Below are 115,343 nucleotides of genomic sequence, written 5' to 3'. Positions count from 1 at the left end.
TTGTTGCCGCCGTGCCGGCGCAGGGCCTCCAGGATGGCGGCGCGCTCGGCGTGCTCCATCGGGCTGAGGCGGCGGCTCGCGGGCCCTTCGCGTACGGGGTCCGGCAGCTCGGCCCGCCGGACAGGACCCGTCGCCCGGCGCTGCTCGGCCAACGCCCGTACGACATGGGCGAGTTCGGTGACATTGCCCGGCCATGGATGCTGCTCCAGGGCGCGCAGCGCGTCCAGCGTCCAGGCGAGCGGCGGCCGTCCCGGCGCGGGCCGGGGTGCCAGGGCGTCGAGCAACTCCCGGATGTCCTCCGGCCGTTCGCGCAGCGCCGGGAGAGTGACCGAACGTGCGGCGAGGGTGTCGAGCAGCCGTTGGAGGCATGGGCCCGGCGACGCGCCGGGGGTGTAGGTGACCAGCAGGGGCGCGCCCGGACGTGTGTCGAGGAGCGAGTTGAGGGCCGCCGTGTCCGGCTGGGCGAGCCGCTCGACATGGCGGATGAGCAGGGCGTGACCGTTCGACAGCGCGTCGAGCGTGGAGCCGAGTCCGCCTTCCGCCGCGTCCACGACCAGCGGATCGGTGGCCAGTTCGTGCGCGAGAACGGTCTTACCGCTGCCGCGTTCCCCGACGAGCAGCAGCGGCTCCGGCGACCCGGCCAGCTCCGTCGCACGATCGACCGCGTGCCGCCACGGCACCGACCGCCCGGCCAGTGCCACGACACCCTGCCGGGCCGGTGCCGAGTCCACCGGCCCCAGCGGCTCCAGCACGGCCACCGCACCGATGACCGAGCCCCGGTGCGGTACGGGCGTGACCGTCGCCGAACACCGCACACCGTCCGGGAGCCGGATGCGGTACGACCCTGAGCACGTCCCGGGTACGGCAGCGGGCTCGGCGGCCGTCGCCGCGCCCGACAGGCCCTCGGCCTCCATGGCTGTACGCGACCGGGCCTCGGCCTCCCTGCCCGCAGGGAACTCGGCCCCGGCCTGCGTGGCCGCACGCGACTCGGTCCCGGCCTGCGTGGCCGCACGCGGATCGGTCCCGGCCCGCGTGGCCGTACCCGCGAGACCCCCGGCCTCCGGATCCGGGAGATCGTCGACCCCCGTGGCCGTACCCGGGACGCCCCCGGCCTCCCACCGCACCCCTTGCGCGCCCGAGTCCCGCAGCAGCGCCACCGTGCTGCGCTCCAACGCCTCCAGCCCCTCCGGTGACAACAGCCGCCCCGCGGCCTCGCTCACCAGACGGTTGCGTCCGTCGAGGGCGACGACCGCTCGGTCCTGGTCGCGTGCGGCCCGTAGATACGCGTCCAGCAGCACCCGTTCCGACGTCTGCGACCGTGCCCGGAGTTCCGCCTCGACGGCGCCGGCGGCGGCTTCGGCGAGCGAGGCCCACGGGTGGGGTCCGCGCTCGGCGCAGAGCCCGGCGGCGACCGTGACCGTACCCAGGATCCGCCCCGTCTCCGGTGCGAGGACCGGCACGCTGACCGCGGACACGTCCTGCCACAGATCGAGGAAGTGCTCGGGCCCGTGCACCTCGGCACGGCGGCGGATCCGCAGCGCCAGGGCCGCGCTGTTGTGACCGACCACCTGCTCGGAGAGGTCATCGCGGCACGGGTCGCCCGGCGAGCACCCGGTCGCCCACAGCACCCGTAGCCGCTCATCGGTCAGCACGAGCGCCGCCTGACCGGTGCCGAGCGCCGGGGCGAGCCGTTCGAGCACCGGCCGGGCAGCGGTCAGCAGGGCGGGTTCGGTGGGTCGTACGGCGGGGCGAGGCGCGTCCGGGGCCGTGTCCGGCAGGTCGTGTCGTACGCCGAAGAACCGGGCACGCTTCCACGCGGCGAGGACTTCCTCCGGCACGTCGTCCGGCAGCCGTCGTCCCTCCAGGAACAGCGCACGGGCCCTGCGCAGCGAAGCCGGGGCGGGGTGTGCGGGGAGGTGCTCTGCGGTGGTCACGACACCACTGACCGTACCGGGCGCGGTTGAATGAGCAACAACCGCCCCGGTTATCCCGGTTCCGCCCCGTGACGGGTCCGGTGCCCGCGCTTCTTGAACGCGTGCGGCCCCAGCCCCGTATCCCGGTCCCGTACGACAAGTCGCGCGCACTGTCTCATATTGAGACACCCACGCTCCCGCACCCCCGTCCATGATCTTGGCGGTCGGTGCCTGTTCTCATTCCCTGGAGCGTTCCCCGTGCACACCGTCGAGCCCGATGCAGTGACCGACGTGCTGATCGTCGGCAGTGGCCCCGCCGGCGCCTCCGCCGCGCTCGCCCTCAGCACCTACGGCGTACCGAACATCGTCGTCACCCGCTACGCGAGCCTCGCCGACACGCCCCGGGCGCACATCACCAACCAGCGCACCATGGAGGTGCTGCGCGACCTCGGGGTCGAGGAGGAGGTCGTCGCCAAGGCCACACCGCAGCGGCTGATGGGCGACACGACCTTCTGCACCAGCCTCGCCGGTGAAGAGCTCGGACGCGTCCGCTCCTGGGGCAACGACCCCCTCGTCCAGGCGGCGCACGAACTCGCCAGCCCCACTCGCATGTGCGACATGCCCCAGCACCTCATGGAGCCCGTGCTCGTCGACGCGGCGGTCGCGCGCGGCACGAATCTGCGCTTCAGCACGGTCTACAAGTCCTTCGTCCAGGACGCCGACGGAGTGACGGTCACCGTCGAGGACCGGCTGCGCGGCGACGAGTACACCATCCGCGCCAAGTACCTGATCGGTGCCGACGGAGGCCGCTCGCAGGTCGCCGAGGACGCCGGGCTGCCCATGGGCGGCCAGATGGGCGTGGCCGGCAGCATCAACATCGTCTTCGACGCCGATCTGACCAAGTACACCGCCCACCGTCCGTCCACCCTCTACTGGGTGCTCGCTCCCGGCGCCACCGTCGGCGGCATCGGCGCGGGCCTGGTGCGCTGCGTCCGGCCCTGGAACGAGTGGATGGTCGTCTGGGGGTACGACGTCACCGCGGGCGCACCCGACCTGACCACCGAGTACGCCGAGTCCGTCGTCCGCCAGCTGGTCGGCGACGACGAGATCCCGGTGACCATCAAGTCGTCCTCGGCGTGGACCGTCAACGAGATGTACGCGGAGACCTACTCGGCCGGCCGCGTCTTCTGCGCGGGTGACGCCACACACCGTCACCCGCCGTCCAACGGCCTCGGCTCCAACACCTCCATCCAGGACGCCTACAACCTGGCCTGGAAGCTCAAGCTCGTCCTCGACGGCACCGCGTCCCCGAAGCTCCTGGACACCTATACCGCCGAACGCGCCCCGATCGGCAAGCAGATCGTCACCCGCGCCAACAAGTCCATCGGCGAGACCGCCCCGATCTTCGAGGCGCTCGACGGCCTTTCCCCGCAGACCCCCGAGCAGCTGTGGGCCAACATCGCCGCCCGCAAGGACGACACCGAGGCGGCCCGGAAGCAGCGGGCGCAGCTGCGCGAGGCGATCGCGTTCAAGGTGTACGAGTTCAACGCGCACGGCGTCGACCTCAACCAGCGGTATCCCGCAGAAGGCTCTGCTGCGGTCGTCCCCGACGGCACCGACGACCCCGGCTTCGACCGCGACCCCGAGCTGTACCACCAGCCGACCACCCGCCCCGGCGCCAAGCTCCCGCACGCCTGGATCACCGCCGGCACCCGCACCCTGTCCACGCTCGACACCGTCGGCCGGGGCCGCTTCACGCTCGTGACCGGCATCGGCGGCGCGAACTGGGTGAGCGCCGCCGGGGCACAGGACCTGGAGATCGCCACGGTCGTCATCGGGCCCGGGCAGCAGTACGAGGACCCGTACGGTGACTGGGCGCGGCTCAGCGAGGTGGCCGACGGGGGAGCGCTGCTCGTACGGCCGGACGGGTATGTGGCCTTCCGGCACGCGACGGCCGCGGCGTCGGGCGAGGACGCCGAGCGGTTGCTGACCGAGGCGGTACGACGGATCCTCGGGCATGACTGAGGGCATGACTGAGGGCATGACGGACCGGAAGGACTCCCGGACGTGACCACCGAATTCACCACCCGCCTCACCGAGGCGGTCGTCGACAGCTTCGACGGCACGTCCGACGCCCGGCTGCGCGAGCTGCTCGCCTCCCTCACCCGGCATCTGCATGCCTTCGTCCGGGACACCGAGCCGACGATGGCCGAGTGGGAGCGGGCGATCTACTTCCTGACGGCGACCGGGCGGGCCTGCACGGACACCCGGCAGGAGTTCGTCCTCCTGTCGGACGTGCTCGGTGTCTCGATGCTCGTGGAGACGATCAACAGCGACCGGGGCACGGCGGACGAGGTGACGGAGTCGACCGTGCTCGGTCCGTTCCACATGACCGAGTCACCGGTCCGCGCGCTCGGCGCCAACATCGACCTGGTCGGCGACGGCGAGCCGTGCGTGGTCAGCGGGCGTGTGCTGTCCCGGGACGGCACCCCGCTGCCCGGCGCGGCCCTCGACGTCTGGCAGGCGAACCCCGAGGGGTTCTACGACGTGCAGCAGCCGGACATCCAGCCCGCGGGCAACGGCCGGGGGCTGTTCACGGCGGACGGCGAGGGCCGCTTCTGGTTCCGTACGTGTGTGCCGAGCCCGTACCCGATCCCCACGGACGGGCCGGTGGGCGACCTGCTCGAGGCCACGGGCCGACACCCCTACCGCCCGGCCCACATCCACTTCATCGCCTCAGCCGAGGGGCACACGCCGGTCACCACGCACATCTTCGTGGCGGGCAGCGACCATCTCGACTCCGACGCGGTGTTCGCCGTCAAGGAGAGCCTCGTCAAGAACTTCGCCGTCACCGACGACCCGTCCCTGGCGGCGGAGTTCGACATCACGAACCCGTTCCGGCACGCGCGCTTCGACCTCGTGCTCGACCTCGACGCGGAGCAGCCGTGAGAGAGTTCGTCCACGAGACACGCCCCATGCGGGTCGTCATGCGCCCCGGCGCCTCGACCACCGCCATCGCGGGCGAGGCCGAACTGCTGGGCCTGCGGCGGGTGCTGGTTGTCTGCGGGCCGCGCGGCGCCGAGACCGGCCGAGCCGTCGCGGACGCCCTGGGCGACGTGTGCGCCGGGCTGCACGCCGAGGCCCGCCAACATGTGCCCGCCGAGGTCGCCGACCGGGCGGTGGAGGTGGTGCGCGCGGTGGGCGCCGACGGATGCGTGGCCGTCGGCGGCGGCTCCGCGATCGGCCTCGGCAAGATCATCGCGCGGCGAACCGGCCTGCCGCTGGTCGCGGTGCCGTCGACGTACTCCGGCTCCGAGATGACCCCCGTCTGGGGCCTCACCGAGCACGGCGCCAAGCGCACCGGCCGCGATCCGGCCGTCCTCCCGCGCAGCGTCGTCTACGACCCCGAGCTGACCCTCTCGCTCCCGGTCGCTCTGTCCGTGACCAGCGGCGTCAACGCGATCGCCCACGCGGCCGAGGCCCTCTACGCGCCGGACGCCACACCACTGGTGTCGCTGATGGCCGAGGAGGGCGTCCGGGCCATGGCGGGCGCCCTGCCCGCGCTCGCGGCCGACCCCGGGGACCTGGACGCCCGAGGCCGCGCCCTCTACGGCGCCTGGCTCTGCGGCACCACGCTCGGCGCGACCACCATGGGCCTGCACCACAAGCTGTGCCATGTCCTCGGCGGCACCTTCGGTCTGCCGCACGCCGAGACCCACACGGTCGTCCTGCCGTACGTCCTCGCCCACAACGCCCCCGCCGCGCCCGAGGCCCTCGCCGCACTGGGCCGCGCCCTGGACACCGACGACGCCCCGCGCGCCCTCCGGGAACTCGCCGGCCGGCTCGGCGCTCCCCGCTCGCTCGCCGAACTCGGCCTGGGCGAGGCCGATTTGGCGGTGGCGGCGGACGCGGCGACCGGGCAGCCGTACGCCAATCCCCGGCAGGTCGACGCGGCGGGCGTCCTGGGCGTGCTGAGGGCGGCGTACGCGGGTGACTGGCCACCGCCGACGCCCTGACCTCTCTCCCGGGACCGGGTCAACCGCTCCTTGTCGGCAGGGAGTTCAAGACCGATCGACAGAAAACTGGAAGGTGAACACCATGCCCCTCGGACTGCTCCGGCGGCGATTCAGGACTGCCTCCGGAGGTGCCGCGGGCCTCGCGTTCCCGGTGCCGGACGGCGCCGGTGTCGTCGTCCGGGAGGTGCTGGACCCCGTGAACCAGCCCATGGGCTCGGCCGATGTGACGGTGACGGAACTGCGCAGCCATCGGGTCGCGGCACGCGGCACCACGGACCCGTACGGCTACTTCACGGCCGTGCTGCCGCCGGGCACCTACAGCGTGCTGATCATGGCCGAGGGGCTGGAGCCGCACCGCGAGACCGTCGAGGTCGTCGCGGACGGCGCACTGGCTCCGGAGCGTGTCTGGCTCCAGTCGGCCCGCGCCATGGAACTTCCCGTCGCCGGGACCTGGCTCTTCGACCCGCCGCACACCGCCATCCGATTCATCGCCAAGCACGTCGGCATGGCCCATGTGCACGGCCGCTTCGAGAGCTTCCAGGGCGGCCTGCAGGTCGCCCCGGACATGTCCCAGTCCCGGGTCCATGTGCGCATCGACGCGTCCAGCATCAACACGGGCAACAACACCCGCGACACCCACCTGCGGTCCGCCGACTTCCTCGACGTCGAACGCTTCCCGTACATCGAGTTCACCAGCCAGCGCTTCGCGTACCGGGGCGGCAGCAAGTGGACGCTGCTCGGCAGTCTGACCATGCACGGGGTGAGCCGGTCGGTGTCGCTGGACACGACGTACCTGGGCACGGTCAACGGCGGCTACGGCGAGGAACTGCGCTGCGCGGCCCTGGCCAAGGCCGAGCTGCACCGCGAGGACTACACGCTCAACTGGCGGTCCATGCTGGCCCGCGGTATCGCGGTGGTCGGCCCGACGGTCCAGTTGGAGCTGGACGTACAGGCCATGTACCGCACACACGACACGCCGACTCCGCCGGAGTAGACGGCCGGCCTTTCGGTAGGAGACGGGAGGGCCCGGCGGTGTTCGCCGGGCCCCCGCTCATGTGCTGTCTATTCGCCCGACGGCGCGGTCAGAGTCACGCCGAGACCCACCGGCGTACCGAAGTTCGGTGTGCCGTCGGCGTTCCACGTGAACTTCTGTGCCCTGGTGGACCGGTTCATGTCGCAGCCGCCGCTCGCGGAGCTGTTGGCGTGGTAGACCATCCAGTCCTCGGTCCCGTCCGGCGACTTGAAGAAGCCGTTGTGGCCCGGGCCGTACACCCCGTTGGCGTTGGACCGCTGGAAGACCGGGTTCGGGGACTTCACCCAGGAGGCGGAGTTGAGCGGGTCGCCGCCGTTGTAGGTGAGCATGCCCAGCTTGTAGTCGGGCGTGGAGCAGTGGCTCGCGGAGTAGATGATGAACGTCCTGCCGTTCCGCTGAAGGACTTCGGCGCCCTCGTTCACCGCGCCGCCGACGGTCTCCCAGCTGTAGGTGGGCGTGGACAGGGTCCGGCGGGTGCCGCTCGCGGTCCACGGGTTCGACAGCGGCCGGATGAACATGGGCTGCGAGCCGTTGTAGAACGTGCCCAACAGATAAAGCTTGCCGTCCAGTTGGAGGATGCTCGGGTCCAGCTCCCAGGTGTTGTCCTGGGTCGGGTCGAGCAGATCGGCCTTGAAGCCGTAGGGGCCCATCGGGTCGAGTCCGGCGCTCTCCAGGACGTGGATCCGCTGGGTGCCCAGGTCGTACGGCTCCCGGCCGGCCGTGTAGTAGAAGTACCACCGCTTGCCGTTCGGGCCGTCCAGCAGATGGAACTCCGGGGCCCACATCGTGCCCGCCCCGTTAGGCCTGGTCAGATTGAAGATCACCTGGTCGGTGGCGGTGGCGAGCCCGGCCAGCGTGCTCGCCTTGCGCATGGTGACCGTCGAGTTCCAGGTCGTCGTGGCGAGGTAGTAGAAGCCGTCGTAGTACGTGAGCCAGGGGTCGGGGCCGCGCTGGGAGAGCGGGTTGGTGAACGTCTTCGGGGCGGTGCCGCCACCGCTGAAGCCGGGCAGCCTCCACACCCTGCCGTTGGCACTAGCGCACGGCAGCTGCACCAGGTTGGTGTTCGAGGCAGAGGAGCCGCCACTCGGCGCGACGCACTTGCCGGAGCCGACGGACACCAGGTTGAAGGTCTTGTCGGTCCCGGACACCGACACCGGGACGAGCCGCCACTGCTGGTTCGTACCGCTGTGGCAGGGCCACTGGATGACCGCCGCGTTGTCCGCCGTGGACGCGCCGTAGACGTCGACGCACTGGCCGGACTGGGTGGTGATCGTGTACGTGTCGGTCGTCCCCGCGACCAGGGTGTAGCCGAAGCTCTGGTTCGCGGCGCCGGAGGAGCAGGTGAAGGCGCGGAGCTGGGTGCCGTTGGTGGTCGAACTTCCGGGGAGGTCGAGGCAGTTGCCTCCGTTCTGGTTGACCCCCGTCGAATTGAACGCGACGGCGGCGGACGCGGTGGGCGGCGCCACCAGGAAGGCGACCGCCAGGGTGAGCGCGGCGAGGAGCGCGGACAGATATCTGGAACGGGTCACGGGCCGTACACCTTTGCTTCGAGAAGGCCGACGGAATTGGTGCCGTTGCTCGTGAGCAGCACCCGTAGTCGTGTGGTGCTCGTCGCGTCGAACGTGACGGAGTTGTACTGGTTCTTGGCGAGCGTGTACGAACCGGCGCCCGGGACATCCACGTAGGCGCTGCCGTTCCAGTACTGCAGCTTCCACGAGGCGGGCATGTCGATGCCCTGGTCGTCGTCGAAGAAGTACACCTCGGCCTTGTTGAGCGTCCTCGCGGTCGGCCACGTCAGTTCGGCCCACTGCTGCCCGGTCTCCGGCCAGGTGCCCCAGCGGGGGTTCACGCTGTCGTTGGACGACGGCGGATCGATACCGTCGTTGACCGCGGTGACGGTCTCCCAGGAGGAGGTGTGCGACGCGGACGCCGTCGCCGAACCCGCCTGGTTGGCCGGTGGCTGGGTCCCGCCCCGGTTGTACACCTTGACCTCGGTGAGCCCCGTCTTCGCGCCGGAGGCGTTGGTGGCCAGCACCCGGATGCGCTGGGCACTGATCGACGGGAACCGCACCAGGTTGTAGTTGGCGCGTGGAGCCGCCGGACTCCTGGTCTGGCTCGGCACGTCCACCCACGAACTGCCGTTGTACGACTGGATGGTGTACGCGGACGGCGCCCGGTAGGTGGTGCTCGCCGGCCGGCTGTCCTTGAAGTGGAGGCGCACCTCGTTGAGCGTGCGGGTGGTGCCGAAGTTCAGCTCGTACCAGTCCTGGCTGTTGGCGGAGCCGCCGGCGCCCCAGAAGGGTTCGTTGGTGGGGTAGCCGTCGATCGCGCCCGCGGTGTTGCTGCCGGAACCGGTGTGGGAGGCGGAGACCGTCGCTCCGGAGGCGAGGTTGGTGAGGTCGGCGGTCAGGTCGACACCGGCCTTGGCGAGCATGTCGACCATCTGGGGGCTGTCCTGCACGACCTGGTTGGGGGCCTTGAGCCCGGTGACGGCCGTGTGATGGGTGACCGTGCCGTTGGTGGTCACCTCACCCGTGGCCGGGTCCCAGGTGAACGGCACCAGCGAGCTGACGGTCGCCGCCCGGCTGCCGTTGACGTAGATCGAGTAGCCCTCGGGGACCCCGGGGTAGCGCACCACGCCGTCGGCCGGGTCGTCCCAGACGATCGACAGATCGGCGTTGCGGTAGCGCAGGTTGTTGACGGTGAAGTGGCTCCAGCCGATGTCGATCGGGGAGAGCTCCACCTTCGCGTCGTTGCGCGGCCGCAGCCCGGCCACGTCCTCGATCACCGTCCAGTTGCTGCTGCCCAGGATGTTGTGGTGGATCCAGGAGCGGTAGTCGATGCCGCTGCCGTTCCAGTCCGCCCAGAACTCGTTCGCGTCCGGCCACTGGGTGTTGCCGCCGACGTACTGCGCCCAGGTGTTCCAGTACAGGAGCTTCTTGTAGTCGGTCGCGTTCATCCACGAGTTGGGGTAGTTGCGCAGCACCGACGAGTACAGCCGGAACTGCACGGTCGAGTTGATCGTGGAGAAGTTGTTCGAGCCAGGCTCTCCGGCGTCGGCCGCCGCCTTCTTGTCGACCTGGTTGGCCGTGTAGAAGGGGAAGATCGGGTACTGGGCGGGGTCGTCGTACAGGCGCAGGGCCTGCCGGTACGTGGAGGTGTTCGGGACGGCTCCGACCGAGAACGGGTAATAGTTGTTGATCTCCTTCCAGGGCACCCACTCGTTGGTCGACTTCAGCCGGTGCTCGAACAACTGCCGGCTGGGGTTCCACAGCACGTTGACGATCGCGTCCTTGATCTGGGTCGCGAGTGTGCGCATCTCCGTGGCCTTGGCCGTGTTGCCGGTCGCCTCATAGGCCTGCGCGGCGGCCAGCGCGCCGCTGTACTGGTAGGCGGACTCGGCGCGGTCCATGTTGCCGGGCTTCCAGTGGAAGGAGACGGCGTCGGCGTCGTTGCCGGTCAGGGCGCCCCAGTCGTACTCGATGAGCTTGTTGTTGTCGTGGTCGTAGTAGGCGAGCTGGCCCTTGACGTCGCCCTCGGCGTAACGCGCGAGGTTCCCGGCGATCCCGGGCTGGCCGCCGTGGATCTGGTAGCTCTTCCACGCCGCCTCGGCGATGTACTGGGTGTAGCTGTTGGACCAGTTCTCCGGATCACCCGGGTTGTCGAGGAACCGGCCGCCCTTGGAGGTCTGGCCGACGCTCAGCCAGTCGCCGTACGCGTAGGCCGGATTGCGCAGGTACTTGAGGTCGTCGATGTGCATCGGCTGGGTCAGCGCGATCGCGTTGTTGTAGCCGAGAACGCCCTCGGTCGACGTCGGGAACTGGAACGTCTGCCCGGGCATGTCCGCGTCGAGGCTGTTGAAGCGCATCAGCCACCAGCGGTAGTAGATGTTCTTCTTGATCGCGGGCTCGGGCACGTCGATGTACGGCACGTTCTGCGCCCACCACCGGTTGTACGCCCTGACGTGCGTGGCGAAGGCCGTGGCGTTGGAGTAGCCCGCGTACGCGTTGTACTCCGTGAGGGACTCGGGGATCTCGTCGGTGACGAAGCCCATCACCACCTTGGCCGTTACCGTCGCCCCGGCCGCGATCGTCACCGAGCGGTTGAGACCGCCGCTGGAGACGCTGAAACCGTCCCCGGTGAGGCGCGGGCGGAGCGTGGTCAGGTTGTTGTACGCGTTGACCTGGCCCGTCAGCTCGCTGCCGCTGCCCGAGGTCGCGTACGGCGAGGTCGCCCGCAACTGGAGTGTCGTGGAGCCGCTGCCGTTGTTCTTGATGGACAGGTTCGTCACGGCCACGTTGTTGTCGGTGATGAACTTGGTCTGCGTGACCGTGACCGAGCCGCTGGTGTGCACGCTCTTCCAGTGGCTGGGCGCCTGCCAGCGCTGCGAGACCTGCTCGGTGAAGGTGCCCGGGCTGATCGCGACGGAGTAGGCGTTCTGGTTGTTGATGCCCTCCCAGTAGGCGACGTTGCCGCCGAAACCGAGCACCGCCGGGTTGTGGGTCTTCATGAACAGGGCCCGCCCCCGGCTCATCAGCCAGGGGCCGGCCGGGTCGTCTCCGGAGCGGGACAGCAGCCGGTCCATCCAGAAGTCGGTGCCCGAACTCTCCGAGTCGTAGATGGACTTCATCATGTCGCCGGTCGTGTACGCGACCGGCGCGGCCGGGACCGCCGGCCCGCTGAAGGTGGGGAAACCGATGGTCTGCGCGGCGGCGGCCGGGGTCGTGGTGAGAACGACGGAACCGAGGATGAGCAGTAGGGCGACGAGGAGGGATCTCGTGCGCCCGCTTCGTGGCGACAAGGCCAAGGCGTGCGGTCTTCTCATCGGCTGCTCCCTGTCCAGTTGAGACGACGAGCGTTCACGGTCCGAGGAGTGCGGAAAACGACCTAAAAGGTTTTCGCAAGGTAGGAGCGGGCTGATGCAGTGTCAAGAGAGGTGGCTGAGGCCCGAGTTCGCCGGGCGTGTGGTTCAGGACAGAGGGGTGGTTCAGGACGGTGGGGCGCGGGACGGCGGGGCAGGACGGCGGGCCACGGGAGGACGGCGGGGCACGGGACAGCGGGGCAGGACGGCAGGGCAGGACAGGAATGCGGCTCAAGGCACAGTGGTGCGGTTCAGGACAGCCGTGGGGCTCAAGGCGCAGTGGTGCGGGTTGAGGACAGCGGTGCGGCTCAAGGACGTGGTGCGGCTCAAGGACGTGGCGCGGGTTCAGGACAGCGGTGCGGCTCAAGGACATGGTGCGGGTTCAGGACAGTGGTGCCGTCGAGCCCCGGATGACCACCCGGCAGGGCAGCGTCTCGATCCCCGAGCGCCGCACCCCGCCGATCGCGGTGAACAAGGCGTGCGCGGCGGCGCGGCCGACCTGCTCCAGGTTCATGTCGACGCTGGTCAGCGGCGGCCGGGAGCCGGCGGTCAGGACCTGCCAGTCGTCGAAGCCCATGACCGACACGTCCTCCGGCACCCGCTGCCCGCGCTCACGCAGCACATCCATGACACCGCGCGCGATCTGGTCGTTGCCGCACAGCACACCGTCGACCTGCGGATACTGGTCGAGCAGCAGCGCGGTCGCGGCCCGCCCCCAACCCTCCGACCACGCCCCGAACCGGGGTTCACCGACCAGGGCGAGCCCCGCGTCGGCGAGCGCGGACTTGACGCCTCGGGCCCGCTCCTGCGCCGCGAGATATCCAGGGTCGCCGGTGATGTGCGCGATCCGCGTACGGCCGCAGGCCAGCAGGTGCTCGACCGCGATCCGGCCCGCGTCGACGCTGTCCGGGACGATGGACAGGTCCGCCGGATCGTCGGAGGGCGCGTACGCGTAGACCACGGGAACCGGCAGCTCACGGCCGAGAGACGGGCGGGGATCGGTGCGGCTGCCCACCACGATCAGGCCGTCCACCCGGCGCCCGAGCAGCGCGCGGACGTGGTGCTGCTCGCGGATCGCGTCACCGCGCGCGTCGCACAGGAACACCGCGACCTCGCCCGCCCCGAAGGCGTCCTCGGCGCCCATGAGTATCGGGATGCTGAACCGGCCCTCCAGGTCGCTGGTGAGCAGTCCGACCGTGCCCGACTTCCCGACGAGGAGACCGCGGGCCAGCTGGTTGGGCCGGAACGACAGCCGCTCGGCCGCCTCGATCACCCGCTCCCGGGTCTCGGCACGTACCTGGCTGCGGCCGTTGAGCGCCTTGGACGCCGTCGCGATGGACACGCCCGCCAGCCGGGCGACATCGCTGAGTGTGGCCGGATGCGAACGAGAGGGGCCGGCGGCCTTGGGCATGGAGGGTCTCCTGTCTCGCGTCGCGTGCGTAAACCGTACGCGAGATGTTTCGGCGCAGGGGCGCGCGGCGGGTTTCCACAGGTTTCGGTAGCCGTTCTGAAGCCCTTCCATGCAAGGGGATTGACGAGCCATCAGTCGGGTCCTAGCTTTCAGAAAGCCTTTTCGGTTCGTTTCCGCCCCACAGCACAGCTCGTCGTAGAAGCTCGTCGTAGAGGGGGATCGTCATGGGGAGCACCGCCGGACCACGTGAACGCATACGCCGACTCACCACCGGCACCATCGCCCTCCTCGCCGCCGCGACCCTGGTCACGGCGTGCGGCTCGGGGGGCGGCGGCTCGGGCGACGGGAGCGCGGGCGGTACGGCGGACGCGAAGGGTGTCGACGACGGCACCGAGTTGACGATGTGGACGCGGGCGGCGACCAGGCCGCAGAGCGAGGCCCTGGTGAAGGCGTACAACGCGAGCCACAAGAACAAGGTCGAACTCACCGTCGTCCCCACCGACGACTACCAGGCCAAGGTCGGCGCGGCCGCCGGATCCCGCGACCTTCCCGACCTGTTCGCCTCCGATGTGGTGTACGTGCCGAACTACACCTCCAGCGGCCTCTTCGCCGACCTCACCGCGCGCATCGACGCCCTGCCCTTCGCCGAGAGCCTGGCCCAGTCGCACATCAAGGCCGGCACGTTCGACGGCAAGAAGTACGTCGTGCCGCACACCCTCGACCTGTCGGTGCTCTTCTACAACAAGGACCTCTACCGCAAGGCGAAGCTCGACCCCGAGAAGCCGCCCACCACGCTCACCGAGTGGGACGAACAGGCCCGGGCGGTGGACGCGCTGGGCGGGGGCGTCGACGGCACGTTCTTCGGCGGCAACTGCGGCGGCTGCGGCGTGTTCACCTGGTGGCCCTCCATCTGGGCCGGCGGCGAGGAGGTCCTCGACAAGGACGGCACCGAGGCGAAGCTCGATTCCGCCACCGCGCGGAAGGTCTACGACACCTACCGGGGCTGGGTCGAGGACGACATCGTCGCCCCGGGCGCCAAGGACGAGACGGGCACGACCTGGACCGGGGTGTTCCCCAAGGGCAAGGTCGGCGTCATGCCCATGCCGTCGACCACGCTGGGGCTGATGCCGAAGGACCTCGACCTGGGGGTCGCGCCCATCCCCGGGCCCGACGGCGGCAAGTCCAGCTTCGTCGGCGGCGACGCCATCGGTGTCGCCGCCACCAGCAAGTCGACCGACCAGGCCTGGAACTTCCTCGCCTGGACCCTGGGCGAGAAGGCACAGGTCGACGTCGTCGCCGCGCACAAGGACGTGGTCGCGCGCACCGACCTCGCGTCCAACAAGCACTCCGACGCGGACCCGCGCCTGGTCACCATCAACCAGCTCGTGGCGGACGGCCGCACCCCGTACGCGCTGAAGTTCGGCCAGACCTTCAACGACCCCAATGGACCCTGGCTGACCCTGATGCGCGATGCCGTCTTCGGCGACGGGGCGTCGGTGGCGAAGGACAACGAGGCGGTCAGCGCGTCACTGGCCGACTGAGCGGCCGGGGACGGCGGTGATGTGCCGCGGCGCGGCCACGGCCGGCCGTTTCGACGGCGGGTCGCGTCTGGCAGTGGCCATCGGTTCGGGGTGGGGTGCCCGCGCGGCAGTGGCTGTCGGTTCGGTGGTGGGGCCCGTACGGCAGTCGCCATCGGGTCGGGGCGGGGTGCCCGCGCGGCAACGGCTATCGGTTCGGTGGTGGGGCGCCCGTACGGCAGTGGTTCGCAGTTCGGTAGCGGGGGCGCCGGTACGGCAGCGGTTCGGCAGCGGACAGCGGACAGCGGACATCGGACAGCGGGCCGCGGCTTCACAGCGGCTCGCGATGCGGCGCAGGGCAGCGGCTGCACAGCGGGTCGCGGCACCCTGCGAGGTCACACGGCAACGGCAGAGGAGAGCCATGCAGGTGAAGGCGCCCGACCGAGCGGCCGCCGAGCACCGGGCACCGCCGGAACACGCGGCCCGACGAGCCCTTACCACCACGCCCGGATGGCGGCGGGCATGGCGGTCCCGCAGGCTCCAAGGACTCGGCTACGCCGCCCCCACCGCCGTGTTCGTCGCCGTCTTCTTCCTGTTGCCCCTGCTCCTCGTCGGACAGATGTCGCTCAGCGACTGGCCGCTGCTCGCAGGGGACCGGGGCGCCAACGCCCCCGAGAACTACACCGACGTCACCGGCAGCCCCCTGTTCTGGCCCGCCGTCCGCTTCACCCTCCTCTACACGGTGATCGTCACGGTCGTCCTCCTCGGCCTCGCGCTCCTGCTCGCCCTGCTCGTGCAGGAGTCCCGCCCCGGCGCCGGTTTCTTCCGTACGGTGTACTTCCTGCCCGGCGCCCTCGGTCTCGCCTCCGCGTCCCTGCTGTTCTGGGGGTTGTACAGCCCCACCACCGGCCCGCTCGGCGACATCTTGGAGAACCTCGCTCTCGTGGACGAACCGGTGTCCTTCCTCGGCACACCGACCTCCGCGCTGCTGTCGACGGTGTTCCTCGTCGTCTGGAAGTTCGCGGGCTTCTACATGCTGATCCTGCTGGTGGGCCTTCAACGCATCCCCCACGAGGTCTACGAGGCGGCTCGGATGGACGGCGCGAGCCGCGCCCAGATCTTCCGCAGCATCACGCTCCCGCTGCTCCGCCCGTCCCTCGCGCTTTCTCTCCTCCTCTGCGTCACCGGATCGCTGCTCGCGTTCGACCAGTTCTTCGTCCTCACCAAGGGCGGACCGGACAACAGCACGGTCACCGTCGTGCAGTTGGTCTACCGGGAGGCGTTCCAGCGGCTCGATCTCGGCACGGCGGCGGCCCTCTCGATCATCGTGCTGGCCGCGCTGCTCCTGCTCAACGTCCTGCAGTTCCGCGGTCTGCGCCGCGCCGACGAGTCATGACACGGCCCACGTCACATGGCACGGCCCACGTCATGAGAAGGGATCCCACGGTGCTCACCCGCGCCCTCGGCCGGACGCCGTACTACGTCGTCGCCGGAGGACTGGCCGTCATCTTCCTCTTCCCGCTGCTGTGGAACGCCTGGGCCTCGGTCAGCCCCCAGCCCGGCACCGCACAGGACTCCGGCCACGGCCTAGGCAACTACCGCACCCTGCTGGAGTACGACGCCGGCCTGTTGCAGTACCTCCTCAACAGCACGGTCGTCTCGGCCCTCACGGTCGCGCTCACCCTCGGTGTCTCGCTGCTCGGCGGCTACGCCTTCGCCCGCTTCGAATTCCCCGGCAAGAACCTGCTGTTCCTGCTGACGCTGGCCATCCTCATGGTCCCGTACGCCACGCTCCTCATCCCGCTCTACGTGCTGCTCGGGAGACTCCAGCTGCAGAACTCCCTTCTCGGGCTCAGCCTCGTCCTCGCCATGTTCCAACTGCCGTTCGCCACCTTCATGATGCGGATCTCCTTCGAGGCGGTGCCACGCGAACTGGAGGAGTCGGCGCTCGTCGACGGCTGCGGCACGGCGGGCGCGCTGCGCCGGGTCCTCCTCCCGGCGGTACGACCGGGGCTGATCACCGTGGGGCTCTTCGCGTTCCTCGCCGCATGGAACGACTTCATCACGCCGCTGATCCTCATCGCCGACAGCGAGAAGGCGCCTCTCCCGCTGGCCGTGGCGAATCTGCGCCAGCAGAGCATGGGCGCCGTCGACTACGGCGCCACCGAGGCCGGTGTGGTCGTCCTCGCCGTGCCCTGCCTCCTCCTCTTCCTGCTGCTGCAACGGCACTACGTACGGGGCTTCATGTCGGGAGCGCTCAAGGGCTGAGGCGCCGGACGACCTGAACGGACAACCGACCCGAGTGGACCACCGAAAGGACGAACCGAAGGCATGAACTGGTGAGGAAGAACACCGAGCGGTCGACCGTCCTGCCCGTGGCGCCGACCCGGGGCCGGTTGCGCCCACTCGGCCTCGACGAGGTCAGGATCACCGGCGGCTTCTGGGCCCGGCGCCGCCAGGTCAACGCGACCGCCACACTCGACCACTGCCGCGACTGGATGGAACGGGTCGGCTGGATCGGCAACTTCCGGGCCGCCGTCGAGGGCCGGATCCAACGGGACCGGCGTGGCCGCGAGTTCGCCGACTCCGACGTCTACAAGCTCCTCGAAGCGATGGCCTGGGCGGCGGCCGGGCACGGCCCGGACTCATCGCTCGACGCCGAGATCGCCGTTCTCACCGACACCATCGCCCCCGCTCAGGAAGCGGACGGCTACCTCAACACCGCCTTCGGGCGCCCCGGCCAGCAGGCCCGCTACAGCGACCTCGAATGGGGCCACGAGCTGTACTGCTACGGGCATCTGATCCAGGCGGGCGTCGCCCAGACGCGCGCCCGGGGCGAGGGCGAACTGGCGAAGGTCGCCCGACGCGCCGCCGACCATGTGTGCGTCGCCTTCGGCCCGGCCGGCATCGAGGGCGTCTGCGGCCACCCGGAGATCGAGACGGCCCTGGTCGAACTGGCCCGGGCGACAGGGGAGCAGCGCTACCTCGACCAGGCCGCCCTCTTCGTCGAACGCCGGGGCCACGGCACCCTCACCGACCCCGAGTTCGGCCGCGCCTACTACCAGGACGACATGCCGGTCCGCGAGGCCACCGTGCTGCGCGGACACGCCGTCCGTGCCCTCTACCTCGCGGCCGGCGCCGTCGACGTGGCCGTGGAGACCAGGGACGAGAACCTGCTTGCCGCCGTCGTCCGCCAGTGGGAGGCCACGGTCGCCCGCCGCACCTACGTCACCGGTGGCATGGGCTCGCACCACCGCGACGAGTCCTTCGGCGACGACTTCGTCCTCCCGCCCGACCGCGCCTACTCGGAGACCTGCGCCGGTGTCGCCTCCGTGATGCTCAGCTGGCGGCTGCTTCTCGCCACCGGAGAACCACGCTACGCCGACCTCGCCGAGCGCACCCTCTTCAACGTCGTCGCGACCTCCCCCGCCGAGGACGGCCAGTCCTTCTTCTACGCCAACACCCTGCACCGGCGCCGCCGGGGCACGGTCCCCGCCCCGGACGCCGAGAGCCCGCGCGCCGAGTCCAGCCTGCGCGCCCCCTGGTTCGCCGTGTCCTGCTGCCCGACCAACGTGGCCCGCACCCTGGCACTGCTGCCGGCCTACCTGGCCACGGCGGACGACCAGGGCCTCCAACTGCACCAGTACGCCGACGCCGAGATCACCACCTCGCTCACGGGCGGAGACACGGTGGCGCTGACGGTCCGTACCGGCTACCCCTCCGACGGGACCGTGAGCGTACGGATCGACCGTTCCCCGGAACGCCGCCCCTGGACCCTGTCGTTGCGCGTCCCCGCCTGGGCGGCGGGCGCCACCGCGTGGCTGGTCGACCCGGACGGGGTACGCCGTGCCGTCGCCCCGGGCACGGCCGCGGTCACCCGCCGCTTCCGGCCCGGCGACGAGATCCGGCTCGAACTGCCCGTGACACCACGCTGGATCACACCGGACCCGCGCATCGACGCGGTCCGAGGCACGGCGGCCGTCCAGCGCGGACCCCTGGTGTACTGCGCCGAGTCGGTGGACCTGCCGAAGGGCCGCGAGGTCGACGCCGTCCGGGTGGACCCGTCGGTCGAGCCACGGGACGCGCCGTATGCACCGCAGGACGGAATCGGGGTGGAGAACGCCGTTCTTGTCGCCGGAGGTCCGGTCGTTCATCGCGAGGCGGGCGACGCGCCTTGGCCGTACGAGTCGATCGCCCATTCCGCTTCCGCCGGGACGGACACGGGTGAGAGCACCGGCATCGTCCTCGTGCCCTACCACTCCTGGGCGAACCGAGGGCCCTCGACCATGCGGGTGTGGCTGCCGACGGCAAAGTCGTTCACCGATGACGAGGCGGGGCGATAGCCGTGCGTGGACCCCGAAGACGGCACCGGCGCAGCAGACCCCTGGCCGGAGCGCTCGCTCTCGGACTGCTGGCCTCGCTCGCGGCCCTCACTCCTGCCGCGGCGGACAACTCGGACATCGGCTACCCCGTCTATTCCGGTTCCGAGAACCCCGTTCCGGAGTTACCGGCGGGCTTCACCACCCGCCGCACCCTGCGCGCCCAGTACGAGGCCGACCGGAGAGCCGGGAACGGCACCGACTTCTGGATGGACCGGATGCTGGCCCGCAAGGGCGAGGACCCGGCGGGCGACTGGCTGTTCACGCGGGGCCGGGCAGTGTTCATGAAGGAACACGATCCCGAGCGACTCGGCTTCGCAGGCAAGGTCGCGTACTGGGAGAGCATCGACAACCGGTCCGCGTACACGGTGAATCTGACCGTGGACGGCGAGAACGTCACTCTCCGCGAGAACACCGCCGCCAGGGCCCAGACCCCGAGCCACTGGCGCAGCGAGTTCACCCACGAGGCCACCGGGCTGAAGGTGACCCAGACCAAGTTCATCACCGACGGCGACGTGGCGGTGACGAACCTGGCTCTCACCAACACCGGCTCCGCACGCCACGAGGTCACCTTGCGTGCCTCCTCCCCGTACGCCACGACCGCCGAGGGCCGTGAACTCACCGGCGCGATGGCCGCGAAGAACAACCTCACCACCGTCTTCCCCCGGTTCAGCGGAGACGGCATGACCCCCGCGTCCGACGGCGAGACCCTGACCCGCACGGTCGCGGTCCCGGCGGGCGGCACCCGCACCGCCAAGGTCCAACTCGGGTTCGTCACCGAGGAGACAGGCCGCTCACGGCCCGAGTACGACGCCGTGCGTGCCGCGACCCCGGCCGCCGCGTTCCGGCGCCATGTGCGGACGTACAACCGCTGGTGGGCCGAGAACCTGCCATACATCGACATCCCCGACGACAACATCGAGAAGACGCTGTACTACCGCTGGTGGCTGCTGCGTTACAACTACCTGGACGCCGACATCCCGGGCAACGACTACCAGTTCCCCACCTCCATGGAGGGCGTGCTCGGCTACAACAACGCGATCGCGCTGACCGTCGGGATGTTCGTCGACGACCTCAAGTACCTGCGTGACCCCAGCTATTCGTACGGCCCCTGGGTTTCGGCCGGTGAGGTGTCGAAGAACGGCAAGTACACCGACAACCCGGGCGACCCGGAGAACTGGTCCAACAGCTACACCCAGTACATCTCCGAGGCCGCCTGGCGCTCGTACCAGGTGCACGGCGGGCCCGAGGGTATCCCGCGCAACCTCGCGCGCTACGCGGAGAAGGACGTTCTCGGCCAGCTGGAGAACTACGACCACGACGGCAACGGCTTGATCGAGTACGACTGGGGTGCCATGACCGGCAACGACGCCGACGCGGTGTCGTTCCACTGGAAGCCGGGGAACCTGGACCGCACCGAGTCGGCTTACGTCTACAGCAACGCCACGGCGGCGGCCCGCGCGTACGACCTGCTCGGTGAGAGCGGCAAGGCCGACGAGATGCGTGGTATCGCGAAACGGGTGAAGAACGCCGTTCTCGAACACCTCTGGGACCCCGAGGACAAGCTTCTCAAGCACCGGCACGTGGCCACCGACACCCTGGTGCCCTGGAAGGAGATCAACAACTACTACCCGTACAGCGTGGGCATGATGCCGACGCCGGACGAGGACCCGCAGTACCTCGAAGCTCTGCGGCTGTGGGCGGACGACAAGCAGTACCCGGTCTTCCCGTTCTTCACCGCCAACCAGGCGGACAAGGCGGAGGCGGCGGAGCAGGGGCACCCGGGCAGCAACAACTTCTCCGTCATCAACTCCACGGTGACCTTCCGCTTCCTCTCCTCGGTGCTGCGGAAGTACCCGAACAAGTACATCGACAGCACCTGGTACAAGAAGCTGCTGTCGTGGAACGCCTGGGCCCACTACGTCGACGGCGACAACCAGTGGCCCGACCAGAACGAGTTCTGGGCCGACGGCAGCGCCGACCCGCAGAAGGTCGGCTACCGCTCCTGGATCCACCACACCATCCTCGGCACCACCAACTGGACGGTGATCGAGGACGCGATGGGCTTCCGGCCGCGTGACGACCGGAAGATCGAACTATGGCCGATCGACATCGACTGGCCCCACTTCGCCGTCACCGACATCAACTACCGGGGCACGGACGTGGCCGTGCTCTGGGACGAACCGGGCGACGGAAAACGGCCATACGGCCGCCAGGTGCCCGAGGGGTACTCCGTCTACCTCGACGGAAAGCTCGCTCTCACCGCCGACCGCCTCACCCACCTCGTCTACGACCCCGTCACCCGCAAGGTGACCTTCCCGGACGGCGGAGACGCCACAGCGCGAACCACCGGGCTGCGAACGGCTGTTGCCGCGCCCCAGAACGTCACGTACGGCCGCGAGGACCGCGTCACCGATCTCTTCGCCAAAGCAGGGCGCGACCTGACCCGTCCCGCACGCGAGAACCTCGTTTCCGGTGCCACGGCACGCGCCTCCCACGAGGCCCAGGGCCGGGGAGTCGCCGGTGCCGTCGACGGGTTCACGATCAACGAGCCCTTCTGGGGCGCCCGGGGCTCGGGCGACGCCGAGGACTGGTACGAGATCGACTTCGGTCGCCGGCACAAGGTCGACGACGTGCGGCTCTACTTCTACAGCGACAAACGGCCCGGCGGATACGCGGAACCCGCCCTCTATACCGTGCAGTACCAGGACGCCGGTGGGCAGTGGAAGGACGTGGCAGGACCGGTCAAGTCACCGGTCCATCCCCGGGCCAACCTCAACCAGGTGCGCTTCCGTGAGGTGAACACCGGGAAGCTGCGGGTGCTGCTGCGCCACCGTGACGGTCACACCAGCGGTCTGAAGGAGGTCCAGGCCTTCGCCACCGGCGACCGGCCGCCGACGGCGCGCAACCAGCCTCCGTATGTGGAGGCATGGCGGGACACCACCTACAACCGCCCCGGCCAGATCAGGCTCACGGGCATCGTCGAGGACGACGCTCTCCCGGAGCGGAAACTCACGGCGTCCTGGAAGGTGGTGGACGCCCCCGAGAACGGCACTCTCCTCTTCGACGACCCGAGCGCCCCGACCACCATCGCCCGCTTCACCAAGGCAGGGATCTACACCCTGCAACTGACGGCTGACGACGGCACGTCGCAGTCCGCCAAGAAGGTCGTCGTCAAGGTGGAGGGACGCGAGGACGGGCAGGTGAACGTGGCGCCGTCCGCGACGCCCACCGCCTCCTATACCTCCGGCTGGGAGTCGGTCGCCGCGATCAACGACGGCCGTGAACCGGCCTCCTCCGGTGACGCCCCGCGCTGGGGCACCTGGCCCCAGAAGGGCACCCAGTGGGTCCAGTACACCTGGGACGACCCGGTCCGGGTCGACGGCTCCGACATGTACTTCTTTCGTGACGCACCAGCGGGCGCGGCCGACGGCGTCGGAGTCCCCGCCTCCTGGGTCATCGAGTACCGCGACGGCGACACCTGGCGCGAGGTCGCCTCACCCAGCGGTTACGGCACCGACGAGGACCGGTACAACCGCACCACCTTCACCCCTGTCACCACCACAGCCCTGCGGGCCAGGCTGACCGGACACGCGAACCTCGCTCTCGGCGTGCAGGAGTGGAAGGTCTACGCCGAGCCCCCGGAGTCCGTCCGTGAGACCCACATCCCCACCCTGCGCGGCAAGATCCCCGAACTGCCCGCCGACGTGACACTCGTCTACGCCGACGGCTCGACCGCGCGCTCGCCCGTCGCCTGGCCCGCCCTCACCGAGGAGCAGGTCGCCGAGGGCGGCACCAGCGTACGGATCACCGGAATCGCCGACCGCACCGCGCGGCCCGTCACCGCGACCGTATGGGTACGGCAGACCGACGCGGTCGAGATCACCAGCCTCGCCGAGGAACGCCTCACCACCCGGGCCGGACGGGCACCCGCACTCCCCGCGACCGTCGTCGCCACCTACAACGACGGCTCCAAGGACAGCGGGCTCCGCGTGACCTGGGACCCGGTGGACCCCGACCAGTACGCCGGCCCGGGGACCTTCGAAGTGAGGGGAACCGTGACGGGCACCTCCCACCGCGCCACGGCGACTGTCACGGTGACCGCCGCTCCCACATGACGCCCCCGCGTCAGCCGCTTCACCACCCCCACCTGAGAGCGCGCTTCTCACGCAGGGCACCGCCCCGCTCCACCGCCCACGCCCGCCGACGACTCACGAACGGAGTCCGAGCAGCATGTCCCAACCCCCCACCCGGCGCCGTCTGCTGACGCTCGCAGCCGGAACCGCGGCCGCCGCGCCCCTGACGTACGCGGCCCCGTCGATCGCTCAGGCCGCACGAGTCACCCAAGCCACCCAAGCCGCAGGGGCCACCCAGGTTGCAGAGGCCGGCCCGGCGGCTCACGCCGCCCCCCGGGCCGCCGCAGGCCCGATACCCGTCCCGGCCACCTGGTCGGTACGCCCCTTCCCACTCGACCAAGTGACCCTCGGCGACGGCGTCTTCCGCCGCAAGCGCGACCTGATGCTCGAGTACGCCCGGTCCTACCCGGCCGACCGCATCCTCGCCGTCTTCCGCGCCAACGCCGGTCTCGACACCCGAGGCGCCCGGCCGCCCGGCGGCTGGGAGACCTCCGACGGCAACCTGCGCGGACACTTCGGCGGCCACTTCCTCACCCTCGTCGCCCAGGCCTACGCAGACACGAAGGAGCCCGCGCTCAAGACCAAGCTCGACTACCTGGTCGGTGCCCTGGGCGAGTGCCAGCAGGCCCTGGCGGAGCACGGCTCGCCGAGACCCAGCCACCCCGGATATCTGGCGGCGTACCCGGAAACGCAGTTCGTCCTCCTGGAGAACTACACCACGTACCCCACCATCTGGGCGCCCTACTACACCTGCCACAAGATCTTGCGGGGTCTGTTAGACGCGCACACCCTCGGCGGAAACGCTCAGGCCCTGACCATCGCCGCCAAGATGGGCGACTGGGTGCACAGCAGGCTCGGCCGACTGCCGAAGGCGCAACTGGAGCGCATGTGGTCGATCTACATCGCCGGTGAGTACGGCGGCATGAACGAGGTGATGGCCGACCTGTACGCACTCACCGGCCGGGCCGAACACCTGGCCGCCGCCCGCTGCTTCGACAACACGGCGCTGCTGGCCGCCTGCGCCGAGGACCGGGACATTCTGGAGGGCCGCCATGCCAACCAGCACATTCCCCAGTTCACCGGCTATCTGCGGGTCTTCGACCAGACGGGGGAGGAGCAGTACGACGTCGCGGCGCGCAACTTCTGGGGGATGGTCGTAGGCCCCCGCACGTACAGCCTGGGAGGTACGGGCCAGGGCGAGATGTTCCGGGCCCGGGGTGCCGTCGCGGCGACCCTGGACGACAAGAACGCCGAGACCTGTGCGACATACAACATGCTCAAGCTGAGTCGGCAGTTGTTCTTCCACGAGCCGGACGCCGCCTATATGGACTACTACGAGCGGGGCCTGACGAACCACATTCTCGCCTCCCGCAGGGATGCCCGCAGCACGGACAGCCCCGAGGTCACGTACTTCGTCGGCATGGGCCCGGGGGTCGTGCGCGACTACGGCAACACCGGCACATGCTGCGGCGGCACCGGCATGGAGAACCACACCAAGTACCAGGACTCCGTCTACTTCCGCTCGACCGACGGCGACGCGCTGTACGTCAACCTGTACCTCGCCTCGACCCTGCGCTGGCCGGAGCGCGGACTCGTCGTCGAGCAGACGAGCGACTACCCGGCCGAGGGCGTTCGCACCCTGACCTTCCGCGAGGGCGGCGGCAGGCTCGATCTCAGGCTTCGGGTGCCGTCCTGGGCGACAGCGGGCTTCACCGTCACGGTCAACGGGGTTCGGCAGCCGGCCGCGGCGGTGCCGGGCAGCTATCTCACCCTCAGCAGGGACTGGCGGCGCGGTGACCGTGTCACGGTCTCCGCCCCCTACCGGCTGCGTGTCGAAAGGGCGTTGGACGATCCCACCGTCCAGTCGGTGTTCTACGGTCCGGTGCTGCTGGTCGCGCGGAGTCAGGAGCAGGGGTTCCGTTCCTTCTCCTTCTACAAGAGCTTCACTCTCCGCGGCGATCTCGCCGACGTGATCAAAGCCGAGGGGAGGCCGCTGCACTTCACCACGCACGGCCTGACCCTCGCCCCGTTCCACCTCGGGGACGACGCCCCGTACCACGCCTACTTCAGGCGCGCGGAACCCGTCGTCGTCTTCGGCACGGCCGACTCGGGCGTACCCAACCGGGCCCGGAACGACGGTCTGACCTTCCTCGACGTGCTCTGGGACCAGGCGCCCTTCACGACCTCAGGGCGCTTCGTACAGGCGGTGCGGACCCTTGCCGACACCTGGCTCGCCGAAGCGCGGTTCACCCGGGCCGAGAGGGACGCCGTCGTCGCCGCGGCGGTACGGGCGAACCTGAGGAGCTGAGAGGGGAGCACGCCGGGTGGCCTGCGAGGCAGGCCACCCGGCGTGCGGATGTTCAGCGCCGTACGAGGACGATCCGGTACTTCCGGGTCTGAGAACCGTCCTCTCCGGTCACCGTGACGACGGCCGTCGTCCGGCCGTTCTCGGTCGTCCTTTCGACCGCGACGGTCGCGTACGGGTCGCGTGCCGTCGCCGTGACCGGGGCGCGCCTTGGGTCGGAGGTGACGACCCGGTACGTGGTCGTGTCGGGATCGAACGAGGCGATCGGCTTCCCCGCCACCTCGACGGACGTGGCGGCTGCGTCCGAGGAGACGCCGGGAACCCTCGCGAGAACCTCGATCTCACTCATGGTGATGTAGCCGCCCTGCCGTGCGGTCATGACCACCCGAACCCCGGTCACCGGCCCCGCCTTGGCCGCCTTGAGCGGGATGTCGACCACCGGTGTGCCCTCGGTCCCGACCGCGACGGAGTCGCTCGCGTCGACCCACGTACCGTCGTCGGCCGTCCGGACCTGTGCCTTGAGGCTCTCGGGGAAGGAGGTGTTGGTCCCGTCCCGGTGGAAGTGCGCGACGACCCGGTTCAGGTCGCGTGCCTTCGGCAAGGCGAAGGTGATGGTGTCGGAGGGGTTCTTGGTCCCCGACTTCCAGTTGGACCAGGCCTTCTCGGAGATGTTGCCGTTGCGCAGCCGCTCGGCGGAGTAGCCGCTCTCGGTGAACGTGGCCGCGACCGACACATCTGTGTCCGGCGCGATGTTGGCCTCCGCGGGTTCGGTTACCTGGACACGTACCGTCGCGTCGGTCGTGCTGCCGTCGACGATGCGTGCGGTGCCCCGGAGGGTCACGACCCCGGTCGAGCCGAACGCCCCGCCCGGCGCCGGGTCCCAGGTCACCGGCAGGTCGGCCCGCCCTCCGTGCGTACCCACGCCCACGACCGTCGTCGGCAGCTCGGGCTTCCCACCGGCGTAGGTCTTGGCGCGGCCCGACAAGGTCGAGGCGATCGTGTCGACGGTGACGACCGCCTTCGCGCGGATCTTCCGGCCGAGCGGATCGGTCGCCTCGCCCCGCACGCGTACCGTCCCGGGCTTGCTCCACCTACGGTCCGACGGCAGATCCCACTCCACGGGGAGCGCGCCCCGGGCGCCGTCCCGGTACACCGGAGTCACCGTCTCCGGCAGCTTCGGCGCCAGCCCGGGAACCGTGAACGCCTCGGCCCGCTCCGTGCGCAGCACCGTCTCGTCGGTCACCGACCAGCGCTGGTTCGCCGCCGAGGTCGGGGTGTACGTCGACACCTTGGCGCCGTCCGCCGAGGACTGCCCGGTGACGTCGAGCAGGCGGCCGGTGGCGGCGTTGACGAAGGTCCAGGTGCCGTCGCCGGTCGTCGACATGATCCACTGGGCGGCAGCGGGGATCTCGCCGTCGTCCGGCTGTTCCTCCAGGACCGCCTGGTTGTCCCGCACCGCGAGCCGCTTGCCGGAGCTTGCGTTCGTGACGGCGTAACGCGCGCGGTGGCCCGTGCCGGACGTCAACTGCCGTACGGACCAGAGTTGTTGGGCGCGGTCCGCGTCGGTCGTGCGGATGAGAACGCCGTTGCCGTCGTCCGACGGGGTGAGGGACTTGCCGCTCTGGGTGCCCTGGAGTCGGTAGACGTGATCCGGCTGCACGAGAGCGGCGTTCTCGGCGACACCGCTGACGCCGTCCACGAGGAAGGTCGTGACCGACTTCGCGGGGACGTCGAGCGTGGCCGTACGGTCGGACACCCGGACCGGAGTGCCTCGTACGAGCGCGCCGTCCGCGCTGGTCACCACAGGTGTCACGGTGGCTCCCCGCGCGACCTTGCCGAAGCGCGACAGGTCGAGGGTCACCGAGCGGCCTGTCGTACCGCTGTTGATGTGCACCACGGTCGCGGCGCGGCCGGACTTCTTCACGGCGGCGACGCTGGAGGAGTCGTCGACCTTCACGAAGTGGTCGCCGGGGCGGATGTAGTGGGTGAAGTTCCGGATGGTGTGGAACTTCGAGTTGGCCTTGACCGGGCAGGTCTCCAGGGTGTCGTCGGCCGTGCAGTTGAACGGGACGTGGATGCTGCCCCAGTTCTTGCCGGCTGCGGCCTGCGGGATGGAGTCCTCGATGGGCTGCCAGAACACCCAGGCGGAGGGCTCCAGTTCACGCATGTCGTCGGCCATCCGGGTGGCGATACCGAGGCCCGGCTCCATGCTGGTGAAGTCCGTGCCCGTGCCCCAGGTGCCCTCGACCTCGCTCATCCACAGCTTCCGGTCGGCGCCCTTGGCGATGTCACGGGCGCTGGTGCGCATGCCCGTGCCGTAGGTGTGCACGTTGAGCTGGTCGACGGCTTCCCGGGCGTCGGTGCCGTAGGCGTTCCAGTTCTGGGTGAAGATGCTGGGGTTGGTCTCGTCCATCGCCGAGATCGCGGCGTCGGTCTTCGCCCCGTCGAGCGCCTTGTCGAGAGCGAGAATGACCTTCTGCTGAAGCCCCGGTCCGGCGTGCGCGCCCTCCTGGCGGCCTCCCGTGGGCTGGCCGTCGGCTCCCAGCTGAGTGCCCCAGTAGTTGGTGTTGGGCTCGTTCAGCGGATCGATGGTGTCGAAGTCGATGCCGTGCGCCTGCTCCAACTCCTCGGTCACCCGCACCAGATAGGTCGCGAAGTCGTCGACCCGGTCCGTACGGATCTGGTCCGTGGTGGAGTCGAAGCCGCCGGAGACATAGCCGCTGACGGTCTGGAACCAGGGCGGCGAATTACTGAACGCCTCCCAGGTGGTGACCTTGTCCTTGATCTGGTCCACCCACCAGCGCTGGCCGGCGTCGGCGTCCCAGTCCCAGTGTTCGGGGTTGTTCGGGTCCCACCAGTCCGTGTCCTTCCGGGTGGTTCCCGCCGGGGCCTTCCAGAAGCCCTCCATGGTCGCGCCGGCCTTCATGTAGTCCTTGCGGACGTCCGGGGCGTTGCCGCCACCGATGTTGTAGCGCGCGATGTTGAGGTCGAGTCCGTCCTCGCCGAACAGCATGTCGACGAGCTTTCTTCGGATGGGCTCCGGATAGCCGCCCGTGGCGTTGGCGAACCAGACGAGGCTCGTCCCCCAGCCCTCGAACTCCTGCTGCTGGTAGGACGGGTCGATCCGCACGGTGACAGCGCTGTTCGGCGCAGCCGAGTCGGCGGTTGCCGCGGGTGCGGTCACCAGACCCGCGCCGAGCATCAGGGGAACCGCCGACGCCAATACCCGGACGATGCGATGCCGTTGAGACACGGCACTCCCTTCCACAACACAGAGGCGAGACAAAGGGCGAGACAAGAGGCGAGACACACAGGTCAACAGAAGCGATCAGAAGGAATCGGGCTCAGGGCATGCTTGATGACAGAAGTGAACACGTCAAGTAACCGGAGTCGTTGACATGTTCAAGGCGCCCCCTTAGCATCCAGGAAATCCGGAAAGCGCTTTCTGTCAGTTCTTCGTTGAGGGCACCACGCACCCAGGAGGAACCGCATGAGGGCTCTCTTACTCGCCCTGCTGCTCGGCACGACGGCGATCCCGGCCGGAGGAAGCGCCACCGCGCAGACCCCGGCGCCGGTGCCGCTCGCGGAAACGTCCCCCTCCGGCTTCGCCGCGGTCAATGCGCTCGGTCAGAACGGCACCACCGGCGGAGTGGCGGGCCCGACCGTCACCGCCACGACGACCGAGCAGTTCCTGGAATACATCGACACCACGGGTCCGCTGGTCATCCGGGTCCAGGGCACCATCGACATCACCAGCAAGCAGGGCGTACGCCCCAACAAGACGATCATCGGGGTCGGTTCCTCGGGGGTCATCAACGGCGGCGGCCTGGACTTCTACCGTTCCTACAACGTCATCGTGCGGAACATCCGGTTCACCAATGCGGAGGACGACGCCGTCAACGTAGGCCAGGAGTCGCACCACATCTGGATCGACCACAACGAGTTCGTCGCGCCGGTCGACGGCGCGGTCGACATCGTCCGCGGCTCCCAGTACGTCACCGTCTCCTGGAACTGGTTCAACAAGACCGACAAGAGCATGCTTCTCGGTCACTCCGACAGCAACTCCGGCCAGGACACCGGGAAGCTGAAGGTCTCCATCCACCACAACTTCTTCGACGGCTCCCGGCAGCGCCATCCGCGCGTACGGTTCGGTGAGCCCGTGCACGTCTACAACAACTACTACAAGGGGAACGCCATTTACGGCGTCGCGTCGACCATGAACGCGGGGGTGCTGGTCGAAGGGAACTACTTCGAGAACGCCCCTCACCCCTGCTACTCCGCGAGCGGGTACGACGAGTCGGGACCGGGCCGCCTGCTGCAGCGGAACAACGTGTTCAACGGGTCCGGCGCGTGCGAGACCAACGGCACCGTGGTCGAGCCGCGCACCTACTACGCGTACACGCTGGACGCCCCGGCCGACGTTCCCGCTCTCGTGCGGGCCGGAGCGGGCGTTGGAAGAACCGGCGGATGAACCGGTGGATGAACTGGGTTCGTGTGGCGCTTCCTTGATGCAATCTTCATGTGCCCCCGGACGTCGAACCGCACAGTAGAACCTTGATCCACCGAGCCGTCACCCCCCTCACCGACGGCTCACCCCACCCCCCACAGGAGAACATCTCGATGAGTTCACGACAGGCTCCGGAGTCCATCGGCCGTACCCTCACACCCCGGCGCAACAAGCTGGCCGTGGCCGCCCTGACCGCCGCTCTGCTGGCCGCCCCCGGCATCGCGCAGGCCGCACCCCAGGACGTACCCGCACCCCAGCAGCGCGCGGCGGCGGCGACCATCACCTGGAGTCTCCAGCGGGCGAGCAACCCCACCCAGGACCAGTTGACGGCCTACGACCTCATCACCAAGGCCATGAACGCCGCGGTGACCCGCTACAACAACGTCAGCGACCTCGGCAAGAGCATCACGGTCCGCTACGACCCCGGTGTGCCCACGGCTGACGGCAGCAGCAGCGGAACCATCCGCTTCGGCAACCGCAACTACATGAACGAGCGGACCGCGCTGCACGAGATCGCCCACACCATCGGCGTGGGCACCAGCTCCCGCTGGTCCTCCCTCACCACCGGCGGCACCTGGCAGGGCGCTCAGGCCACGGCGCTCGTCAGGCAGTTCGACGGTTCGAGCGCCAAGCTGTCCGCCGGCGGCGGACACTTCTGGCCGTACGGCCTGAACTACGACAACGAGTTCTCGAACACGGCGGCCGACCGCCACGTCCGGATCGTCGAGGCGATGGTTCGCGACGGTCTGTGACGGTTCGGCTCGACGAGCCGAGTGAATCAGGAGCTGTTGGGTCCGGAGAGCGTGATTCTCCCCGGGTCCGACAGCATCCTCGGACCAGCCCTCCGAAGTGCTCCGCGGGCCTCAGCCGTCGACCTGTCCCCGCACCCGACGGGACGGAGTGAACCCGTACAGGTCCAGGACGCCGGGCGGGTCGGCGAGGCCGGGGCCGCCCTCCTCCACCCAGGTCGCTATGTCGGCGGTGGCGTCGTGGTCGTTGACCAGGCCGAGCCACACCGGTCGGCCACCCGCCACGCGGCCTTCCGGCGAGGGCTGTACGACCACGACGTTCGCGTGTTCGCAGGCGTCCAGGCAGTCCGTGACCCGGACGGTCGCGGTGCCATCGAGCGCCTCGCGCAGGCCCCGCAACTGCGCGGCGTGGTCGAAGCCCGGGATCTTGGGGGTGCCGCAACAGCAGCCCCGGCACACGGTGATCGTGCACCGCGCCGCCGCCCCCGTGGACGGAGCGGGAGTGACGGCGCGGCGGGAGCGCTTGCTCATGCGGTGTCCTTCTTCTACGACTTGCTGCTGTGACTTGCTTCCATGGCTTGCTCTTGGAGCTTGCCCTGCGACGATGACGAAGGCGGTGGCGTCGCCCAGGCGGGGTACCCCGAGCCGCAGCGTATTCGATCATGTTCGGGTGGGCCCGAGCCGTCGGGCATGCGAGGGCCCCCGCACCCGAACCGCTCCGGACGCGAGGGCCCCTGGGACACAGTCCCCGGCTACTGCTGGGCACCGCCCCGGCGGCGTACGACGAGGACCGCGGCCGTCACCGCGATGAGGATCGCGGCGACGATGCCGGCCCAGGCGGCGCCGGACAGCCCGCCGTCGTCCTCCTTCTGGGCGTCGGCGGCCTCAGGCTCACGGCTGGCCGGGGCGGAGCTCTCCTCGGACGTCGGTGACGGGGACACGGACTCGCTGGGGGAGCCGCTGGGCGACGGGCTGACCGCCTTGGCGCCCGGCGCGGCGGCCTTCAGCTCCAGCACCGGGGCCTCGTTGCCGTGCCCGTGGTCGTCGCCCTCGCTCTCGCTGTCGGCGTCCTCCAGTTCGATCCAGCGGTCGATCTTGCCGTCGCCGTACGTCTGCAACGTCTTGAACGCCAGCTCCTTCGCGTCGGGCAACTGCCGTACGGTGACGGAGTGTTCGGCGTTCTCGCCGACCTTCAGCGCCGAACCCTTGACGGTGTACCCGTCGTCGGTGGCCGCGAACTTCCAGCCCTTGGGGCCGCCCGCGTACGTCACGTCAGTGGGCGCGATGCCCTTGGGAAGGATCACGCGCACCTCTGTGATCCCGGCCGAGCCGGACTCCGACTCGGCGGTGAAGGTGAGAGCGACGTTCTGCGCCAGGGCCTGGGCGTTGTCGGCCTCCACCTCCACATGGGCTGCGGCCGGAACAGCGGTGAGCAGTACGGCGGTTGCCGCGACCGCCGTCGCGACGGTCAGGCGGCGGGCGGTGCGGGGCAGGGTGATGCGGGACATGGGTGTCTCCGAGTATGAGGGGTGGCGGGGTGGCCGTCCGGTTTCGTGCCGAGTGCGGAGGAGGACTCGGCGGACGGCCGAACAGGCACCTCGGCGGGGTCAGTTGACGAGAGCAGGCCTCGTCGACGGAGGGCCCCGCCGCACCACCGCGTACGCGAGCACCGGGCTCATACCCGGCGGCCGCTCGCCCTCGGCGAAGACGAGCACCGGCAGACGTATGCCCTGGGGTGCCGGTGGCCGCCCCGCGACCAGGGCCCGGACGGCGGCCAGGTGCGCCCGCACCGTGTCGAGCGCCGCCGTCGCACCGCGAGTCAGCGTCCAGCACGCCGCGTCCGCGCGATGCAGCAGGACGGCGACGAGTACGGCGACCAGCGCGTGCGCCGCCGACATGGCGGCGGAGCCGTGGAGCCGCTCGTACCAGGCCGCGTGGAGGTCATGGGTGTGCCCGCCGTGACCACCTTGATGACCGGCCCCGGCGGCCGTGGTGACCACCGCGTGCCGGGCGTGCGTCGTCAGCGTCAGCCACAGATGCAGGCCGGACTGCGCCGCGACACTGCCGACGGCCACCGTGGCGAGACTGCGGGGGCGGCGCGTGCCGACCAGTCCCAGTCCGAACAGCGCGGCCGTCGCGACCGCGCCCTTCGCCCACGGCACGGGCCCCTCGGCGAGCAGCAGATGTGCGCTCGCGCCCAGCACCGTGCCGACGACGGCGAACACCACGGCCCGGAGGACGGGCAGCGGCGCGCTCAGGGTCGTGATCGGCTGGTGCATGGCCCGCTCATCATGGGACATGGCCAGGCCCGTTGGCAGGCGGGTTGGGCAAGAGAGCGAAGAAAGAGACCGACGCCTCACCTCCGGCGGCACTTCCGCCTGTGCCGACGGCTGCCTCGAGGCTGCGGACCGGCGGCGCACCGGCACTCGGTGCGGTGGCCGCCGATCGGCGAGGGGATCACGGGCGAACTCGGCCCCGACGGAGCCGACCCGGATCAGGTCAGGCAGCCGACGTGGGCGAGGGCCTGCTTCAGTAGGACGCCCTGGCCGCCCGGCATGTCGCTCTGGACCAGCGGCGACGCCGCCTCCTGGGGGCTGAACCAGACCAGGTCGAGCGCGTCCTGCCGGGGGCGGCAGTCCCCGGTCACCGGCACGATGTAGGCGAGCGACACCGCGTGCTGCCGGGGGTCGTGGAACGGCGTGGTCCCCAGCGTGGGGAAGTACTCGGCCACGGTGAAGGGCTGGAGGGCGGCCGGGACACGGGGGAGTGCCACCGGACCGAGGTCCTTCTCCAAATGGCGCAGGAGGGCGTCGCGGACCCGTTCGTGGTGCATCACCCGGCCGGAGACCAGCGTGCGACTGACCGTTCCCTCCGGCCCCATGCGCAACAGCAGCCCGATGCTCGTCACTTCGCCGCTGTCGTCGACCCGTACGGGTACGGCTTCGACGTACAGGATCGGCATGCGGGCGCGCGCCTGCTCGAGGTCGTCAGGACTCAGCCAGCCTGGCGTGGTTTCGGTCATGTCAGACATTGGCCGATCATACTTTCAACGTCACCTGCTCCGCGTGTGCCACTCCCCACACCTCTGCCCCGCACCCGGGCGGGTGTATTCCTGCTCCCTCGTGATGCGTAGAGGCCGGGGGCCCGGCACGGTGGTCACTCGCGAGCCGCCCACTGTCCCCGGACATGCCCGAGGTGACGGCTCATCACTTCGCGAACGGCGTTCTCGTCCCGGGACAACAGGGTTTCCAGAATCTCCAGATGCTCCTGCGCGGAGGCGAGCAGACGGCCCCCTTCGAGGAGAGCGGTCAGACCGTACAGCCGGGAACGCCCCCGCAGGTCGCCGACGACCTCGACCAGATGGGCGTTGCCGGCCAGGGCGAGCAGGCCGAGATGGAAGCGGGTGTCGGCCTCGACGTATGCGATGAGGTCACCGGCCGCCGCGGCGGACACGATCTCCCGGGCGGCCGGGCGCAGCGCCTCCAGGGAGACCGGGTCGGCCGTGGCGGCCAGGGACACGGTGGTCGGGATCTCGACCAGCGAGCGGATGTGGGTGTACTCGTCGAGCTGCTTCTCGGTGACGGCCGTGACCCGGAAGCCCTTGTTGGGCACCGTGTCGACCAGGCCCTCCTTGACCAGGTCGAGCATGGCCTCGCGCACCGGTGTCGCGGAGACGCCGAAGCGTCCGGCGAGCGCGGGCGCCGAGTACACCTCTCCCGGCCGCAGCTCACCGGCGATCAGCGCGGCCCGCAACGCGTCGGCGACCCGCTCGCGGTAGCTGCTCTTCTTCCCGCCGAGCACCGGCAGGGCGGGGGCCGCCTGGTCTGTGGGAGTGCCGGCGGACGGGACGCCGACGCGCTGCGGGGCCACGGGGGTCATACGGTCTCCTGGCGGTCCTGGCGGTCCTGGCGGTCCTGGCGGTCCTGGCGGTCCTGGCGGTCCTGGCGGTGCTGGCGGTGCTGGCGGTGCTGGCGGTGCTGGCGATCCGGCGGTCTTGAAGGCACTGGAGTCCCGGAATCCTAGAGGACGAATCCGGACGGGAACGGGTCGGTCGGGTCGAGGAGATACTGGGCGGTGCCCGTGATCCAGGCGCGGCCGGTGAAGCTGGGCAGGACGGCCGGGACGCCGGCCACCTCGGTGGTGCCCAGCAGTCGGCCGGTGAACTGTGTGCCGATGAAGGACTCGTTCACGAACTCGGTGTGCAGCGGGAGTTCACCACGCGCGTGCAGCTGAGCCATGCGTGCGCTGGTGCCCGTACCGCAGGGCGAGCGGTCGAACCAGCCCGGGTGGATGGCCATGGCGTGCCGTGAGTGCCGGGCGGTGGCGCCGGGCGCGTAGAGGTGGACGTGATGCACGCCGTGGATCGACGGGTCCTCGGGGTGGACCGGCTCCCCCTCCGCGTTGATGGCGTCGATGAGGGCGAGGCCGGCCGCGAGAATGTCGTTCTTGCGGGCGCGGTCGAAAGGCAGCCCGAACTGTTCCAGCGGCAGGATGGCGTAGAAGTTGCCGCCGTACGCCAGGTCGTAGGTCACCGTCCGCCCGTCGGCAAGCGTGGCCTTTCGGTCGAGGCCGACCGAGAACGACGGCACGTTCTGCAGCGTGACCGCCTTCGCCGCGCCGTCCTCCACCGCCACCTCGGCCACGACGAGACCCGCCGGGGTGTCGAGGCGGATGGTGGTGACCGGCTCGACCACCTCCACCATGCCGGTCTCCACGAGCACGGTCGCGACCCCGATCGTGCCGTGGCCGCACATGGGCAGATAGCCGGATACCTCGATGTAGAGAACGCCGTAATCGCAGTCGGGGCGCGTGGGCGGCTGCAGGATCGCGCCGCTCATCGCCGCGTGGCCGCGCGGCTCGTTCATCAGCAACTGCTTGATGTCGTCGCGGTGTTCACGGAACCACAGCCGTCGTTCGTTCATGGTCGCGCCCGGGATCGTGCCGATCCCGCCGGTGACCACCCGGGTGGGCATGCCCTCGGTGTGCGAGTCGACGGCGTGCAGGACGAGCTTGCTGCGCATGTGTTCGGCCTCCCTAGACGAGCCCTGCGGCAACGGCCTTCTCGGTGGCGGAGCGGATCGTTGCCTCCTGCTCCGGCAGCAGCGGAACCCGGGGCGGACGGCAGCGTCCCCCGTGCCGGCCCACGATGTCCATGGACAACTTGATGGCCTGCACGAACTCGACCTGGGAGTCCCAGCGCAGCAGCGGATGCAGTTGTGTGTAGAGCGACTTGGCCGTCGCGAGGTCGCCGTCCACCGCCGCGTGGTACAGCTCCACGCTCGCGGCGGGCAGCGCGTTCGGATAGCCGGCCACCCAGCCTTTGGCGCCCGCGAGCGCCAGCTCCAGCAGGACGTCGTCGGCGCCGATCAACAGGTCGAGTTCCGGAGCGAGTTCGGCCAGACGATAGGCGCGGCGGACATCGCCGGAGAACTCCTTCACGCCCTGGATGTATCCCTCGCCGTGCAGCCTGGCGAGGAGTTCGGGGACGAGATCGACCTTGGTGTCGATGGGGTTGTTGTACGCCACGACCGGGAGGCCCGCTCGCGCGACCTCCGCGTAGTGGGCGAGCACGGACCGCTCGTCGGCGCGGTAGGCGTTGGGCGGCAGCAGCATCACCGACGCGCAGCCCGCGTCACGCGCCTGCTCGGCCCAGCGCCGGGACTCGGCGGACCCGTACGCGGCGACCCCCGGCATCACCCGCGCCCCGCCGATCGCGGCGACGGCCGTCTCGACGACCTTGGTCCGCTCCTCGGGCGTCAGCACCTGGTACTCGCCGAGCGACCCGTTCGGTACGACACCGTCGCATCCGTTCTCGACCAGCCAGACGCAGTGCTCGGCGTACTTGTCGTAGTCGACGGACAGGTCGTCGCGCAGGGGGAGCGCGGTGGCGACGAGGACGCCGCGCCAAGGGCGGTTCTCAGCGGTGGTCATGAGCGTTTCCCTCTCTTCGATGGGGTGTGACACGACACTGACGGTTGTCGTACGGCGGCCAGCTCGCGATGTGTGCGATGGAGTCACCCGGCGGGTGTGTCCTCCGGGTCCTCGGCATCCCCGGCCCGGGCCAGGACGCCGAGCGGCACCGGGCGCGCCAACAGCCGTCGGGCCGCGCCCTCCCGGCACCCGGTGATCCCCGCGACCGCGGCCCCGCACATCCGCCCCTGGCACCAGCCCATCCCGGCACGGGTGAGCAGCTTCACGGTCCGCAGGTCGCCGGCGCCCAGTTCTCCGACGGCCTCACGGACCGACCCGGCGGTAACCTCCTCGCAGCGGCAGACCACGGTGTCGTCGGTGACCCGCTCGGCCCAGTGGGCGGGCGGCGCGTACACGGCGCTGAGCGCGGCGAAGAACTCCCTCAGCGCGCCACGGGACTTGGCTGCCGCCGCCCATGCGTGAGAATCAGGTTCTCGGCCCCGGAGCCGGGCGGTCGCCGAGCGTCCGGCGATGTGCCCCTCGGCGAGGGAGAGGGCCGCTCCACCGATGCCGGTGGTCTCGCCCGCCGCCCACACACCCGGCACATCGGTGCGTTGCTCGTCGTCGACGTAGACATGCACGCCGTCGATCCGGCAGCCGAGGGACTCGGCGAGATCGGTGTGCGGCAGCATGCCGTGCCCCACGGCGAGCGTGTCGCAGGGGATGCGCCGCTCGGTGCCGGGCCGGACACGCCCCTGGGCATCGATTGCGGCGACGGTCACGGCCTCCAGCCGGTCGACGCCGTGCGCCTCGACCACGGTGTGCCGCACGAGAGTGCGCACCCTGCGGCGCAGGAGCTCCGCAGCGAATCCGGCGCCCTCGACCAGCTTGTCGGGCCTCCGCGCGAGCCGCCCGGCACGCCGTACGAACGCCTTGGGGTCCGCCGACTCCACCAGCGCGGCCACCGACACGCCCGCCGCGGCGAGCCCCGTCGCCACCGGCAGCAGCAGCGGACCCGTCCCGGCGACGACCGCCGCACGGCCGGGTACGACGAGCGCGCCCTTCAGCATGGCCTGCGCACCCCCGGCGGTGACGACACCGGGCAGGGTCCAGCCGGGGAAGGGAAGCACGTTCTCATAGCCGCCGGTGGCGAGGAGCACGGCGTCGGCGGGCACGGCGACCGGGGTCTCCTGCTCGGGGCCGAGCAGGGCGTGGACGGTGAAGCGTCTGGGAGGCTGCGGGTTCGGCTGCCGATCAGGGCGCTGGTCACGTCGTCGGTCGGGATGCTTCTCCACGCACCACGCGTGGTGCTCCGGCAGATGGGTGATGTGGCCGGCAGCGAGGTGGCGGTCGAGAGCCTCGCCGATCCGCCGCCAGGTCCGCCACTGGTGGTGCAGTGCCTTGGGGCGCCGGGCCCGGAGTGCGGCCGTGGGCTGCCGGTAGAACTGGCCTCCGACGGCGTCGGCGGAATCGACCAACGTGACGTGCACGCCCCGCCCGGCCGCCGCCAGCGCCGCGGCGAGGCCCGCCGGTCCCGCGCCGATCACGGCGAGGTGGGGCTGTTCAGCGCTCATGGCCGGTTCCGTCCTGGGTGTCGATGACGTCGCCGGGCCGGACGGTGACTAGACAAGCCCGTTGATTGGGACGGTCGTTGACGGTCACCAGACAGTCGAAGCAGACGCCGATACCGCAGAAGACCCCACGCGGGCGGCCCTCGCCCCGGGTGGTGCGCCAGGACCTCACGCCGGCGGACCAGAGCGCCGCAGCGACCGTCTGACCGGGCAGGGCCGACAGGTCACGGCCGTCGAGAGTGACGGTGAAGGCCGGGCCGGGATCCGCCTCCGCCAGCTCCATCGGGTTCACGTCGCATCCCCCTCGTACTCGTGCTCGTACCCGTACTCGTCGAACCGCTCCGGGCGGAACGGCGCCAGGCTCAGATCGGGCTTCGTGCCCCCGAGCACCTGGGCGATGAGCAGCCCGGTGCCGGTGGCGAGCCCGATCCCAGCGCCCTCGTGACCGCAGGCGTGGAACAGTCCCGGCGCCCGGGGGTCGGGACCGATCGCGGGCAGATGATCGGGCAGATACGGGCGGAACCCGAGGTACGTGCGCATTGCACGCACCCGCTCCAGGAAGGGGAACAGCCGGGTCGCGCCCGCTGCCAGCGCCCGTACCACCGGGAGGGAGAACGACCGGTCGAAACCGACTCGTTCGCGGCTCGCGCCGATCAGCACCGGCCCGGCGGCCGTGCCCTCGACGACCGGGGAGGTCTGGAGCGCCGCCGAGTCGCTGGCCACGTCGGCCACGTAGTCGGCGGCGTACACCTTGTGCCGCACCATGCGCGGCAGTGGCTCGGTGACGAGGACGAAACCCCGGCGGGGGAGGACGGGCAGGCGCACGCCGGCGAGCGTGGCCACATCGCCGCCCCAGGTCCCGGCGGCGTTCACGACGGCCGGGGCGTGGATGTCGCCCCGGTCCGTCCGCACCCCGTACACGGAACCGTCCGCGGTACGGCGCAGCACCTCGGTCACGGTCCGCCCGGTGAGTAGCCGGGCGCCGGAGGCCCGTACGAGATGGGCGGCGGCCAGGGTGGGCATGACCTGGGCGTCCTGCGGGTAGTGCACGCCACCCGCGAGTCCCGGCGCCAAGTACGGTTCCAGAGCGTGGAGTTGGTGACCGGACACGGGTTGCGCCTCGACTCCGGCCGCACGCTGACCTGCGGCGAACTCCTCCAGCGCGGCGAGCCCCTCGGCGGCGGAGGCGACGACGAGCCCGCCCTTCGGCTCGTACTCGAACGCGGTGCCCAGACCCGACTCCGTGTCCCGGCCCGGCTCGGCGGCCAGGTCGGCCCACAGACGGAGGGACAGCAGGGCGAGTTCCAGCTCCGGACCCGGTTCCTTGTCGGAGACCAGGAGATTGCCCTCCCCGGCCCCGGTCGTCCCGCCGGCCACCGGGCCACGGTCCACCACGGTCACGCTCAGCCCCGCCCGGGCCGCGTACAGAGCACAGGCCGCGCCGGTCATTCCGGCTCCGACTACCACGACGTCGCAGGTCAGCCGCTGGGTCACCGCAGTACTATGTCACATGGCGCTGAGAGTCGGAATACCCCGACACCTGGGCCAGGACTGCGAGGACGCGCGTCGGGCCAAGCACTGCTTCCTGCCGACAGCTCACCCGGCGCGTCTGCCGGCTGCCTTTTCCAACGGCATCATCACCCTCTTCCTCGTCGCCCTCGCCCTGCTCCTGGTGACAGACGCCGACGTCGACAAGCTGGTCGCCCTCTACGCCTGCTCTGCGTCCGGGCCCCGATCTCTCCGCAACTCGAACGCCCCACCCGACATGCCTCCACCCCCACCCACCCCGAAACTGACCCCATGCCAGGACATCCCGCCGCCATCGAGGACTACGCCCTCATCGGCGATCTGCTGACGGCAGCCCTCGTCGGCAAGGACGGCAGCCTCGACTGGCTCTGCCTCCCCCGCTTCGACTCACCCGCCTGCTTCGCCGCCCTCCTCGGCGACGAGGACAACGGCCGCTGGCGCATCGCCCCGGCCGACGAGAACGGCCCTTACGCCCGCCGCCGCTACCGGGACGACACCCTGATCCTGGAGACCGAGTGGGAGACGACCACCGGCCAGGTCCTCGTCACCGACTTCATGCCGCGCCGCGACGACGCCCCCTGCGTCGTACGCGTCGTGGAGGGCCTGTCCGGCACCGTCGACATGCGCATGGACCTGCGGATCCGCTTCGACTACGGCCGGATCCTGCCGTGGATGCGGCGCGTCGACGGACAGCTGTCGGGCGTCGCCGGGCCCGAGTCGGTCTGGCTGCGCACCCCCGCCCGGCTCACCGCGCACGGCACCGCCCACCACGCCGCCTTCCGGGTCACCGCCGGCGAACAGATCCCCTTCGTGCTGACCTGGCAACCCTCCCATCTGCCCGCACCGCAGCCGGTGGACGCCTTCGAGGCGCTGCGCGCGACGGAGTCGTACTGGCGGCGCTGGCTGCGCAGGCTGACGTACGACGGGCCCTACCGTGACGCCGTCGCCCGCTCCCTGATCACGCTCAAGGCCCTCACGTACGAGCCGACCGGCGGCATCGTCGCCGCGCCCACCACCTCCCTGCCCGAGGAGATCGGAGGGGTCCGGAACTGGGACTACCGCTACTGCTGGCTGCGTGATGCCGGGATGACGCTGGAGGCGCTGCTGCGCAGCGGGTTCACGGCCGAGGCGGATGCCTGGCGGGGCTGGCTGGCCCGGGCGGTCGCGGGGCGGGCCGAGGACACGCAGATCATGTACGGGATCGCGGGGGAGCGGCGGCTGACCGAGTGGGAGGCCGACTGGCTGGCCGGCTACGAGGGCTCGCGGCCGGTGCGGATCGGCAACGCGGCCGCCGGGCAGCAGCAGCTCGACGTGATCGGTGAGGTCGTCGACGCCATCCACCTGGCGATCGGCTGCGGACTGAGGCCCCGGCGTCACCTGGTCGACCTGCACGCCGTCTTCCTCGACCATCTGGTGGAGGTGTGGTCCGAGCCCGACCAGGGATTGTGGGAGACACGCGGCACACCACTGCACTACACGCACTCCAAGGTGATGTGCTGGGTCGCCTTCGACCGGTCGGTGCGCCTCGCGGAGGAGTACGGCCGCGCCGGGCCGGCCGAAAAATGGCGCCGTATCCGGGACCGTATCCACCGCGAGGTCTGCGAACGGGGTTTCGACGCGGAGAGAGGCACGTTCACCCAGTCGTACGGCTCCCGTGAGCTGGACGCCGCGCTGCTGCTGATCCCGCAGACCGGGTTCCTGCCGCCGGACGACCCCCGGGTGGTCGGCACCGTCGAGGCCGTACAGCGGGAACTCCTCGTCGACGGGCTCGTACTGCGCTACTCGGCGGGCGCCGACACCTCCCCGGACGGCCTCAGTGGCGGCGAGGGCGCCTTCCTGGCCTGCTCGTTCTGGCTCGCGGACGCCCTGCGGATGATCGGCCGGGAGGACGAGGCCCGCGCCCTGTACGAGCGGCTGCTGGCACTGCGCAACGACGTCGGACTGCTCGCCGAGGAGTACGACCCCGTCGCGCGCCGCCAGCTCGGCAACTTCCCCCAGGCCTTCACACACGTGCCGCTGATCCGGGTCGCCTACGAGCTCGACCGGCACGCCACCCACGCGCGCCGCAGCCGTCCGAGGGCGCCGAAGGCTAAGGGGGCGTGACCGCGTCGTGCTGCCCGGATTCCTCACCAGGGCGGTCGAACTGTTGCTCGGCCGGGAGGACCGGGGCCGCTCCCTGCACCTGAAGGCGGCCGGGGCCTCCGAAGGGCCCCGTGACTCACTCCGTGGACGCCCACTTGACGCGGGCCGAAGGCCGATCGACACTCCAGATGGGTATTTCCTAGTGAACAGGTAGGGAACGATGGGACGCCTGGAGCCGGTAGTGAGCCGTGTGCCTCGCACACGCCGGCAGTCCCTCCTTCTCACCTCCCGCCGCCACATCGACCTGCAGCGCGTCTGCAGCGCGGCCGACCTTCAGGGCTGAACCCGACTCGCTGCCATTTCTCGGCACCGCGGTCCTCCACACCTTCGTACCATCGCGCCTTCGCGTACCGACCCCCGGGGAGACACATGTCCGCCCATGCCCTCGACGCCGTTCCGACGACTCGCTCCGCCCCCGCCTTCCGGGGCCGGATCGGCTGCGACGCGCGCAGCGGCCACTACGCCGTTCCGCGCCGCTACCGACTCCATCTGTCCCTGTCCTGTCCGGGCTGTCTGCGCATCGCGGTCGCCCACAGCCTGCTCGGACTCCAGGACGTCTGCCCGGTGACGTTCCTGCCCGCCGTGCCCGACGGGCCGAACGGTGAGCACTCCGCGCTGCGCCCGCTGTACGAGGCGAGCGCGCACCGCTACCCGGGCGCTGCCGCGGCGCCGGTCCTCAGCGACGACTGGTCCGGACGCATCGTCAGCACGCACGCCCCGGACATCATGCGCGACCTGGCTCGGCGCTTCGGCGACGGCAGCCCGGCGCTGTACCCGGAGGGCGCGGAGGCCGAGATCGAGGGCGTCACCCGGCTGTGCGAGCAGGGCATCGACGCGGCAGCCCAGCGGGCCGGACGGGCCGACGCCGACCCGGCGACCCGTCAGGACGCGCTCACCTCGCTGCTGCGCACCCTGCGCTCGCTGGACGCCCGGCTCGCGGCACAGGAGTTCATCCTCGGTGACCAACTCACCGCAGCCGACGTCGAGTTGTGGGTGCGCCTCGTACAGCTCGACACCGTGCACCGCTGGCACCTGGACGCCTCCGCGGTGCACCGCGTCGCCGACCATCCCCACCTCTGGGACTACGCACGGCGGCTCGCCGCCCACCCCGCCTTCGGGCCACACCTCGACCTCGACGGCATCGCCCGGCGCCACCACGCGCACTGCCGGGGCCTGGAGGCGGCCGGTGCGGCAGTGCAGATCCTGGACTGGTCCTCTCATGTGCCGGAAACGGCCGTTCCGGCTGTATCCGTAGATGAGCCCACATCCCATGTTCTGGACTGATGTTGACAGCGATCCACCGGGCCTGACTTACTTACGGCCACCCGATGAGCGTGAGGCCCGGTGGGCCGGAAGAGTGATGGTGACGGGCATGTACGCAAGCCAGGATGTGGCCGCCGGTCGGCGCCACGGCTGCGTACCCGGTGTGCCTCTGTGCGCGAACCGCTCCGTCGATCTGCTCCGGGTCAACAGCGCACTGTGTAGCGCACGGTGTACGGCTTCGCGCCGTGCCCTCCGTCGAGGCTGACGGTTCCACGAACCCCCTGAGGCTCCGCGCCAGCGGTCTGCCCTCCTTCCGCCAGCCCCGGTGTCGTGCGCTTGTGCGTCTCTTCCGTCCGGCGAGCGGTCCCTGACTGTCGCGTGGCCGAAGTCGCCTGCGCCGCCTGGGGTCTTCACACTCTTCCGGAGCCCTTGATGAGTGAACCCCCAGGCGCCGCCGTGTCCCTCGCCGAGGCACCGCCGCCCGCCGACACCCCGACGAAGGAACTCGCCGCCCAGCGGGTCCTGCCGCTGCGGCGGCCAGGCCGCTGGATCGCCACCGCCGTCGTCCTGGTCCTCGCGGCCCAGTTCGTCCACGGACTGGTCTCCAACCCCTTCTACCAGTGGGACCGCTTCGGCTACTGGTTCCTGCGGCCGACCATCCTCGACGGACTCCTCATCACGCTCGAAGTCGCCGTCTACAGCGCGGTGTTGGGCCTCCTCGGCGGCATCCTGCTCGCCCTCGCCCGGCTCTCCGCGAGCCCGGTGCTGCGGGCCGTCAGCTGGGTCTACATCTGGGCGCTGCGCTCGATCCCGCTGATCGTGGTCCTGCTGTTCCTCTACAACTTCAGCGCCCTGTACCAGACGCTCAGCGTGGGCGTCCCCTTCGGTCCCGCGTTCTTCTCCTTCGACGAGTCGAGGCTCGCCACCGACATGGCCGTCGCCGTCATCGGCCTCAGCCTCAACGAGGCCGCCTACGCGGCCGAGGTGGTCCGCGGCGGCATCCTCTCCGTCGACCAGGGCCAGCACGAGGCGGCCTCCGCACTCGGCCTGCCGAAGGGCTACCAGTTCCGGAGAATCGTCTTCCCACAGGCCCTGCGCTCCATCACCCCCAACTACGTCAACCAGCTCATCGGCCTGATCAAGAGCACCTCACTGGTCTTCTACGTCTCGCTGCTCGACCTGTTCGGCACCGCGCAGACCATGAGCGCCACCTACCCCGGCGACATCGTGCCGCTGCTCCTGGTCGCCACCGTCTGGTACCTGATCCTGACCAGCGTCGTCTCCGTCATCCAGTTCTACGTCGAGCGGTACTACGCCCGGGGCGCCACCCGCACCCTGCCGCCGACGCCGTTGCAGAAGCTGCGGGCCGGTCTCACCGACCTCAGGACCCGCATCCGCAGGGAGGCCGCCGTATGACCGCCGAGATCGCGGAGCTCCCGCAGATCGCGCCCGCCGCCGTCGAGGTGCACGACGTGCACAAGTGGTACGGCACCCACCGGGTCCTCGACGGTGTCGACCTGACCGTACGGCCCGGCGAGGTCACCGTCATCCTCGGCCCGTCCGGCTCCGGCAAGTCCACTCTCCTCAGGGTCATCAACCACCTGGAGAAGCCGGAGATCGGCCATGTCAGCGTCAACGGCGAGCCGATCGGCGTACGACGCCACGGCGACCGGCTGAAGGAGCTGAGTGAGAGGGCCATTCTCGCCCAGCGCAGCCGCATCGGCTTCGTCTTCCAGAACTTCAACCTCTTCCCGCACCTGACCGTGCTGGACAACGTGGCCGCGGCCCCCGTGGCGACCGGAAAGCTCGACAAGGCGCAGGCCCGGGAACTCGCCCACGACCTCCTCGACCGGGTCGGCCTGGCCGACAAGGCGACCGCCTATCCACGGCAGTTGTCGGGCGGACAGCAGCAGCGCGTCGCCATCGCCCGCGCCCTGGCCCTGCGCCCCGGCGTCATCCTCTTCGACGAGCCCACCTCCGCCCTCGACCCCGAACTCGTCGGTGAGGTCCTGGCCGTCATCAAGGACCTGGCGAGGAGCGGCACCACGCTCGTGATCGTCACCCACGAGATCGGGTTCGCCCGTGAGATCGCCGACCGGGTCGTCTTCATCGACGGCGGAAAGATCGTCGAACAGGGCCCGCCCGCCGAGGTCCTCGACCGGCCGCGGCACGAGCGGACCAGGGACTTCCTCAGCAAGGTCCTCTGACCCGGCCGCCGCCGGGCACCAAATTCTCCCCCCAACGCCCCCCACGCCCCCGTCGACACCTTCTCGAACGACAAGGACAGCCATGCCCACCCAGTTCTCCCGGCGCAGCCTGCTGCGCGGCATCACCGCGGCGACCGTTGCCACCACCCTCGCCACCGGCCTCGCCGCCTGCGGGGGCGACAGCGACGCCGCCACCAAGACGAAGGCGGAGGCCGCCGGCACGGTCACCGTGGGACGGCTGTCCAACGGCGCCGCCAAGGAGACCGCCATCAAGGTCTCCGAGGTCAAGTCCATCAGCGCCAAACTGCCCGACGCCATCAGGAAGAGCGGCAAGCTGGTGATCGGATCCGGCACCCTGCCGTCCGGCAGCCCGCCGCTCGGCTTCATCGGCGACGACCAGAAGACGCTCACGGGCTCCGAGCCGGACTTCGCCAGACTGGTGGCCGCCGTCCTCGGCCTCGAACCCGAACTGCGCCAGTCGACCTGGGAGAACCTGTTCATCGGCCTCGACAGCGGCAAGGTGGATGTGGCGTTCTCCAACGTCACCGATACCGAGGAGCGCAAGAAGAAGTACGAGTTCGCCTCCTACCGCAAGGACGATCTCGCCTTCGAGGTGAAGAAGGACAGCGACTGGAACTTCGACGGCGACTACGAGAACCTCGCCGGCAAGACGGTTTCGGTGGGCAACGGCACCAACCAGGAGAAGATTCTCCTGGAGTGGAAGGCGAAGCTGGCGAAGGAAGGCAAGAAGCCTCTCACCGTCAAGTACTTCCAGGAGAGCAACAGCATCTACCTGGCCCTGAGCAGCGGCAAGATCGACGCCTACTTCGGCCCCAGCCCGAACCTCGCCTACCACGCCGCGAAGACCGCCGGCACACCGCAGGCGACCCGTATCGCGGGTCAGTTCTCCGGCGCCGGAGAGACCCTCCAGGGCCTCATCGCCGCGACCGCCAAGAAGGACAGCGGCCTCGCCGAGCCCCTCGCCGAAGCCATCAACCACCTCATCGACAACGGCCAGTACGCCGAGTGGCTGAAGGCCTGGAACCTCTCGGGCGAGGCCGTGGAGAAGTCCGAGGTCAACCCGCCCGGCCTGCCGCTCACCAACTCCTGATCGTCCATCAGTACGCCCTGAAAGGAAGGGACTTCGCCACCGTGGTCCACCAGATCGCCCTCCGCGGTGGCGGAGCCCTCGGCACCCGCCTGCTGGACAACCCAGTCTGGGCCGCGCTGGACGGCCCGCACGCCGACTTCGCCGAGCGGATCGGCCGGGCGGCGCGCTACCCGGCGGACGTGTACGCGTTCGCCGCGCTCGCCGACCCGGAGGACCCGGCCGCGTGGGCCGACCTGAACGCACTCGTCGGCCCGGCGACCACCGTACGGGTCAAGGGAGTCGACACCGTCCCCGCCGGGTGGGACGTCGTGGGCGGTGGTCAGGGCGTCCAACTGGTCGACACCCACCTGCGGGCCGAGCCCGCCCCGAAGGCCGTACGGCTCGGCCCGGACGACGTACCGGAGATCCTCGACCTGATCGCCCGCACCAGGCCCGGCCCCTTCCTGGCCCGAACCGTCCACCTCGGCACCTACCTCGGCATCCGGCACCGCGGCCGGCTGATCGCCATGGCCGGCGAACGGCTCCGGCTGCCCGGCTGGACCGAGATCAGCGCCGTCTGCACCGACCCGGCACACCGGGGCCGGGGCCTGGGCACCCGACTGGTGCGCGCGGTCGCGGCGGGCATCAGGGAACGCGGAGAGACCCCGTTCCTGCACGCCGCCGCGACCAACACACCCGCGATCCGGCTGTATGAGTCGATCGGCTTCACCCTGCGCCGTCGGACGACGATCCTCCACGTGCGCACGCCAGGAACAGACACCGGGGCAGGGGTGTTGTGACCGACGACGAGATCCGCGAGGCGCCGCAGCGCGCCCAGCACGAGGAGGTGACCGGCGTGCCGCACATCCTCCACGCCGTCCACCTCCACTCCCGGCCCCACATCGATCTCCAGCGCGTGGCCGGCGCGCTCTGTTGCTCCTGACCCGTTGTTCAGCCGCCGAGCCCCCGCACGCACGCGGGCGCCGGTGATCTCGTACGGACTTCCAGGAAGGCACCAACCCGTGTCCCCATCTCCCTCCCCCTCCCTGCACCTCGCCGTCGCCCTCGACGGCACCGGATGGCACCCCGCCTCCTGGCGCGAGCCGGTGGCCCGCCCCCATGACCTGTTCACCGCCGGATACTGGGCCGACCTCGTCGCCGAGGCCGAGAACGGTCTTCTCGACTTCGTGACCATCGAGGACGGCCTAGGCCCGCAGTCCTCGCACTTCCTGGACCCGGACGACCGCACCGACCAGGTCCGCGGCCGCCTCGACGCCGTCCTCGTCGCGGCCCGCGTCGCACCGCTCACCCGCCACATAGGGATCGTGCCGACCGCGGTGGTCACCCACACGGAGCCGTTCCACATCTCCAAGGCGATCGCCACCCTCGACTACGTCAGCACAGGCCGCGCCGGACTGCGGGTCCAGATCACCGCCCGCCCGAACGAGGCCGCGCACTTCGGCCGCCGCACGATCCCGCGCATCGAGGCCTACGACAGCCCGCACGCCCGGGAGTCGGTGACGGACCTGTTCGACGAGGCCGCCGACTACGTGGAGGTCGTACGCCGGCTCTGGGACAGCTGGGAGGACGACGCGGAGATCCGGGACGTGGCCACCGGCCGTTTCATCGACCGCGACAAGCTCCACTACATCGACTTCGAGGGCAGCCACTTCAGCGTCAAGGGGCCCTCCATCACACCCAGGCCGCCCCAGGGCCAGCCGGTCGTGACCGCGCTCGCCCACGCCACCGTGCCGTACCGCCTGGTGGCCCGCCAGGCCGACATCGGCTTCGTCACCCCGCACGACACCGACCAGGCCCGGGCGATCGTCGCGGAGATCCGCGCCGAGCAGCGGGCCGCCGGACGCGCCGACGAACAGCTGCACGTCTTCGGCGACCTGGTGGTCTTTCTCGACGACGACCCGGCCGAGGCGGCGGCCCGACGCGAGCGCCTCGACACCCTCGCGGGCGAGCCGTACACCAGCGACGCCCGCGTCTTCACCGGCACGCCCGCCCAACTCGCCGATCTGCTGCAGGAGTTGGCGACAACGGGCCTGACCGGTTTCCGGCTGCGCCCCGCCGTGGCCGGCCACGACCTCCCCGCGATCACCCGGGGCCTCGTTCCCGAACTCCAGCGCCGCGAGGTCTTCCGCACCGCCTACGAGGCCGACACCCTGCGCGGGCTGCTGGGCCTGGCCCGCCCCGCCAACCGCTACGCCGCAGCCTGAGCCGGAAGGAACCACGGACTGATGACCAAGCCCCTGAAGCAGATCCACCTGGCCGCGCACTTCCCCGGTGTCAACAACACCACCGTGTGGAGCGACCCGAAGGCCGGCAGCCACATCGAGTTCAGCTCCTTCGCGCACTTCGCGCAGACCGCCGAACGCGCCAAGTTCGACTTCCTGTTCCTCGCCGAGGGCCTGCGCCTGCGCGAACAGGGCGGGCAGATCTATGACCTGGACGTCGTCGGCCGCCCCGACACCTTCACCATTCTCACCGCGCTCGCCGCCGTCACCGAACGCCTCGGCCTGACCGGCACCATCAACTCCACCTTCAACGAGCCGTACGAGGTGGCCCGCCAGTTCGCGAGCCTCGACCACCTCTCCGCCGGCCGCGCCGCCTGGAACGTCGTCACGTCCTGGGACGCCTTCACCGGCGAGAACTTCCGCCGGGGCGGCTTTCTCCCCCAGGAAGAGCGCTACTCCCGCGCCAAGGAGTTCCTCGCGACGACGAACGAACTCTTCGACTCCTGGCGCGGAAACGAGATTCTCGCCGACCAGGCGACGGGAACCTTCCTGCGGGACGCACAGGCCGGCGCCTTCGTCCATCAGGGGCAACACTTCGACATCCAGGGCCGGTTCAACGTCCCGCGCTCCCCGCAGGGCCGCCCCGTCATCTTCCAGGCGGGCGACTCCGACGAGGGCCGCGAGTTCGCCGCCTCGTCCGCCGACGCCATCTTCAGCCGGTACGCCACGCTCGACGCGGGCCAGGCGTTCTACACCGACGTAAAGGACCGTCTCGCCAAGTACGGCCGCCGCCCCGACCAGCTGCTCATCCTGCCCGCCGCGAGCTTCGTCCTCGGCGACACCGACGCCGAGGCCGAGGAGATCGCCAAGGAGGTGCGCCGACAGCAGGTCAGCGGCGCCACCGCCATCAAGCACCTGGAGTGGGTCTGGAACCGGGACCTGTCCTCGTACGACCCCGACGGACCGCTCCCGGACATCGACCCCCTGCTCGGCGAACACACCGTCGCGCGCGGCCGGGCCCAGGTACGCATGTACCGGGACCCGCTGGCCACGGCCCGTGAGTGGCGCGAGCTGGCGGCCGCCAACAACTGGTCGATCCGCGACCTCGTCATCGAGAACAGCAACCGCCAGAACTTCGTCGGCTCCGCGCAGACCATCGCGGACACCATCGACAACTACGTCCAGGCCGACGCGAGCGACGGCTTCATCCTCGTCCCTCACATCACCCCGAGCGGCCTCGACGACTTCGCGGACACGGTGGTCCCCCTGCTCCAGGAGCGGGGCGTGTACCGCACGGAGTACGAGGGCACGACCCTCCGCGACCACCTGGGCCTGGAGACGCCGGCCGGGACGGTGTCCTGACGCGGTGAATGGGGTGGCCGACCCCGGCGGCCGCACGGACTTTCGTACGGGCCTTGAATCCGCCGGCGCGCAGCCGCGCGGTGTTCTTCGGGGTCGGCCGGCTGCGCCAGGGAGAGTACGACGGGCTCGGCCGGCCGGACCCCGGTGAGCGGTCGGCCGCCGCGAAGTACGCGGACGCCGGGTCCCAGGCCACCGGAGTGGCGAGTTCGACGTCGACAACCTCGGGATCCCAGCGCGGGTTGCGCCGCACGATCCTCTCGCGGGTCGCGTCCTTGGCAGCGACGAACTCGCCTAGTCCGGGGCCCATCCCGGCATCGGCATCGGTATCGGCCCGGACGGGATCGGAGAACACCACTCTCCCCGGCCGCAACCGGGCCACGGCCCGCGAGAGAGCGAGCCAGCCCAGCGAATGCCCGAGGGCCGGTTCGGCACCTTTTGGAGACGTGTCCATCAGGTCGTCGGTGAACAGCTCCGGGTCGTGGCCGGGGCCATGGCCACGACCCGCCAGCCGCGCGCTGCGAGCGCCGAGCCGACCGTGGGCCAGGTGCGAGAGTCGGACATGACGCCTTGCATCAGCAGGGCGCTCTGCTCGCCCGAGCCCCAGCGGACCGATCAGAGAGCCGTCGTCTCAGAGAGCCGTCGCCCGGTGCCGGACCGCAGCCGCGCCCTGGCCCGTCCCCGCGCCCTGGCCCGTCCCCGCGCCCTGGCCCGTCCCCGCGCCCTGGCCCGTCCCCGCGCCCTGGCCCGTCCCCGCGCGGAGCAGCTCGGTGCGTTCCTCCTCGCACATGCCGCCCCACACGCCCGCGGTCTGCCGACTGTCGAGTGCCCAGGCGAGGCATTCGCGGGTCACCGGGCAGCGGGCGCAGACGCGTTTGGCGGCGGCGACTTCGTCGAGCGCCGGTCCCGTGGTGCCCACGGGGAAGAACAGGTCGGGGTCCTCTCCCACACAGGCCGCTTCGCACAACCATTCCATGCGGGGCCGGGTGCCCAGGACGGATGGGCGGAAACGACGCGTTCCGGCCCCGTCGTGGAAGCCTCAGCGCGCGAGCACGCGGTCCACGAACCTCCGTACGTCCGCGAGGACTTCGTCCTTGTTCGTCTCGTTGAACACCTCGTGCCGGGCGCCGGGATAGACGCGCTCGGTCCAGTCGGGGCCGTGGAACACGTCGATGCCGGTACGGCTTCCGGGCAGCGGCACGATCCGGTCGTCGTCGCCGTGCACCCACAGCAGGGGGAGCGGACCGATGCCGCCCTCCTTCGCGATGGTCTCCAGGGTACGGTCGAACGCCTCCATCGTCGGCCGCTTGAACGGGCCGTGCCAGACCAGGGGATCGGCCGCGTACGCGGCACCGACCGCCGGGTCGCGCGAGAGGAGGGTCGGGTCGAGCGGCACCTCGGGCGGCTTGGGCGCCGCGAGCAGCACCCGCAGCACCTCCCAGGTGCCGATCACCGGGCCGGACAGTACGAGCGCGGCGAGCCCGGACCCGTACCGCTGGGCGTAGCGGGAGGCGATCAGACCGCCCATGGAGTGGCCGATCAGCACCACCGGCACACCGGGGTGGGCGGCCCGGGTTAGCTCCTCCACCGCGCGCACGTCGGTGACGACGTCCTCGAAGTCGTCGACGAACACACGCTCGCCCTCTGACTTCCCGTGCCCCATGTGGTCGGGACCGAACACCGCCGCGCCGTGCTCGACCAGGGAGTCGGCCACATGCTCGTACCGGCCCATGTGCTCGCCGTAGCCGTGCACCAGCAGGACGACGTACCGCGGACCCTCCTTCGGCCACTCCCGTACGGTGATGGCGCCCCTGGTGCCGGTGAACGTGTGCTCGCGCGAGTCGGCCATGTCGTCCCGTCTCCTCCAACTGCGTCGGTGAAGGTACCCCCGGATCTTCCCAGGGAGGCGGGCGGCGGTCCACGGTGCGGCGCGGGCGGCAGGTGTCACCTGGCGAGACGGTCGTGTCGCGGACGGATGGGTGCGCATAGCATCGGACCCCGCATGGACACGATGACTCTCTGGAACATCTCCACGGGCGGCTTCGCCGCGCTCGCCTTCGCCGCTCTGCTCGTCGGCTTCTCCAAGACCGCCGTGAGCGGCGCGAACACGGTCAGCCTCGCGGTCTTCGCGGCCGTCCTGCCCGCGCGGGCCTCGACGGGCGTACTGCTGCCGCTCCTCATCGTCGGGGACGTGCTGGCCGTGCTCACCTACCGGCGGCACGCCCACTGGCCCACCCTGTGGCGGCTCTTCCCGGCGGTCGGTGTCGGCGTCGTGTTCGGCACACTGTTCCTGGTGTGGGCCGACGACGAGATCGTGCGGACGTCGATCGGCGCGATCCTGCTGATGATGGTGGCGGTCACGCTATGGCGCCGCCGGACCGTCGACAAGGACGACGAACCGGACGCGGTGACCACCCGGGCGGGCCGCGCCAAGGCCCGCTCCTACGGCGTACTCGGCGGCTTCACGACCATGGTCGCCAACGCCGGTGGTCCCGTGATGTCCATGTATCTGCTCTCCGCGGGCTTCCGGAAGCTCGGTTTCCTCGGCACGTCGGCCTTCTTCTTCCTGATCGTCAACGTGTCGAAGGTGCCGTTCAGCGTGGGCCTCGGCCTGATCGACGGCTCCTCGCTGCTACTGGACGCGGCCCTCGCGCTGTTCGTCCTGCCGGGTGCCCTGCTGGGCAAGTGGGCGGTGAGCCGGATCAACCAGCGGGTGTTCGAGCAGTTGGTGATCGCGGCGACCGTGGTGGGCGGTCTGCAACTGCTGCTGCGCTGACCCGCCCGCCCGGTGCGTGTGTCGGTGTGCTCCGGCCGTTCGTACGGTTACCGTGGTGCGGTTGCCGGCGTGCGGCTACCGGTGTGTCGAGCGGCTCAGCAGCGCGGGAAGATCCGCGAAGGAGTCCAGGACATGGTCCGGGCTGCCGCTCGCCGCGTGATGCGTCTCCGGCAGATACTTGCCGGTCCGCACGAGCACGCCCGTCATACCGGTGCGCTGGGCCGCGAGCACGTCCGACTCGATGTCGTCCCCGATCATCAGCGCCTCCTCCGCTCCCACGCCCAGCCGTGTCAGCGCCGCCTCGAAGAAGGCGGGCGACGGCTTCCCCGTGATCGCGGCCTCCGTGCGGGCGGCGCTCTCCAGCCCCACGAGGAACGCGCCGCTGTCCAGCTGCAGCCCGTGGTCCGTCCGCCAGTACGGATTGCGGTGCATGGCGACCAGCCGGGCACCGCGCTGGAGATGCCCGAAGGCCCGGTTGAGCGCCGCGTAGCCGAACTCGGGACCGGCACCGCCCACGATCACCACCTCCGGCACGGTCTCGGTGTCGGTGTCGTCGACGAGCTCCACGCCGACGAGGTCCTCCCGGATGTCACCGCTGTTCAGCAGGGAGCAGCGCGCCCCCGGGAAGTGCTCGGCGACGTACGCGGCGGTGGCGGCGGGCGCGGTGAGGATGTCGTCGGCGGTCACCTCGAACCCGGCCTCCGCGAGGGTCCGGGCGATGGACGCGCGGGTACGGGACGTCGTGTTGGTGACCAGCGCGACGGGCAGCCCGGCCACCTCCCGGATCTCCCGCAGCGCCTCGACCGCGCCCGGCAGCGGCCGCCACGAGACGGTCAGCACGCCGTCGATGTCGATGAGCACGGCACGTGTCGAAGCCATGCCCGGACGATACCGAGGCGTTCGCGCACCCGCCTGCCGCCAGGACTGGATCCAGGGCCTGTGGCTCGGCCCCGGTGGGGACCGACACTCGGACGGACGCACCGGTCGTGCCGGACGAGGCCAGTTCCGCGGCGTCCAGCTCCGTACTGCCGATGATCTTCCTCGCGGCGGCTTCGAGCAGCCGCTGCGAGTCCCCGGCGGGTGGCCGCGCGGACCCCTCGCCCATGTCCGACGAGCCCGCCCGCTCGCCCGTGTCCGACGAGCCCGCCCGCTCGCCCGTGTCCTACGAGCCCGCCCGCTCGCTGTCGCACAGCCCTGGTCGTGGACGGCTTCGGCGTGAGCGTGATTCGGCTTCGCCCCGGTCGTGGGCGGCTCCGGCCGGATCGATGACGGCTTCGCCCCGGTGGCCGGAGGCGGCTCAGCCCTCGGGATGCCTGCGCAGCAGATACGTGTCCATGATCCAGCCCTTGCGCTCGCGGGCCTCGGCCCGCAGCCGTTCGATGCGCGGCGCGGTCTCGGCGATCGGGCCGGAGGCGAGGATCTCGTCCGGAGTGCCTATGTAGGCGCCCCAGTAGATGTCGATGTCCTGGTCGGCGTACCGCCGGAACGTCTGGTGCGCGTCGAGCATCACGACCACGTCGTCGACCCCCTCCGGAAACCCCTCGGCGAGCCGCCGCCCCGTGGTGATCTGCACCGGCCTCGCGACCCGGTTGAGCCCCGTACGATGCCGCGCGACCAGCGCCGAGACACTGCTGATCCCCGGCACGACCTCGTACGTGAACGCCACCGCGCCCCGCTCCAGCACCTCCTCCAGGATGCCGAGCGTGCTGTCGTACAGCGCCGGATCGCCCCAGACCAGGAACGCCCCGCTCTCCTCCTCGCCCAGTTCCTCGGCGATCAGCCGCTCGTAGATGTCCGCGCGGGCGCTGCGCCAGTCCCCGACGGCCGGGGAGTACGCCGCACCACCGGCCGTGCGGTCCCGCTCGGGGTCGCGGGCCTCGACCACGCGGTACGACCCCTGCGGTAGGTGCGCGTCCAGAATGTCCCGGCGCAACTGGGTGAGGTCCGACTTCACGTCGCCCTTGTCGAGGACGAAGAACACGTCCGTGCCGCTCAGCGCCCTGACCGCCTGCAGCGTCAGCTGCTCGGGGTCGCCCGCCCCGATACCGATGACATGAATCTTTCGCACACCCCGAGTCTGCCGCACCCCACTGACAGCCGACGCACCGCGACTGGGCGGGGCCCGTGCCCGAGGACGGGGCGGGTGGGCTCGCGCCCGGCACTACGCGCCGCCGCCCCCGTTCAACCGCGGAGCCCAGGCCCGCGCGTCCACCGGCTCCCCGTCCCGCTCGACCACCCCGGCCAACTCCCGCGCCCAGGCCCCCAGCGCCGCCAGCTCCACGCCGTACGGACACGGCTGCCCACCGCGCGCCCCCCACTCCTCGACCGCCCCGGCGCCGCGCCGCAGCAGCCGTGCCCCGCCCTGGGCGTTGCCGCGCGCCGCATGGGTGAGGCCGACCGCGAGCTGCGCCATGCCCCGCCACAGGGCCCGCTCCTCCTCCGGACCCGACTTCCAGGCGTCCTCGAACACCTCGTGCGCGTGGAACGGCTTCCCCGCCTCCAGCAGTGCCTGCGCCTCGGCGACGGTCTCCTCCGGTTTCCGGACGACCCCCTCCGGCTGCCGCTCCACACCGTTCGAGCCGTACGGCAACGGCCGCCCCAGCCCGTCCCGGGGCCGCGCGCTCCGCGCCCGCCCCTCCGTGTCCCGGTCCCGCCGCCGATCCGCTCCGCCTGCCGATGTCGTACCCATGCACCGATTGTCCCGCGCCGTTCACCCGCTGCGGGGCAGTCGCCGACGTACGGTAAAGTTGTGCCTGCGCGATCACACGGGTCACCGTGGACAGCGCATCGGGACGTGGCGCAGCTTGGTAGCGCACTTGACTGGGGGTCAAGGGGTCGCAGGTTCAAATCCTGTCGTCCCGACCAGCTTTGTTGCAGGTCGGAGGCCGTTCTCTCATTTGTGGGAGGGCGGCTTTTCGTATTCCTGGAGGGGGTCGCAAGGCGGGTCGCGTGGTGAGCGCAGCCGGTTCAGCCGATCCGCGGCCTCGCCTTCCAGAATGCCCGCCGGGCGGTCTCGACGGTGCTCGACAGGTCCGGATTCGGGGCGAAGCGGACCGAGGAGAGCGGAAGCGTCGTCGAAGACCTTGCCCGGGGTCGCTGATCTGCACCCTCACACCTTCGCCTGCAGGTACTGGCCGAGGAAGTCGAACTTCCCGTCCTCGGCCCGGAACAGGTACAGCGCGTCGCTGCTGTATCCCCTGTCGGTGGTGTACGCGATGGTTCGGCTGATGCCCTTGTAGTCGACGTCGCGGATACGGCGCACGATCGCGCCGCGTTCCGTCAGGAAGGAGTCCTTGGTCGCGCACACCCGGGCCAGGAACATGATCGCGTCGTACGCCTCCGCCGCGTACCAGCCGGGGCGTTCGCCGTACCGTGCGCGATAGGCCTTGGTGAAGGAGCGGGCCGCCGGGGTGGCCGTCGGGTCGATGAAGGTGGTGGCGAAGCCCCAGCCGTCGGCGGCCTTGCCCGCGGACTTCAGGAACCGTGTGCCGAAGGCGCGTTGGGTCGCGACCCCGGTTCCGGAGAACCCGGCCTCCCGCAGTGCCGACGCGAGGGCACCCGCCCGTTCCGGGCCCCCGCTGAACACGACCGCGTCCGCGCGGGCCGCGACGACCTGCGCGGCGAGCGCGGTGTGGTCGAGTTTCCCGGCGGGGACGCTTGTGACCGTCGCGTCCCTGCCCTGGCGTCGCAGGGCACGTTCGAGGTCGTTGCAGAGGGTCCAGGCGAAGTCGCCCTCGGCCCGGTCCTCCACCAGGAACACCTCGCGTGCGTCGGCGGAGCCCGTGAGATAGACCCTGCACGGGGCGGCGAGCAACTGGTCGGTGGGCGCCAGCTGCACATCCGGACGGAGGGTGGACAGGTTGGACCTGACCATCGGAGACACGCCCACCGACACGGTGATGACGGGCATCACGGCTTTGACGTACGTCGTCTCCGCGGCCAGGAAGCACGCGTCCGTCGTCGGGCCCAGTACCGCGACGACCCGTTCGTCCTCCACCAGCCGGGTCGCCCGGTCCAGGGTCCGGTCGGGCTCGCCCCCGTCGTCGTACGCGCGCAGCTTCAGCCGTAGCGAGCCGGTGGTGTCGGCGTTGACGTGTGCGACCGCCAGCCGGGCCCCGTTGAGCTGAGCGCGGCCGAACTCGCCGGTCGTGCCGGAGAGGTCGCCCTGGAAGGCCACGACGAGTTCGGTGCGGGCGGCCGACGAGGGCGAGGCGCTGACGCCCTGCTTCCGGTTGCCCCGGGTGCTCCACCACCAGGCTCCGCCGGCGGCCGCCAGCACTCCGGCCCCCGTGGAACCGAGCGCGAGGAAACCACGGCGGCTCGTGGACGGGGCGGCGGGCTCCGGTTTCTTGAGGGACGTCACCGTCGCCGCGTCCACGTTCGGCGACGCGGTCGAGGCCGGGGCGGACACCCGCGTCGGCTCGATCGCGCCCAGGGCCAGCACGGCCGCGGAGCGGTCCGCGATCAGCCGGGTCACCGGCTCCGGCAGCCACCGCTCCCGGTCGTCGGGACCGGCAGCGTCCAGCGCCTCGCCGACCTCGACGGCGGTCGGCCGGCGCGCCGGATCCTTGTCCAGGCAGGCCCGTACGACCGGCTCCAGCGACTCCGGGACGCCGGACAGCTCCGGCTCGTCGTAGACCGTGCGCAACAGCATCCCGGCGGCCGCGCCGCCGCCGAACGGCCGTACGCCCGTCGCGGCGAAGGCCAGGACACAGCCCAGCGAGAACACGTCGCTCGGCGGGCCGATGGCGGAGCCGCGCGCCCTTGCCTGCTCGGGCGACAGGAAGCCCGGTGAGCCCACGATGACGCCGGTGGACGTGAGCGCCGTACCCTCCGGGGTACGCGCGATACCGAAGTCGATCAGACGCGGTCCGTCCGGGGCCAGCAGTACGTTGCCCGGTTTCACGTCGCGATGGACGAGCCCCGCCCGGTGGACCGCGTCCAGTGCCTCGGCCAGCCGTAGCCCCAGCACGCACACGGACGCGGGGGACAAGGCCCCGTGCCCCTCCAGCACTTCCGCGAGCGAGGGGCCCGGTACGAACGCGGTCGCCAGCCACGGGTCCTCCGCGTCGGCGTCCGCGTCGAGCAGTGGCACCACCCAGGGGCTGTCGACGCGCCGGGCCACCTCTATCTCCCGGCGGAACCGGGCCCGGAACCCGGCGTCGTCGGCATGGGACGCCCGTACGACCTTGACCGCTGCGTAGGCCCCGCCCGGCGCACGCGCCAGGAAGACGACACCCATGCCTCCCGCGCCGAGCCGTCGCAGCAGGCGGTAGTCGCCCAGCCGCGACGGGTCGGCGGTGCGCAGCGGTTCCATCAGGCCGTCAGCGGCGCGGGGCCGCCGTACACGAAAGCGCCGTTCTCGACTCGCCAGAGGAAGCCTCCGGTGCCGTCGATGACCGGCAGACCGTTCTTCTGGAACGCGTACGTCCGGGTGATGCCCTTGTACTTGGCGGCCCGCAGGGCGGCGAGCAGTTCCTCGCGGGTGCGGTTCTTCGCCGGCAGATCCGCCAGCGTCTTCAGCACCATGCCGGTCACGTCGTAGGCCTCCGCCGCGTACCGGGGCGGCGCATCCTTCCACCGTTTCCGGTAGGCGTCCACGAACGCCTTCGCCTCGGGCACCTGTGTCGCGTCGAGGACCGGCGCGACGATCGTCCACCCGTCGGCGGCCTCCTCGGCCTCGGTGAGGAAACGCCTGTCGAGCAGGGCCGGTCCGGAGGCACGGGTACCGGAGAAGCCGCGTTTCCGCAGCGTCCGGGCGAACGACGCGCCCCGGTCGGGCAGCCCGGCGAAGGCGAACGAGTCGCTGTCGGCGGCCAACAGATCGTCCACCGCGTCGCCGAATCCGGACCGCAGGGCGCCGACCACGCGGGGGAGGTACGGCTGCCCCGCTATTGCCAGCTGTTTGCTCAGGGTGTTGCTGATCTCCCAGCCGTAGTTGTCGGCCGCGCGGTCGACGACGATGCCAACCATGCGCGGGCCGGCACCGCGCAGGAACGCGTCGAGGAAGAACGGCAGCAGACTGTCGGGCAGCCGTGCGAGCAGGAACGAGCGGAAGCCCTGCACGGTGAGGTTGATGGCGCCGGGCGACATGGCGACCACGGGCACGAGGTCGGCGTCGTACGCCGCCAGCGCCGCCTGGGCGGTCGCGTCCGTGGTCGGACCGACCACGGCGAGCACCGACGGGTCGTCGGCTAGCTTCTTGGCGAGCTTGGCAGCCTTCACCGGGTCGCCGGAGTCGTCCACGGCCTGCACATCGATGTGGAAGGGGGCGTCGCCCCGGGCGTTGAACTCCGCGACGGCCAGCCGCAGTCCGCGCTCCTGTGCCCGCCCGGTGTCGCGCTGGTCGCCGCTGAGGTCGCCGTGCAGCGCGACGGTGTAGGCGGGGCGCCGGGAAGTGGTCGCGGTGGTCGGCTTCTTGCTTCCGGCGTTGCCGTCCCGGCTCACCGTCCACCAGGTCGCGCCGCCACCGGCCGCGAGGACCGCGCCTGCGCCCGCGAGGAGGAGGGCGCGGCGCCGGGCGGGGGGCTGGGGCGTGTCCGTGGTCGTGGGGAGGGTGGCCCCCGTGTCGGACGCAGGGGCCGCAGTGTCGCCGTCGATGGGGGAGTGCCGCGGGTCCGTCCCGGTGGGGGAGCCGCTGCCCGGGCCGGAGTCGGCGCGCGAGGCGCCGGGTGAGATCTCGGTGTGCTCGATGTCCGGCAGCGCGAGCGCCTCGGTCGAGCGCCGGGCTATCAGCCGGATGACTTCCTCGGGGAGCCAAGGGGCGGGGGCGCTGCCCGGTGTGACGGGCGGGGCGCCGACGGCCGTATCAGCGGTGGCCGGACCGGTGGCCTCGACCGTGGCCTCATCGGGTTCGGCGTCCGGAGCCTGCGGGGTCTCCGGGGCGTCCGCGTCCTGCGGGGCGTCCGCATCTCCCGCAGCGTCCGTGTCCCCCGCAGCGTCCGTGTCCCCGGAGACGTCCGCGTCCCCCGCAACAACGGCGTCCCCCGCAACAACGGCGTCCCCCGCAACAACGGCGTCCCCCGCAACAACGGCGTCCCCCGGAACAACGGCGTCCCCCGGAACATCGGTGTTCTCCGGAACGTCCACGTCCACCAAGACGTCCGCATCTCCCGGACCGTCCGCCAGGTCCCCGGGAAGCAGCTCGCGTATCAGCTCCTCGACCGTCGGGCGCCGCTCCGGATCCTTCTCCAGGCAGCGGGACAACAGTTCGGCCAGGGCGGCCGGGACGCCGTCGAGGTCGGCCGGGTCGTGCACGGCCCGGTAGAGGAGGGCGTCGAGTGCCCCGGTGCCGAACGGCGGGCGGCCGGTCGCCGCGAACGCCAGCACACAGCCGAGGGAGAACACATCACTGGGCGCGCCGATGGTTTGGCCGCCACGTCCCTCGGCCTGCTCCGGAGAGAGATAGCCGGGCGTGCCGACCACCAGCCCCGTCGCCGTGAGCGCGGTGTCCTCGGGCGCCCTGGCGATGCCGAAGTCGATGAGCCGCGGACCGTCCGCGGCGAGCAGTACGTTGCCCGGCTTGAGGTCGCGGTGGACCAGCCCGGCCCGATGGACCTCGCCCAGCGCCAGAGCCAGCCGGCCGCCGAGGATCCGCAACCCGTGCTCGGTGAGCGGCCCGTGCTCGGCCACCGCCTCGGCCAGGGACGGACCGGGCACATACGCCGTCGCCAGCCACGGCGCCTCCGCGTCCGGGTCGGCCTCCATCAGCGGCACGGCCCACGGGCTGCTGATCCGCCGGGCGACCTCGACCTCGCGACGGAACCGCTGCCTGAAGCCCGCGTCCTCGGCGTACTCCGCCGCGAGAACCTTCAGCGCCACCAGCGAGCCGCCCGGAGTCCGCGCGAGGTACACCACCCCCATGCCGCCGGCGCCGAGCCGGCCGAGCAGACGGTGGTCGGCGATCCGCGCCGGGTCGGAAGAACGCAGTTGCTCCATCAGCCCTCGCCTCCGCCCAGCTCGTACCTCACCCGGTCGAGCATGGTGGTGGTGCCACGCGTCACGTACTGCTCCAGTTCGCTCGCGGTGTATCCGTCGGCGGCCTTCAGCGACACGGCCACGGTCACCTGGCCGAGCCGTGTGACCATCCACCGGTACGGGGCCTTGTCGCCGCCGGTCAGATAAGTGCCCGTCTCGTAGACCGAGTCGTCGGCGTAGTTGTTGCCGCGCAACCCGAAGGGCGTGCCCATGGAGTTGAGTTCCGCGATCCGTTCGTCGGCGCGTACCTGCTGCTCGGGGCAGCGCAACGCCTCCTCCACCGTTCCGGACAGCTCGTCGTCGGCTCCGAGCACCGTGGCGTGCACCGTCACCGCGGCCGTCACCTTGACCGTGCCGCGCTTGCCGGTGCCCGGCAGTTCGCTGTAGAGGGACAGGGAGGCGAGCACGTCCTTGGGCAGCGGCCGGCGCTGCCAGCGGCACTCCTCGTCCAGTACGGCGATGGTGTTCTCGGCGCTGCGGGCGAGCGGCTGCGCCTCGAAGCCCGAGCCCCAGTCCTGCGGCCGCATCACGACCGCCGACGCCAGCGTGGCGCCCTGCTTCCTCGACCGCGGTACGCGATCGGGGTCCGCCTCGAACGGCGTCGCGGACGGTGTCGCCGACGGCTCCGCGCCCTCCGCCGACACCTTGCCGGACGCGGAAGCGGAAGGCGTCGGGGAGCCCGAGGCCTTGGCGCCGGACTCGGCCGCCTTCTCCGTCGCCCCGGCGCTGCAACCGCACAGCAGCAGTGCCGCCGCGGCCCCCGACATGGCGGCCCTCAACCCCCAACCACCTCTTCGTTCCGTCGTTCTGTCGTCCATCGCCGCCCCCTCCAACGCGGTACCCCCGTGCGTGACCGGTGATCGTACAGAGGTACGCGACCGAGGTGGGCTCGGTTCCCACGAGTCTCTTCGCACACTTCGTAACCATTGACGCGGAAGCTGAACTCCTCCAATGTGAACGGATGTTCAGAACGCTTGTTCAGAACGCGGGCCGAACCATGGGCGGTTACGCGGACGGGTATGCGGACGGATGTGAAGTCGGCCGCGTCGATGTGGCGGTGGTCGGCGGTGGGATGGCCGGCATGGCGACGGCGCTGCGGCTGCAGGCGGCGGGACTGTCCACCGTCGTACTGGAGGCGCACGGTCACGCGGGCGGCTGCGCCGGGTACTACCGCAAGCGGGGCTTCTCCTTCGACGTGGGCGCGACCACCCTGGTCGACTTCGGACCCGGCGGCGTCGGCGGTGAACTCCTCGACAACGTCGGCATTCCGACCCTGGACGCGGAGGAACTACCGGGCTACCAGGCATTTCTGCCGGACCGTCAGGTAGTGCTCCATCGCGACCAGGCCGCCTGGCACGCCGAGCGGCTGCGCAAGCTCGGCGACAGCGCGCGGCACCGCGCATTCTGGTCGCTGCTCGACAGGCTGGCACACACCTTCTGGCGGGCCAGCCGGGCGGGCGTACGGCTGCCGATCCGCGGCCCCGCAGACGCCCTCCACGACCTGCGGGCGGTCGGGGTGTCCGGGCTGCCGTACGCCCGCCAACTGAACCGGACCCTGGGTGACGCGCTGCGCGAGCACGGGCTGCGCGGGGACGCCCCGTTGGTCGGGCTGCTCGCCATGCTGGTCGAGGACACCGTGCACACGGGTGTCGACGACGCGCCCCTGATCAACGCGGCGCTCGGGGTGACCATCCGGGGCGCGGGGCTCAGCAGGCACATCGGCGGTATGCACGGATTCTGGCGTGTGCTGGTCAGGCACTACCGGGGGCTGGGCGGCTCGCTCCGGACGGCTTCCCGGGTCACGCGGATCGAAGGAGGGCGCGGAGCGTATCGATTGACGACTCGCCAGGGCACCGTCCACGCCCGTCGGATCGTCTGCGCGGTTCCCGCCGCCACCACGGCGGAGATCTGCGCGGGGCTCCCGGTCGCCCGCAGGCTCCGGAGGTATCTGGAGCGGGACGCGGACGCGCTGGGCGGCGCGACCGTCGTCTTCCTCGGTGTGCCCGAATCTGAGGTCGCCGGACATGAATTGACACATCATCAACTGCTCCAGTCCTACGACCGTCCCCTGGGTGACGGCAACAACATGTTCGTCTCGGTGTCCTCACCCGGGGACACACTCAGCGCACCGCCCGGCCACCGCGCGGTGATGATCTCCACCCACACCGACCTCGCCGACTGGCGCGACCTCGACCCGGCGGCGTACGAGCAGCGCAAGAAGGAGACCGGCGAACGGCTCCTCGCCTGCGCCCGGCGCGCGTACCCCCGGCTCGGGGAGCGGGCCGTGTTCGCCCGGACCGGAACGCCCCGCAGCTACGAACGCTTCGGGTTCCGTCCGCAGGGCGCGGTCGGCGGAGTACGCCAGAGCCTGGCCAACACCAACCAGCACGCCGTACCGCACGACCTCGGCGGCCCTGGCCTGTGGCTGGTCGGCGACTCGACCTGGCCGGGCCTCGGCACGGTCGCCTGTGTGCTGGGCAGCCGCATCGTCGCCGAAGGCATGCTGAGAGAGAAGGGACACGACGCCCGATGACCACACCTGAGCGGACCGGCGGAGCCGGGCCGACCGTAGGCCCTCATGGCCCTGACGGCCCCGAACGCCCGCCGGTACCCGGTCTGCCGTCCCTCGCCGAGCTGGGTGAGGACCTGCTCGTCACCACTCGCCGGCAGCGGATCGTCGCACTGGTCCGCCCGGGCGCCGGAGTGCTGCTCTTCGCGGTCGCCGTGTGGCTCGGCTGGTGGTGGCTGACTCCGGTGATCGTGTTCGGGATCTTCGTCGCGGTGGTGACCGTCACGCACGACGTGGTGCACCGCACGATCGGGCTGTCGCCGCGGGCCACCGACTGGGCGCTGTTCGCGATGGGGCTGGTCCTGCTGGAGAGCGGGCACGCGTACCGCGCCACGCACACCCAGCACCACCGGCTCTTCCCGCACCCCGACGACCCCGAGGGCCGTCCCGCCGAACTGTCGCTGCTGGGCGCGGTCTGCTACGGCCCCGTCTTCCTCGTACGTCTGTGGATCTGGTCCTACGGGCGAGGGCGGGACCGCCGCTGGCTGCTGGCCGAGGCCGTGGCGCCGTTCGCCGCGCTCGGCGGGGGAGTGCTGCTCCTGCCGTACACGCCGGGGGTGCTGGTCTATACGGTGATGGCGATCGTCGGGAGCTGGGTGTACCCCCTTCTGACGGTGTATCTGCCGCATCACGACTACGGAGACACCCCGTTGACGCAGACCCGCACACTGCGCGGGAGGATCGTTCCCGCCCTCTTCCTGGAGCTCACGTACCACCTGGAGCACCACCTCTACCCGCGGGTGCCGAGCCACCGCCTGCCGGAGCTGGCGCGCAGGCTCGAAGGGCACTTCGCCACCCATGGAGTCCGGCCGGTGCGCGTTGTCTGACACCCGTGACCGTGTCCTGGAAGCCGCACTCGACTGTCTCGTCCGCAACGGCTACGGCGGGACCACCGCGCGGGCGATCGCCCAGGCCGGGGGCTTCGCGCCGGGGGTGATCTACTACCACTTCGCGGACCTGGACGACCTGCTGGTGGCGGCGCTGGCCCGGACCAGTGGGTCCCGCATCGACCGTTACCGCGCCGAGTTGTCCGGGATGGACCGGGCCGTGCCCGTGGTCGCACGGCTGCGCGAGCTGTACGACGAGGACACCGAGACCGGGCACATCGCCGCCGTCCAGGAGCTGTACGCCGGGGCCAGGCCCGGGACACGACTGGCCGACCGGCTGGCCCTCGAAACCCGGAGATGGGAGGAGCTGGCCGAGGAACTGCTCACGGTCCTCCTGCGGGGCAAGCCCCTCGCGTCCGTCGTCCGGGTGCGCGTACTGGCCGGGGCGGCGGTGGCGTTCTACCTCGGCATGGAGACCCTCACCCACCTCGACGGGGACCGCTCCCGCCCGGCGACCCTCTTCGACCAGGGCATCCGACTCGCCGCGATCTTCGACCGCGTACCACGCCTGAAGCGACGGGCACGGAGGGTGAGATGAGTGACGGCGGGCGGTGCAAAGGGGTCGGCCACCGGTATCGCAGAGCCGATCGCGCCGGTGCCCCAAGGGCGGTCGGCGGCGCCCCAGGGCCGACCGACTGGCGGTGCCTCAATGCCGACCGACACGGCGCCCCGGGGGCAAGTGCACCGGGCCTCAGGGGCGGCCGTCGGGCTCGTCGACCACCCTGAACCCCAGGTCGCGGAGCACGGAGACGGCGTGGCCCTCCCCGCCGGAGAACTCGCCGCTCTCCAGCACCTCCTGCCCCGCCAGGTAGCCGTGCGCGACGCCGGCGATCGCCTTGGAGTCGTAGAACTTGCCGTCGTGCTCCAGAAGATAGCGGCGTGCGCGTCCGAAGCCGTGGGTCTCCAGGAAGGCGTCGCGGCCCCGCCGGTCGAACTCCTCGATCGCCTGCACGACTGCCGAGGCGGTGATGTCTGTGAGTGCCATGGGGGCGACGATAGGACACGGCACTGACAACGGGGCCACCACACAGGCCCGTTGAGCGCGGCTCCGTCGGCGTTCGGCGGGGCGGGACCATGGTGGGTCGGGTCGGTGGTGTCCGGCTATCCCTGGCGCGGGTTCGGCTTCAGTACGGCGAAGACCGCGTCCGACGTGTCTGTCAGCCAGGCGATCGTGCCGACGTCCGGTACGTCCGACGGTGGCATCAGGACCGAGCCGCCGTTCTGCCGGGTCCTGCGGACGGTTTCGTCGGCGTCAGCGACCGCGAAGTACGGCACCCAGACCGTGCCGGGTCCGCCCTCCTGGAGCGGGGCCACCCCGCCGAAGGACGTGGTCTGCTGGTCGCCGTCCTTCAGACTGAGCACGCGGTACGTCATCCCGGGCGCAGACATCTCCTCCGAGCGCCAGCCGAAGAGGTCGCGGTAGAAGTCGATCCCGGCCACGGGGTCAGGTACATGGAGTTCCACCCACAGGAGAGTGTCGTTCTCGGACGTCTTCTCCAGTCCGCCCGGCGTGCTGCCCGGCTGCCACACCGCGAACCGGGCGCCCTGCTGGTCGGTGAGCTGGGCGATCCGTCCCTGGTCCATGATGTCCACGGGCTCCACCCGCACCGCGCCGCCGCCCCGCCCGACGGCCTCGGCGGTGGCCCCGACGTCGTCGGTGCGGAAGTACACCGTCCAGGCGCTGCTCGCGCCCTCCTCGGTGAGCGGGCCCAGCGCGGCTACGGTGGCGCCGTCCTTCTGGAAGAAGCCGTACCCGCCGGCCTCGGGCCCGGCGGAGACGAACCGCCAGCCGAAGACACCGCCGTAGAAGGCGGTCGCCGCGTCGGTGTCGGGGCTGCCGAGGTCGATCCAGCAGGGTGATCCGTGGGTGAAGTCTGTGCCGAGCATGCGCGCCCTCCGAGGCTTCGCGGGGCCACCGATCCGTAGCCCCGCACGACCCCGCAACGATGCCCATGCCCGCGCGGCTCCTCCAGCGCCCGGCACAGCGGGTCGCCCGATTCACTCTCTGGGGTGATCCAGCACGCCCTGGTGCCGTGCCACCGCGTGGCCCGGCACGAAGCTCATGCGGAGCCTCCGTCGGACGCGGGCCGGGGTCTCATGTCGATGCCGTCGATGCCGGACGATGCCGTCGATGCCGGACGATGCCGTCGATGCCGGACGATGCCGTCGATGCCGGGCGATGCCAACGACGCCGACGACGCCGACGACGCCGACGACGCCGGACGACGCCGGACCGTCTCGCCTCGGCCGTGGCGTCGGAGATGACGGTCGCCGCGCAGCCGTCCCAGGCGGACGGGCCGATGGGTTCGTCGCTCGCCGCGAGGCTCGCGATCCATTCGCGGAACTCGGTGTGTCGAAGGCGTCCACGAAGCGGTCCACCCAGTCGTCGAGCACCGGCGCGCTGTGCTGCCCCGCAGTGCGGACACCGACGCCGGTCGGGTCGGGCAGCCGTACGAGGCCCTTCTCGCAGACCGCCTCGCACTGGATGTCATAGCCGGACCAACAGTTGTCTCCTCCTGTGGGCCCGGCTGTGGGCCGGGCCCCTGGTGCGGGGGCGGATCCTCAGTCGAGGCCCAGGTTCTCCGCCCCGTGCACAACCCGCCCTCCGATGAAAGTGGCGCGCACCCGGCCGGCGTCCGGCGTCCGCAGCGCCTCCGACAGGGGCCGGTCCAGTAGGACGAGGTCCGCCGGGAGGCCCACCGCGATGTCGCGGGGCGGGCCGCCGGGGTCGTGCAGCGGGGCGAGCAGTCCCCGTAGGACCGTCGCCGCCGGGGTTCGTTCGTCGGGGCCCAGCACGCGACCGGAGGGGGTCAGCCGCTCGGACGCCGCTCGCAGGCAGGCCCACGGGTCGGGGTCCCCGTAGGGGGCGTCGCTGTTGGGGGCCACTCGTACCCCCACCCGTAGCAGGCCCGCGTACCGCCACAGGTCCGGCCGGTCCTCCGGTTCGGCCCGGTCCCAGTAGTCGTCGCCGCGCCGGGCCACCAGCGTCGGCTGGGTGACCACCCGGAGGCCCCGGACGGCCAACTGCCCGGCGGCGGACAGGTCGGCGACGGCACAGTGCTCCACCCGGTCGCCATCGACCCCGCCCGCCTGGTCGAACGCGGCCAGGGTCAGCGCGAGTGCCGTACGGGTAACGCAGTGCACGGCCGCGGGGCGGCCGACGGCGTGTGCCCGTCGTATCCGCCGGGTCAGTTCGTCGAGATCCGGGAGCGCGTGATCGGTGACGAGGAGCTTCACCGGGCCGATGGTCAGTCGCCGCCCGGCCAGATGGGCCGCGCCCTCGGCCAGCATCATCACCCGCTGGGGCAGCTCCGCCTGCCGTACGGCGTCCGCGACTGCCTCGGCGGCCCCCGCATCGGGGGTCGCGTCCGTGACATGGGTGACGCCGAGGGCCGCCAGGCGCGCGCCCACAGACCGCAGGGACGGCGGACGCCCGCCGAGGGCGTCGCGCAGCCAGGCGTCCGCACGCCACAGCCGCCCGACGGGCTGTCCGGTACCGTCACGTTCGATGCCGTCGTGGGCGGCCGTGCTGGCTCCGAGCTGCCGCAGACCCGGGGAGTTGACCACCCACAGCGCGCCGGAGCGGTGCTGGACACGCACCGGCACCGCGTTGTTCCACCGGTCGACCACGTCCCGGTCCAGGTCGCCATGGAGTACGTCGTCGAAGCCGACGGCACGCACCCAGCCGTCCGTACCCGGCGCGGCCTCCGCGAGAGCGGACGCGAGGCCCTCCCGGGAGAGGGCGGACACATCGAGAGAGGTGTACGACGCGGCCATGGCCGTCAGATGCAGGTGGTGATCGGCGAGGCCGGGCAGCAGTGCGCCACCTTCTCCACGTACGACGAACTCGTCGGCCCGCGGGGAGAGTCGAGGGCCGATCTCCGCCACGACGCCGTCCCTGATCCGGCAGTCGACGGGACCCCGCCGCCCGTGCGGTCCGTGGAGTTCGGTTTCTCGCAGGAGCAGAGCACCGTTCTCACCGTTCATGGTCGTCGATCTCGTCCACCAGCCCCCACTCCAAGGCGATGGCGGCGTCGACGCGGGCCCCGGTCAGGGTCATCCACGCCGCCCGCCAACGGCCGATCCGCCGAGGCACGCTCACCGTTCCGCCTGCGCCCGGTACCAGCCCCATCTCCACCTCGGGCAGCTGGAAGAACACTTCGGGGGCGGCCACCAGACGACCCGCGAAAGCGGCCATCTCGACGCCCGCGCCCACCGCCGCGCCCTGCACCCGGACGGTCACCCTGTCCCGCATCCGGTCGATCAGCCGCCAGGGCGCCCGGTCCAGTCGTACCAGGTACGCCGCCACGAGATCCCACGCCGTACCGAACTCGGCGAGATCCCCGCCGCTGCAGAACACCGGCCCGGCGCCGGTCAGTTGAACCCGGTCGAGCGTGTCGTCGAGGGCCGCGAGCTCCAGGGCCTCGAAGAGTTCCTCGCGCATACGGAAGCTGAACACGTTCCGCCGTTGTGGGCGGTCCAGCTCGATCGACAGCGTGCCGCCGTTCCGACGCACGCGGACGAGAGGGCCGTTCTTGGCGGCGGAGCGGGGCGTTCGCCGGTCGGCCCGCCAGGCCGTGGACTCGGTTCCGCCGAGCAGCATCGAGTACGCCGACGCCTCCGCCGCCAGGCCCTGTAGCGTGCCCAGGGACGGGGTCCGGCGCAGCAGCTGGCCGAGGGTGAGGCTCGCCTGCGGGCGCCGCTCGACGATGCCGGCCAGTTCGGCGAAGCCTTTGCGAGGGTCCTCGACGGGGACCAGGTGCTGTGCGCCCGCGTCGACGCGAGGGCCGGTCAGCGTGAGGGTCAGGGCCTCCAGCAGCGGGCGCAGCTCGTCCGGCGGCGGCCGGGTCGCCACACCGATGACCAGGGGCAAGGAGTCCGCCACCCGGGTGGCTGCGTACGCGATGCGTCCCGGACCCGCGTCGTGCCAGTCGTCGAGGATCAGACGGCGCACCGGATGTTCCGGGCGCCCGTCGGGCCGGAGCCGCAGGCCCTCGTCGAACTCCTCGCCGACGCCGATCTCCACCTGGCGCATCCGCCCAGCGTAGCCATGACGTACACGGTCGCCAGGTCCTACGTCCGGGCGGCGTGACGACCGAGGGCCGAACCGAGCACAGTGGCGAAGTCGCCGGACCGTAAGAAGAGAAAGAAGAGAAGAAGAGAACGAAGAGAAGAAGAGAACGGCCATGTCGGTACGTCGTGTGCGCCTTGTCGGGGCTCGGGGCTCGGGGCTCGGGGCTCGGGGCGGCCGTGGCGCAGGTGGGCCCTCGCCCGGCTCGGCTGCCCAGTTCGGCCCGGCGGCCCCGCCTCCCGCATCACCAGCCGCTTCCCGCCACCGGTTCGGTACACCCTGGGCGAGCACGAGGCGGTGTGGCGCTCCGCCCCCGGCGCCGGCCGAGATCGCCTCGCTGTTCACCGCCGCCCCCCATGTCTCGGTGAGTGAGCAGGCGGACAGCGGCCACAACCTGGGCGTGGGACACTCCGGCCGCGCCTACCACCTGAAGGTGCTGTCGTTCGCCGAGGAGTGCGCGGTGACCCGGGAAACCGGCGCCACCGCACCCCCACGGGAAGGGAGGGCAGGATGAGCGACGCGGACACGTTCGGCTTGCTTCTGGTACGCCTGGTACTGGGCGTCGTCATGATCGCGCACGGCCTCAACCACTGGCGCGGCGGCGGCCGGATCGAGGGCACCGCGCGCTGGTTCACGGGCCTCGGCCTGCGTAACGGCACGCTGCAGGCCTGGATGAGCGTCGTCACCGAGGTCGGCGCCGGGGCGCTGCTCGTGCTCGGCCTGGTCACGCCGCTGGCCTGCGCGGCCGTGGTGTCGGTGATGCTGGTCGCGGGCCTCCTGGCCCATCGCCGCAACGGCTTCTTCGTCTTCAAGGACGGCTACGAGTACGTTCTCACCCTCGCGGTGGTGTCCCTGGCCCTGGCCGTACTGGGACCGGGGCGGCTGTCGCTGGACCATGCGACCGGTATCGAGGTGACCGGCTGGGCGGGCGGCGGGGTGGCCCTCGGGGCGGCCGTGGCGTCCACGGCCGGGCTGCTCGCGGTGTTCTGGCGGCCACTGCCGACACCGGGGACCGAACCCTACGGTGACTCCGGGACCGGCGCGGACTCCGAACCCTACGGTGACTCCGGGACCGGCGCGGACTCCGAACCCTACGGTGACTCCGGGACCGGCGCGGACTCCGAACCCTACGGTGACTCCGGGACCGGCGCGGACTCCGAACCCGACGGCGACTCCGGAACCGGCGCGGACTCCGAGGCGCACGCCGACTCAGCGGTTGGGACGGGCCCCGAGCCCGGCGGGGACTACGACCCCGGCACGACCGCACCGCTTGGACAGGAGACCCGTTGATGCGAGTCGGGTTCATCGGTCTGGGCAGTCAGGGCGCGCCCATGGCCCGCCGGATCATCGGCGCGGGCTTCGAGACGACGCTGTGGGCACGCCGCCCGGCCACACTCGTCCCCTTCGCCGACACCCCGGCCAAACGGGCCTCCTCGCCCGCGGACCTGGCCGCCGTCAGCGACCTCGTATGCGTCTGCGTCGTCGACGACGCCGATGTCGAGGAGGTCATCACCGGCTCGTCCGGTGTGCTGACCGGGCTGCGCGCGGGCGGTGTCATCGCCGTGCACAGCACCGTGCACCCCGACACCTGCCGACGTCTCGCCGACCGCGCGCGGGCCCGGGGCGTCGCCCTCGTCGACGCCCCCGTCAGCGGCGGCGGACCGGCGGCCGCGGCGGGCCGGCTGCTGGTGATGACGGGCGGCGACCAGAGCACGGTGGCGTTCTGCCGTCCGGTGTTCGCCGCCTACGCCGACCCCATCGTGCACATGGGTCCGCTCGGCAGCGGACAGCTCGCGAAACTCCTCAACAACGTCCTGTTCACCGCGAACCTCGCCACCGCCGCCGACGCCCTGGCGCTCGGCCGGGACCTCGGCGTCGACCCTGCCGCCCTCGCCTCCGCCGTCGCCCACGGCAGCGGTGCGAGCTTCGCCCTGAACCGGGTCACGGCCGCCGACGGCACCCTGGACCGGATCGCCGGCCATGCCGGGCCGCTGCTCCGCAAGGACGTCCGGCTGCTGGCCGATGTCGCCGGTGCCGAGGACACCCCCGGGGACATCGTCATCTCGGCGGCCGACGCCGCACTCGCCCTGATGAACCAGCAGCGCTGAGGCTGCTTCGGGCTTGTTCGGCCATTCACCCGGCGGAGCGCGATCGCGCCGTTTGTCCGGATAAATATCCGGGAGCCCGAAAGAGTTGAGAAACAGATCAGAAAAATCTACCCGCGAAGACCGGAAGTCGCCGGACGACGGTTCGCCCGATTCACGCGAAAGCGGAGACGGATGTGACGTGCGGCCGGAAGTGGCCGGTGTCTCAGCCGGTCCGGGTGCCCCACATGTGGGCCAGTTCGACACGGGAAGAGACATCCAGCTTTCGGAACACCTTCCGAAGGTGGAACGCCACCGTGTGCCGGGAAAGAGAAAGAACCCGGGCCACCTGAATATTCGTCATTCCCTCGGCGACGAGTTTCGCCACCTCGTGCTCGCCCCTCGTCAACTGCGTGAAAGCGGACTGGTGCTGAGTGCCGTGCAGTGAGGGAAGTGCCGCTTTTCCGAGGTCACGTATTTTCGACTGCGTCCGCCGGTAGTCGTAGGTGGAACCCGAGGCGAGATAACCGGCGGCCGCGCGGTCGTACGCCTCCGTCGCGCGGTCGTGCCGGGCCCGGTCGGCGGACAGGAACGTGCCGGCGTCCTCGAGCGCCGACGCGCGTGCCCAGGGGTCGCGGTGGGTCTCGGCGGCGTGCAGCAGATAGTCGAGGCTGTTCTCCACGAGGCCGCGCGTGTGCAGGGCGGACGCGGCGACGGTCGGGAAGCGGGGGTTGCGCGCGGCGAGCGAGGTCGCCGACCGCAGCGCCCGCTGCGCCAGCCCCGTCTCGCCCGCGCCGAGGGCGAGACGCGCCAGCCAGGGCGCCGCCCCGGGCTGCGACAGCAGCAGTTCACGGCTCACCGGTCCGAGGTCCACCAGCTCCGCCACCAGCCGCAACGCCCCGCTGATGTCGTCCTTCGCCCGGTAGACCAGCGCGGTCACCCAGGCACACTGTCCCGGTATGTACAGCGAACGGCCGAGCAGGGCGTCCTCCCCGAGCTGGGTGACGTATCCCATGGCCGCGCTGATGTTCACCCTGCGCAGGGCCGCCAACGCCAGCAGCGCGTGCCCGATGGGATGCCACAGGCGCGCACCGCTCTCCTCGGCGGCCTCGAGCGCGGCCTCGGCCAGGGCCGTCGCCGCCTCGACGTCCCCCGACGTGAGCGCCAGATGGGCGCGCAGGAGGGAGGGGACGGTCCGGTGGCGGACCGCGGTCGCCTGCTTCGATTCGGCGACGGCCAAGGTGTCCAGCATGCGGCGCGCCCTGCTCAAGTCACGCAGTCTGATCGAGAGCTCGACGTCCCAGGCCGTCACCATGATGCGGCATTCGCAGTGGACCGAGCATTCGGTGCGCCTGGCTTTCTCGATTCCGGCGACCGCGTTTCCCATGTCGCCGCTCAGCCAGCTTTCCCGGGACCGGCCGACGAGTGCGCCGGTGCGGCACCCGGGGTCGATCAATTCTGTGTGGATGTTCTCCAGAATTCTCGGGGATGTGGGTATGAACAGCACGTTGTGGTCTCACTCCTGTGATCATGAGGAAGTCGGTCCGAATGACGAATCGGGCATGTGAGAAACAGGTGCGAAACACATGCGCAACATTTTCGGCTCTGACCGGTGAGCCCCCCTTGCCTTTGTAGAATACATCTCCTGACAACCCGTCGGGCGCGACCGACAGGTAACTCACAGGTATATCTCGGACAAGATGTGGCCGATTCTGTGCGGTTCTCGACAGGTGGCGACTACCAACTTGTGCGGCTGTGACAGTGTCCGTCGCACGGCCAGACTGGCGGAGATGATCACCGGTCGGTTCACATCACCCCACGTGACGGCCGGTCACTTCCCGCTCCCGCAGGCGATCACGGGGACGGGAGCGGAAGGGACGACGAGGACAACATGAGCGAAACAGCGGGCGGCACGCGCGACGACCGGGAGCGCGGCCCGGACGCCGACCGTCATCGGGAGGCACGTGTCATCGAGGGCGTCCGTCCGGAACGGGACCCGGTGGCCGACCTGCTGTCGCGGGTCCGTCGCACGGCGACGCGCCCGGCCACGGAGACCGTCGCCGGGGACGCTGGTGCCGGCACAGGCACAGGCACAGGCACAGGCACCGGCACCGGTGCCTGGGACGTGGACGGGCTGGCATCGGCCATCGCCGGCAGGGCCGCCGAACTCCTCGGCGATACGACGGTGGACGCCGACACGGACCTCTTCGACCTCGGCGCCTCGTCCGTGACCGCCGTCGAACTCGTCGCGGCCCTCGCCCGCGACCTGGACGTCCACATCGAGCTGGACAGCGTGTTCGCGGACGCGCGGCCCCGGCGGCTGGCCGAGCTGTGGCTCACGCGCGAGGGTGGCGCGACGCCCCCGGCCCCGCAGCGGACACGTGCCACCACGCCCCGGACGGCATCTGTGGCGAAGGCGGTCTCCGATGACACAGAGACCTCCGTGACCAAGACGGCCCCCGTGCCCGTGGCCCGCCCCGCCGACGAGGACCTGCGGCTCGTCCTCGACGACCTGGCCCGCGCCGACGCCCTGCCCTTCGTCGACGCGCCGTCGGCCGCGCCCCCGCGCAGCATCCTGCTCACCGGAGCCACCGGCTTCCTCGGCGGACACCTGCTGCTCGACCTGCTGCGCCGCAGCGACGCCCACGTCGTATGCCTGGTCCGGGCCGACGACGAGGACAAGGCCGAACGGCGCCTCGCCGACGCCCTCGCGAGCTTCCATCTGCCCTGGTCGGCCGAACTGCGCCGCCGCATCACGGTGTTGCCCGGTGACCTGGGACAACCCCGCCTCGGGCTGGCCGAGGACCGCTGGCAGTCGCTCGCCGAGGAGGTCGACGCGATCGTCAGCGTCGCCGCGGCCGTCGACTTCCTGCGCGGCTACCCCTCGCTGCGCCGCACCAATGTGCTGGGCCCGCTCACCCTCGCCGAACTCGCCGTCACCGGCCCGGTCAAGCCCCTGCATCACATCTCCTCCATCGCCGTCTTCAACGAGGTCGGCATCGCCTCCATGGGCGAGGACGACCCCCTGGCCCGGATCGACCGACTGATGGCGGGCTACGACAAGTCCAAGTGGGCGGCGGAGTCGGCGCTGCGCCGGGCCCGCGAGCACGGCCTGACCGTCACGCTGATGCGGCCCGGCGGCATCGCGGGTCACACCGAGACCGGCGCCTACAACCCGCACGACCTGAGCACGGGGTTCTCGGCGGCGTTCACCCGCTTCCGTACCGTGCCCGCCTTCCGCGCCCTCAACGTGGCCCCCGTCGACTGGGTCAGCCGGGTCGCGGCCGCCATCGTGTGCGACCCGGACGCCTGGGGGCAGACGTACAACCTCACCGGGCGGGCCGCCACCCTCGACGGCACGGTCCGTGAGATGCGCCTCGCCGGTATGAACGTCGAGATCATCGGCTGGGACGACTGGCGGGCGGACTTCGTCGACCGCATGGCCGCCGACCCGGTGCCCGAACTGGAGTTCCTGGTAAGGGTGATGGGCAGCCCCACCGCGCTGGGGCTCTGTGAGGCGTCCCTGCTCGGCCCGGCCGCGACGGCCGACCGCACCGATGCCTTCGTCGCCCGGCACGGCCTGCCGCCCGCCAAGGTCTACGACTCCCGTGACCAGCTGCGGACCATCGAGCGGATGACGGACCGCGGCCTGAGCCGTCTGCCCGACCGTACGGACCCGCCGTATCTGTGGTTCTCCGAGACCATGAAGGGCACTCTCGGACCGGTCGGCGAACGGGCCGACACGGACGATGAGTTCAAGCTGACGCTGTCCGTCGCGAGCATGTACCAGCTGCTGCGCGAGCGCCGGGTCGACGTCCGCGAGGGCACGGTGACCTGCGCCCGGCTGCACGCCGAGCCCCTCACCGTCGTCGAGGGCGACATTCTCGTACGCCCCCAGCACGGCATCCCGCGCAGCCACGGCATCCGCCACCCGCTGCTGAGCTACCGGCTGCGGCTGCGGGACGCCGACGGAGGCGAGTGGTGGCTCGACGGTCGGAAGACCGCCCGCGCCCGCCGCGACCTGCTCCGCCAGGCCCGCACCCTCGCCGTGGAGATCGGCAGGGAGGGCGAGCCGGCGAGCGTGTCCGGCGTCATGGTCGTACCCGCAGACAGCTATGTACGCGAACAGGTCGACGGCATCCGGGTCAGGCCCGGGCTGTCCTCGCGCGAGAAGCGGCTGGCCAAGGCGACCTGGCTCGCCTGGTTCGGCGCACAGATCGGCCAGGGCCTGATGGAGCCGATGCTGCGCGCCGGAGCCGAACTGCTGGACCTGCGCCGCGACCGCGTCGAGGAGCCGAGCTCCCGATGAAGTCACCGTCCAGGTTCGGGGGAGCCGCCGTCTCGCTCGCCGGAGTCCCGGTCTCGCCTGGGGAGAGTCGACGTCCCGCCGAAGTCGCCGTCTCGTTTCGGGGAACTCGACGCTCTGTCAGAGCGGCCGTCTCTCCTGGGGAGAGTCGACCCGTCCCACCGAAGTCGCCGGCCCACTGCGGGGAACTCGACGCCCGCAGAGCCGCCGTCCCGCTTCGGGAGAGTCGACCTGCCGCCGGAGCCGCCGTCCTGCCTCGAGCGAGCCGGCGCCCCGATGAATCCGCTGCCCATCCCTGAGGGGCCGACCGCACGATGAAGCCGTTGCACCGCCTTGAGGAGCCGACCGTCCGATGAAGCTGCTGCCCATACCCTCCCGGTCCGCCCGTCGGTACCTCGCCCGTCCGGCCCTCACCGCTCCGAACGGACTGCGCCCCCTGCGCGCGGATCTCGACGGCGCCAGGATCGAGCACTTCCCCTTCCGCGCCGCCGACGGCACCCGACTCGGACTCGCCCGGGTCGCCCCGCACGGCGACGACACCCGCCCCGCCGTCCTGCTGCTGCACGGCCACACCGCGTCCGCGGAGATGTTCACCCTCCCCGAGACCCGCAACCTGGCCGCCGCACTGCTCGACGCCGGATACGAACCCTGGCTGCTGGACTGGCGGGGGAGCTGTCGGCTGCCGTACAACGAGCGCGGTCCGCGCTACAGCTACGACGACGTCTCGCTCTACGACATCCCCGAAGCCGTCGCCCAGGTGCGGGGGCGCATCGGCGGGCGCCCCCTGTTCGCCGTCGCCCACTGCATCGGCGCGATGACGCTGTCGATGAGCATGGCGGCCGGGCTGGTCACCGGCCTCGCGGGCGTGGTGGCGCAGGGCGTCTTCCTGACCCCGAAGCTGTACGGCCGGGCCCGGCTCCCCATGCATCTGGGCACCGAACTGCTGCGTGGGCGGATGAGCCACCAGGTCGTCGACTTCAAGCGGGCCGGGCTGTTCTCCAAGCAGAGCCTGCTGTTCGCGCTCGCCGCGCGCGGCGCCGACTGCCCCGACCCCACCTGCCAGATCCTGCACAACTCGGCCTGGGGCACGGGAGCCTCGCTGTTCGTGCACGACAACCTGCACCCCGACACCCACGACCGGCTCGCCCAACTCTTCGGCCCCGCACCCTTCTTCACCGTGCCGCACCTGCGGCAGAACGAACTCGCCCACGCCGTCACCCGCTGGAACCACGGCGACCGCCGCTACGCGGCCCTCCCGGAGAACGCGCTCGACCACGCCGACCGCATCGACTGCCCGGTCCTGCTGCTGTCCGGCAGCCAGAACAAGCTCTGGGCGGACTCCAACAAGGTCTGCCACGAGGTTCTGACGAGCCGTCACCCGCAGCTGGACGTCCGGTACACGGAGATCCCCGGGTACGGGCACGTGGACCCGTTCATCGGCCGCGGCGCCGCGCTCGACGTGTTCGGGCACATCACCGACTTCCTCGATACACACCGTTGACCGACCGCCCGCCGGAACCTCCTTCCCGGCGGGCGGTCATCCCACTCTCCCCCCACCCCACTTCGCACCCCCACCGGTGCCGCTTTCGCACGGAAACCCGAGGTCGCACTGCAATGGCCGATTCGAAGAACCCCGCCGAGGTCCCGACCGGCACGACCGCCGCCGAAGCGGCCGCCGACGCCGTCGGCACGACCGCAGCCGAAGCCCCGACGCCGGCCGGCGAACCGAGCGCGCCCGACGGCCGGACCACGGCCCGCGAGCCGATCGCCGCCGACGAGCCGATCGCCGTCGTCGGGATGTCCTGCCGACTGCCAGGCGCCGCCGACCCCGACGGCTACTGGCGACTGCTCGCCGAAGGCCGCGACGCGGTGACCGAGGCCCCCGAGGACCGCTGGCCGGCCGGCACCGCCGCCGGGTACCGCAAGGGCGGGTTCATCGGGTCCATCGAGGACGTCGCCGCCTTCGACGCCGACTTCTTCGACATCCCGCCCTACGAGGCCGCGGCCACCGACCCCCAGCAGCGCCTCACCCTCGAACTGGCCTGGCAGGCCCTCGAACACGCCCGGATCGTGCCCGCCGCCCTGCGCTCCACGGCCACGGGCGTCTTCGTCGGCGCCAACACCGACGACTACGCCGCCCTGCACGGCCGCCTCGGCCCCGAGACCTCCGGCTCGTACGGCCTCACCGGAACCCAGCGCGGCATCATCGCCAACCGGGTCTCGTACCTGCTCGGCCTGCGCGGCCCCAGCCTGACCGTCGACACGGGCCAGTCGTCGTCCCTGGTCGCCGTGCACGCCGCCTGCGAGAGCCTGCGCCGGGGCGAGACCGAGGTCGCGCTGGCCGGCGGCGTCAACCTCAATCTGCTGCCGGAGACCACCGACACCATCGCCCGCTTCGGCGCGCTCTCCCCGGACGGCCGCTGCCACACCTTCGACAGCCGCGCCAACGGCTACGTACGCGGCGAGGGCGGCGCCTTCGTCGTCCTCAAGCCCCTGTCGCGGGCGCTCGCCGACGGCGACCCGGTGCTCAGCGTCATCCTGGGCGGCGCAGTCAACAACGACGGCGGCGGCGAGGCCCTGACCGTGCCCAGCGCGATCGCCCAGGCCGACGTCGTACGCGGCGCCCTCACCCAGGCCGGAGTCCGCCCCGAGCAGGTCCAGTACGTCGAACTGCACGGCACCGGCACTCCCGTCGGCGACCCGATCGAGGCCGCGGCCCTCGGCGCCGCCCTCGGCAGCGGCCGTACGGAGGACGCCCGGCTGCTCGTCGGCTCGGCCAAGACCAACATCGGTCACCTGGAGGGCGCGGCCGGCGTCGCGGGCCTGCTCAAGGTGGTCCTCAGCATCGTCCACCGCCGCATCGCACCGAGCCTGCACTTCGCCGAGCCGCACCCCGACATCCCGCTCGAGGACCTCGGGCTGCGCATGGCCCTGGAGACGCAGGAGTGGCCCGCCACCGGCCAGGACCGGCTGATCGCGGGCGTCAGCTCCTTCGGCATGGGCGGCACCAACTGCCACTTGGTGCTGGCCGAGCCGCCCGCGCTCCCCGAGGAGACCGCGGAGCCGGCTGCCGCCACCGATGCGCCCTGGGTCCTCACCGCCCGCTCCGCCGCCGCCCTGCGCGGCCAGGCCGCCGCGCTCGCCGCCCACCTCGACACGTACCCGAAGACCTCCCCGGCCGACGTCGCCGCGTCCCTGACCCGCACCCGCGCCGAGTTCGAGCAGCGCGCGGTGATCCTCCCGGGCGACGACCAGACCGCCGCCCTGCGCGCCCTCGCCGCCGACGAGCCGCACGCCACCGTCCTCACCGGCACCGCCTCGGCCACCGGCCGCACCACCCTCCTCTTCCCGGGCCAGGGCTCGGAATGGCAGGGGATGGCCCGTGAACTCCTGGCCACGTCACCGGTGTTCGCCGCGCGGATCGCCGATTGCGCCGAGGCCCTCGCCCCGTTCACCGACCACTCCCTCCTCGACGTGCTCACCGGCGCCCCGGGCGCACCCGGCCTCGACCGCCTCGACGTCGTCCAGCCCGCGCTGTGGGCCGTGATGGTCTCCCTCGCCGAGGTGTGGCGGTCCTACGGTGTCGAACCCGACCTGGTGATCGGCCACTCGCAGGGCGAGATCGCCGCCGCGACCGTCACCGGCGCCCTCACCCTGCCCGACGCGGCCCGCGTGGTCGCGCTGCGAGCCCGCGCCGTGGCCCGGCTGGGCGGCCGGGGCGGCGGCATGATGCAGGTCGCCGCGGACCGCGACACCGTCGCCGACCTCCTCGCCGCACTCACCCCCGACGTGTCGATCGCCGTGGCCGGCGGCCCGCGCGCGACGGTCGTCTCCGGCCCGGTCGAGTCGCTGACGGCCCTGGCCGACGTCCTGGACGAGGCCGGACACCGCACCAAGCTCCTGCCGATCGACTACGCCTCCCACTCGGCGGCCGTCGAGGAACTGCGCGCGGAGATCCTCGACGCGCTGGCCCCGATCCGCCCCCTGTCCACCCCCACGCCGTTCGTGTCCACCGTCACCGGCGAACTCCTCGACACCGCCGAGCTGGACGCCGAGTACTGGTACCGCAACCTGCGCGAACCCGTGGAGTTCGGCCGCGCCGTCGAGACCGCGCTCGGCCACGGGGCCCGGCTGTTCGTCGAGTGCAGCCCGCACCCCCTGCTGCTCGACGCGGTGGAGGAGACTGCCGAGCGGACGGCCGAGCGGGTCGTCGCCGTGGGCACCCTGCGCCGTGACGAGGGCACCACCGCCCGCCTGACGCACTCGCTGGCGGAGGCGTATGTCAACGGCGTTCCCGTCCATCGAGAAGACCTCTCCGGGCCGACGGACACCCGCTTGGTCGACCTGCCGACCTACGCCTTCCAGCGCCGCCGCCACTGGCTGACGGACACGGAGAGCGCCGAGGCGGCCGGTTCCGCGCCCGAGGCGAAGTCCGTACGGCAGCTGCTGCACATCATCGGGGACATCGTCAGCGGTGTCGGAGGTACGGCCGTTTCCGACGGGGGAGTGGAGCCCGGCAGGCCCTTCAAGGAGCTGGGCCTCGACTCGCTGGGCACCCTCGAGCTGCGCCGACGTCTGAGCGCGGCGACCGGCCTCTCCCTGCCCACCTCCCTGACGTACGCCTTTCCCACCCCCCAGCGGCTCGCGGAGCATCTGCACGAGCGGATGACCGCGGAGGCGCGCCCGGTGGCCGCCGCGCCCGTACGGCCGGCCCCGGTCGTGGCGGACGAGGACCCGGTGGTCATCGTCGGCATGGCCTGCCGCTACCCGGGCGGGGTGACCTCCCCGGAGGACCTGTGGCGGGTCGTCGCCGAGAACGTGGACGGGACCAGCGAGTTCCCCGTCAACCGCGGCTGGAACATGGACGTGCTGTTCGCGGGCGACGGCTCCGGCACCAGCTACGTCCGGCGCGGTGGGTTCCTGCACGACGCCGACGAGTTCGACGGGCCGTTCTTCGGGATCAGCCCGCGTGAGGCGCTCGCGATGGACCCGCAGCAGCGGCTGCTCCTTGAGACCTCGTGGGAGGCCATGGAGCGGGCGGGCATCGACCCGGCCGGGCTGCGCGGCTCCGACACCGGCGTGTTCACCGGTCTGATGGCGGGCGACTACGGTCCCCGCATGGACAAGCCGGTCGCGGGCACCGACGGGCACCTGATGACCGGCTCCCAGTCGAGCGTCGCCTCCGGGCGCATCGCCTACACCTTCGGCTTCAACGGGCCCGCCCTGTCCGTCGACACGGCGTGCTCGTCGTCGCTGGTCGCGCTGCACCTGGCGGCGGAGGCGCTCAAGCGGGGCGAGTGCTCGCTGGCCCTCGCCGGCGGGGTGACGCTGATGTCGCGGCCCGGCACCTTCGTGGAGTTCAGCCGGCAGAAGGGGCTGTCGCCGGACGGGCGCTGCAAGCCGTTCTCGGCGGCCGCCGACGGCACCGCGTTCGCGGAGGGTGCCGGCATGCTCGTCGTCGAGCGGCTCTCCGACGCCCGCCGCAACGGCCACCCGGTGCTCGGCGTCGTCCGCGGCTCCGCCGTCAACCAGGACGGTGCCAGCAACGGCCTCACCGCCCCCAACGGCCCCGCCCAGGAGATGGTCATCCGGCGCGCCCTTGAGGTGGCCGGGCTCGCGTCCGCCGACGTGGACGTGGTCGAGGCGCACGGCACCGGCACCCAGCTCGGCGACCCGCTGGAGGCCGAGGCGCTCATCGCCACCTACGGGCAGGAGCGGCCCACCGACCGGCCGCTGCTCATCGGCTCGGTGAAGTCCAACATCGGCCACACGCAAGCTGCTTCGGGTGTCGCCGGTGTCATCAAGATGGTCATGGCGATGCGCCACGGCCACCTGCCCGCGATCCTCCACCTCACCGAGCCGACCCCGCACGTCGACTGGAGCGAGGGGTCCGTCGTCCCGCTCACCGAGGCCCGCCCGTGGCCGGAGACGGACCGGCCGCGCCGGGCCGCCGTGTCGTCGTTCGGCATCAGCGGGACCAACGCGCACGCGGTCATCGAGGAGCCGCCCGTCTTCGAGGACACGTTGGCCGACGGCGAGCCGCAGGCGGACGCTCGGCAGCGTGTGCCGCAGACCCGGCAGGGCGCGTCGGAGGTTCTTGAGGGCACGTCGGCCGCCCGGCCGCTCGGCTGGGCCCTCACCGCCCACACCGAGGCCGCACTGCGCGGCCAAGCCGACCGCCTGCACGCCTTCGTCAGCGGCGACACCGCCGTGCGTCCCGTCGACGTCGCGTACTCGCTCGCCCGCACCCGCTCCCGCTTCGACCACCGCGTGCTCGTCCTCGGCCGCACGCGTGACGAACTCCTCGCCGGGCTCGCCGCCGTCCGCGACGGCGCGCAGGACGGCCAGGGGATCACCACGGGCAAGGCACGCCCGGCCGCGCAGACCGCGTTCCTGTTCACCGGGCAGGGCGGCCAGCGGCCCGGCATGGGCCGGGAACTGTACGACGCCTTCCCGGTGTTCGCCAGCGCCTTCGACGAGACGTGCGCCGCGCTCGACGCCCATCTCGACCGCCCGCTGCGCGAGGTGATGTGGGCTGCCGCGGACACCCCGGAGGCGGACCTCCTCAACGAGACGCAGTACACCCAGCCCGCCCTGTTCGCCTACCAGGTGGCCGCGTTCCGGCTGCTCGGGGCGCTGGGCGTGACGCCGGACGAGATCGCGGGCCACTCGGTGGGCGAGATCGCCGCCGCGCACGTGTCCGGCGTGTGGAACCTCGCCGACGCCGCACGCATGATCACCGCCCGGGGCCGACTGATGCAGACGCTCGAGGCGCGGGGCGCGATGGTGGCGGTCGGCGCCTCGTACGAGGAGGTGCTGCCGAGCCTGGCCGGCAAGGAGGGCCTGGTCGGTGTCGGTGCCGTCAACGGACCGGAGAGCGTCGTTCTCTCCGGCGAAGAGGAGACCTGCCTCGCTCTCGCCGCGCACTGGGCCGAACAGGGCCGCCGTACCAAGCGCCTGACGGTCTCCCATGCCTTCCATTCGCCGCTCATGGAACCGATGCTCGCCGACTTCGAGAAGGTGCTCGGTGAACTCGCCTTCCACGAGCCCGAGTCGGCGCATGTGAATGACCTTCTCGGCACCGACGTGACCGCCGACTGGGGCCAGCCGGCGTACTGGCTGGAGCAGGTCCGCCGCCCGGTGATGTTCCGCTCGGTCATCGCCGAGCTGGAATCGCGCCGGATCACCGCCTACCTGGAGGTCGGCCCGCGTGCCGTGCTCGCCGCGATGGCCCAGGAGTGCCTGACCCAGGGCGGCGCCACCGTCACGGCGCTGCACCGCCGCGACCGGGCTGAGAACGACGCTCTCCTCGCCGCCCTCGCCGAGGCGTTCACGGCGGGCGTGCCGGTCGACTGGGCGGCCCTCGCCGACGGCGGCACCCGCGTCGACCTGCCCACCTACGCCTTCGACAAGCGGCGCAGCTGGGTCACCGACCAGGTCGCGGGCGATGTCACCGCCGCCGGACTGCGCTCCACCGAACACCCGATGCTGCGCGCCCTGCTCGACCTCGCGGACGGCGACGGCGCCGTGGCCACCGGACGACTGTCCCTCACCGACCTGCCCTGGCTCGCCGACCACCGCATGGGCGGCCGCCTGATCGTCCCCGGTACGGCCGTTCTCGACCTCGTCCTGGACGTCGCCGACCAGGTCGGCCGCTCCCGCGTCGACGAGCTGATGTTCGAGGCTCCGCTGGTGCTGCCCGAGGAGGGCGATCTGCACCTCCAGGTCGTCGTCACCGGCGAGAACGGCGACGACAGCCGCAGCGTCCGCGTCTACTCCCGGCCCGACGGCACGGAGGAGTGGACCCGCAACGCCTCCGCCACCGTCTCCGAGGCCGCCGCACCGGCCACCGCCTTCGACTGGGCGACCTCCTGGCCCCCGGCCGACGCCACCCCGGTCGACTTCGACGCCGCCTACGACCAACTGGCCGAGACCGGCTACGACTACGGGCCCGCCTTCCGCGCCGTACGCCAGGTGTGGCGCCGCGACGACGCGATCTTCGCGGAGATCGCGCTGGCCGACGGCATCGGTGTCGAGGGCCACGGGGTGCACCCGATCCTCCTCGACGCCGCGCTCCACCCGTATGTGATCGGCTCCGAGTCGGCCGAACTGCGGCTGCCGTTCGCCTTCCAGGGCGTCACCCTGGCCGCGACCGGCGCCACGGCCCTGCGGGTGCGGCTGACGCTCGACGGCCCCGACGGCCTGAACATCGAGGCGGCCGACGGCGCCGGCCGACCGGTCCTGTCGGCGGAACAGCTCCGCGTCCGCGCGGTCCCCGCCGACTTCGCGACCGCCGCCGCGAGCACGACCTCGCAGCTCTACCGCATCAACTGGGAGAAGTTCCCGGCGGCCGCCCGCCCCGACACGGCCACCTGGGCGACGGTCGGCGCGCCGATCCCCGGGCTCGTCGGCTTCGACAGCCTCGACGACCTGACGGCCGCCGTGGACGCCGACCGCTTCGACCATGTGATCGTGCGCTGCGGCGCGGGCTCCGTGCGCGAGAACGCGAACGATGTTCTCGCCCTGGCGCAGCGCTGGCTGACCGAGGAGCGGCTCGTCGACGCGCGCCTGGTGCTCGTCACCCGGGGCGCGGTCGCGACCGGTCTGGAGAGCAGCCCGCCCGACCCCGCGCAGGCCGCCGCCTGGGGCCTGGTGCGCACGGCGCAGTCCGAGAACCCCGACCGATTCGTACTGGTCGACCTCGACGCCTCGGCGGGCGAGCCGAACGAGAACGACCTTCTGGAGGCCGTGGCGACCGGCGAGCCCCAACTCGCCCTGCGCGACGGCACACCCAGGGTGCCCCGCCTCACCCGCGACGCCGGTACGGCCGTACTGCCGGACCCGGTCGTCACGGCCTGGCGTATGCAACCGACGGGCAGCGGCTCGCTGGACGGGCTCGCCCTCGTGCCGTACGAGGAGGCCGAACGGCCGCTCGCGGCCGGCGAGGTACGGGTCGCCGTTCGCGCGGCCGGCCTGAACTTCCGTGACGTGATGATCACCCTCGGACGGATGGAGCACAGCGCCGGGCTCGGCTGGGAGCTGGCCGGTGAGGTCCTGGAGGTCGGCCCGGAGGTCACCGGGCTCGCCGTGGGCGACCGGGTGGCCGGTGCCGTCCCCGGCAACGCCTTCGCGCCGCTGGCCGTCGTGGACCGCCGCGACCTGGCCCACATCCCCGCGAACTGGTCGTACGTCGAGGCCGCGTCCGTGCCGCTCGCGTATCTCACCGCGTACTACGCGCTCGTCGACCTCGCGGGCCTGAAGGCTGGGGAGTCGATCCTGATCCACGCCGCCGCCGGTGGTGTCGGCATGGCGGCCGTGCAGGTCGCGCGGCACCTCGGGGCCGAGGTGTTCGGCACCGCGAGCCTCGGCAAGTGGGACACGCTGCGGGAACAGGGGCTGGACGACGACCACATCGCCAACTCCCGCGACCTCGACTTCGAGAACCGTGTTCTCAAGGTGACCGACGGGCGCGGCGTGGACGTCGTTCTCGACTCCCTGTCCGGGGAGTTCGTGGACGCCTCGCTGCGGACGCTCGCCGCCGGAGGCCGTTTCGTCGAGATGGGCAAGACCGACATCCGCGACGCGGACGAGGTCGCCGCCCGCCACCCCGGTGTCCACTACCAGGCCTTCGACCTGCACGACGCCGGGCCCGACCGCCGGGGCGAGATGCTCGCCGAGGTGCTGCGACTCTTCGGCGAAGGGGTCCTCGCTCCGCTGCCGGTCACCACCTGGGACGTACGGCAGGCGCCGGACGCGCTGCGCTACCTCAGCCAGGCGCGCCACGTCGGAAAGGTCGTTCTCACCCTGCCGAGGGCAGCCGACCCGGAGGGCACCGTCATGATCACCGGTGCCACGGGCACGCTCGGCCGCCTGGTCGCCCGGCACCTGGTCACCGAGCACGGAGCACGGCATCTGCTGCTTGTCGGCCGACGTGGTGCCGCCGCCGAGGGGATGCCCGAACTCGCCGCCGAACTGGAGGAGTTGGGCGCGTCGGTCACCCTCGCCGCGTGCGACGTCGCCGACCGGGACGCAGTGGCCGCGATGCTGGCGGACATCCCCGCCGAGCATCCGCTGACCTCCGTGATGCACGCGGCGGGCGTCCTGAGCGACGGCATCCTCGGCCAGCTCAGCCCGGAGCGGATGGACAAGGTGCTGCGGCCCAAGACCGACGCCGCCCTGGTCCTGGACGAGCTGACGGCGGACCTCGACCTTGAGAACTTCGTTCTCTTTTCGTCCATCTCGGGTGTGATCGGCAACGCGGGACAGGGCAACTACGCCGCCGCCAACGCCGCGTTGGACGCCCTCGCCGTACGGCGGGCGCGCGGCGGGCGTGCGGCCGTCTCGATCGCCTGGGGTCTGTGGGCGTCGGAGTCCGCCATGACCGCCTCCCTGTCCGAGGCTGACAAGGCGCGCCTCGCGGGCGGCGGCACCCTCTCGCTCGCCGCCGACGAGGGCCTGGCGCTGCTCGACGCGGCCCTGCGCGGCGCCGAACCGGCCGTGGTCGCCTCCCAGTGGGACGTGGCCGCGCTGCGGGCCCGCGCCAACGGGGGCGCCGAACTGCCGGCACCGCTGCGCGGACTGGTCAAGGCGCGTCGCCGCGCGGCGGCCACGGCGACCACCGCGTCCGCCGGGACCGACACCGGCCTCGCCCAGCGCCTGGCCGGCATGACGGAGGACACGGCACGCCAGACGGTCGTCGACGTCGTCCGCACCCATGTCTCCGGCGCCCTCGGCTACGACGCCGACGCCGCCGTGGACATGGAACGTCCGTTCTCCGACCTCGGCTTCGACTCGCTCACCTCGGTGGAGCTGCGCAACCGCCTGTCCGCCGCGACCGGCCTGCGCCTGCCGACCACGGTCGTCTTCGACCACCCCACGGTCACGGCCATGGCAGAGCACGTGTACGGCAAGCTGCGCGCCGAGGCCACGACGCAGGTGCCCACCGAGTCGTCCCTGGACGAGGTGGAACGGGTGCTGCGCAGCGCGGCCGGGCGGGCCGACGCGAAGGACGGGCTGGTGCGGATCCTGCGCCAGACGCTGGCGGACCTCGACGGCGGCCCGGCCGACGAGACGGCCGACGGCACCGAAGAGGATGCCTTCGACTCCGACGAGGACCTCTTCGCCTTCATCGACCAGCAGGGCTGAGAACCCCGCTCTCGGCAGGCCCGCTCCTGAGGCGGGCCTGCCGACGCGTCCCCCCACCGAACCCGAGAAGAGTCTGAGAACACCACCCATGGCAGCCACCGAAGACAAGTTGCGGGACTACCTCAAGCGGGCGACCAACGACCTGGCGCGGACCCGGCGCAAGCTGGCCGCGCTGGAGGAACGCGCCGCCGAACCCATCGCCATCGTCGGCATGTCCTGCCGCTACCCGGGCGGAGTCACCTCCCCCGAGGAACTGTGGCGGCTGGTAGCCGACGGCGTGGACGCGACCAGCGACTTCCCCGTCAACCGGGGCTGGGACCTGGACGCCTTGTTCGCACCCGAGGGCGATGTCACCAGCTATGTCAGGCGCGGCGGATTCCTGCACACGGCAGACGAGTTCGACGCACCGTTCTTCGGGATCAGCCCGCGCGAGGCGCTCGCCATGGACCCCCAGCAGCGGCTGCTGCTGGAGACCGCCTGGGAGGGCATGGAACGGGCGGGCATCGACCCGGCGGGGCTGCGCGGCTCCGACACCGGCGTGTTCGTCGGCGTCATGGCGGGCGACTACGGGCCGCGCCTCGACGAGCCGGTCGGCGGCACCGACGGCCACCTCGGCACGGGCACGCACGCCTCCGTCACCTCGGGCCGCATCTCGTACGCCTTCGGCTTCAACGGGCCCGCGATGTCGATCGACACGGCGTGCTCGTCGTCCCTGGTGGCGCTGCACCTGGCGGTGGAGTCGCTGCGCCGGGGCGAGTGCTCGCTGGCGCTGGCGGGCGGGGCCACGGTCATGTCGGGCCCCGGCAGCTTCGTCGAGGGCTGCCGGCAGAAGGGCCTGGCTGCCGACGGCCGCTGCAAGCCGTTCTCGGCCGCCGCCGACGGCACCGCCTGGGGTGAGGGTGTCGGCTTCCTCGTCGTGGAGCGACTGTCCGACGCCCGCCGCCACGGGCACCCGGTGTTGGCCGTGGTCCGGGGTGCGGCCGTCAACCAGGACGGCGCCAGCAACGGCCTGACAGCACCCAACGGCCCGTCCCAGGAGAACGTCATTCGCCAGGCCCTGGCCGCCGCCGGGCTCTCTCCGGACGGGGTCGACGCGGTCGAGGCCCACGGCACCGGCACCACCCTCGGCGACCCCCTGGAGGCCTCGGCGCTGATCGCCACCTACGGCCAGGACCGCCCCGCCGACCGGCCCCTGCTGCTCGGCTCCCTCAAGTCCAACGTGGGGCACACCCAGGCCGCGGCCGGTGTCGGCGGTGTCATCAAGATGGTGATGGCGATGCGGCACGGCACCGTGCCCGCGACCCTGCACCTCGACGAGCCCACCCCGCACGTGGACTGGAGCGACGGTACGGTCCTGCCGCTCGGCGAGTCCCGGCCCTGGCCCGAGACGGGCCGGCCGCGCCGCGCGGCCGTGTCCTCGTTCGGCATGAGCGGCACGAACGCGCATGTGGTTCTCGAAGAGGCCGAGGTCTTTGAACAGGCCGACGGCTCCGAACAGGCCGAGGAGACCACCGAGGCCGGCGCGCTTCAGGCTCCGTCCGTCGTCGCCTGGCCGCTCTCCGGCCGCGGCCCCGACGGGCTGTCCGGACAGGCGGCCCGACTCCGCGACGCGGTCGCGGGAACGGGCCTCTCCGACGTAGCCGCCTCCCTCGCGGCCCGGACCGCCCTGGACCACCGCGCGGTCGTCATCGGCTCCTCCGCCGAGCAACTCACCGCAGGGCTTGCCGCTGTCGCCGAGAACACCGAAACCACGCGCACGGACCCTGAAAGCACCGACGCCGAGAGCGCCGTTCTCGTACGAGGAATCGCCGGCCGCTCCCGCAATCGCAACGTCTTCGTCTTCCCCGGCCAGGGCGCCCAGTGGCCCGGCATGGGCGTCGAACTCCTCGACTCCTCCCCGGTGTTCGCGGCGGCGATCGCCGACTGCGAGGCCGCCCTCGCCCCGCACGTCGACTGGTCGCTGACCGAGGTGCTCCGGGCCGCCCCCGAGGCCGGCCTGCTGGACCGCGTCGACGTCGTCCAGCCGGTGTCCTTCGCCGTGATGGTGGCGCTCGCCCGCCTCTGGGCGTCGGCGGGTGTGCAGCCGACCGCAGTCATCGGCCACTCCCAGGGCGAGATCGCGGCGGCGCACATCGCGGGCGCCCTCACCCTGGAACAGGCGGCCACCGTCGTCGCCCTGCGCTCGCGGGCGCTGACGGAACTGGCGGGCGAAGGCGGCATGGTGTCCGTGCCGCTGCCCGAAACCGAGGTCTCGAAACTGCTCGCGGACCGGGCCGGGCGGCTGGAGGTCGCCGCGGTCAACGGCCCGTCGTCCACCGTCGTCAGCGGTGACGCCGAGGCCGTCGAGGAATTCCTCGCGGAGTGCGAGAAGCGCGAGATCCAGGCCCGCCGCATCCCCGTCGACTACGCCTCCCACTCCCACCACGTCGAACGCATCGAGAACCGCCTTTCCACCCTCCTGGCCGGCATCACCCCCCAGCAGCCGCGCATCCCCGTCTACTCCTCCGTGACCGGCGAACCCACCGTCGCCGAGACCATGGACGGCGCCTACTGGTACCGCAACCTGCGCCACCAGGTCCGCTTCGAGGCCGCGGTGCGTTCCGCCCTGGCCGCCGGACACGACGCCTTCATCGAGGTCAGCCCGCACCCCGTGGTGACGATCGGCATCACGCAGACCGCCGAGGACGCGGGCGCCGACGTGGCCCTGGCCACCACCCTCCGCCGCGACCAGGGAGACCGGACCCGGCTCCTGACGGCGTTCGCCGAGGCGTTCACCTCCCGTATCCCGGTCGACTGGGCGGCCGTCCACGCCGACGGCCGCCCGGTCCCGCTGCCCACGTACGCCTTCCAGCGGCAGCGGTACTGGCTGGACCGCAAGGTCGACGGCGGCGCGCAGGTGACCAGCGCCGGACTCGACGGCACCGGGCACCCCCTGCTGACCGCCGCCGTCGCGGTGGCGGGCACCGAACAGTGGCTCCTCACCGGACGACTCTCGCTCCACTCCCACCCCTGGCTCGGCGACCACATGGTGGACGGCACGGTCCTGCTCCCGGGAACGGCGTTCGCCGAACTCGCCGTACGCGCCGGTGACCAGGCGGACTGCCCGGTCGTCGACGAACTCACCCTGCACACCCCCCTGTTGCTCGCCCCGGGCGAGGCTCTGCGCCTCCAGGTCTGGGTCGAGGCCCCCGAAGCGGACGGTCGCCGCCACTTCACGGTCTCCTCCTGCATCGAAGGCACCACCACCGACGCGACCTGGACCCGGCACGCCTCCGGCACCCTCGCCACCGGTCCGACCACCGCGCCCGTCGAGCCCCTGGCCGCCTGGCCGCCGTCCGAGGCCCGCCCCACCGACGTCTCGGACCTCTACGACCGTCTCGACGAGGCCGGTTACGGCTACGGCCCCGCCTTCCGCGGCCTGCGCGAGGCCTGGCAGTCCGGCGACGACCTCTACGCAGAGGTGGAACTACCCGAGCCACTCACCGACCAGGCCGATCGCTTCGGTCTGCACCCGGCGCTGTTCGACGCCGTCCTGCACACCCTGCGCGCCGGCGACTGGTTCGCCCGACCCGACGGCGGCTCCCCGGTCCTGCTGCCGTTCGCCTGGTCCGGCGTACGCCTGCACGCCTCCGGCGCGTCCCGGCTCCGGGTCCACCTGCGGCGCACCGGCCCCGACGAGATCACCGTTCTCGCCGCCGACACGGTCGGAGCCCCCGTCGTCACTGTCGACACACTGCGGCTGCGAGAGGCGATCGGTGGCACCACGGGCGCGTCCGCGTCGCCCCGCTTCGAGTCCCTGTACGAGATCGAGTGGACCGCCGTGGCGGAGGAGTCCGCCGCAGCCCCGCTGCCCGACGGCACGACCGTGGTCACGATTCCCGGCACAACTCCTGTTCACGAGGCGGTGGTCGACGCACTGGCCGTCGTGCGGGACTGGCTCGACGCCGGTCACGGCGCCGACGCCCGGCTCGTGCTGGTGACCCGGGGCGCGGTGGCGACCGGCCCCGCCGACCGTGGGCCCGACCCGGCCCAGGCCGCCGTGTGGGGTCTGGTGCGGTCCGCGCAGTCGGAGCATCCGGGGCGTTTCGTTCTGCTGGACACCGACCCGGCGGGTTCCGGCGGGCAGGAACCGGCCGTGGCGGCCGCGTTGGCCGCCGACGAACCGCAACTCGCCGTACGTGACGGGCAGTTGCTGGCTCCCCGGCTGGCCGCCGTGACCGGGAACGGCGTTCTCGCCCCGCCCCCGGAGGTGGACACCTGGCGGCTGGAGGCCACCGGCAGCGGCTCGCTGGACGGGCTCGCGCTGGTGCCGTACGAGGAGGCGAACCGGCCGCTCACGGCGGGAGAGGTCCGTATCGCCGTGCGTGCGGCGGGCCTGAACTTCCGTGACGTGCTGATCACCCTCGGCATGGTCGAGCACCGGGCCGGTCTCGGCTGGGAGCTGGCCGGTGAGGTGCTGGAGGTCGGCCCGGAGGTCGACGGACTCGCCCCCGGAGACCGGGTGATGGGCCTGGCTCCCGGCGACGCGTTCGCGCCGGTGACCGTCACGGACGTCCACATGCTGGCGAAGGTGCCGCAGGACTGGTCGTACGTCCGGGCCGCCTCGGTGCCGCTCGCGTATCTCACCGCGTACTACGGCCTGGTCGACCTCGCAGGTCTGAAGGCGGGGGAGTCGGTGCTGATCCACGCCGCCGCCGGCGGTGTCGGCATGGCGGCCGTGCAGATCGCCCAGTACCTCGGTGCCGAGGTCTTCGGCACGGCCAGCACCGGCAAGTGGGCCACGCTCCGGGCACAGGGCCTGGATGACGACCACATCGCCAACTCCCGCGACCTCGACTTCGAGAACCGCGTTCTCGAAGCTACTGGCGGACAGGGCGTGAACGTCGTTCTCGACTCCCTGTCCGGGGAGTTCGTGGACGCCTCGCTGCGGACCCTCGCGTCCGGCGGCCGGTTCGTCGAGATGGGCAAGACCGACATCCGCGACGCGGAGGAGGTCGCCACCCAGCACCCCGGAGTCCACTACCAGGCCTTCGACCTGCGCGAGGCCGGGCCCGAGCGGATGCACGCGATGCTCGCGGAGGTGCTCCGGCTCTTCGACGAGGGTGTCCTGACCCCGCTGCCGGTCACCACCTGGGACGTCCGACGCGCCCCTGAGGCCTTCCGGTACCTCAGCCGGGCCCGGCATGTCGGCAAGCTCGTTCTCACCCTGCCGAGGGCCGCCGACCCGGAAGGCACGGTCCTCATCACCGGGGCCACGGGCACACTCGGCCGCCTGGTCGCCCGGCACCTGGTCACCGAGCACGGCGTACGGCACCTGCTGCTCGTCGGGCGACGCGGCGCCGCCGCCGAGGGCATGCCCGAACTCGCGGCGGAGATAGACGAGTTGGGTGCCTCTGCCACCATCGCCGCCTGCGACGTCACCGACCGCGACGCCGTGGCCGCCCTACTCGCAGGCATCCCGGCCGAGCATCCGTTGACCTCCGTGATCCACGCGGCCGGCGTCCTCGACGACGGTGTGGTCGAGCAGCTCACCCCCGAGCGGCTGGAGAAGGTGCTGCGGCCCAAGACCGAGGCCGCCCTCGTCCTGGACGAGCTGACCGCCGACCTCGACCTCGCGCAGTTCGTGTTGTTCTCCTCGGCCGCCGGAGTCGTCGGCAACCCCGGCCAGGCGAACTACGCCGCCGCGAACGCCGCTCTCGACGCCCTCGCCGAGCGCCGCCGCACCGCGGGCCGCCCCGCGCTGTCCCTGGCCTGGGGCCTGTGGGCGCCCGCCAGCGGTATGACCGGCCACCTCACCGAGGCCGAACTCGCGCGACTGGCCCGGGAGGGGAGTGGCGCTCTCACCGCCGAGGAGGGGCTCGCGCTTCTCGACGCGGCGTCGGCGAGCGGCCGTACGACCGTCGTCCCGGCGAAGCTCGACACCGCCCGGTTGCCGCAGCCCGTGCCGCATCTGCTGCGCGGCCTGGTCCGAGGCCCGGCCCGCCGCACCGCCGCCCGCGGCACGGCACCCACCGACTCCGGGCTCGTCGAACGGCTGGCCGCCCTCACCGAGGCCGAGCGCACCGCACACGTACTGGCGTTGGTGCGAGAGGAGACCTCTCGTGTCCTCGGTATGCGCTCGGCGGACAGCGTCCGCTCCGACCAGCCGCTGCGCGAACTCGGCCTCGACTCGCTCATGGCCGTCGAACTGCGCAACCGCGTCAGCGACCGCATCGGCGCCCGCCTGCCCGCCACCCTCCTCTTCGACCACCCGACACCGGCCCGGCTCACCGAACACCTGCTGAGCAGCGTCCTCTCGGTGAAGGAGAACGCGGTTGCCCGACCCGCCGCCGCGCGCGGCCCGGCGCAGACCGACGAACCCGTCGCGATCGTCTCGATGGCCTGCCGTCTGCCCGGCGGCGTCACGGACCCCGACGGGCTGTGGCGGCTGCTCGAAGAGGGCCGGGACGCGGTGGGTCCCTTCCCCGCCGACCGCTGGGACGTGGACTCCCTCTACGACCCCGACCCGGAGGCCCCCGGCAAGACGTACGCCCGAGAGGGCGGTTTCCTCGACGGCATCGATCTGTTCGATCCGGGCTTCTTCGGGATCACCCCGAAGGAGGCCGCCGCCATGGACCCGCAGCAGCGGCTGCTGCTGGAGACGGCCTGGGAGTCGCTGGAGTGCGCCGGGATCGTCCCCGGCGACCTCGCGGGCAGCACCACCGGCGTCTACCTCGGCCTGTTCGACAGCGGCTACCTGGCCGAGGCACGCCTGGACCAGATGGACGGCTACTTCGGCACCGGCTCCGCACCGAGCGTGGCCTCCGGCCGCCTCGCCTACGCGCTCGGCCTGCACGGCCCGGCCATGACCGTCGACACCGCCTGCTCCTCGTCCCTGGTCTCCCTGCACCTGGCCGCGCAGGCACTGCGGCTAGGCGAGTGCGACCTCGCGCTCGCGGGCGGCGCCACACTGATGGTCACCCCGCGCACCTTCGTGGAGTTCAGCCGCCTGCGCGGCCTGTCGCCGACCGGGCGCTGCCGCTCCTTCTCCGACGACGCCGACGGGGCCGTGTGGTCCGAGGGCGTCGGCATGGTCGTACTGAAGCGGCTGAGCGACGCCCGGCGCGACGGCGACGAGATCCTCGCCGTGATCCGGGGCACGGCCGTCAACCAGGACGGCCGCAGCCAGGGCCTGTCCGCCCCGAACGGCCCCGCACAGGAGCAGGTCATCCGGCGCGCCCTGGAGCTGTCCGGGCTCGACCCCGCCGACATCGACTACGTCGAGGCCCACGGCACCGGCACCACCCTCGGCGACCCCATCGAGGCGAACGCCCTCGCGCAGGTCTTCGGTGACGCCCCCCGACCGGATGAGCGCCCGCTCTACCTGGGCTCGCTCAAGTCCAACATCGGCCACGCCCAGGCCGCTTCGGGCATCGCCGGGCTGATCAAGGTCGTGCAGTCGCTGCGGCACAGGACGCTCCCGCGCACCCTGCACGCCGACACCCCCAGCCGCCACGTCGAATGGGACGGCAGCGGACTGGAGCTGCTGCGCGAGCCGATGGCCTGGCCGGGTGCGGAGGAGCGGGTCCGCCGGGCCGGTCTGAGCTCGTTCGGGATCAGCGGCACCAACGCCCACGTGATCGTGGAGGAGGCGCCGGTCGCCGGGCCCCGTCCGCAGACACGGACGGTGCCGCCCGGCGAGGCCACACCGCACAGCGAAGCCCTGCCCACCCCCGACCCATTGCCCCTCTCCGTCGACCTGTTCCCCCTCTCCGCCCGCACCGACACCGCCTTGCGCGCCCAGGCCACCCGCCTCGCCGCGCACATCACCACGGGCGTCGATCTGAAGACCGTCGCCCACACCCTCGCCCGCCACCGCAGCCACTTCGAACGCCGTGCCGCGCCGGTCGCGGGCGGTCGGGACGAACTCCTCGCCCAGCTGGACGAGTTGGCGGCCGGACGGACCTCGTCGACTCCGCCCCGCGAGACCCAGCCCGGCAAGGTCGCCTTCGTCCTCCCCGGACACGGCGGCCAATGGGCCGGCATGGGCCTGGAACTGATGGACGAATCCCCCCTGTTCCGCGCGGAGTTGGAGCGGATCGACGAGGCCGTACACCGACTCGCGGGCTGGTCCGTCCTCGACGTCCTGCGGGACGGGACCGGGGTCGCCATGGAGCGCACCGAGGTGCTCCAGCCGGTGCTGTTCGCGGTCAACGCCGCTCTCGCCGCCGCCTGGCGTGCCCTCGGCGTCACCCCGGACGCGGTGGTCGGACACAGTCTCGGCGAGATCGCGGCGGCGTACGGCGCGGGCGCGCTCACCCTCGACGAGGCTGTGACCGTGGTCACCGGCCGGGCCCGGGCGGTCGTACCGCTGGAGGGCGCGGGCGGCATGCTCTCCGTGGAACTCCCGCACGCGGAGGCCGAGAAGCACCTTTCCCCCTTCGTGGACCGGCTCTTCGTCGCCGCCGTCAACAGCCCCTCGTCCACGGCGATCTCGGGCGACGCCGACGCTCTCGCCGAGCTGCGCCGACAGCTGGACGAGGAAGGGATCGCGTCCCGGACCCTGTCCACGCCCTTCGCCTCGCACACCCCGCTGATGGAGCCGGTCCGCGACGATCTGCTGGCCGCCCTCGCCGGAATCCGGGGCGCCGCGACGGAAATACCGTTCTACTCGACCGTACGCGCGGAGCCCCTGCGCGGTGACGGACTCGACGCCGCGTACTGGTACGCCAACCTGAGCGAACCGGTCCGCTTCGCCGACACGATCCGGCGCATGCTGGACGACGGTTACCGCCACTTCGTGGAGCTCGGCCCGCACCCCTCGCTCGGCCCGTCCATCGAGGCGGTCGCGGCGACGGCGGGCATCGACGCCGTGAGCATCGGATCGCTCCGCCGCACCCACGGCGGGTACGGCCAACTACTGCACGGCCTGGGCAAGTTGTACGTGAGCGGGTACGACCCCGACTGGGCGGTGACGTACCCCGGCGGCGACCGCGCGGACCTGCCCACGTATGCCTTCGCCCGAGAACGCCATTGGCTGTCACCGGCACCCGCACTCCCCACCGGAGCAAGCGCGGGTTCGCCGCTGCTCGACACCCACGTCGAGCCCAGTGACGCCTCCGATCGGCATGTCTTCCAGACCCGGCTCGACCTGCGCGACACCCGCTTCGCCTATCTCGCCGACCACCGGATCTCCGGAGAGGTGTGGATGCCGGGCGCCGCGTTCCTGGAAATGGCCCTCTCGGCGGCGGCAAGCCTCCAGGACGTCGGCGGCGAGGCCCGGCTGGCCGGGGTGCGCTTCGAGGCCCCGCTGCGCCTGGAGCCCGAAACCGCCGTCGAACTGCAACTGGTCCTGGGCCGCGCCGACACCGACGGCAGCCGCGACTTCACCATCGCCTCCCGGACATCCGGACCCCGCCGGGCCCCCTGGACCCACCACGCGGGCGGACGCATCGAACCCGCCGGAGCCGACCTCGCAGCGGCCGCCGCACAAGAACTCACCCCGGCCGCCACACAGGACCTCACCCCGGCCTTCCCCCAGCACCTCACCCCATCCACCCTGCGCGAGAACTGCACCACCTCCACCGACGCATCCACCGTCTACGCCGGCCTCGCCGCCGCGGGCATCGACTACGGCCCCGCCTTCCAGGGCCTCACCGAAGCCCGGTACGAACGTTCCACCGCTCTCGGCCGCCTCACCGAGCGCCCGCGCGCCGGGCACCTGCTGCACCCGGCGGTCCTCGACGCGGCCTTCCACGTGGCCGCGCTCCCCGCCGACGCGCCCACCGGCAGGCCGTTCGTGCCCGCCGGACTCGGACGGCTGCGGTTCACCGGAACCGGCACCACACCCACGTGGACGGCCTGCCGCCTCCGCTCCCAAGAGGGCGACTCGATCACCCTGGACATCTGCCTCTACGACGAGGAGGAACGCCTCGTCGCGGAGATCGAGGGCTTCGAACTGGCCGCCCTCTCCCCGCTCGACCGGGCCCTGATGGAGCTGCGCTGGCAGCCCGCCCGCCGCACCGACGCCCAGCAACCGCCCGCCCGGCGCTCCTGGCTCGTCCTCACCGACGACACCGGGGTCGGCGCCGAACTCGCCGACAGGCTCGGCCAGGTGCCGCACGTCCTCGCCCGCAAGGGCATCGAGTACGGCCTGGACGGCCTCGGCCGGTACGTCATCGACCCGGGGAACCCGCGGCACCTCGTACGTCTCCTCGACGAGGCGTTCCCGGACGGGCCGCCCGAGCGCGTCGTCCAGCTCTTCGGCCTGGACGCCCCCGCGATCGACTCGGCCGACGCCGCCGAGGACGCGGCCCGTCTGTGCTGCCTGAGCACCCTGCACCTCGTACGGGCCCTCACCGAACGGTCCTGGGGCGCCCCCACCGAAGGCAGCCGGGCCCGGGCACCGCGCCTCTTCCTCGTCACCCGGGGCAGCCAAGCAGCAGGCGGCAGCGCCGAGGTGACGCACCCTCAGCAGGCCCTGGGCTGGGGCTTCGGCCTCGCCGTGGCCCAGGAGTACCCGGAGCTGCGCACCACACTCATCGACCTGCCCTCCGACGACTCCGACCCCGCCGGCACCGGCACGGACGCCCTCTGGCACGAGCTGAGCCACCCGGACGACGACGAGACGCAACTCGCCCTGCGCGGCGGCGAACGGCTCGTCCCGAGGCTCACCCGCACCCGCCCGGACACAGACGCCCCAGACACCCCAGCCGCCCCCGAAGGCGCCTACCTGATCACCGGCGGCCTCGGCGGCCTCGCCCGCGTCGTCGCCGAACGGCTCGTCCGCCGAGGCGTACGCCGTCTCGCCCTGCTCGGCAGGGGTGCCCTGGGCGCGGAGGCCGAGCAGTGGATCGACGGGCTGCGGGACCGCGGCGTCACCGTGGCCCACGCCCGCGCCGACGTCACCGACCGCGACGGTCTCACCGCCGCCCTCGCCGGGCTGCGCCACGACCTCGGCCCGATCGACGGCGTCGTCCACACGGCGGGTGTCCTCGACGACGCGACCCTCCCCAACCTCACCCGGGAGCGCGTCCTCAAGGTCCTCGCACCCAAGGTGTTGGGCACGGCACTGCTCACCGAACTGGTACCGGAGGCACGCACCTCCGTGCTGTTCTCCTCGGTCGCCGGTCTGTTGGGTTCCCCCGGCCAGAGCCACTACAGCGCCGCCAACGCCTTCCTGGACGCCTGGGCCCACCACCAGTCCCTGACCGGGCGCCCGGCGCTCAGCCTCGACTGGGGCGCCTGGGCCGACGCCGGCATGGCCGCGGCGACCGACGCCACGGCGGCGACGAGCAGCAGGCAGGGCCTGATCGCCCTCAGCCCGGAGGAGGGCGGCGAACTCTTCGACCGCGTCCTCGGCTCCGGCCGCCGTCAGCTCGTACCCGCCGCCCTGGACTGGCAGGCCCTCGCCGCCGACCCGGCCGCCGCCCGCACCCGCCCCGCCCTGCGCGACCTCGTACCCGCCCGGGACGCGGACCCCGGCACCCGTGACCTGGTCGCCCGGTTCTTCGCCGCCCCCGGCGAGGAGGAACAGACCGAACTGCTCCAGAACTACGTCCGTACGGCGGTCGGCGCGGTCGCCGGCGGTATCGCGGACATCGGCCCCGGCACCGCGCTCAAGGAACTCGGGCTGGACTCCCTGATGATCGTCCACCTGCGCAACACGTTCCTGCGCGACCTCGGCGCCGATCTGCCCACCTCGGCCGTGTTCTCGGCCGCCGACGTCCGCTCCCTGACCGGCGCACTGCGCACCGCGCTGATCGAACAGGGCGGCCCGGCGGCCGTGCGAGAGGACGCGGCACTGCCCTGCGCCGACACCGTGCTCCCCGAGACCGACTTCCGGCCGGTCACCCGTGACGTCGTACGCCTGCTGCGCACCGCCCAGCAGGGCGTGCCCGGCGCGGCGCACGCCATCGGACTCGCCGTCCGCCTCACCACACCGACCACACCGGAACGCCTCACCGAGGTCGTCACCCGGCTCGCCGCCCGCCACGCCGCCCTGCGTACCGCCGTCGTCACCGCAGACGGACGGGAACGACAGCTCCGCGTGGACCGGGACCCGGCCGCGGCCCTCCTGCGCTGGACCGACCTGTCGGACCCCGGCACGGACCTCGACGTGGAACGGCGGCTGCGGGAACTCCTCGAACCGCCCTTCGACCTCGCGAGCGCCCCGCTGTGGCGGTTCGAACTCCTCGACGGCGGTACGGCACACGGCCAGGTCCTCGTCTTCGGCGCCCACCACGCCGTCAGCGACCTCCAGTCGCTGCTGCTGGTCACCGGCGAGATCGACGCCGAACTCTCCGGCGTACGCCTCGACGGCACCACCACCAACCGCGACATCGACCTGCTGCTCACCTCGCAGCCGGACCGTACGGCGAGTCGGGGTGACGGGTCCGCCGAGTGGCGCCGCGAGTTCGAGGGCAGCAAGCGGCTCGAACTGACCCTGACCCGGCCGCGCCCGGCGGCCAGGACCTACCGCGCCGGCAGCCTCACCCTCGACATGCCCGAAGGACTGATGCGGCAGGTCTCCGCACGCGCCGGACGGCTCGCCGTCACCCCGGCGGCCTTCTGTCTGGGCGCCCTCGGCGTCCTGCTCGCCCGTAAGCGGCGGCGCGAGAAGTTCGTCGTCGCCGTGCCCGTCGACACCCGCATCCATGTCGACGCGCCCGCCGCCATCGGCTTCTTCGGAGTGCCCGTGCCGTTCCCGGCCCAGGCCACGCCCGGCGAGCCGATCGCCGAGGCACTGCGCCGCACCGACGGCCGCCTGCAACGGGTGCTGGAGAAGGGCGCGATGTTCTCCGACGCCCTCTCCGAACTGGCCGCCCAGGGCCTGTACCAGCCCAACGCCCCCCTCGTCGAGGTCTACTTCAACTATGTGCGCGTCGCGTCGACGAGGCTCTCCGCCCTGGAGGTGCTGCCCGTCGGCACCGGCTACTCCGACGTGGACCTGATGGTCACCGTGACGCCGGACGCCGGTCGCGTACGGCTGGACCACAACCTCGACATCATCGACGCCGAGGACTGCGCGGCCCTCGGCGAGGAGTATCTGCGCCTGCTCGCCGAGGCCGCCGCCGACCCCGAGGCCGCGACCTGGCACGCGGAACCGGAGACCGGCACCGCGACCGCCGCGACCACCCGGGTCGCCCTCGCCGCCACCTTCGCCCTCGGCGACCTGCCCCTCATGTGCGAGGCCGCGCTGGGCGACACGACCCCCGGCGACGGCCCGACGACGGTCCTGGAGGCCCCGTACCACCAGGCCCTCACCGCCCTGCAGGACCCCTCGGGCGTCTTCGCCCGCTCGGCGGCCGACCTGGGTGTGGTGCTGCTGCGCGGCACGGACCTGGAGAGGTTCAAGCCGGTGGACGACGCCACGCTCGTCGACCTGCGCGTGGAGTACGCGGGCGCCCTGCGCTCGGCCGCCGCACGCACCGGCACCCCGCTGATCGTCGGCTTTCTCCCGACCGCCCACGTCGACGAGCGGCTGGACCGCTGGGCCGCCGACCTGGCCGTCGACCTCGCCGAAGTCCCCGGCATCGCCCTCGTCCACCCCGACGACTGGACCCGCGACCACACCGTCGCCGACCGCTTCGACCCACGCACCGAGGAACTGGCACACCTGCCGTTCACCCCGGAGTTCCAGGCGGCCGTGGCCCTCACCCTCACCGATGTCGTCGAGGCCGTACGCCGCACCCCGCCGAAGGTGATCGCCGTCGACGGCGACGAGACCCTCTGGAGCGGTATCGCGGGCGAGGCCGGAGCCGACGGCGTCGACCTGGGCGGCCCCCGTCGCCTGCTCGCCCGCCGTCTCCTCCAATGGCGGGCCGCCGGGGCCCCCCTGGTCCTGGTCAGCAACAACGACGAGGCGACCGTGAAGGCAGTCCTGGACCGCCGGGACAGCCTGCTGCGCATGGAGCACTTCAGCGTGGTATCCGCGACCTGGGGTCGCAAGGCCGACCGCCTCGCCGAGGCGGCCCGCGACCTGGGCCTCGGCCTGGACTCCTTCCTCTACCTCGACGACAACCCCGTGGAGATCGCCTCCATGCGGGCCGCCCTCCCGCAGGTCCTCTCGGTGACCTGCCCGCCGGCCGCCGAACTGGAGCAGTTCGTAAGGCGGTTGTGGCCGCTCGTCCCCCGGGCGGCCACGGCGGAGGACACGCTGCGCGCCGAGTTCTACCGCACGGAACGGGACCGGGACGCCGTACGCGAACAGGCGAGCTTCGAGGAGTTCCTGGAGCGGCTGGAACTGGAGGTCGACATAAGCCCGTTGATGGACGACGGGTCGGAGCGGGCCGCCCAACTCATCCGCCGCACCAACCAGTTCACCCTGCGGGCCCGATCCGCCGACGGCGGCGACCTGGACCGGCTGCGGAAGGACGGCGAGGTCTGGACCGCGTCCGCCCGCGACCGGTTCGGCGACTACGGCCAGATCGGACTGCTCGCGGTACGCCAGGACGGCGACACCCTCGACGTCCTGGCCTGGATGCTCAGCTGCCGCGCCCTGGGACGCGGAGTGGAGGAACGCCTCCTCCAGTGGCTGGCCGACCACGCCGCCGAACTCGGCTGCACAGCCGTACGCCTGACCGCGGAACACACGCCCCGCAACCTCCCCGCCCGGCGCCTGGTGGCGGCGGTCGGCGGCGACCTGGACGTGGACGCCGATCAGCTTGAGGCCGTCGTGGACCTGGACCGGCTCCGGGAGTTCAAGTCCTGGAGGGCATGACAGCCGAAAGGGCCCGGGCGGCGGCTCCCTCACCGCCGCCGCCCGGGCCCACCCGCACCGCCGCAGCGGTCAGAACGTCACCACCGAGCGGAGGACGTCGCCGGGACGGAAATTCGTCGCTGATCCCGTCCTGCTCGCAGTGCGGATCGGTGTGACACACCCCGCAGGCCTGGATCTTCACCACGGCCTCACCCGGCCCGGGGTCCGGAACGAGAACGCTGCTCTCCACCCGCACCGGCTCGTTCCTCCCCGGCGCCATGACACCGCGTAAGTCCTGAACCATGGGTCGTTCTGCCTTTCAGGGGATCAGGCGGCCGTGGCCACCGCGTAGTCGTGGAAGCCGCGCCCCGACTTCCGGCCCAGCAGCCCGGCCTCCACCATGCGCAGCAGCAGGGGCGGCGCCGCGTGCAGCGGGTCCTTGAACTCCTCGTACATCGCCTCGGCGATCGCGGTGAGAGTGTCCAGGCCGATCAGGTCGGCCAGGCTCAGCGGGCCCAGCGGGTGGGCGCAGCCGAGGACCATGCCGGTGTCGATGTCCTCGGCGGACGCGAAGCCGGACTCCAGCATCCGGATCGCGGAGAGCAGATACGGGACGAGGAGGGCGTTCACCACAAAGCCGGCCCGGTCCTGCGAACGGATCACCCGCTTGCCCAGCACCCCGGTGACGAAGTCCTCGGCACGGGACTGGGACTGAGGTGCCGTCAGCAGTGACGGCACGATCTCGACCAGGTCCAGCACCGGGACCGGGTTGAAGACACCCCGATCACCTGGTGCGGGCGGGCGGTGGCCATGCCCAGCTTCATGATGGGCAGGGAGGAGGTGTTCGACGCGAGAAGCGCGTTCTCGCAGGTGACGATCCTGTCCAGCTCGGCGAAGAGCGCGACCTTGACCTTCTCGTCCTCCGTCGCCGCCTCCACCACCAGGTCCCGGTCGGCGAGACCGCCGAGGTCGGTGACGACCCGCACCCGGTGGAGCGCGGCGTCCCGTTCCGCACCGGAGAGCTTGCCGCGCCGTACGCCCCGGTCGAGGGAGGCGGCGATCCTGGTCCGGCCGGCCTCCGCCGCCTCCGGGCTCACCTCGTGGACCACGACGTCCAGCCCGGCCCGGGCGCACACCTCGGCGATGCCCGCGCCCATCAGCCCGCAGCCGACGACGCCGACCCTGCGGATGTCCGCCGCGACCGCCGGGGTGCTCACCGGAACGCCGCCTGCCCCGTCAGGGCCTGGCCGATCATCAGCGTGTGCATTTCGACGGTGCCCTCGTAGGTGAGGATCGACTCGAGGTTGTTGGCGTGCCGGATCACCGGGTACTCCAGCGAGATGCCGTTCGCGCCCATGATGGTGCGGGCCGTGCGGCAGATCTCCAGCGCGCTGCGGGTGTTGTTGAGCTTGCCGAAGCTGACCTGCTCGGGACGCAGGCCCCGCTCGTCCTTGGCCCGCCCGAGGTGGAACGCGAGCAGTGTGCCCTTGGCCAGCTCGATGGCCATGTCGGTCAGCTTGGCCTGGGTCAGCTGGAAGCCGCTGATCGGACGGCCGAACTGCACCCGGTCGCCCGCGTAGGCGAGAGCCGCCCGGAACGAGGAGCGGGCGGCGCCCATCGCACCCCAGGCGATGCCGTACCGGGCCTCGTTGAGGCAGGACAGCGGGCCTTTCAGCCCCCGCACCTCCGGGAGAACGGCGTTTCCGGGCAGCCGTACGGAGTCCAGGACCAGCTCGCTCGTCACCGACGCCCGCAGCGACATCTTGTGCTTGATGGCCGGGGCCGAGAAGCCGGGCGTGTCGGTGGGGACCACGAAACCGCGGATGCCGTCGTCCGTACGGGCCCAGACCACCGCCACGTCGGCGACCGAACCGTTGGTGATCCACATCTTGCGGCCGTCGAGGATCCAGTCGTCGCCGTCGCGGCGGGCGGCGGTGCGCATACTGCCGGGGTCGGAACCGGAGTCGGGCTCGGTGAGGCCGAAGCAGCCGATCGCGGAGCCGGCGGCGAGCCGGGGCAGCCACTGCTCCTTGTGCTCCTCGGACCCGAACGCCCAGATCGCGTACATGGCCAGGGAGCCCTGGACCGAGACGAGGGAGCGCAGACCGGAGTCGGTCGCCTCCAGTTCGAGACAGGCGAGGCCGTAGTCGACCGCGCTCATACCCGCACAGCCGTAGCCCTCCAGGTGCATGCCCAGCAGGCCCAGGTCGCCGAGTTCCTTGGTGAGTCCACGGATGTCCTCCACGGCGCCCCGCTCGAACCACTCGGCGATGTGCGGTTCCACACGCCGGTCGCAGAAGGTGCGTACGGAGTCGCGCACCGCCCGCTCGTCCGGGGTCAGCAGGGTGTCGATGTCCAGGAGGTCGAGGGGGTCGGCCGGGCGGCCGGCGTTCTGCGCGTGCATCAGGGCTCCAAAAGACAAGAGAGGGGGAGTTGGGGGCCGCCGGTCCAAGGGGGAGTCGGCCGGCGGCCCCCGGCCACATGGATCAGGAGGTCGCCGCAGGGCTGATGATGAAGTTGCTGAAGCCGCCGTTGCGTACGGCGATCCCGCTGATGGCCTCGTTGACCTGCTCCAGGGGGTACACGTGGTGCTCCAGAGGGCTCAGGTCCAGCAGACCGGCCCCCGCCATGTCGGCCATGGTCTGGCCCTCGGCGGAGGTGAACCACGCCGAGCCGATCAGCCGCAGCTGCTGGTCCATCATCCGGTGGATGTCGATCGGCAGGTCGCCGGCGACGGCGCCGATGTTGACGGCGATGCCGCCGCGCGCCATCGCCCGCATGCCCGCCCGGAACGTCTCGTGCGGTGCGCCCGGGCCGAGGGCGTCGATGTAGATGTCGACGCCGTAGCCGTCGGTCTGCTCGTGGATCCACTCGTCGACCGGGCCGTCGTCGAGGGAGTGCAGGTGCAGACGGCCGCCCGCCAGCTTGGCGACCTGGTCGAGCAGGGCCTTGTCCCGGCCGGTGCCGTACACGTGGGTGAGGCCCATGGCGGGTGCGAGGAGCGCGGCGGCGATGCCCAGGGTGCCGCTGATGCCGTTGATGAGGATTTTCTTGCCCGGCCCGGCCTCGGCCTTGCGCAGTGCCGAGTACATGGTGCCGATGTAGCCGAAGCGGGCGGCGGCCTCGAAGGAGAGTGAGTCCGGCAGTTTCACCAGGCTGTACGCCGGGGCCACCATGTACTCGGCGAGGCCGCCGTGGTAGCGGTCGAGCAGGTGGATGGCGCTCGGGGAGAAGCCGAAGTAGCCCGCGAAGGCGTAGCTGGCGCAGTTGATCGAGTCGCCGCCGCGGCACGAGCGACAGGAGCCGCAGGACCGGCCGGGGTTGACGTACACCCGGTCGCCGACCTCGAAGCCCTCGACGCCCTCGCCGACCGCCTCGATCACACCGGCCGGGTCGAGACCGAAGATCGCGGGCAGGGTGGGCAGCGGGCTGTGCGGGAACCAGGTGGTCCACATGTTCAGGATGTTGGCGAGATTGGGGACGATGTTGACGGCGTGGACGGCCACGCGGACATCGCCGCGGCCGGGGGCCGGAACGGGCAGTTCCTCGAGCTTCATCGGCTCGCCGACTCGGTGCATCCGCGCGGCTCGCATGGTCGCACTCATGGCCACTCCTTCGTGGTGGGGAGATGTCGCCGGTGGAGCCGGCCCCCATCTCATGGGTCGGGGATATTGGGTGTGGGGGCGTGATGCGTGGGGCTCTCTGGGGGTGGGGCTCTCAGGGGGTGTGTCGTCAGGCGTCGGACGGCTCCAGGGGGTCTTCGGCCGCCCGTACGGGGTGAATCAGTCGTCCAGCAGCGTCGTCAGCCGCTGCCGCTGGAGCTTCCCGGTCGCCCCTCGGGGCAGCGCCGGGACGACGCACAGACGACGGGGCCACTTGTGGCGGGCCAGCCGTCCGTCGAGGTGGGCGCGGACGTCGTCGAGGGTCGGTTCGCCGGATTCGGAGACCAGGAACGCGGTCACGACCTCGCCCCAGACCGGGTCCGGGGCCCCGGACACCGCGACCTCGACCACGCCCGGCAGATCGGCCAGCGCGTTCTCGACCTCGGCGGGATCGACGTTCTCGCCTCCGGTGATGATCGTGTCCTTGACCCGGCCGACGACCTCCAGCCGGCCCTCGGCGTCGACGCGTCCCCGGTCGCCGCTGCGGAACCAGCCCTCGGCGTCGGTGGCGGGCCGTAGCCCGGTCGCGGCCCAGTAGTGCGCCGCGACCGACGGCCCGCGCACCCAGATCTCACCGGCGGCACCGGCCGGGGCGGGCGCCCCCGTCGCGTCCACGACCAGCAATTCGACATGGGGCACGGCACGCCCCGCGACGGTGGCGGCCGAGCCGAGCGGCGAGTACGTCACCCCGGCGCAGGTCTCCGTCAGCCCGTAGGAGTCGGCGACGCCGATGCCACGCTCGTGGAGCTGCGCCCGGGTCGCCGTCTGGGCCGGGGCCCCGCCGGACAGGATCCACCGCAGGGTGTCCAGGTCGCCGCTGGTGAAGCGGGGGTGCCGGGCCAGCAGCGCGGCCATGGCGGGCACCGCGAACGCACAGGTCACCCGGTGGTCCCGGACCAGGTCGGTGAACAGGTCCGGGTCGAACCTCGGTGCCAGCACGACCGTTCCGCGCCGCGCCCAGGTGTACTGCGGCAGCCCGCCCAGGACGGCGACGTGCGCCAGCGGGGTGGAGACGAGGGCGACGTCGTCCTCGCCGACCGGCAGCAGCGACAGCCCGTTGACCATGCTCCAGCGCAGGTTGTCGTGGGTGAGCGCGACGCCCTTGGGCCGGCCGGAGGTCCCGGACGTGAACGCGATGACCGCCACATCGGACCCGGCGGGCGGCTCGGGGTCGGCGGCGGGCGCCGACGGCTCGTCACCGGGGTGCAGTTCCTCCCACGTCAACCGGAAGCCCGTACCCGTACCTGTACACGTACCCGCTCCCGTACCGTCGCCGTCGGCCGCTCCCGCGCTCAGGAACCGCTCGTCTCCGACCACCGCGCGCGGCGCGGTCTCCTCGCGGAACACCGCCAGCTCGCCGCCGGTCACCTGGGGATGGACCGGTACGAGGACCGCGCCCATCCGCGTCACCGCGAACAGCGTGATCAGGGCCTCGGGCCGGGCCGCCCCCTGCATCACCACCCGGTCGCCCCTGCGCACCCCGAACTTGTCGAGGCGGGCGACCGTGCGCCGCACGGCCAGATCCAGCTCGGCGTACGTCCACGACCTGTCCGCGAAGACCAGCGCGGTCCGTGAGCCGGCCTCGGCCGCGCTCGCCACGAGGTGGGCGCCGAACCACATCTCCCCGGCGGGGACTCCGGTCATGCGCGCACCTCCGTGGCACGTCGGGCGCGGGCGAGGGTGCCGAGGGTCGACCCCGAGAGGTCGTCGGGGGAGACGGGAGTGTCCTGCTGGAGCAGCCGACGCGCCGCCAGATGTTCGGCGGGCCAGTTCAGCGTCTCCACGGCCACCAGCCGGCCGTCGCGGAACGCGTACGCGGCCACCCGTTCCGGGGTGTCGCCCGGCACCACCCGCACCTCGTCGGTACGCGCGCGCAACCCGGCGATCTGCAGCTTCACCGCCCCCTGGTCGCTCCAGAACCACGGCAGACTCGCGTACGGCCCGGTGGCCGTGCCCGCGATACGGCGGCCGACGAGCGACCCCTGGTCGATGGCGTTCTGCACGGACTCCAGCCGGACCAGCCCCTCCGCGTGCGGATGCGGATGCCGGGCGCAGTCGCCCACGGCGAAGACCCGGGGATCGGAGACCGAGCGCAGGTGCTCGTCCACGATCACCCCGTCGTCCACCGCCAGCCCGGCCTCGCGGGCCAGTTCGTCCCTGGGCGCGGCCCCGATGCCGTAGACCACGAGGTCGGCGGGGAGCGGACCCTGGCCGGTGACGACCCGGTGGACCTGCCCGTTCCTGCCCTCGATCCGCTCGACGGCCGTCCCGGTGAGGACCCGGACGCCGTCGCGCTCGTGCCGCTCCCGCAGATGTTCCTGGAGCTGTGCGGAGACGGCCCGGCTCAGCAGCCGGTCGGCCAGCTCGACCACCGTCACGTGTGCTCCGCGGGCCCGGGCGACCTGGGCCAGTTCGAGGCCGATGAACCCGCCGCCCACGACCACCACGTCACGGGCCGTCGTCAGCGCCCGGCCGATCGCCAGGGCGTCGTCGAGGGAGCGCAGCGCGTGCACGCCCTCCAGCTCGGCGCCGGGCACGGGCAGCGGGCGGTTGCGCGCGCCGGTCGCCAGCACGAGGTGCTCGTACGGGACGCGCACGCCCGAGCCGGTGGTCACCGCGCGAGCGGCCGTGTCGATCTCGGCCACGTACTCGCCGAGCCGCAGATCGATGTCCCGCTCCCGGTAGAACGACTCCGGCACCAGGTCGACGGCCGGGCCCTCCGGCTCGGTGTGGGCCTTCTTGGACAGCGGGGGCCGCTGGTACGGCAGCCGGGGCTCGTCGGCGAAGACGGTGACCGGACCTTCGTACCCGGCGCCGCGCAGGGCCTGGACGACGCTGAACCCCGCCTGCCCGCCCCCGACGACGACCACGCCGGCGGTCGTGGTGCTCATACCTGCTCCTCGGGGATGTGGACCACCAGCCCGTCGAGCGCGTCGGAGACCTGGACCTGGCAGCTGAGCCGGCTGGTGGGCCGGCGCTCGGCGGCGGTGAAGTCCAGCATCTCGTCCTCGACGTCGTTCGGCGGCCCCACCAGTTCGCCGTGCCGCTCGTCGACGTAGACGTGGCAGGTGGCGCAGGAGGCGTTTCCGCCGCACTCCGCGACGATGCCGTCGACGCCGTTCGACACGGCCGCCTGCATGAGCACCGTTCCGGAACCGGCGGTGACCTTGCGTTGGGTGCCGTCGGGCAACTCGAAGATGACGATGGGCATGAAGTCCTCCCGATGGGGACGGCTCAGGCGGCGGACCGGCCTCAGCTGGTCTGCCAGGTGACGTTCAGCGAGGTGAGCCCCCGGAACACCCAGCCCTCCGTACAGTCCTCCGCGCCCTCGGCGAGGCGGAGTCCCTTGAGGCGGCTGAAGACGAGGGGCCAGGCGAGCGCGCTGACCTCGTGGCGGGCGACCCACGCGCCCATGCAGAAGTGCGGACCGCCGCCGAAGGCGAGATGCGGGCGCTGCGGGCGGTCGATGTCGAACTCGTCGGCCCGTTCGAAGACCGACTCGTCCCGGTTGCCCGAGGCGATGACGAGGGCCACGCGGCTCCCGGCGGGGAGGCCGACGCCGGCGATCTCGTAGTCCTGGGTGAGCTGGCGCGGATACATGCCGATCGGCGAGATCCAGCGGGCGGTCTCCTCGAAGACCCGCTTCCAGAGCCCCGGATCGGCCCTGACCCGGTCGAGCACGGCCGGCCGTCGCAGCAGCGCCTGGGCGCCGACCCCGAACACGTCACGTGGTTCGTTGACGCCGCCGCCGATGATGACCTTGATGTTGTTCTGGATCTCCGCAAGTGTCACCGGCTCGGCCGCGTGGACCATGGAGGAGATCACCGAGCCGTCGGGCTCGCGGCGGGCGGTCTCGGCCATCTCGGCCACCGCTTCCTCGATGGCCCGGGTGGCGCCCTCGGCGCGCAGCCAGATGTCGGGGTCGTCGGCGTAGTTGCCGTTCGCGGCCATCATCGCCCGCGACCAGTCGGAGATGTCGTCGGCGCTCGCGTTGCGGAGCCCGAGGACCACGGCCAGGTTGGCCGCCGCGAGCGGCTCCGCGAAGTCGCCGATCAGGTCGGCCTCGCCGCGCCCCGCGATCCGGTCGAGCAGTGCGTGCGCGTTGCGTTCGAAGGCCCCGGCCCACAGGTCGCGGACCTGGCGGGGGCGGGTCGGCGGTTCGGCCGCGGCCCGCAGCCGCCGGTGCTCCGGGTCGTCCTCGCGGAGCAGATTGGGGCCGACGGTGCGCAGCAGCAGCGAGCCCTTCTCGCGTGAGCTGAACACCTCCGGCAGCTTCTCCGCGTGGACGATGTCCTCGTACCGGGTGAGCAGATGCCGTCCGACCGACGGCACCCACGCGAGCGGTGCGGTACGGCGCAGCTCCGCGTAGGCCGGGTACGGGTCGTCGCGCAGCTCGGCGAGGTCGAGGTCGACGACGGGCGCACCGGGCGCGGCGGCCGTCAGCGCGCTCACGCGGTGCCGCCGGCGCCGATCAGGACGAAGAAGACGGTGGCGGGCTCGGTGGTGAGGTTGCGCCAGGCGTGCCGGGTGGCGTTCTGCACGATCAGGTCGCCGGGACCCAGCGTGGCGGTCTCGCCGCCGTCGAGGTCGAGGACGATCTCGCCGCTCAGGACGACGCCGTAGTCGACGGTGGGCGTGGTGTGCATGCCCGGGTTGTCGGGCTCGAACAGCTCCGCGAGGCCGGGGGTGGCCTCCAGCTGCTCGCCCGCGGCGGCCACCGGGTCCCAGGACGGGTCGGCGTAGACGCTGACGGGCGGGAAGGTGACGGTCAGGGCGATCGTCTCGCCGGGGCCCGGCACGAAGGACTTCAGGGTGTCCGTCGGGTCGGCCGACGGAACGGCGGGCGCCTCGGTGTTCCACACCAGGGACCGGGCGAAGCCGGGGGTGTGGGTGTACTGCAGGGTGCGGGGCGGCTCGCCGTCGCTGACGATCACGGGCTTGCCGCTCGCGCTGACACCGGTGACGACACGACGGACCATGATTCTCTCCTTTGAGAAACCGACGGTGGAGCGTCAGGGGGGAAGGTGGCTGAACGCTAGGACGCGCAGAGGAAATTCGGTAGAGGTGTGACAGTCAAAGTTCTGACGAATTCTGGAGTCGCTGTCACCCGCGCACTCCTCGTGAGGAGTCCGGGGCGGGATTGCGGGGAGTCAGTCCTCCGCGGCCGGGGTCTCCTGGTTGACCAGAGTACGCAGCAGATGCACCAGCTCACCGAGCTGGTCGTCACGCAGGACGGACGTCCAGGCCCGCTCGCGCAGTGTCTGGGCCGCGATGGCCCGCCGCAGGGTGTCCCTGCCCTCCGGGGTCAGCTCGACGATCAGCTGCCGCCGGTCGGTCTCGACCCGTCGCCGGGTGACGAGACCGCTCTTCTCCAGCGTCGCCAGCGCGCTGGAGATACTGGCGCGCGTGGACCCCGAGACCCGGCCGATGTCCTGCTGGGCGAGCCCGTCGTAGGCCCACAGGGCGTTCAGGATGCGGAACCCCGCCCAGGTCAGCCCGAGCGGCCGGTGGACGTGCTTCTCGAAGTCCTTGGTCAGCCGGGCCTCGAGGCGGGTGAGGTCGGTGACCATCTCGATCGCGTCGAGGTCCCGGGGATCGGTCGTGCCCAGCTCACGATGGTGGTGGCGCAGCAGCTCCGAGAACTCCCGGGTCCGGCGCAGATTCGTGGCTTCCGATTCTCCTACGGTGTCCGTCACGATCTCCCACCCTCTCTGGTCCGGCCGGACCGCGGTCAGCCGCCGACGACCGGGTTGACCATAGTGCCGACGCCCGTGACCTCGGTCCGAAGGACCTTACCCTCGGTCAGGTAGAGGCGAGGAGTGCGGCGGACGCCGCAGCCGGCCGGGGTGCCGGTGAAGATCAGGTCGCCGGGCTCGAACGTCACCCGCTTCGACAGCCAGGCGATCAGCGCCGGCACCGGGAAGATCAGGTCCGAGGTACGGCCGCGCTGCACCTCCAGGTCGTCGACCCAGCCCGCCACCTCGATGTCGTCCGGGTCCGCGAACTCGTCGAGGGTCACCAGGTACGGGCCGATCGGGCTGAAGGTGTCGTACGACTTCGGCAGCGTGAACTGGTTGATCGGCTTGCGCCACTGCTCCTTGCGGTCGCTGACGTCCTGGCCCGCGGTGACCCCCGCGACATACGACCAGGCGTCGGCCTCGGAGATGTTCTTGCCCTCCTTGCCGATCACGACCACCAGCTCGGCCTCGAAGTCGATCTTGTCGTACTGCGCCTCCACGACGATCGAGTCGTACGGGCCGACCACCGACGAGGCGAACTTGGCGAACACCGACGGCTCGTCCGGCACGGGCAGGCCCGACTCCTCGGCGTGCGCCCGGTAGTTCAGGGCGACACCGATCGCCTTGTACGGCTTGGCGACCCGGCCCAGGTCACGCGGCTCGAACGGCTGCCAGTCCGCCTCGTCGGCGCGCTCGACGAGGGCGCGCAGCTCGTCGTGGAGGGACAGGTCGGACAGCACCTCCAGACGCGGCTCGATCGCGCCCTTGCTGGCGGTGGCGATGTCGAGGGCACGGTCCTCGCGTACGACGACGGGACGGCCGGCGAGGTTGGCGAGCTTCATGCTGCTTCCTTCTGGTCGAGGACCCGGGGGAGGGGGAGCGCGAGGTCGCCCTCCACCTGGACCCCGAGGGTGTTGATCACGGTGGCGATGGTCAGGTACTGGCCGACGGTGTAGAGGACGTCGATGATCTGCTCGACGCTCAGCCGGTCCTTGAGGCCGTACCACAGCTCGTCGTCCACGCCCTGGTGGTCGAGGAGCGAGTCGGTGGCGGTGAGCAGGGCCCGGTCGAGTTCGTCGAGTCCGTCCCAGGCGCCGGTCGCGCCGGCGAGGATCTCCTCGTCGGTCAGCCCGGCCCGGCGGGCGATCCGTACGTGCTGGTCCCACTCGTACGCGGCCCGCGCCCGGGCGGCGATCCTGAGGATCATCAGCTCGCGGGACTTCAGCGGCAGGGTGTTCTTCCCCAGCACGTGGTTGCCGAAGACCAGGAAGCGGCGCAGCGCGTCCTCGTGGTGCGCCAGGGTCGCCCAGATCGTGTAGATCCGGCCGTCCTGGTCGCGGTACGGCGCCAGAGACGCCAGTGTCCTCTCGTCCAGCGTGCCCTCGGCGACGGGCAGTAGACGGGCCTTGTCCGGCAGTACGCCGGCCTTCTCGGGCTCTTCTCCCGGCATCGACAGACCTCCTCGGCTCGATGACGTCAACGTATTCGTAAGAGTCTTGACCGTCAAGGGTCTAACAAATATCGTCTTCGTCATGACGATCCAGAGCCTTGGGTATGTGGGCATCGGTGCGCCCGACCCGGATGCGTGGGCGGAGTACGCCCGGACAGTGATAGGTCTCGCCGTCGAGCCGGGCGAGCCCGGCGACTTCGCGCGCCACCGCCTGCGAATGGACCAGCACCCGTTCCGTATGTGGCTGACCGAGGCGGAGACAGGCGGGGTGACGGTCATCGGCTGGGAGGTCCGCGACCCTGCGGCCGTCGACGAGATGACCGTGCGGCTGAAGGAGGCGGGCGTCGAGGTGGGCGAGGGCACGGACGAGGAGTGCCGGGACCGCCAGGTGGCCCGCATGGTGCACTTCACCGGCCCCCTCGGCATCCGCACCGAGCTGTTCTGCGGCCGGCGCCTCGCCCCGAGCCAGTTCGTCTCACCGCTGGGCGTGGACTTCGTGACCGGCGAACAGGGCCTCGGGCACGTCGTGATGAAGACACCGCAGGTGCAGGAGGCGGTCGACTTCTACTGCGAGGTCCTCGGCTTCCGCCTCAGCGACACCGCCGACTACCCGTGGGGCACCTTCTACTTCCTCGGCTGCAACCCCCGCCACCACAGCATCGCCTTCATCCGCTCGTACAAGAACGAGGGCACCCACCACATCCTGTGCGAGGTGACCAGCCCGGAGGAGGTCGGCCGCGCCCTGGACCGCACGCGCGAGCACGACGTCAAGCTGATGGCCACGCTCGGCAAGCACGCCAACGACGGGATGTTCTCCTTCTACATGACCTCGCCCGCCGGCTTCGGCATCGAGATCGGCGCGGGTGGCGTCCAGGTCGACGAGAACACCTGGGTCAGCCGCACCTACACCGCCGACATCTGGGGCCACCACCCGGCCGACTGACCGGCCCACGCCCTCACTTCAGGCCCGCCCGCCGACCCGCGCCCTCATCCCAGGCCCGCCGATCCAGCCCGCCGGCCCCGCCCACCGACCGGCCCTCGACGAAAGCAGCCGTATCCCATGCTCCAGAGCTACCTCCAGGACACCTGGGTCACCCCCACGGCCACCGAGGCATCGGCGGCCGACGTGCACGACGCGGTCACCGGAGACCTGGTCTGCCGCGTCTCCTCCGAAGGCCTCGACCTCGCCGGGGCGTTCACCCACGCCCGCCGCGCCGGCGGCCCGGCCCTGCGCGCCCTCACCTTCCACCAGCGGGCCGACCTGCTGGACGCGGTCGCCGCCGCCGTCCGTGCCCGCCGCGAGGAGCTGTACGCCCTGTCGGCCCGCGCCGGCGCCACCCCGACCGACGCCCGCTACGACGTCGACGGCGGCATCCGCGTCCTGCGCGACTACGCGATGCGGGCCCGCGCCGAACTCCCCGACGCCCCCCACCTGATGGAGGGCCCCGCCGAACGCCTCGCCCGCGGCGACGACTTCCTCGGCGTCCACCTCGTCACCCCGTCCCCGGGCCTGATGCTCCAGGTGAACGCCTTCAACTTCCCCGTCTGGGCGCCCCTGGAGAAGCTGGCACAAGCGGTCCTGGCCGGCCTGCCCAGCGTGGTCAAGGCGGCCACCCCGACGGCGTACCTCACCGAACACCTCGTCCGGATCGTCGCCGACGCCGGGGTCCTCCCGCCCGGTGCCCTCCAACTGGTCGTCGGCTCGGTGCGCCCGGCCCTCGACCTCCTCCGCGAACAGGACGTGCTCTCCTTCACCGGCTCCGCCGCCACCGCCGAAGCCCTGCGCACCCACCCGAACGTGGTCGCCTGCTCGGTCCGCTTCAACGCCGAGGCCGACTCCGTCAACGCCATCGTCCTCGCGCCCGATGTCACCCCGGGCTCCCCTCTGTTCGACGCCTTCGTCCGCGAGGTCGTCACCGAGATGACGGTCAAGGCGGGCCAGAAGTGCACCGCGATCCGCCGCGTCCTCGTCCCCGGCGAGCGCGAACCCGCCGCCCTCGACGCGATCTCCGCCGAACTGGCCGGTGTCACCATCGGCAACCCCGCCTCGGACGGCGTCCGCATGGGAGCCGTCGTCAGCCTCGCCCAACGTGACGACGTACGAGCGGCCGTGCGCAGGATCGCCGAGTCCGGCAGATTCGTCCACGGCGACCCCGACAAGGTGCGGGTGGTCGACGCCGACCCGGAGCGGGGCGCCTTCCTGGACACCCTGCTGCTCTCCGCCGACCCGGACGCCGCCGCGCCCCACGAGGTCGAGCCGTTCGGACCGGCCGCGACCGTACTGGCGTACCGCGACACCGCCCACGCCACGGACCTGATCGCCCGCGGCCGGGGCAGCCTCGCCGCGTCCGTCGTCGGCGACGACCTCGCCTGGACCACCGCCTTCGTCCGCGAGGCGGCCCCCTGGCACGGCCGACTGCACCTCCTGGACTCGGCCAACCTGACACAGACCACCGGCCACGGCTCACCCCTGCCCGCCCTGCGCCACGGCGGCCCCGGCCGGGCCGGCGGCGGCTCCGAGATGGCCGGCGTCCGAGGCGTCGTCGACCTCATGCAGCGCACCGCGCTCCAGGCCTCGCCCCGGCTGCTCGACTCCCTCGGCGGCGCCTCCTGACCGGGGGCACCGCCTCCGTACGGCCCGTCCGGGAGAGGCGCGAGTGTCGAGCGTGCACTCGGGGATCGAGGGCATGTCTGAGAGCGGCGGCGGCAGGGTAGGAGCCACCTTGCCGTCGGTGCGGCGCGGCACGCTGGGGGCGCCTTGGATTCCGAACAGCCGTATTTCTTTCTCAGTTACGCGCGGAAGGACGACCGGCAGGCGTACGTGGGCCGGTTCTACGAGGACCTGCTCGACGCCCTCGG

At 71.7% G+C, this 115,343-nt stretch carries 73 protein-coding genes, 1 tRNA gene and 6 pseudogenes (2 of these 80 cut by a window edge); 39 read left to right on the top strand and 41 right to left on the bottom strand.

Translation table 11 applies throughout. The features are described 5' to 3' along the window. Nucleotides 1-1,934, bottom strand: the 5' portion of a protein-coding gene (locus tag SGFS_RS12615; RefSeq protein WP_286250006.1) for a helix-turn-helix domain-containing protein. It extends 73 nt beyond the left edge of the window; the window shows 1,934 of its 2,007 coding nt (coding positions 1-1,934); it begins with the start codon at nt 1,932-1,934; its stop codon lies beyond the left edge, outside the window. A gap of 237 nt (nt 1,935-2,171) precedes the next feature. Here SGFS_RS12615 and SGFS_RS12610 point away from each other — a divergent pair, with 237 nt between their 5' ends. From SGFS_RS12610 to SGFS_RS12595, 4 genes are all read left to right on the top strand, one after another. Continuing rightward, a complete protein-coding gene (locus SGFS_RS12610) occupies nt 2,172-3,938 on the top strand; it encodes an FAD-dependent oxidoreductase (RefSeq protein ID WP_286250005.1) in 1,767 nt (588 codons plus the stop codon). Nucleotides 3,939-3,980: 42 nt separating this feature from the next. Next, on the top strand, nt 3,981-4,862 hold the full coding sequence (locus tag SGFS_RS12605; protein ID WP_286250004.1) for a dioxygenase family protein: 882 nt from the start codon (nt 3,981-3,983) through the stop codon (nt 4,860-4,862). A gap of 26 nt (nt 4,863-4,888) precedes the next feature. Further along, complete coding sequence (locus tag SGFS_RS12600) at nt 4,889-5,929, top strand: maleylacetate reductase (protein ID WP_286259899.1); 1,041 nt, start codon at nt 4,889-4,891, stop codon at nt 5,927-5,929. An 82-nt stretch (nt 5,930-6,011) separates the two neighbouring features. Beyond that, on the top strand, nt 6,012-6,923 hold the full coding sequence (locus tag SGFS_RS12595) for a YceI family protein (protein WP_286250003.1): 912 nt from the start codon (nt 6,012-6,014) through the stop codon (nt 6,921-6,923). 68 nt (nt 6,924-6,991) lie between these two features. Here the strand turns inward: SGFS_RS12595 and SGFS_RS12590 are convergent, their stop codons facing one another. From SGFS_RS12590 to SGFS_RS12580, 3 genes are all read right to left on the bottom strand, one after another. Next, nucleotides 6,992-8,491 (bottom strand): family 43 glycosylhydrolase, encoded by a 1,500-nt coding sequence (locus tag SGFS_RS12590; protein WP_286250002.1) that lies wholly within the window; start codon nt 8,489-8,491, stop codon nt 6,992-6,994. Further along, nucleotides 8,488-11,787 (bottom strand): discoidin domain-containing protein, encoded by a 3,300-nt coding sequence (locus tag SGFS_RS12585; protein ID WP_286250000.1) that lies wholly within the window; start codon nt 11,785-11,787, stop codon nt 8,488-8,490. The genes SGFS_RS12590 and SGFS_RS12585 overlap by 4 nt, the downstream gene beginning before the upstream one ends. Before the next feature lie 418 nt (nt 11,788-12,205). Further along, complete coding sequence (locus SGFS_RS12580; RefSeq protein WP_286249998.1) at nt 12,206-13,234, bottom strand: LacI family DNA-binding transcriptional regulator; 1,029 nt, start codon at nt 13,232-13,234, stop codon at nt 12,206-12,208. A 224-nt stretch (nt 13,235-13,458) separates the two neighbouring features. Between SGFS_RS12580 and SGFS_RS12575 the strand changes: the two genes are divergently transcribed. From SGFS_RS12575 to SGFS_RS12550, 6 genes are all read left to right on the top strand, one after another. Continuing rightward, a complete protein-coding gene (locus SGFS_RS12575) occupies nt 13,459-14,775 on the top strand; it encodes an ABC transporter substrate-binding protein (RefSeq protein ID WP_286249997.1) in 1,317 nt (438 codons plus the stop codon). A gap of 397 nt (nt 14,776-15,172) precedes the next feature. After that, entirely contained in the window at nt 15,173-16,147 is a 975-nt protein-coding gene (locus tag SGFS_RS12570) for a carbohydrate ABC transporter permease (RefSeq protein WP_286249996.1), read from the top strand. 50 nt (nt 16,148-16,197) lie between these two features. Then, nucleotides 16,198-17,019, top strand: a complete 822-nt coding sequence (locus SGFS_RS12565) for a carbohydrate ABC transporter permease (RefSeq protein WP_350284086.1) — start codon at nt 16,198-16,200, stop codon at nt 17,017-17,019. A gap of 71 nt (nt 17,020-17,090) precedes the next feature. After that, nucleotides 17,091-19,094, top strand: coding sequence for a glycoside hydrolase family 127 protein (locus tag SGFS_RS12560; protein WP_286249993.1), 2,004 nt, complete (start codon nt 17,091-17,093; stop codon nt 19,092-19,094). A 2-nt stretch (nt 19,095-19,096) separates the two neighbouring features. Next, nucleotides 19,097-23,248: an Ig-like domain-containing protein gene (locus SGFS_RS12555; protein ID WP_286249991.1), complete on the top strand. Its 4,152-nt coding sequence runs from the start codon at nt 19,097-19,099 to the stop codon at nt 23,246-23,248. 115 nt (nt 23,249-23,363) lie between these two features. Then, a complete protein-coding gene (locus tag SGFS_RS12550; protein ID WP_286249989.1) occupies nt 23,364-25,574 on the top strand; it encodes a glycoside hydrolase family 127 protein in 2,211 nt (736 codons plus the stop codon). Nucleotides 25,575-25,626: 52 nt separating this feature from the next. On the opposite strand, the gene SGFS_RS12545 is transcribed toward SGFS_RS12550, so the two are convergent. After that, the gene (locus SGFS_RS12545) at nt 25,627-28,824 is read right to left on the bottom strand and encodes an RICIN domain-containing protein (protein WP_434026889.1); all 3,198 of its coding nucleotides are present in this window, start codon (nt 28,822-28,824) and stop codon (nt 25,627-25,629) included. A 237-nt stretch (nt 28,825-29,061) separates the two neighbouring features. Here SGFS_RS12545 and SGFS_RS12540 point away from each other — a divergent pair, with 237 nt between their 5' ends. Further along, the gene (locus SGFS_RS12540; protein WP_286249987.1) at nt 29,062-30,042 is read left to right on the top strand and encodes a pectate lyase family protein; all 981 of its coding nucleotides are present in this window, start codon (nt 29,062-29,064) and stop codon (nt 30,040-30,042) included. Between the two features lie 149 nt (nt 30,043-30,191). Then, a complete protein-coding gene (locus SGFS_RS12535; RefSeq protein WP_286249985.1) occupies nt 30,192-30,830 on the top strand; it encodes a hypothetical protein in 639 nt (212 codons plus the stop codon). Nucleotides 30,831-30,941: 111 nt separating this feature from the next. On the opposite strand, the gene SGFS_RS12530 is transcribed toward SGFS_RS12535, so the two are convergent. From SGFS_RS12530 to SGFS_RS12485, 10 genes are all read right to left on the bottom strand, one after another. Then, a complete protein-coding gene (locus tag SGFS_RS12530; protein ID WP_286249983.1) occupies nt 30,942-31,358 on the bottom strand; it encodes a (2Fe-2S) ferredoxin domain-containing protein in 417 nt (138 codons plus the stop codon). A gap of 221 nt (nt 31,359-31,579) precedes the next feature. Continuing rightward, nucleotides 31,580-32,335 (bottom strand): DUF1775 domain-containing protein, encoded by a 756-nt coding sequence (locus SGFS_RS12525; RefSeq protein WP_286249982.1) that lies wholly within the window; start codon nt 32,333-32,335, stop codon nt 31,580-31,582. Between the two features lie 99 nt (nt 32,336-32,434). Continuing rightward, the gene (locus SGFS_RS12520; protein WP_286249981.1) at nt 32,435-33,106 is read right to left on the bottom strand and encodes a hypothetical protein; all 672 of its coding nucleotides are present in this window, start codon (nt 33,104-33,106) and stop codon (nt 32,435-32,437) included. Between the two features lie 215 nt (nt 33,107-33,321). Further along, nucleotides 33,322-33,849 carry an NUDIX hydrolase family protein gene (locus tag SGFS_RS12515; protein WP_286259897.1) on the bottom strand — a complete coding sequence of 176 codons (528 nt, stop codon included), beginning with the start codon at nt 33,847-33,849 and terminating at the stop codon, nt 33,322-33,324. A gap of 134 nt (nt 33,850-33,983) precedes the next feature. Continuing rightward, complete coding sequence (locus SGFS_RS12510; protein ID WP_434028193.1) at nt 33,984-34,697, bottom strand: GntR family transcriptional regulator; 714 nt, start codon at nt 34,695-34,697, stop codon at nt 33,984-33,986. Nucleotides 34,698-34,846: 149 nt separating this feature from the next. Next, nucleotides 34,847-35,848, bottom strand: a complete 1,002-nt coding sequence (locus SGFS_RS12505) for a proline racemase family protein (protein WP_286249979.1) — start codon at nt 35,846-35,848, stop codon at nt 34,847-34,849. Nucleotides 35,849-35,861: 13 nt separating this feature from the next. Beyond that, nucleotides 35,862-36,758: a dihydrodipicolinate synthase family protein gene (locus SGFS_RS12500; RefSeq protein WP_286249978.1), complete on the bottom strand. Its 897-nt coding sequence runs from the start codon at nt 36,756-36,758 to the stop codon at nt 35,862-35,864. Nucleotides 36,759-36,841: 83 nt separating this feature from the next. After that, entirely contained in the window at nt 36,842-38,311 is a 1,470-nt protein-coding gene (locus SGFS_RS12495; RefSeq protein WP_286249976.1) for an FAD/NAD(P)-dependent oxidoreductase, read from the bottom strand. Further along, a complete protein-coding gene (locus tag SGFS_RS12490) occupies nt 38,301-38,600 on the bottom strand; it encodes a (2Fe-2S)-binding protein (RefSeq protein WP_286249974.1) in 300 nt (99 codons plus the stop codon). Before SGFS_RS12490 ends, SGFS_RS12495 begins: the two co-directional genes overlap by 11 nt. After that, nucleotides 38,597-39,802 (bottom strand): NAD(P)/FAD-dependent oxidoreductase, encoded by a 1,206-nt coding sequence (locus SGFS_RS12485; protein ID WP_286249972.1) that lies wholly within the window; start codon nt 39,800-39,802, stop codon nt 38,597-38,599. Before SGFS_RS12485 ends, SGFS_RS12490 begins: the two co-directional genes overlap by 4 nt. A gap of 306 nt (nt 39,803-40,108) precedes the next feature. Between SGFS_RS12485 and SGFS_RS12480 the strand changes: the two genes are divergently transcribed. From SGFS_RS12480 to SGFS_RS12435, 11 genes and pseudogenes are all read left to right on the top strand, one after another. Next, complete coding sequence (locus tag SGFS_RS12480) at nt 40,109-41,938, top strand: glycoside hydrolase family 15 protein (protein WP_286249970.1); 1,830 nt, start codon at nt 40,109-40,111, stop codon at nt 41,936-41,938. A 7-nt stretch (nt 41,939-41,945) separates the two neighbouring features. After that, nucleotides 41,946-42,038: pseudogene (locus SGFS_RS12475) on the top strand (voltage-gated potassium channel); the annotation flags it as partial. Between the two features lie 99 nt (nt 42,039-42,137). Continuing rightward, nucleotides 42,138-42,260, top strand: coding sequence for a putative leader peptide (locus tag SGFS_RS51390; protein ID WP_350283994.1), 123 nt, complete (start codon nt 42,138-42,140; stop codon nt 42,258-42,260). A gap of 86 nt (nt 42,261-42,346) precedes the next feature. Next, entirely contained in the window at nt 42,347-43,261 is a 915-nt protein-coding gene (locus SGFS_RS12470) for a glutathione S-transferase C-terminal domain-containing protein (protein ID WP_286249967.1), read from the top strand. A gap of 411 nt (nt 43,262-43,672) precedes the next feature. Then, the gene (locus SGFS_RS12465) at nt 43,673-44,656 is read left to right on the top strand and encodes an amino acid ABC transporter permease (RefSeq protein WP_286249965.1); all 984 of its coding nucleotides are present in this window, start codon (nt 43,673-43,675) and stop codon (nt 44,654-44,656) included. Further along, complete coding sequence (locus SGFS_RS12460) at nt 44,653-45,447, top strand: amino acid ABC transporter ATP-binding protein (RefSeq protein WP_286249962.1); 795 nt, start codon at nt 44,653-44,655, stop codon at nt 45,445-45,447. The genes SGFS_RS12465 and SGFS_RS12460 overlap by 4 nt, the downstream gene beginning before the upstream one ends. Before the next feature lie 82 nt (nt 45,448-45,529). Next, the gene (locus SGFS_RS12455) at nt 45,530-46,558 is read left to right on the top strand and encodes an ABC transporter substrate-binding protein (RefSeq protein WP_286249960.1); all 1,029 of its coding nucleotides are present in this window, start codon (nt 45,530-45,532) and stop codon (nt 46,556-46,558) included. Between the two features lie 41 nt (nt 46,559-46,599). Next, nucleotides 46,600-47,337: a GNAT family N-acetyltransferase gene (locus tag SGFS_RS12450; RefSeq protein ID WP_286249959.1), complete on the top strand. Its 738-nt coding sequence runs from the start codon at nt 46,600-46,602 to the stop codon at nt 47,335-47,337. Beyond that, nucleotides 47,334-47,480 (top strand): putative leader peptide, encoded by a 147-nt coding sequence (locus SGFS_RS12445; RefSeq protein ID WP_286249957.1) that lies wholly within the window; start codon nt 47,334-47,336, stop codon nt 47,478-47,480. The genes SGFS_RS12450 and SGFS_RS12445 overlap by 4 nt, the downstream gene beginning before the upstream one ends. A gap of 79 nt (nt 47,481-47,559) precedes the next feature. Next, nucleotides 47,560-48,762: an LLM class flavin-dependent oxidoreductase gene (locus SGFS_RS12440; RefSeq protein ID WP_286249955.1), complete on the top strand. Its 1,203-nt coding sequence runs from the start codon at nt 47,560-47,562 to the stop codon at nt 48,760-48,762. Between the two features lie 21 nt (nt 48,763-48,783). Continuing rightward, nucleotides 48,784-50,142 (top strand): NtaA/DmoA family FMN-dependent monooxygenase, encoded by a 1,359-nt coding sequence (locus SGFS_RS12435; RefSeq protein WP_286249953.1) that lies wholly within the window; start codon nt 48,784-48,786, stop codon nt 50,140-50,142. 748 nt (nt 50,143-50,890) lie between these two features. Here SGFS_RS12435 and SGFS_RS12430 read toward each other — a convergent pair. Together SGFS_RS12430 and SGFS_RS12425 are read right to left on the bottom strand one after the other, a co-directional pair. Beyond that, nucleotides 50,891-51,115, bottom strand: a pseudogene (locus SGFS_RS12430) (WhiB family transcriptional regulator); the annotation flags it as partial. A gap of 63 nt (nt 51,116-51,178) precedes the next feature. Beyond that, entirely contained in the window at nt 51,179-51,988 is an 810-nt protein-coding gene (locus SGFS_RS12425; RefSeq protein WP_286249952.1) for an alpha/beta hydrolase, read from the bottom strand. 153 nt (nt 51,989-52,141) lie between these two features. Here SGFS_RS12425 and SGFS_RS12420 point away from each other — a divergent pair, with 153 nt between their 5' ends. Further along, nucleotides 52,142-52,915, top strand: a complete 774-nt coding sequence (locus tag SGFS_RS12420) for a sulfite exporter TauE/SafE family protein (RefSeq protein ID WP_286249951.1) — start codon at nt 52,142-52,144, stop codon at nt 52,913-52,915. Between the two features lie 75 nt (nt 52,916-52,990). Here SGFS_RS12420 and SGFS_RS12415 read toward each other — a convergent pair whose 3' ends face one another. The 3 genes from SGFS_RS12415 to SGFS_RS12405 form a co-directional block, all read right to left on the bottom strand. Further along, nucleotides 52,991-53,794: an HAD-IIA family hydrolase gene (locus SGFS_RS12415; RefSeq protein WP_286249950.1), complete on the bottom strand. Its 804-nt coding sequence runs from the start codon at nt 53,792-53,794 to the stop codon at nt 52,991-52,993. Between the two features lie 418 nt (nt 53,795-54,212). Then, nucleotides 54,213-54,983, bottom strand: a complete 771-nt coding sequence (cobF, locus tag SGFS_RS12410) for a precorrin-6A synthase (deacetylating) (protein ID WP_286249949.1) — start codon at nt 54,981-54,983, stop codon at nt 54,213-54,215. 93 nt (nt 54,984-55,076) lie between these two features. Continuing rightward, nucleotides 55,077-55,604 (bottom strand): DUF309 domain-containing protein, encoded by a 528-nt coding sequence (locus tag SGFS_RS12405; RefSeq protein ID WP_286249948.1) that lies wholly within the window; start codon nt 55,602-55,604, stop codon nt 55,077-55,079. A gap of 99 nt (nt 55,605-55,703) precedes the next feature. On the opposite strand from SGFS_RS12405, the gene SGFS_RS12400 reads away from it, so the two are divergent. Further along, nucleotides 55,704-55,780 (top strand) — tRNA-Pro (locus SGFS_RS12400). Between the two features lie 244 nt (nt 55,781-56,024). Here SGFS_RS12400 and SGFS_RS12395 read toward each other — a convergent pair. From SGFS_RS12395 to SGFS_RS12385, 3 genes are read right to left on the bottom strand one after another with little or no spacing between them, the layout of a single operon-like run. After that, the gene (locus SGFS_RS12395; RefSeq protein WP_286249946.1) at nt 56,025-58,232 is read right to left on the bottom strand and encodes a bifunctional serine/threonine-protein kinase/ABC transporter substrate-binding protein; all 2,208 of its coding nucleotides are present in this window, start codon (nt 58,230-58,232) and stop codon (nt 56,025-56,027) included. Further along, nucleotides 58,232-60,853 (bottom strand): bifunctional serine/threonine-protein kinase/ABC transporter substrate-binding protein, encoded by a 2,622-nt coding sequence (locus SGFS_RS12390; RefSeq protein WP_286249945.1) that lies wholly within the window; start codon nt 60,851-60,853, stop codon nt 58,232-58,234. The genes SGFS_RS12395 and SGFS_RS12390 overlap by 1 nt, the downstream gene beginning before the upstream one ends. Then, nucleotides 60,853-61,710 carry a hypothetical protein gene (locus SGFS_RS12385; RefSeq protein ID WP_286249944.1) on the bottom strand — a complete coding sequence of 286 codons (858 nt, stop codon included), beginning with the start codon at nt 61,708-61,710 and terminating at the stop codon, nt 60,853-60,855. The genes SGFS_RS12390 and SGFS_RS12385 overlap by 1 nt, the downstream gene beginning before the upstream one ends. A 143-nt stretch (nt 61,711-61,853) precedes the next feature. Between SGFS_RS12385 and SGFS_RS12380 the strand changes: the two genes are divergently transcribed. The 3 genes from SGFS_RS12380 to SGFS_RS12370 are packed head-to-tail and all read left to right on the top strand — an operon-like array spanning nt 61,854 to nt 64,886. Then, nucleotides 61,854-63,425, top strand: a complete 1,572-nt coding sequence (locus tag SGFS_RS12380) for a phytoene desaturase family protein (RefSeq protein WP_286249943.1) — start codon at nt 61,854-61,856, stop codon at nt 63,423-63,425. Then, complete coding sequence (locus tag SGFS_RS12375) at nt 63,422-64,288, top strand: fatty acid desaturase family protein (RefSeq protein ID WP_286249942.1); 867 nt, start codon at nt 63,422-63,424, stop codon at nt 64,286-64,288. Before SGFS_RS12380 ends, SGFS_RS12375 begins: the two co-directional genes overlap by 4 nt. Continuing rightward, on the top strand, nt 64,281-64,886 hold the full coding sequence (locus SGFS_RS12370; RefSeq protein WP_286249939.1) for a TetR/AcrR family transcriptional regulator: 606 nt from the start codon (nt 64,281-64,283) through the stop codon (nt 64,884-64,886). Before SGFS_RS12375 ends, SGFS_RS12370 begins: the two co-directional genes overlap by 8 nt. A gap of 153 nt (nt 64,887-65,039) precedes the next feature. Here the strand turns inward: SGFS_RS12370 and SGFS_RS12365 are convergent, their stop codons facing one another. From SGFS_RS12365 to SGFS_RS12345, 5 genes and pseudogenes are all read right to left on the bottom strand, one after another. Beyond that, nucleotides 65,040-65,333 carry a hypothetical protein gene (locus SGFS_RS12365; protein WP_286249937.1) on the bottom strand — a complete coding sequence of 98 codons (294 nt, stop codon included), beginning with the start codon at nt 65,331-65,333 and terminating at the stop codon, nt 65,040-65,042. A gap of 116 nt (nt 65,334-65,449) precedes the next feature. Next, nucleotides 65,450-66,235 (bottom strand): VOC family protein, encoded by a 786-nt coding sequence (locus tag SGFS_RS12360; protein ID WP_286249936.1) that lies wholly within the window; start codon nt 66,233-66,235, stop codon nt 65,450-65,452. 334 nt (nt 66,236-66,569) lie between these two features. After that, nucleotides 66,570-66,856: pseudogene (locus tag SGFS_RS12355) on the bottom strand (inositol 2-dehydrogenase); the annotation flags it as partial. A gap of 54 nt (nt 66,857-66,910) precedes the next feature. Then, the gene (locus SGFS_RS12350; protein ID WP_286249935.1) at nt 66,911-68,335 is read right to left on the bottom strand and encodes an amidohydrolase family protein; all 1,425 of its coding nucleotides are present in this window, start codon (nt 68,333-68,335) and stop codon (nt 66,911-66,913) included. Then, a complete protein-coding gene (locus tag SGFS_RS12345) occupies nt 68,325-69,383 on the bottom strand; it encodes an enoyl-CoA hydratase/isomerase family protein (RefSeq protein WP_286249933.1) in 1,059 nt (352 codons plus the stop codon). The genes SGFS_RS12350 and SGFS_RS12345 overlap by 11 nt, the downstream gene beginning before the upstream one ends. A gap of 400 nt (nt 69,384-69,783) precedes the next feature. On the opposite strand from SGFS_RS12345, the gene SGFS_RS12340 reads away from it, so the two are divergent. Genes SGFS_RS12340 through SGFS_RS12330 form a run of 3 tightly spaced genes read left to right on the top strand, consistent with a single transcriptional unit; the run spans nt 69,784 to nt 71,527 of the window. Next, the gene (locus SGFS_RS12340; RefSeq protein WP_286249932.1) at nt 69,784-69,933 is read left to right on the top strand and encodes a hypothetical protein; all 150 of its coding nucleotides are present in this window, start codon (nt 69,784-69,786) and stop codon (nt 69,931-69,933) included. Then, nucleotides 69,930-70,709 (top strand): DoxX family protein, encoded by a 780-nt coding sequence (locus tag SGFS_RS12335; RefSeq protein ID WP_286249930.1) that lies wholly within the window; start codon nt 69,930-69,932, stop codon nt 70,707-70,709. The genes SGFS_RS12340 and SGFS_RS12335 overlap by 4 nt, the downstream gene beginning before the upstream one ends. Next, nucleotides 70,709-71,527, top strand: coding sequence for an NAD(P)-dependent oxidoreductase (locus SGFS_RS12330; RefSeq protein ID WP_286249929.1), 819 nt, complete (start codon nt 70,709-70,711; stop codon nt 71,525-71,527). The genes SGFS_RS12335 and SGFS_RS12330 overlap by 1 nt, the downstream gene beginning before the upstream one ends. A 202-nt stretch (nt 71,528-71,729) precedes the next feature. Here the strand turns inward: SGFS_RS12330 and SGFS_RS12325 are convergent, their stop codons facing one another. Then, nucleotides 71,730-72,755 (bottom strand): helix-turn-helix transcriptional regulator, encoded by a 1,026-nt coding sequence (locus tag SGFS_RS12325; protein WP_286249927.1) that lies wholly within the window; start codon nt 72,753-72,755, stop codon nt 71,730-71,732. On the opposite strand from SGFS_RS12325, the gene SGFS_RS12320 reads away from it, so the two are divergent. The 5 genes from SGFS_RS12320 to SGFS_RS12300 all read left to right on the top strand — a co-directional run bounded on the left by SGFS_RS12320 (nt 72,754) and on the right by SGFS_RS12300 (nt 101,655). Beyond that, a complete protein-coding gene (locus SGFS_RS12320; protein ID WP_286249925.1) occupies nt 72,754-73,071 on the top strand; it encodes a hypothetical protein in 318 nt (105 codons plus the stop codon). The genes SGFS_RS12325 and SGFS_RS12320 overlap by 2 nt on opposite strands. Nucleotides 73,072-73,394: 323 nt before the next feature. Further along, complete coding sequence (locus SGFS_RS12315; protein ID WP_286249923.1) at nt 73,395-75,812, top strand: thioester reductase domain-containing protein; 2,418 nt, start codon at nt 73,395-73,397, stop codon at nt 75,810-75,812. 349 nt (nt 75,813-76,161) lie between these two features. Further along, nucleotides 76,162-77,310: an alpha/beta hydrolase gene (locus tag SGFS_RS12310; protein ID WP_286249921.1), complete on the top strand. Its 1,149-nt coding sequence runs from the start codon at nt 76,162-76,164 to the stop codon at nt 77,308-77,310. A 113-nt stretch (nt 77,311-77,423) separates the two neighbouring features. Further along, nucleotides 77,424-86,954, top strand: a complete 9,531-nt coding sequence (locus SGFS_RS12305; protein WP_286249919.1) for a type I polyketide synthase — start codon at nt 77,424-77,426, stop codon at nt 86,952-86,954. 88 nt (nt 86,955-87,042) lie between these two features. After that, nucleotides 87,043-101,655: a type I polyketide synthase gene (locus SGFS_RS12300; RefSeq protein ID WP_286249917.1), complete on the top strand. Its 14,613-nt coding sequence runs from the start codon at nt 87,043-87,045 to the stop codon at nt 101,653-101,655. A gap of 106 nt (nt 101,656-101,761) precedes the next feature. On the opposite strand, the pseudogene SGFS_RS12295 reads toward SGFS_RS12300, so the two are convergent. From SGFS_RS12295 to SGFS_RS12240, 12 genes and pseudogenes are all read right to left on the bottom strand, one after another. Then, nucleotides 101,762-101,938 (bottom strand): annotated as a pseudogene (locus SGFS_RS12295) (S-(hydroxymethyl)mycothiol dehydrogenase); the annotation flags it as partial. Nucleotides 101,939-101,961: 23 nt separating this feature from the next. Further along, nucleotides 101,962-102,791: pseudogene (locus tag SGFS_RS12290) on the bottom strand (3-hydroxybutyryl-CoA dehydrogenase). 56 nt (nt 102,792-102,847) lie between these two features. Beyond that, on the bottom strand, nt 102,848-104,038 hold the full coding sequence (locus SGFS_RS12285) for an acyl-CoA dehydrogenase family protein (RefSeq protein WP_286249915.1): 1,191 nt from the start codon (nt 104,036-104,038) through the stop codon (nt 102,848-102,850). Between the two features lie 82 nt (nt 104,039-104,120). Beyond that, a complete protein-coding gene (locus SGFS_RS12280; protein WP_286249913.1) occupies nt 104,121-105,239 on the bottom strand; it encodes an alcohol dehydrogenase catalytic domain-containing protein in 1,119 nt (372 codons plus the stop codon). A gap of 177 nt (nt 105,240-105,416) precedes the next feature. Next, a complete protein-coding gene (locus tag SGFS_RS12275; RefSeq protein WP_286249911.1) occupies nt 105,417-106,940 on the bottom strand; it encodes a class I adenylate-forming enzyme family protein in 1,524 nt (507 codons plus the stop codon). Beyond that, nucleotides 106,937-108,187: an NAD(P)/FAD-dependent oxidoreductase gene (locus SGFS_RS12270; RefSeq protein ID WP_286249910.1), complete on the bottom strand. Its 1,251-nt coding sequence runs from the start codon at nt 108,185-108,187 to the stop codon at nt 106,937-106,939. The genes SGFS_RS12275 and SGFS_RS12270 overlap by 4 nt, the downstream gene beginning before the upstream one ends. Next, nucleotides 108,184-108,507, bottom strand: coding sequence for a 2Fe-2S iron-sulfur cluster-binding protein (locus tag SGFS_RS12265; protein WP_286249909.1), 324 nt, complete (start codon nt 108,505-108,507; stop codon nt 108,184-108,186). Before SGFS_RS12265 ends, SGFS_RS12270 begins: the two co-directional genes overlap by 4 nt. A 41-nt stretch (nt 108,508-108,548) precedes the next feature. Further along, on the bottom strand, nt 108,549-109,748 hold the full coding sequence (locus SGFS_RS12260; RefSeq protein ID WP_286249908.1) for a cytochrome P450: 1,200 nt from the start codon (nt 109,746-109,748) through the stop codon (nt 108,549-108,551). Next, entirely contained in the window at nt 109,745-110,275 is a 531-nt protein-coding gene (locus SGFS_RS12255; RefSeq protein WP_286249907.1) for a cupin domain-containing protein, read from the bottom strand. Before SGFS_RS12255 ends, SGFS_RS12260 begins: the two co-directional genes overlap by 4 nt. Before the next feature lie 171 nt (nt 110,276-110,446). Next, complete coding sequence (locus tag SGFS_RS12250; RefSeq protein WP_286249906.1) at nt 110,447-110,992, bottom strand: MarR family winged helix-turn-helix transcriptional regulator; 546 nt, start codon at nt 110,990-110,992, stop codon at nt 110,447-110,449. Between the two features lie 35 nt (nt 110,993-111,027). Beyond that, complete coding sequence (locus tag SGFS_RS12245) at nt 111,028-111,876, bottom strand: fumarylacetoacetate hydrolase family protein (protein WP_286249904.1); 849 nt, start codon at nt 111,874-111,876, stop codon at nt 111,028-111,030. Further along, on the bottom strand, nt 111,873-112,484 hold the full coding sequence (locus SGFS_RS12240; RefSeq protein ID WP_286249901.1) for a carboxymuconolactone decarboxylase family protein: 612 nt from the start codon (nt 112,482-112,484) through the stop codon (nt 111,873-111,875). Before SGFS_RS12240 ends, SGFS_RS12245 begins: the two co-directional genes overlap by 4 nt. An 82-nt stretch (nt 112,485-112,566) precedes the next feature. On the opposite strand from SGFS_RS12240, the gene SGFS_RS12235 reads away from it, so the two are divergent. The 3 genes and pseudogenes from SGFS_RS12235 to SGFS_RS51385 all read left to right on the top strand — a co-directional run. After that, nucleotides 112,567-113,427, top strand: coding sequence for a VOC family protein (locus SGFS_RS12235; RefSeq protein WP_286249899.1), 861 nt, complete (start codon nt 112,567-112,569; stop codon nt 113,425-113,427). 117 nt (nt 113,428-113,544) lie between these two features. Further along, a complete protein-coding gene (paaZ, locus tag SGFS_RS12230) occupies nt 113,545-115,098 on the top strand; it encodes a phenylacetic acid degradation bifunctional protein PaaZ (RefSeq protein WP_286249897.1) in 1,554 nt (517 codons plus the stop codon). A gap of 144 nt (nt 115,099-115,242) precedes the next feature. Beyond that, nucleotides 115,243-115,343 (top strand): annotated as a pseudogene (locus SGFS_RS51385) (TIR-like protein FxsC) (its annotated part continues 412 nt past the right edge of the window); the annotation flags it as partial.

Source organism: Streptomyces graminofaciens (assembly GCF_030294945.1).
In the GTDB taxonomy this organism is placed as follows: Bacteria; Actinomycetota; Actinomycetes; order Streptomycetales; family Streptomycetaceae; genus Streptomyces; species Streptomyces graminofaciens.
The sequence above is the reverse complement of the archived record's forward strand: the minus strand, read 5'-3'. Positions and strand labels throughout refer to the sequence as shown.

What these genes read in the sequence shown, in the direction of transcription:
- SGFS_RS12600 (WP_286259899.1), top strand. Translation starts at nt 4,889, where the DNA reads ATGCGGGTCGTCATGCGCCCCGGCGCCTCGACCACCGCCATCGCGGGC.
- SGFS_RS12595 (WP_286250003.1), top strand. Translation starts at nt 6,012, where the DNA reads ATGCCCCTCGGACTGCTCCGGCGGCGATTCAGGACTGCCTCCGGAGGT.
- SGFS_RS12585 (WP_286250000.1), bottom strand. Translation starts at nt 11,787, where the DNA reads ATGAGAAGACCGCACGCCTTGGCCTTGTCGCCACGAAGCGGGCGCACG.
- SGFS_RS12580 (WP_286249998.1), bottom strand. Translation starts at nt 13,234, where the DNA reads ATGCCCAAGGCCGCCGGCCCCTCTCGTTCGCATCCGGCCACACTCAGC.
- SGFS_RS12575 (WP_286249997.1), top strand. Translation starts at nt 13,459, where the DNA reads ATGGGGAGCACCGCCGGACCACGTGAACGCATACGCCGACTCACCACC.
- SGFS_RS12570 (WP_286249996.1), top strand. Translation starts at nt 15,173, where the DNA reads ATGCAGGTGAAGGCGCCCGACCGAGCGGCCGCCGAGCACCGGGCACCG.
- SGFS_RS12550 (WP_286249989.1), top strand. Translation starts at nt 23,364, where the DNA reads ATGTCCCAACCCCCCACCCGGCGCCGTCTGCTGACGCTCGCAGCCGGA.
- SGFS_RS12540 (WP_286249987.1), top strand. Translation starts at nt 29,062, where the DNA reads ATGAGGGCTCTCTTACTCGCCCTGCTGCTCGGCACGACGGCGATCCCG.
- SGFS_RS12535 (WP_286249985.1), top strand. Translation starts at nt 30,192, where the DNA reads ATGAGTTCACGACAGGCTCCGGAGTCCATCGGCCGTACCCTCACACCC.
- SGFS_RS12530 (WP_286249983.1), bottom strand. Translation starts at nt 31,358, where the DNA reads ATGAGCAAGCGCTCCCGCCGCGCCGTCACTCCCGCTCCGTCCACGGGG.
- SGFS_RS12525 (WP_286249982.1), bottom strand. Translation starts at nt 32,335, where the DNA reads ATGTCCCGCATCACCCTGCCCCGCACCGCCCGCCGCCTGACCGTCGCG.
- SGFS_RS12520 (WP_286249981.1), bottom strand. Translation starts at nt 33,106, where the DNA reads ATGCACCAGCCGATCACGACCCTGAGCGCGCCGCTGCCCGTCCTCCGG.
- SGFS_RS12515 (WP_286259897.1), bottom strand. Translation starts at nt 33,849, where the DNA reads ATGACCGAAACCACGCCAGGCTGGCTGAGTCCTGACGACCTCGAGCAG.
- SGFS_RS12505 (WP_286249979.1), bottom strand. Translation starts at nt 35,848, where the DNA reads ATGCGCAGCAAGCTCGTCCTGCACGCCGTCGACTCGCACACCGAGGGC.
- SGFS_RS12500 (WP_286249978.1), bottom strand. Translation starts at nt 36,758, where the DNA reads ATGACCACCGCTGAGAACCGCCCTTGGCGCGGCGTCCTCGTCGCCACC.
- SGFS_RS12495 (WP_286249976.1), bottom strand. Translation starts at nt 38,311, where the DNA reads ATGAGCGCTGAACAGCCCCACCTCGCCGTGATCGGCGCGGGACCGGCG.
- SGFS_RS12480 (WP_286249970.1), top strand. Translation starts at nt 40,109, where the DNA reads ATGCCAGGACATCCCGCCGCCATCGAGGACTACGCCCTCATCGGCGAT.
- SGFS_RS51390 (WP_350283994.1), top strand. Translation starts at nt 42,138, where the DNA reads ATGGGACGCCTGGAGCCGGTAGTGAGCCGTGTGCCTCGCACACGCCGG.
- SGFS_RS12470 (WP_286249967.1), top strand. Translation starts at nt 42,347, where the DNA reads ATGTCCGCCCATGCCCTCGACGCCGTTCCGACGACTCGCTCCGCCCCC.
- SGFS_RS12465 (WP_286249965.1), top strand. Translation starts at nt 43,673, where the DNA reads ATGAGTGAACCCCCAGGCGCCGCCGTGTCCCTCGCCGAGGCACCGCCG.
- SGFS_RS12460 (WP_286249962.1), top strand. Translation starts at nt 44,653, where the DNA reads ATGACCGCCGAGATCGCGGAGCTCCCGCAGATCGCGCCCGCCGCCGTC.
- SGFS_RS12455 (WP_286249960.1), top strand. Translation starts at nt 45,530, where the DNA reads ATGCCCACCCAGTTCTCCCGGCGCAGCCTGCTGCGCGGCATCACCGCG.
- SGFS_RS12435 (WP_286249953.1), top strand. Translation starts at nt 48,784, where the DNA reads ATGACCAAGCCCCTGAAGCAGATCCACCTGGCCGCGCACTTCCCCGGT.
- SGFS_RS12425 (WP_286249952.1), bottom strand. Translation starts at nt 51,988, where the DNA reads ATGGCCGACTCGCGCGAGCACACGTTCACCGGCACCAGGGGCGCCATC.
- SGFS_RS12420 (WP_286249951.1), top strand. Translation starts at nt 52,142, where the DNA reads ATGGACACGATGACTCTCTGGAACATCTCCACGGGCGGCTTCGCCGCG.
- SGFS_RS12415 (WP_286249950.1), bottom strand. Translation starts at nt 53,794, where the DNA reads ATGGCTTCGACACGTGCCGTGCTCATCGACATCGACGGCGTGCTGACC.
- SGFS_RS12405 (WP_286249948.1), bottom strand. Translation starts at nt 55,604, where the DNA reads ATGGGTACGACATCGGCAGGCGGAGCGGATCGGCGGCGGGACCGGGAC.
- SGFS_RS12395 (WP_286249946.1), bottom strand. Translation starts at nt 58,232, where the DNA reads ATGGAACCGCTGCGCACCGCCGACCCGTCGCGGCTGGGCGACTACCGC.
- SGFS_RS12390 (WP_286249945.1), bottom strand. Translation starts at nt 60,853, where the DNA reads ATGGAGCAACTGCGTTCTTCCGACCCGGCGCGGATCGCCGACCACCGT.
- SGFS_RS12385 (WP_286249944.1), bottom strand. Translation starts at nt 61,710, where the DNA reads ATGGACGACAGAACGACGGAACGAAGAGGTGGTTGGGGGTTGAGGGCC.
- SGFS_RS12380 (WP_286249943.1), top strand. Translation starts at nt 61,854, where the DNA reads ATGTTCAGAACGCTTGTTCAGAACGCGGGCCGAACCATGGGCGGTTAC.
- SGFS_RS12375 (WP_286249942.1), top strand. Translation starts at nt 63,422, where the DNA reads ATGACCACACCTGAGCGGACCGGCGGAGCCGGGCCGACCGTAGGCCCT.
- SGFS_RS12365 (WP_286249937.1), bottom strand. Translation starts at nt 65,333, where the DNA reads ATGGCACTCACAGACATCACCGCCTCGGCAGTCGTGCAGGCGATCGAG.
- SGFS_RS12360 (WP_286249936.1), bottom strand. Translation starts at nt 66,235, where the DNA reads ATGCTCGGCACAGACTTCACCCACGGATCACCCTGCTGGATCGACCTC.
- SGFS_RS12350 (WP_286249935.1), bottom strand. Translation starts at nt 68,335, where the DNA reads ATGAACGGTGAGAACGGTGCTCTGCTCCTGCGAGAAACCGAACTCCAC.
- SGFS_RS12345 (WP_286249933.1), bottom strand. Translation starts at nt 69,383, where the DNA reads ATGCGCCAGGTGGAGATCGGCGTCGGCGAGGAGTTCGACGAGGGCCTG.
- SGFS_RS12335 (WP_286249930.1), top strand. Translation starts at nt 69,930, where the DNA reads ATGAGCGACGCGGACACGTTCGGCTTGCTTCTGGTACGCCTGGTACTG.
- SGFS_RS12330 (WP_286249929.1), top strand. Translation starts at nt 70,709, where the DNA reads ATGCGAGTCGGGTTCATCGGTCTGGGCAGTCAGGGCGCGCCCATGGCC.
- SGFS_RS12320 (WP_286249925.1), top strand. Translation starts at nt 72,754, where the DNA reads ATGCGGCGCGCCCTGCTCAAGTCACGCAGTCTGATCGAGAGCTCGACG.
- SGFS_RS12325 (WP_286249927.1), bottom strand. Translation starts at nt 72,755, where the DNA reads ATGCTGGACACCTTGGCCGTCGCCGAATCGAAGCAGGCGACCGCGGTC.
- SGFS_RS12315 (WP_286249923.1), top strand. Translation starts at nt 73,395, where the DNA reads ATGAGCGAAACAGCGGGCGGCACGCGCGACGACCGGGAGCGCGGCCCG.
- SGFS_RS12310 (WP_286249921.1), top strand. Translation starts at nt 76,162, where the DNA reads ATGAAGCTGCTGCCCATACCCTCCCGGTCCGCCCGTCGGTACCTCGCC.
- SGFS_RS12305 (WP_286249919.1), top strand. Translation starts at nt 77,424, where the DNA reads ATGGCCGATTCGAAGAACCCCGCCGAGGTCCCGACCGGCACGACCGCC.
- SGFS_RS12300 (WP_286249917.1), top strand. Translation starts at nt 87,043, where the DNA reads ATGGCAGCCACCGAAGACAAGTTGCGGGACTACCTCAAGCGGGCGACC.
- SGFS_RS12285 (WP_286249915.1), bottom strand. Translation starts at nt 104,038, where the DNA reads ATGCACGCGCAGAACGCCGGCCGCCCGGCCGACCCCCTCGACCTCCTG.
- SGFS_RS12280 (WP_286249913.1), bottom strand. Translation starts at nt 105,239, where the DNA reads ATGAGTGCGACCATGCGAGCCGCGCGGATGCACCGAGTCGGCGAGCCG.
- SGFS_RS12275 (WP_286249911.1), bottom strand. Translation starts at nt 106,940, where the DNA reads ATGACCGGAGTCCCCGCCGGGGAGATGTGGTTCGGCGCCCACCTCGTG.
- SGFS_RS12270 (WP_286249910.1), bottom strand. Translation starts at nt 108,187, where the DNA reads ATGAGCACCACGACCGCCGGCGTGGTCGTCGTCGGGGGCGGGCAGGCG.
- SGFS_RS12265 (WP_286249909.1), bottom strand. Translation starts at nt 108,507, where the DNA reads ATGCCCATCGTCATCTTCGAGTTGCCCGACGGCACCCAACGCAAGGTC.
- SGFS_RS12255 (WP_286249907.1), bottom strand. Translation starts at nt 110,275, where the DNA reads ATGGTCCGTCGTGTCGTCACCGGTGTCAGCGCGAGCGGCAAGCCCGTG.
- SGFS_RS12245 (WP_286249904.1), bottom strand. Translation starts at nt 111,876, where the DNA reads ATGAAGCTCGCCAACCTCGCCGGCCGTCCCGTCGTCGTACGCGAGGAC.
- SGFS_RS12240 (WP_286249901.1), bottom strand. Translation starts at nt 112,484, where the DNA reads ATGCCGGGAGAAGAGCCCGAGAAGGCCGGCGTACTGCCGGACAAGGCC.
- SGFS_RS12235 (WP_286249899.1), top strand. Translation starts at nt 112,567, where the DNA reads ATGACGATCCAGAGCCTTGGGTATGTGGGCATCGGTGCGCCCGACCCG.
- paaZ (WP_286249897.1), top strand. Translation starts at nt 113,545, where the DNA reads ATGCTCCAGAGCTACCTCCAGGACACCTGGGTCACCCCCACGGCCACC.